This is a genomic window from Pseudoalteromonas sp. SCSIO 43210 (assembly GCF_054133285.1).
In genome coordinates, this window is record NZ_CP087225.1 from 2,479,875 (window position 1) to 2,595,217 (window position 115,343).

Annotated in this window: 100 protein-coding genes and 1 pseudogene (1 of these 101 only partly in view); 55 read left to right on the forward strand and 46 right to left on the reverse strand. The window is 39.3% G+C overall.

All coding sequences use genetic code 11. The features are described from left to right. The 6 genes from mfd to LOS73_RS10655 all read right to left on the reverse strand — a co-directional run. On the reverse strand, positions 1–421 hold the beginning of the coding sequence (mfd, locus tag LOS73_RS10630; RefSeq protein ID WP_457933610.1) for a transcription-repair coupling factor. Its footprint begins 3,053 nt before the window's first position; 421 of the gene's 3,474 nt are visible here — the first part of the coding sequence; its start codon is at positions 419–421; its stop codon lies off the left edge, out of view. 59 nt (positions 422–480) lie between these two features. Beyond that, positions 481–1,374 carry a carbon-nitrogen hydrolase gene (locus tag LOS73_RS10635; protein WP_337120526.1) on the reverse strand — a complete coding sequence of 298 codons (894 nt, stop codon included), beginning with the start codon at positions 1,372–1,374 and terminating at the stop codon, positions 481–483. Then, positions 1,371–2,426, reverse strand: coding sequence for an agmatine deiminase family protein (locus LOS73_RS10640; protein ID WP_002961505.1), 1,056 nt, complete (start codon positions 2,424–2,426; stop codon positions 1,371–1,373). The genes LOS73_RS10635 and LOS73_RS10640 overlap by 4 nt, the downstream gene beginning before the upstream one ends. Before the next feature lie 57 nt (positions 2,427–2,483). Further along, positions 2,484–3,092, reverse strand: coding sequence for a PilZ domain-containing protein (locus tag LOS73_RS10645; RefSeq protein WP_149606366.1), 609 nt, complete (start codon positions 3,090–3,092; stop codon positions 2,484–2,486). A 224-nt stretch (positions 3,093–3,316) separates the two neighbouring features. Further along, positions 3,317–4,084 carry a haloacid dehalogenase type II gene (locus tag LOS73_RS10650; RefSeq protein WP_096793338.1) on the reverse strand — a complete coding sequence of 256 codons (768 nt, stop codon included), beginning with the start codon at positions 4,082–4,084 and terminating at the stop codon, positions 3,317–3,319. Continuing rightward, entirely contained in the window at positions 4,084–4,734 is a 651-nt protein-coding gene (locus tag LOS73_RS10655; protein ID WP_457933611.1) for a peroxiredoxin-like family protein, read from the reverse strand. Before LOS73_RS10655 ends, LOS73_RS10650 begins: the two co-directional genes overlap by 1 nt. 121 nt (positions 4,735–4,855) lie before the next feature. Here LOS73_RS10655 and LOS73_RS10660 point away from each other — a divergent pair, with 121 nt between their 5' ends. Beyond that, positions 4,856–5,743 carry a LysR family transcriptional regulator gene (locus tag LOS73_RS10660; RefSeq protein WP_457934958.1) on the forward strand — a complete coding sequence of 296 codons (888 nt, stop codon included), beginning with the start codon at positions 4,856–4,858 and terminating at the stop codon, positions 5,741–5,743. On the opposite strand, the gene LOS73_RS10665 is transcribed toward LOS73_RS10660, so the two are convergent. Continuing rightward, entirely contained in the window at positions 5,723–6,238 is a 516-nt protein-coding gene (locus tag LOS73_RS10665; RefSeq protein ID WP_007375286.1) for a DUF2937 family protein, read from the reverse strand. The two genes, LOS73_RS10660 and LOS73_RS10665, sit on opposite strands and share 21 nt — an antisense overlap. Before the next feature lie 118 nt (positions 6,239–6,356). Between LOS73_RS10665 and LOS73_RS10670 the strand changes: the two genes are divergently transcribed. Genes LOS73_RS10670 through LOS73_RS10680 form a run of 3 tightly spaced genes read left to right on the forward strand, consistent with a single transcriptional unit; the run spans position 6,357 to position 11,047 of the window. Beyond that, positions 6,357–6,929 (forward strand): sigma-70 family RNA polymerase sigma factor, encoded by a 573-nt coding sequence (locus LOS73_RS10670; RefSeq protein ID WP_007375285.1) that lies wholly within the window; start codon positions 6,357–6,359, stop codon positions 6,927–6,929. After that, positions 6,926–8,002 (forward strand): FecR family protein, encoded by a 1,077-nt coding sequence (locus tag LOS73_RS10675; RefSeq protein ID WP_007375284.1) that lies wholly within the window; start codon positions 6,926–6,928, stop codon positions 8,000–8,002. The genes LOS73_RS10670 and LOS73_RS10675 overlap by 4 nt, the downstream gene beginning before the upstream one ends. Positions 8,003–8,011: 9 nt before the next feature. Further along, positions 8,012–11,047 (forward strand): TonB-dependent receptor plug domain-containing protein, encoded by a 3,036-nt coding sequence (locus LOS73_RS10680; protein WP_457933612.1) that lies wholly within the window; start codon positions 8,012–8,014, stop codon positions 11,045–11,047. A 401-nt stretch (positions 11,048–11,448) separates the two neighbouring features. Here LOS73_RS10680 and LOS73_RS10685 read toward each other — a convergent pair whose 3' ends face one another. The 7 genes from LOS73_RS10685 to LOS73_RS10715 all read right to left on the reverse strand — a co-directional run bounded on the left by LOS73_RS10685 (position 11,449) and on the right by LOS73_RS10715 (position 17,767). Further along, positions 11,449–11,844: an ExbD/TolR family protein gene (locus LOS73_RS10685; protein WP_007375282.1), complete on the reverse strand. Its 396-nt coding sequence runs from the start codon at positions 11,842–11,844 to the stop codon at positions 11,449–11,451. A gap of 223 nt (positions 11,845–12,067) precedes the next feature. Then, a complete protein-coding gene (locus LOS73_RS10690) occupies positions 12,068–12,511 on the reverse strand; it encodes a ferritin-like domain-containing protein (RefSeq protein ID WP_007375281.1) in 444 nt (147 codons plus the stop codon). A gap of 175 nt (positions 12,512–12,686) precedes the next feature. After that, the gene (locus LOS73_RS10695; protein ID WP_007375280.1) at positions 12,687–13,625 is read right to left on the reverse strand and encodes a LysR family transcriptional regulator; all 939 of its coding nucleotides are present in this window, start codon (positions 13,623–13,625) and stop codon (positions 12,687–12,689) included. Positions 13,626–13,642: 17 nt separating this feature from the next. Beyond that, positions 13,643–15,361: a bifunctional isocitrate dehydrogenase kinase/phosphatase gene (aceK, locus tag LOS73_RS10700; protein ID WP_008139195.1), complete on the reverse strand. Its 1,719-nt coding sequence runs from the start codon at positions 15,359–15,361 to the stop codon at positions 13,643–13,645. Between the two features lie 112 nt (positions 15,362–15,473). Next, positions 15,474–15,950, reverse strand: coding sequence for a DUF4124 domain-containing protein (locus LOS73_RS10705; protein WP_457933613.1), 477 nt, complete (start codon positions 15,948–15,950; stop codon positions 15,474–15,476). 102 nt (positions 15,951–16,052) lie between these two features. Beyond that, a complete protein-coding gene (locus LOS73_RS10710; RefSeq protein ID WP_457933614.1) occupies positions 16,053–17,549 on the reverse strand; it encodes a DUF3413 domain-containing protein in 1,497 nt (498 codons plus the stop codon). A 5-nt stretch (positions 17,550–17,554) separates the two neighbouring features. Next, positions 17,555–17,767 carry a YejL family protein gene (locus tag LOS73_RS10715; protein ID WP_007375276.1) on the reverse strand — a complete coding sequence of 71 codons (213 nt, stop codon included), beginning with the start codon at positions 17,765–17,767 and terminating at the stop codon, positions 17,555–17,557. Positions 17,768–17,829: 62 nt separating this feature from the next. Between LOS73_RS10715 and yejK the strand changes: the two genes are divergently transcribed. After that, the gene (gene yejK / locus LOS73_RS10720; RefSeq protein ID WP_007375275.1) at positions 17,830–18,846 is read left to right on the forward strand and encodes a nucleoid-associated protein YejK; all 1,017 of its coding nucleotides are present in this window, start codon (positions 17,830–17,832) and stop codon (positions 18,844–18,846) included. 789 nt (positions 18,847–19,635) lie between these two features. Here yejK and rne read toward each other — a convergent pair. Then, positions 19,636–22,929, reverse strand: a complete 3,294-nt coding sequence (gene rne, locus LOS73_RS10725) for a ribonuclease E (RefSeq protein WP_457933615.1) — start codon at positions 22,927–22,929, stop codon at positions 19,636–19,638. 774 nt (positions 22,930–23,703) lie between these two features. Here rne and rluC point away from each other — a divergent pair. Together rluC and LOS73_RS10735 are read left to right on the forward strand one after the other, a co-directional pair. Continuing rightward, entirely contained in the window at positions 23,704–24,663 is a 960-nt protein-coding gene (gene rluC / locus LOS73_RS10730; RefSeq protein WP_002962392.1) for a 23S rRNA pseudouridine(955/2504/2580) synthase RluC, read from the forward strand. Next, the gene (locus LOS73_RS10735) at positions 24,660–25,322 is read left to right on the forward strand and encodes an HAD-IA family hydrolase (RefSeq protein ID WP_457933616.1); all 663 of its coding nucleotides are present in this window, start codon (positions 24,660–24,662) and stop codon (positions 25,320–25,322) included. The genes rluC and LOS73_RS10735 overlap by 4 nt, the downstream gene beginning before the upstream one ends. Before the next feature lie 9 nt (positions 25,323–25,331). Here LOS73_RS10735 and LOS73_RS10740 read toward each other — a convergent pair whose 3' ends face one another. Next, a complete protein-coding gene (locus LOS73_RS10740) occupies positions 25,332–25,931 on the reverse strand; it encodes a Maf family protein (RefSeq protein ID WP_457933617.1) in 600 nt (199 codons plus the stop codon). 131 nt (positions 25,932–26,062) lie between these two features. Between LOS73_RS10740 and yceD the strand changes: the two genes are divergently transcribed. The 14 genes from yceD to LOS73_RS10810 all read left to right on the forward strand — a co-directional run bounded on the left by yceD (position 26,063) and on the right by LOS73_RS10810 (position 37,904). Beyond that, on the forward strand, positions 26,063–26,587 hold the full coding sequence (gene yceD, locus LOS73_RS10745) for a 23S rRNA accumulation protein YceD (protein WP_007375269.1): 525 nt from the start codon (positions 26,063–26,065) through the stop codon (positions 26,585–26,587). Between the two features lie 9 nt (positions 26,588–26,596). After that, positions 26,597–26,767: a 50S ribosomal protein L32 gene (gene rpmF / locus LOS73_RS10750; protein WP_002962381.1), complete on the forward strand. Its 171-nt coding sequence runs from the start codon at positions 26,597–26,599 to the stop codon at positions 26,765–26,767. A gap of 12 nt (positions 26,768–26,779) precedes the next feature. Continuing rightward, on the forward strand, positions 26,780–27,820 hold the full coding sequence (gene plsX, locus LOS73_RS10755) for a phosphate acyltransferase PlsX (RefSeq protein ID WP_033030617.1): 1,041 nt from the start codon (positions 26,780–26,782) through the stop codon (positions 27,818–27,820). Between the two features lie 52 nt (positions 27,821–27,872). Further along, on the forward strand, positions 27,873–28,799 hold the full coding sequence (gene fabD / locus LOS73_RS10760) for an ACP S-malonyltransferase (protein ID WP_033030618.1): 927 nt from the start codon (positions 27,873–27,875) through the stop codon (positions 28,797–28,799). Positions 28,800–28,810: 11 nt separating this feature from the next. Then, positions 28,811–29,557 (forward strand): 3-oxoacyl-ACP reductase FabG, encoded by a 747-nt coding sequence (gene fabG, locus LOS73_RS10765; protein ID WP_007375266.1) that lies wholly within the window; start codon positions 28,811–28,813, stop codon positions 29,555–29,557. Positions 29,558–29,807: 250 nt separating this feature from the next. Beyond that, a complete protein-coding gene (gene acpP / locus LOS73_RS10770) occupies positions 29,808–30,044 on the forward strand; it encodes an acyl carrier protein (protein WP_002962377.1) in 237 nt (78 codons plus the stop codon). A gap of 216 nt (positions 30,045–30,260) precedes the next feature. Continuing rightward, the gene (fabF, locus tag LOS73_RS10775) at positions 30,261–31,499 is read left to right on the forward strand and encodes a beta-ketoacyl-ACP synthase II (RefSeq protein WP_457933618.1); all 1,239 of its coding nucleotides are present in this window, start codon (positions 30,261–30,263) and stop codon (positions 31,497–31,499) included. Between the two features lie 59 nt (positions 31,500–31,558). Further along, positions 31,559–32,374, forward strand: a complete 816-nt coding sequence (gene pabC / locus LOS73_RS10780) for an aminodeoxychorismate lyase (protein ID WP_007375264.1) — start codon at positions 31,559–31,561, stop codon at positions 32,372–32,374. Continuing rightward, on the forward strand, positions 32,368–33,354 hold the full coding sequence (gene mltG, locus LOS73_RS10785; RefSeq protein WP_457933619.1) for an endolytic transglycosylase MltG: 987 nt from the start codon (positions 32,368–32,370) through the stop codon (positions 33,352–33,354). Before pabC ends, mltG begins: the two co-directional genes overlap by 7 nt. Before the next feature lie 6 nt (positions 33,355–33,360). After that, positions 33,361–33,987, forward strand: a complete 627-nt coding sequence (tmk, locus tag LOS73_RS10790) for a dTMP kinase (protein WP_008135397.1) — start codon at positions 33,361–33,363, stop codon at positions 33,985–33,987. Between the two features lies 1 nt (position 33,988). Further along, complete coding sequence (locus LOS73_RS10795; RefSeq protein ID WP_457933620.1) at positions 33,989–34,903, forward strand: DNA polymerase III subunit; 915 nt, start codon at positions 33,989–33,991, stop codon at positions 34,901–34,903. A 12-nt stretch (positions 34,904–34,915) separates the two neighbouring features. Continuing rightward, positions 34,916–35,242 carry a PilZ domain-containing protein gene (locus LOS73_RS10800; RefSeq protein ID WP_007375260.1) on the forward strand — a complete coding sequence of 109 codons (327 nt, stop codon included), beginning with the start codon at positions 34,916–34,918 and terminating at the stop codon, positions 35,240–35,242. 18 nt (positions 35,243–35,260) lie between these two features. Beyond that, on the forward strand, positions 35,261–36,040 hold the full coding sequence (locus tag LOS73_RS10805; RefSeq protein WP_457933621.1) for a TatD family hydrolase: 780 nt from the start codon (positions 35,261–35,263) through the stop codon (positions 36,038–36,040). Between the two features lie 4 nt (positions 36,041–36,044). Further along, positions 36,045–37,904, forward strand: coding sequence for an alkaline phosphatase D family protein (locus LOS73_RS10810; RefSeq protein WP_457933622.1), 1,860 nt, complete (start codon positions 36,045–36,047; stop codon positions 37,902–37,904). A 220-nt stretch (positions 37,905–38,124) separates the two neighbouring features. Here the strand turns inward: LOS73_RS10810 and rsmF are convergent, their stop codons facing one another. Next, positions 38,125–39,576 (reverse strand): 16S rRNA (cytosine(1407)-C(5))-methyltransferase RsmF, encoded by a 1,452-nt coding sequence (gene rsmF, locus LOS73_RS10815; protein WP_457934959.1) that lies wholly within the window; start codon positions 39,574–39,576, stop codon positions 38,125–38,127. A 265-nt stretch (positions 39,577–39,841) separates the two neighbouring features. Between rsmF and LOS73_RS10820 the strand changes: the two genes are divergently transcribed. The 8 genes from LOS73_RS10820 (at position 39,842) to LOS73_RS10855 (ending at position 53,487) form a co-directional block, all read left to right on the forward strand. Continuing rightward, on the forward strand, positions 39,842–40,534 hold the full coding sequence (locus LOS73_RS10820; RefSeq protein ID WP_457933623.1) for a GntR family transcriptional regulator: 693 nt from the start codon (positions 39,842–39,844) through the stop codon (positions 40,532–40,534). 97 nt (positions 40,535–40,631) lie between these two features. Beyond that, positions 40,632–41,510, forward strand: a complete 879-nt coding sequence (gene prpB, locus LOS73_RS10825; RefSeq protein WP_002962361.1) for a methylisocitrate lyase — start codon at positions 40,632–40,634, stop codon at positions 41,508–41,510. A gap of 42 nt (positions 41,511–41,552) precedes the next feature. After that, the gene (gene prpC / locus LOS73_RS10830) at positions 41,553–42,677 is read left to right on the forward strand and encodes a bifunctional 2-methylcitrate synthase/citrate synthase (RefSeq protein WP_033030623.1); all 1,125 of its coding nucleotides are present in this window, start codon (positions 41,553–41,555) and stop codon (positions 42,675–42,677) included. 125 nt (positions 42,678–42,802) lie between these two features. Beyond that, entirely contained in the window at positions 42,803–45,412 is a 2,610-nt protein-coding gene (gene acnD / locus LOS73_RS10835) for a Fe/S-dependent 2-methylisocitrate dehydratase AcnD (protein WP_007375254.1), read from the forward strand. An 11-nt stretch (positions 45,413–45,423) separates the two neighbouring features. Beyond that, the gene (gene prpF, locus LOS73_RS10840; RefSeq protein WP_007375253.1) at positions 45,424–46,590 is read left to right on the forward strand and encodes a 2-methylaconitate cis-trans isomerase PrpF; all 1,167 of its coding nucleotides are present in this window, start codon (positions 45,424–45,426) and stop codon (positions 46,588–46,590) included. An 827-nt stretch (positions 46,591–47,417) separates the two neighbouring features. Beyond that, a complete protein-coding gene (locus tag LOS73_RS10845) occupies positions 47,418–50,441 on the forward strand; it encodes a hypothetical protein (RefSeq protein ID WP_149606350.1) in 3,024 nt (1,007 codons plus the stop codon). Between the two features lie 64 nt (positions 50,442–50,505). Further along, positions 50,506–51,597: a hypothetical protein gene (locus LOS73_RS10850; protein WP_457933624.1), complete on the forward strand. Its 1,092-nt coding sequence runs from the start codon at positions 50,506–50,508 to the stop codon at positions 51,595–51,597. 9 nt (positions 51,598–51,606) lie between these two features. After that, entirely contained in the window at positions 51,607–53,487 is a 1,881-nt protein-coding gene (locus tag LOS73_RS10855; RefSeq protein ID WP_033030626.1) for a hypothetical protein, read from the forward strand. A 67-nt stretch (positions 53,488–53,554) separates the two neighbouring features. On the opposite strand, the gene moeA is transcribed toward LOS73_RS10855, so the two are convergent. After that, positions 53,555–54,772 carry a molybdopterin molybdotransferase MoeA gene (gene moeA, locus LOS73_RS10860; RefSeq protein WP_033030627.1) on the reverse strand — a complete coding sequence of 406 codons (1,218 nt, stop codon included), beginning with the start codon at positions 54,770–54,772 and terminating at the stop codon, positions 53,555–53,557. A 96-nt stretch (positions 54,773–54,868) separates the two neighbouring features. Here moeA and modA point away from each other — a divergent pair, with 96 nt between their 5' ends. The 3 genes from modA to LOS73_RS10875 are packed head-to-tail and all read left to right on the forward strand — an operon-like array spanning position 54,869 to position 57,264. After that, a complete protein-coding gene (gene modA, locus LOS73_RS10865; protein ID WP_033030628.1) occupies positions 54,869–55,570 on the forward strand; it encodes a molybdate ABC transporter substrate-binding protein in 702 nt (233 codons plus the stop codon). Continuing rightward, complete coding sequence (gene modB, locus LOS73_RS10870; RefSeq protein WP_002959821.1) at positions 55,557–56,234, forward strand: molybdate ABC transporter permease subunit; 678 nt, start codon at positions 55,557–55,559, stop codon at positions 56,232–56,234. The genes modA and modB overlap by 14 nt, the downstream gene beginning before the upstream one ends. Before the next feature lies 1 nt (position 56,235). Continuing rightward, positions 56,236–57,264: an ATP-binding cassette domain-containing protein gene (locus LOS73_RS10875; RefSeq protein ID WP_033030630.1), complete on the forward strand. Its 1,029-nt coding sequence runs from the start codon at positions 56,236–56,238 to the stop codon at positions 57,262–57,264. Here LOS73_RS10875 and moeB read toward each other — a convergent pair whose 3' ends face one another. Beyond that, positions 57,265–58,023 carry a molybdopterin-synthase adenylyltransferase MoeB gene (gene moeB / locus LOS73_RS10880; protein ID WP_033030675.1) on the reverse strand — a complete coding sequence of 253 codons (759 nt, stop codon included), beginning with the start codon at positions 58,021–58,023 and terminating at the stop codon, positions 57,265–57,267. Between the two features lie 288 nt (positions 58,024–58,311). On the opposite strand from moeB, the gene LOS73_RS10885 reads away from it, so the two are divergent. The 14 genes from LOS73_RS10885 to LOS73_RS10950 all read left to right on the forward strand — a co-directional run bounded on the left by LOS73_RS10885 (position 58,312) and on the right by LOS73_RS10950 (position 73,359). Beyond that, positions 58,312–59,781, forward strand: a complete 1,470-nt coding sequence (locus LOS73_RS10885; protein WP_033030633.1) for a NarK family nitrate/nitrite MFS transporter — start codon at positions 58,312–58,314, stop codon at positions 59,779–59,781. Between the two features lie 13 nt (positions 59,782–59,794). Then, a complete protein-coding gene (locus tag LOS73_RS10890) occupies positions 59,795–61,537 on the forward strand; it encodes a bifunctional protein-serine/threonine kinase/phosphatase (protein ID WP_033030635.1) in 1,743 nt (580 codons plus the stop codon). A 9-nt stretch (positions 61,538–61,546) separates the two neighbouring features. Next, the gene (locus LOS73_RS10895; protein ID WP_457933625.1) at positions 61,547–62,740 is read left to right on the forward strand and encodes an alginate export family protein; all 1,194 of its coding nucleotides are present in this window, start codon (positions 61,547–61,549) and stop codon (positions 62,738–62,740) included. A gap of 227 nt (positions 62,741–62,967) precedes the next feature. After that, positions 62,968–64,491 carry an FAD-dependent oxidoreductase gene (locus tag LOS73_RS10900; protein ID WP_457933626.1) on the forward strand — a complete coding sequence of 508 codons (1,524 nt, stop codon included), beginning with the start codon at positions 62,968–62,970 and terminating at the stop codon, positions 64,489–64,491. Between the two features lie 29 nt (positions 64,492–64,520). Beyond that, positions 64,521–67,217 (forward strand): nitrate reductase, encoded by a 2,697-nt coding sequence (locus LOS73_RS10905; protein ID WP_457933627.1) that lies wholly within the window; start codon positions 64,521–64,523, stop codon positions 67,215–67,217. Positions 67,218–67,233: 16 nt separating this feature from the next. After that, on the forward strand, positions 67,234–68,205 hold the full coding sequence (moaA, locus tag LOS73_RS10910) for a GTP 3',8-cyclase MoaA (protein WP_033030645.1): 972 nt from the start codon (positions 67,234–67,236) through the stop codon (positions 68,203–68,205). A 1-nt stretch (position 68,206) separates the two neighbouring features. After that, on the forward strand, positions 68,207–68,887 hold the full coding sequence (locus tag LOS73_RS10915; protein ID WP_033030649.1) for a molybdenum cofactor guanylyltransferase: 681 nt from the start codon (positions 68,207–68,209) through the stop codon (positions 68,885–68,887). Next, a complete protein-coding gene (moaB, locus tag LOS73_RS10920) occupies positions 68,884–69,423 on the forward strand; it encodes a molybdenum cofactor biosynthesis protein B (protein WP_457933628.1) in 540 nt (179 codons plus the stop codon). The genes LOS73_RS10915 and moaB overlap by 4 nt, the downstream gene beginning before the upstream one ends. Before the next feature lies 1 nt (position 69,424). Further along, on the forward strand, positions 69,425–69,895 hold the full coding sequence (moaC, locus tag LOS73_RS10925) for a cyclic pyranopterin monophosphate synthase MoaC (protein ID WP_007375236.1): 471 nt from the start codon (positions 69,425–69,427) through the stop codon (positions 69,893–69,895). Beyond that, positions 69,873–70,175, forward strand: coding sequence for a MoaD/ThiS family protein (locus tag LOS73_RS10930; protein WP_457933629.1), 303 nt, complete (start codon positions 69,873–69,875; stop codon positions 70,173–70,175). Before moaC ends, LOS73_RS10930 begins: the two co-directional genes overlap by 23 nt. Beyond that, positions 70,175–70,633 (forward strand): molybdopterin synthase catalytic subunit MoaE, encoded by a 459-nt coding sequence (moaE, locus tag LOS73_RS10935; RefSeq protein ID WP_457933630.1) that lies wholly within the window; start codon positions 70,175–70,177, stop codon positions 70,631–70,633. Before LOS73_RS10930 ends, moaE begins: the two co-directional genes overlap by 1 nt. After that, a complete protein-coding gene (locus tag LOS73_RS10940) occupies positions 70,633–71,295 on the forward strand; it encodes an MOSC domain-containing protein (RefSeq protein ID WP_457933631.1) in 663 nt (220 codons plus the stop codon). The genes moaE and LOS73_RS10940 overlap by 1 nt, the downstream gene beginning before the upstream one ends. 166 nt (positions 71,296–71,461) lie before the next feature. Beyond that, positions 71,462–72,916 carry a sensor histidine kinase gene (locus LOS73_RS10945; protein ID WP_033037799.1) on the forward strand — a complete coding sequence of 485 codons (1,455 nt, stop codon included), beginning with the start codon at positions 71,462–71,464 and terminating at the stop codon, positions 72,914–72,916. Next, positions 72,913–73,359, forward strand: a complete 447-nt coding sequence (locus tag LOS73_RS10950; RefSeq protein WP_007375231.1) for a response regulator — start codon at positions 72,913–72,915, stop codon at positions 73,357–73,359. The genes LOS73_RS10945 and LOS73_RS10950 overlap by 4 nt, the downstream gene beginning before the upstream one ends. A gap of 126 nt (positions 73,360–73,485) precedes the next feature. On the opposite strand, the gene LOS73_RS10955 is transcribed toward LOS73_RS10950, so the two are convergent. The 6 genes from LOS73_RS10955 to nirB form a co-directional block, all read right to left on the reverse strand. Continuing rightward, complete coding sequence (locus LOS73_RS10955) at positions 73,486–75,201, reverse strand: two-component system response regulator (RefSeq protein WP_457933632.1); 1,716 nt, start codon at positions 75,199–75,201, stop codon at positions 73,486–73,488. Positions 75,202–75,264: 63 nt separating this feature from the next. Then, the gene (locus tag LOS73_RS10960) at positions 75,265–76,776 is read right to left on the reverse strand and encodes a PAS domain-containing sensor histidine kinase (protein ID WP_033030366.1); all 1,512 of its coding nucleotides are present in this window, start codon (positions 76,774–76,776) and stop codon (positions 75,265–75,267) included. 909 nt (positions 76,777–77,685) lie between these two features. Beyond that, positions 77,686–78,948, reverse strand: coding sequence for a nitrate- and nitrite sensing domain-containing protein (locus LOS73_RS10965; protein ID WP_033030374.1), 1,263 nt, complete (start codon positions 78,946–78,948; stop codon positions 77,686–77,688). A 274-nt stretch (positions 78,949–79,222) separates the two neighbouring features. Then, the gene (cobA, locus tag LOS73_RS10970) at positions 79,223–80,086 is read right to left on the reverse strand and encodes a uroporphyrinogen-III C-methyltransferase (protein ID WP_033030368.1); all 864 of its coding nucleotides are present in this window, start codon (positions 80,084–80,086) and stop codon (positions 79,223–79,225) included. A gap of 9 nt (positions 80,087–80,095) precedes the next feature. Then, the gene (gene nirD, locus LOS73_RS10975; RefSeq protein ID WP_007375226.1) at positions 80,096–80,449 is read right to left on the reverse strand and encodes a nitrite reductase small subunit NirD; all 354 of its coding nucleotides are present in this window, start codon (positions 80,447–80,449) and stop codon (positions 80,096–80,098) included. Continuing rightward, positions 80,436–83,009, reverse strand: coding sequence for a nitrite reductase large subunit NirB (gene nirB / locus LOS73_RS10980; protein WP_033030370.1), 2,574 nt, complete (start codon positions 83,007–83,009; stop codon positions 80,436–80,438). Before nirB ends, nirD begins: the two co-directional genes overlap by 14 nt. A gap of 365 nt (positions 83,010–83,374) precedes the next feature. Between nirB and LOS73_RS10985 the strand changes: the two genes are divergently transcribed. The 3 genes and pseudogenes from LOS73_RS10985 to LOS73_RS10995 all read left to right on the forward strand — a co-directional run bounded on the left by LOS73_RS10985 (position 83,375) and on the right by LOS73_RS10995 (position 87,420). Continuing rightward, the gene (locus tag LOS73_RS10985; RefSeq protein ID WP_457933633.1) at positions 83,375–85,354 is read left to right on the forward strand and encodes an FAD-binding oxidoreductase; all 1,980 of its coding nucleotides are present in this window, start codon (positions 83,375–83,377) and stop codon (positions 85,352–85,354) included. A gap of 145 nt (positions 85,355–85,499) precedes the next feature. Further along, the gene (locus tag LOS73_RS10990) at positions 85,500–86,333 is read left to right on the forward strand and encodes a tyrosine-type recombinase/integrase (RefSeq protein ID WP_033038011.1); all 834 of its coding nucleotides are present in this window, start codon (positions 85,500–85,502) and stop codon (positions 86,331–86,333) included. After that, positions 86,330–87,420 (forward strand): annotated as a pseudogene (locus LOS73_RS10995) (IS91 family transposase). The gene LOS73_RS10990 and the pseudogene LOS73_RS10995 overlap by 4 nt, the downstream one beginning before the upstream one ends. A gap of 276 nt (positions 87,421–87,696) precedes the next feature. Here the strand turns inward: LOS73_RS10995 and LOS73_RS11000 are convergent. From LOS73_RS11000 to LOS73_RS11025, 6 genes are all read right to left on the reverse strand, one after another. Next, positions 87,697–88,772, reverse strand: a protein-coding gene (locus LOS73_RS11000; protein ID WP_457933634.1) for an IS3 family transposase whose coding sequence is annotated in 2 segments (ribosomal slippage) — positions 87,697–88,520 and positions 88,520–88,772 — 1,077 coding nt in all. Because the reading frame shifts where the segments join, the coding sequence is not laid out codon by codon here. Then, positions 88,769–89,458: an IS4 family transposase gene (locus LOS73_RS11005; RefSeq protein WP_457933635.1), complete on the reverse strand. Its 690-nt coding sequence runs from the start codon at positions 89,456–89,458 to the stop codon at positions 88,769–88,771. The genes LOS73_RS11000 and LOS73_RS11005 overlap by 4 nt, the downstream gene beginning before the upstream one ends. 6 nt (positions 89,459–89,464) lie before the next feature. Continuing rightward, positions 89,465–89,620, reverse strand: a complete 156-nt coding sequence (locus tag LOS73_RS11010; protein ID WP_206075180.1) for a transposase domain-containing protein — start codon at positions 89,618–89,620, stop codon at positions 89,465–89,467. 136 nt (positions 89,621–89,756) lie between these two features. Beyond that, positions 89,757–90,761 carry a LacI family DNA-binding transcriptional regulator gene (locus LOS73_RS11015; protein WP_033031771.1) on the reverse strand — a complete coding sequence of 335 codons (1,005 nt, stop codon included), beginning with the start codon at positions 90,759–90,761 and terminating at the stop codon, positions 89,757–89,759. Positions 90,762–90,784: 23 nt separating this feature from the next. After that, positions 90,785–92,107, reverse strand: a complete 1,323-nt coding sequence (locus LOS73_RS11020) for a glycoside-pentoside-hexuronide (GPH):cation symporter (RefSeq protein ID WP_033031769.1) — start codon at positions 92,105–92,107, stop codon at positions 90,785–90,787. A 46-nt stretch (positions 92,108–92,153) separates the two neighbouring features. Next, positions 92,154–93,482 carry a GH1 family beta-glucosidase gene (locus tag LOS73_RS11025; RefSeq protein WP_033031766.1) on the reverse strand — a complete coding sequence of 443 codons (1,329 nt, stop codon included), beginning with the start codon at positions 93,480–93,482 and terminating at the stop codon, positions 92,154–92,156. Between the two features lie 268 nt (positions 93,483–93,750). Here LOS73_RS11025 and LOS73_RS11030 point away from each other — a divergent pair, with 268 nt between their 5' ends. Both LOS73_RS11030 and LOS73_RS11035 read left to right on the forward strand, forming a co-directional pair. Next, positions 93,751–95,025 carry a sugar MFS transporter gene (locus tag LOS73_RS11030; RefSeq protein WP_457933636.1) on the forward strand — a complete coding sequence of 425 codons (1,275 nt, stop codon included), beginning with the start codon at positions 93,751–93,753 and terminating at the stop codon, positions 95,023–95,025. Next, positions 95,025–97,577 (forward strand): glycoside hydrolase family 3 protein, encoded by a 2,553-nt coding sequence (locus tag LOS73_RS11035; RefSeq protein ID WP_033031762.1) that lies wholly within the window; start codon positions 95,025–95,027, stop codon positions 97,575–97,577. The genes LOS73_RS11030 and LOS73_RS11035 overlap by 1 nt, the downstream gene beginning before the upstream one ends. Before the next feature lie 186 nt (positions 97,578–97,763). Here LOS73_RS11035 and LOS73_RS11040 read toward each other — a convergent pair whose 3' ends face one another. Further along, positions 97,764–98,654: a TIGR01777 family oxidoreductase gene (locus tag LOS73_RS11040; protein WP_008138320.1), complete on the reverse strand. Its 891-nt coding sequence runs from the start codon at positions 98,652–98,654 to the stop codon at positions 97,764–97,766. Positions 98,655–98,824: 170 nt separating this feature from the next. Between LOS73_RS11040 and LOS73_RS11045 the strand changes: the two genes are divergently transcribed. After that, the gene (locus LOS73_RS11045) at positions 98,825–99,862 is read left to right on the forward strand and encodes an AI-2E family transporter (protein WP_033031760.1); all 1,038 of its coding nucleotides are present in this window, start codon (positions 98,825–98,827) and stop codon (positions 99,860–99,862) included. Between the two features lie 44 nt (positions 99,863–99,906). Here LOS73_RS11045 and LOS73_RS11050 read toward each other — a convergent pair whose 3' ends face one another. The 6 genes from LOS73_RS11050 to LOS73_RS11075 form a co-directional block, all read right to left on the reverse strand. Then, entirely contained in the window at positions 99,907–100,989 is a 1,083-nt protein-coding gene (locus tag LOS73_RS11050) for a flavin monoamine oxidase family protein (protein ID WP_457933637.1), read from the reverse strand. A gap of 39 nt (positions 100,990–101,028) precedes the next feature. Beyond that, positions 101,029–101,439, reverse strand: a complete 411-nt coding sequence (locus LOS73_RS11055; RefSeq protein WP_457933638.1) for a hypothetical protein — start codon at positions 101,437–101,439, stop codon at positions 101,029–101,031. Next, a complete protein-coding gene (locus tag LOS73_RS11060; protein WP_007375448.1) occupies positions 101,426–102,763 on the reverse strand; it encodes an ATP-binding protein in 1,338 nt (445 codons plus the stop codon). Before LOS73_RS11060 ends, LOS73_RS11055 begins: the two co-directional genes overlap by 14 nt. Beyond that, positions 102,757–103,431 carry a response regulator transcription factor gene (locus LOS73_RS11065; protein ID WP_007375447.1) on the reverse strand — a complete coding sequence of 225 codons (675 nt, stop codon included), beginning with the start codon at positions 103,429–103,431 and terminating at the stop codon, positions 102,757–102,759. The genes LOS73_RS11060 and LOS73_RS11065 overlap by 7 nt, the downstream gene beginning before the upstream one ends. A gap of 3 nt (positions 103,432–103,434) precedes the next feature. Further along, positions 103,435–103,698 (reverse strand): PepSY domain-containing protein, encoded by a 264-nt coding sequence (locus tag LOS73_RS11070; protein ID WP_007375446.1) that lies wholly within the window; start codon positions 103,696–103,698, stop codon positions 103,435–103,437. A 148-nt stretch (positions 103,699–103,846) separates the two neighbouring features. Continuing rightward, positions 103,847–104,149 carry a YciI family protein gene (locus LOS73_RS11075; protein WP_033022975.1) on the reverse strand — a complete coding sequence of 101 codons (303 nt, stop codon included), beginning with the start codon at positions 104,147–104,149 and terminating at the stop codon, positions 103,847–103,849. Positions 104,150–104,338: 189 nt separating this feature from the next. On the opposite strand from LOS73_RS11075, the gene LOS73_RS11080 reads away from it, so the two are divergent. Further along, positions 104,339–105,763, forward strand: a complete 1,425-nt coding sequence (locus tag LOS73_RS11080) for a sodium-dependent transporter (RefSeq protein ID WP_007375444.1) — start codon at positions 104,339–104,341, stop codon at positions 105,761–105,763. A 69-nt stretch (positions 105,764–105,832) separates the two neighbouring features. Here the strand turns inward: LOS73_RS11080 and LOS73_RS11085 are convergent, their stop codons facing one another. Together LOS73_RS11085 and LOS73_RS11090 are read right to left on the reverse strand one after the other, a co-directional pair. After that, complete coding sequence (locus tag LOS73_RS11085; protein ID WP_457933639.1) at positions 105,833–106,474, reverse strand: CPBP family intramembrane glutamic endopeptidase; 642 nt, start codon at positions 106,472–106,474, stop codon at positions 105,833–105,835. 66 nt (positions 106,475–106,540) lie between these two features. Beyond that, complete coding sequence (locus LOS73_RS11090) at positions 106,541–107,116, reverse strand: inner membrane-spanning protein YciB (protein WP_033028426.1); 576 nt, start codon at positions 107,114–107,116, stop codon at positions 106,541–106,543. Positions 107,117–107,307: 191 nt separating this feature from the next. Here LOS73_RS11090 and LOS73_RS11095 point away from each other — a divergent pair, with 191 nt between their 5' ends. Beyond that, entirely contained in the window at positions 107,308–107,577 is a 270-nt protein-coding gene (locus LOS73_RS11095) for an HU family DNA-binding protein (protein ID WP_033028425.1), read from the forward strand. Between the two features lie 381 nt (positions 107,578–107,958). Next, entirely contained in the window at positions 107,959–108,537 is a 579-nt protein-coding gene (locus tag LOS73_RS11100; RefSeq protein WP_033028424.1) for a type 1 glutamine amidotransferase domain-containing protein, read from the forward strand. 64 nt (positions 108,538–108,601) lie between these two features. On the opposite strand, the gene trpA is transcribed toward LOS73_RS11100, so the two are convergent. Genes trpA through LOS73_RS11130 form a run of 6 tightly spaced genes read right to left on the reverse strand, consistent with a single transcriptional unit; the run spans position 108,602 to position 115,190 of the window. After that, positions 108,602–109,423, reverse strand: coding sequence for a tryptophan synthase subunit alpha (gene trpA, locus LOS73_RS11105; RefSeq protein WP_007375438.1), 822 nt, complete (start codon positions 109,421–109,423; stop codon positions 108,602–108,604). Next, the gene (gene trpB, locus LOS73_RS11110) at positions 109,420–110,604 is read right to left on the reverse strand and encodes a tryptophan synthase subunit beta (protein ID WP_007375437.1); all 1,185 of its coding nucleotides are present in this window, start codon (positions 110,602–110,604) and stop codon (positions 109,420–109,422) included. Before trpB ends, trpA begins: the two co-directional genes overlap by 4 nt. 7 nt (positions 110,605–110,611) lie before the next feature. Then, positions 110,612–111,976 (reverse strand): bifunctional indole-3-glycerol-phosphate synthase TrpC/phosphoribosylanthranilate isomerase TrpF, encoded by a 1,365-nt coding sequence (trpCF, locus tag LOS73_RS11115; protein WP_033028423.1) that lies wholly within the window; start codon positions 111,974–111,976, stop codon positions 110,612–110,614. Next, positions 111,969–113,006 carry an anthranilate phosphoribosyltransferase gene (trpD, locus tag LOS73_RS11120; RefSeq protein WP_002961580.1) on the reverse strand — a complete coding sequence of 346 codons (1,038 nt, stop codon included), beginning with the start codon at positions 113,004–113,006 and terminating at the stop codon, positions 111,969–111,971. Before trpD ends, trpCF begins: the two co-directional genes overlap by 8 nt. Before the next feature lie 11 nt (positions 113,007–113,017). Beyond that, positions 113,018–113,620: an aminodeoxychorismate/anthranilate synthase component II gene (locus LOS73_RS11125; RefSeq protein ID WP_033028422.1), complete on the reverse strand. Its 603-nt coding sequence runs from the start codon at positions 113,618–113,620 to the stop codon at positions 113,018–113,020. Position 113,621: 1 nt separating this feature from the next. Beyond that, positions 113,622–115,190: an anthranilate synthase component 1 gene (locus tag LOS73_RS11130; RefSeq protein WP_033028421.1), complete on the reverse strand. Its 1,569-nt coding sequence runs from the start codon at positions 115,188–115,190 to the stop codon at positions 113,622–113,624. Positions 115,191–115,343 lie beyond the last annotated feature (153 nt).

Below are 115,343 nucleotides of genomic sequence, written 5' to 3' on the forward strand. Positions count from 1 at the left end.
TGTCTAGTTTGTCGCCTACTTTAAAGTTTATTGTTGAACCGTAAATAAATGAGGCCGGGGCTGTGCGCAACATTAGAGTAGATACAGGCACAATTAACACACTTTGTTGTTCTTTTTTTAAGGTATTTAAAGTGGCTAAACGGGCTGAAATAATATCTTGATGGGGAGAAAAGTGATCGTATGGCAGAGTTTCCCAATCAGGAAATACCATGACTGGGTTATCGGGTAATAAATATTCTAATTCTGTTTCAAGGCGTAGTGCGCTTGGTGTATCAGGCGTAACAATCAAGACTAAGTTGTCTTGTTGTTTAACGCCTTCAGCAATGGCAATACTTAAACCACTTCCGCTTAGCTGGCCCCATTGAATTTTATCTTTTTGAGATTTTACCCAAGGCAAGGCTGCCCATTGCTCAAACGCCATTTATTACTCCATTTATAGTTGGCTCTTAGCAAGTAAGAGCCATCTTGAGTTAAGTTTACTTAGTCTCGGTATATTTTTGTTAGGTCTTTATAGTGATCAATTCGTCTATCACGTAAGAAAGGCCAGATACGTCTTACGTTTTCTGAGCGTTTTTGATCAATTTCTACTACTAAAATTTGCTCATCAGTATTATTCGCCTCTGCTAATAGTTCACCTTGTGGGCCTGCAATGAACGAATTTCCCCAAAACGAAATACCATCGCTTTGTCCGCTTGGGTCACTTTCATGGCCTACGCGATTACAACTAATTACCGGTACACCATTGGCAACAGCATGAGCACGCTGGCTAATAACCCACGCATCTTTTTGACGAGTTTGCTCAGCAATGTCGTCGTTAGGATCCCAACCGATAGCGGTTGGGTAAATTAATATCTCAGCGCCTGCCATTGCCATTAAACGTGCAGCTTCAGGAAACCATTGATCCCAACATACTAGCACGCCTAATTTACCCACCGAGGTTTGAATAGGCTCAAAACCGATATCACCTGGGGTAAAGTAAAATTTTTCGTAAAAACCTGGGTCATCAGGAATATGCATTTTACGGTATTTACCCGCAATGCTGCCGTCTTGCTCTAATACAACCGCAGTATTGTGATAAAGGCCCGTAGCGCGTTTTTCAAATAAAGAGGCCACAATAACAATGCTTAGCTCTTTAGCAAGCTCACCTAAGGCATTACTGCTAGGGCCTGGAATGGTTTCGGCTAAATCAAATACGTCAACATTTTCGGTTTGGCAAAAATAGAGGCTTCGGTGTAGCTCTTGAAGTACAACCAGTTTTGCACCTTTTTGAGCTGCTTCACGAATGGCACTCATTGATTTTGCCATATTGTCCTGAGCGTTATCGGTATTGCTTTGTTGCACTAACGCAACGGTTAATTTTGCAGGGCTTGTCATTGTGCTGCTCCAGCTAAAAATCCACGAGGTAATTGCATTGTAATACAGTGCAGGCTGCCAAATTGTTCAATTATTGGTTGGCAATTAACGCCAATAATAGTGTGTTGTGGGTATGCTTTTTGAACTTGCGCAAGAGCACGCTCATCATTGGCATCATTATACGTTGGCACAAGCACAGCATTATTAATAATCAAGTAGTTAGCGTAGGTAGCCGGTAAGCGTGTTTGCTCATCGTCATAAGCGGCTTTTGGCCACGGTAACTCAATTAAGTTATATGGGGTGTTATCGGCAGTTTTAAAGGTTTTTAGTTGTTTTTCCATCGCATCAAGTGCGCTAAAGTGCTCATCAGTTTTATCGTCACACTGCACATATACAAGGGTATTATTTGGTGCAAAACGCACTAAAGTATCAATGTGGCTGTCGGTGTCATCGCCCGCTAAATAGCCATGTTCAACCCATAAAAAACTGGTCGCGCCTAAGTGCTCTTTTAAAAGTGCTTCAATATCATTTGGGTTTAAATCAGGGTTACGGTTTTTATTAAGCAAACACTCACTGGTTGTTAGCAACACACCGTGCTCGTTTATTTCAATACCGCCACCTTCAAGTACCATATCGAGCGCTTGATATTGGTTGTTTGTGCTACTTAGCTCTTTTACCAAAGTACGATTAATTTGATTGTCCAATGCGCTTTCAAATTTATTGCCCCAACCATTAAAAGTAAAATCATATACTTTTAATTGCTCTGGTGAATCAATAGCGGCGCAAGTAAGCGGACCATGATCGCGCGCCCATGTATCGTTAGTAGGCGTTACTACAAAATGAACACGATTAAGAGAGACGTTAGCACTATTTAGTAAAGCTGTAATATGCACTTTTAAGGCACTGTTATGCGCCACAATAACAAGCTGTTGCTGCGTTGTTATGTGTTTAGCAAGCTCAATATATACAGGTTCTACACGTGCTAAGTTGTCGGCCCAATCGGTGTCTTTATGAGGCCACGTAAGCATAACGGCGTCTTGCTCGGCCCATTCTGGTAAAAGTCTAAAGTTCATGAATTTTATATACTAATTAAGATGACGCTAGTTTAGCATTTTACATAAAGATGTCAGCTAATTATCACTGTTTAGGTCGCCTTGGTTTGGTTCAAGTTCTTGACGTTTTTTAAGTTGGCGGGTTTGAGCATGTAAACTCGCTCTAACAATAAGTTCTTGGTCGGTGGTTCTAATTGCGGTAAAAAGCAGGGTGTATTGGTAATGTTCACTATCTTGTTTCTCTACTGCCACAACTTCAGTATAACAGTACACAGCAGATGCTTCGTGATGTAAAAACAGTTTTGTTCTAAATGCTTGGCCAATTGAGTGTACTTCTGGTGATGTAAAGCGAATACCGCCACCGCCATAGCTGTCACATTGGATTGCGTTATCTTGGGCTTGTTCTGAGGCCAAGATATGGCTCATTATTAAATCTATTTTACGTGACTGCGCTTGTAAAAAAGCGGCTAACTCTTGCGCTATATCGCCTAAGTTACGCAGAGGACGCAAAGAACTTTGTTCGAGTTCACTGACTTCGTTGGCTAATTTAAATAATGGAGGAATATCGTCTTCAAGCTCAAGTTGTGACTTAGGGACTTGCTTATTTGTCACAGCTAATAAATTCACTCTAATACTTTCATCAATTTGAAAGTATTGCTCAAACTCACCTAATCTTTGACTTTTCATTACACTCTCCACCACGTATTTAGTTAATAGTAGCGTTGTGAGTACTAAATTGCTAGCAGATAAAATAACGCATAGCGGGCTAAATACTTTGTTTACATTCAATTTTTTAACATGCTGATTATGAGAATAAATACCGTAAAGTTCAACACGCTCTAGGAGTTATAAAAAAGCGGCCAATGTCATCCTAACATTGGCCGCTTGGGTATTGATTCATCAGCGCATACTTATTTAAGTAGAGCGGCTAATTCATGTAAATCTTTCACAACGTGATCTGGTTTTTTAGCTAATGGATAAAGTGCTTTACCCGGGCGTGCTATAAAAGTGGTTTGTAAGCCAGCTTCTTTAGCACCAGCAACATCCCAGCCATGGGCTGCTACCATCATTGCTTCATTTGGATCTACATTTAACTTTTTAAGTACCCACTCATAAGCACGTAAGTCTGGTTTGTAAATTTTAATATCTTCAATGCTGTAACGTGCATCAAAGTAAGATATTAAACCAGCGCTTTCAAACTGTGCCTTTACACCTTTGTTTGAAGAATTTGTAAGGCTCACTAATTTATAGCCCTGTGCTTTGAGTTTCGCCAGTCCTTCTTTAACATCGCTGTGTGGAGGAAGCGTTAAAAGAGGTGTAACAATAGCTGTTTTAGCTTGTTCACTAGTAATATCAATATTGTTGTTTTGAGCGACCATGAGGAGTGACGCCACCCCAATTTGCCCAAAGTCATGATAACTACCGCTTACTGTATCTACTAATGAATGGTGCAGCATAGTTGAAAACCACAGTGGTAATAAATCTTCACGTCCGCCTAATGCTTTACCAATAGAGGTGCGCATTGACGTTAAATCAAGTAGGGTTTCGTTTACATCAAAAATAAGCACTTTAGGTTTTGCTTGTTCTTTTGGTTCATCAGCTACGGCGTAACCAGATACAAGGCTTGTGCCCACAAGTAGTGAAAGAGTGAGTGTTTTTAACGATTTTAAAATAGACATTAATTATTCTCCGATTCAAGTGCTGCCATAACATCAATAGGTTCTGCGCGTAGGGTGTAATCTTCGCTTAAAAATGCGTATGTAATAACACCTTCTTGGTTTATTACATAGGTAGCCGGTAGCGGCAATTTAAAGCTTTTATCGCCGTAGTAGTGTTCAAAATCAATACCAAATTGTGTATATAACGCTTGGATACGCTCATCAAGTGTAAATAATAAACCAAATTGCTCAGCTACTTTATTGCTCACATCGCAAAGCACGTCAAATTCAAGGTTGTTTTTTTGTGCAGTTGAGAGAGTCTCATTAGGTAGTTGTGGTGATATTGCGACTAACTGAGCACTTTGAGTTTTAAATTGTGGTAAGTAGTCGTTAAGTGCTTTTAGCTCTAAATTACAATATGGGCACCAGCCACCACGATAAAAGCTAATAATTACTGGGCCTTTTTTTAATAAATCCGCAAGCTCAACGTTTTCGCCTTTATGATTGGCTAGGCTAAAATTTTCTACTTTTTGATCAATTTGCAACGCATTGTCTTTAATATGCTGTGCAATAAGCTCTTCGTTTGTAGTGTTCATTAATGCTAAAACGTCAGCTGGTAACTTGGCCTCTTTTTGTACGTTATAGGCATCTATTTGCGCTTTTAAACTCATGATTGAACCTCAATAATTAAACTATCTACAATTATAGTGTTCCAGTTATTTAAATAAACATTGCAAAACTAAAAGCTTCATTCGAAAATGTTAAACATTGAAAATAGAGATTGGCAAGTTTGTGTATAATTTGAGCGACCTAGAAACATTTATAGCTGTAGTTGAAAATAAGGGAGTACTTGCTGCTGCCCGCGAGCAGCGTTTATCGCCAGCAACAGTGAGCCATCGCTTAAGTAAACTAGAACGAGAGCTTGCTACAGTGCTTGTTTTTAGAGATAGCAGACGAGTACGGTTATCTCCCGCTGGAGAAATATTTTACACCCGAGTTGGCGCCATAATAGAAGCTTTACGCGATGCTGAGCATAGTATTGGTGCGCGTAGCTCATCGGTAAGTGGCTTACTAAGAGTGACAATGCCCCCATGGGTTTTTTCAAAATACGTAATGCCTAAACTCAATGAGTTTGAGCAAGCTTACCCTGAACTAAAGCTTGATTTTTTAATAACGGATCATTTTGTAAATGTGGTTGATGACGCTCAAGATGTTGCAATTAGGGTGGGAAAATTAAATGACTCAGGATTACTTTCTCGTAAAATCGTAAACAATAGTCGCATACTGTGTGCAGCCCCTAGCTATATAGGAAAGTACGGCATGCCTGAAAATTTAACGCAATTGAGTGAACATTATTGGGTTTGCCTGCCGTGGCAACGCCAGTTAAAGCTTTTTGACGAACACAAAAAAATCCATACCTTTAATGCTAAAACACGTTTTACTATTTCAAACTCCGATAATATGACACAAGCTGCTATTGCAGGTCATGGTATCGCTATTAAGTCAAAAATAGCGATTAATGAAGATCTTAAAAACGGTATTTTGGTTGAAGTAATGCCAGGTGTAATGGCACAAGATGATGCACCGGTTTGGTTTTTACGTCCGCAAAATAGTTTAACAACCCGTAAAACCGATGTATTTTATGATTTTATGAAATCACTATTTTTGAGCTGCGAATAAGCGTTTAAATGAGCGTTTTACTCCAGTTAAAAACAAATAACCAGTAAGCTCTGCAAGCAAGGCTACTATTATGGCTGCAACAATGGCGGCTATAATAGAGTCTTTTTTTAAAATGATTTGACCTTCAAAGCGTTGCCATACTTGTTGCTTTATATCGCTCATGCCACTGATCATAGTAAATATATACGGAGATTTCTCAAACCTATTTACGGCTATCTGTAAATCTTGCTGTCGTTCGTAAAGAGTACTGATATTACTTGCCCCTTTGTTCACAATTTCATCATCAATATTTTGATAGTGTTTTATTAGCTTATTTAAATCATTATTGAAATACTTAGTTGCGTCGCTTTTAAAAGGCGCAACGGCATTATTAGCTTCAATTAATTGGGCTGATAGTGCTTGGCCAAAGTCACTTACAAATGCAGGAATTTGCACACCTAAAAGTAAACCACACGCAAAAAAACTTAATCGTATATAGTCTAAAAGTTTACTCATAAACTTTCCTTTTTAAAAACAATACATATAAATAACCCAAAGTTAACATTTTGCTTGTTTTTATGCTCAAAACTCGTAATCTAAAGGTAATAAAAATAACAACAGGTGCTAGTTAAGGATGACGAAAAAAATAACGTTTACGTCAACATTTGTTGATATTTCAAGTCAACTTAAGCGCTTTGTCTCTCGAATAGTTCAGCCCGATGACGTAGAAGACATTGTGCAAGAAACATTTATAAAAAGCTATGAAGCTGACTTAAAGCAAGATATTCAATTTACTCGCAGTTATATGCTTAAAACAGCAAAGCATTTAGCACTTAATCATATTGCTAAATGGGATAATAAATTTAACGAATCCCTTGAGCAAGACAGTGAGTTGCCTGTATTACTTAAATCAATGCAGCTAGAAGATGAATACACATCTAAAGAGCGCTTTTTACTTTTTTGTAAAGCCACAGAGCAATTAAGTGTATCAATTCGTAAATGTTTTATATTAAAAAAAGTATACGGCATGAGCCAAAAAGAGATAGCGAGCGAGATGCAATTAAGTCAAAGTACGGTTGAAAAGCACATTGCCAAAGGATTACTACAGACTATGTTGTATATGCGAGAGCATGACAAAACCCACGAACTTCCTGATGCAAGTATTATGTCAGTGCAATCGTTACCCCTAGAGAGGGTTTCAAAATGAGCAACGTACATCAATTTACCTCAAAAGATTTAATTCTCGAAAAAGCCTGTAATTGGATAAGTGCAATAGATCGCGGCTTAAGTGCTGACGAAAAAGAGCAATTTAAATTGTGGATGATGCAAAGCACTGCTCATCAAGATGCTGTATATGAACTTGCTCAGCTTTGGGATGAAATATCTGTTTTAAACGAATTAAGTCATTTATTCCCGCACCGTAGTAGCAAACAGTCTAAAAATAGATGGATGTTTTCTTACTCGATTGCAGCCAGTTTATTTGCAGCATTAATGGTGTGTAGCTATTTACTGATCAATTTAGAAAATGGTTATAACCAAGAACTTGCTAAAGTTAATTATACTAAAATTTATAAAACGAAAGTAGGTGAGCAAGCTACTTATGTTTTACCCGATGGAACGATTGTTCAGTTAAATACCAATAGTTTACTTGAAGTTGCTTACAGCAAAGGGCGCAGGCAGCTATTACTCAGTCGTGGAGAAGGGCGATTTAATGTGGCTAAAGATACGACGCGTCCGTTCAGTGTTATGGCTGGTGATAAAAGCTTTACCGCGTTAGGCACGGTATTTAATGTGCAACGCAATACTTCATCAGATTTAGAACTTGTGGTTACCGAAGGTAAAGTGATGATTACCGACCCAAGTGTTGCTGTAGATGCTAATGATTTTAAAGCATATCAACTTGCTGATAATAGTACGCAAAAAATTCGCAAAATTAATGCAAATATTGTTACTTCGGGCGAGAAAGCGATTATTGAGCAAAGTATAACAAAGCCGATAACGCAACTTTCTGCGGGCGATGTTCAGCGCGATTTAGCATGGCAAAATGGTATGTTAATTTTCAATGGTGAACAATTAAGCGATGCTTTAAATGAAGTAAGCCGTTATACCGCAACGCGTTTTGAATTGTCGTCAGCTGAACTTGCTAGTATTAAAGTGGCTGGTGTATTTAAAGCCGGCGATGTAGCTGGCTTACTTGAGAGCTTACAAACTAATTTTTCGATTGATCATGAACGCTTAGGCGAGCATGTAGTTAGTCTTAAACGCCATACAGAATCATAAGTAGCAGCTATGCAAATCAAGCTAATGTTAGATAAAGTTGCACCTATAAAGATATCACGTAAAAAAAAGATTAAAAAAAAGAAACAAAACCATAGAGGATTTTTGTTTGTCAGCTGTTTATATAAGTTGCGCAGTAACCATACGTATTTATTGGGTGGTTTAAGTGTGCTTGTCCCCGCTATTTTTAGCATCAGTGTACAAGCCGCGACGCAAACCACTGGGCAAATGGTGCAATTTGATATAAAAGCGCAGCGAGCAGACAAAGCCTTAATTGAATTTGCTAAGCAAACAGAGCAAACCGTGGTGTTTTCTTATGAGTTAGCTAAGCAGTATGATGCAAATTCGGTATATGGATTTTATACCCAACTTGATGCTTTACAGGCATTACTAGGTGGAACTGAGCTCGATGCGGTTGTTGATCAAAATGGATTACTGAGTATAAAATTCAAACAAATCAACAGGAATGATAACAACATGATGAAGCTTTCAGCGGTCAGTGCAGCTATATTACCAGCGTTACTTGCGGCAAATTCGCAAGGTGTGAATGCAGCAGAAGAAGTTGCTCAAGAAAAAATTGAAAAAATTGCTATTGTCGGTAGCCGTGTAGCGGGACGTTCAGTTGAAGATTTACCCGTTCCAGTAGATATTCTAAGTTCAGAAGCGCTTGAAAATACGGGCCAAACAGAAGTTGGCCGTATGTTACAGTCTATTGCCCCTTCATTTAACTTTTCAAGCTCGTCGATTAGTGATGGTACCGATGCATTAAGACCTGCCACGCTTCGTGGTTTAGGTCCAGATCAAACGTTAGTGTTGATCAATGGTAAACGTCGCCACCAAGCAAGTATTATTCATATTAATACATCAGTAGGACGTGGTACTGCGGGTACTGACATGAATGCAATACCTGCGTCAGCTATTAAACGTATTGAAGTTCTGCGTGATGGCGCTGCGGCTCAGTATGGTTCTGATGCAATTGCCGGTGTAATTAATATTGTACTTAAAGATGGTAGTGAAGGCGGTAAAGCGGCTATCAATTATGGTCAATATTCAGAAGGTGATGGCGAAACAGTTAACGTCGATTTTAACAAAGGTTTTGCACTAGGCGATGACGGTTATTTAAATGCAACAATTAACTATCGCGACCGTTCACCTACTAACCGTGCTGGTTTACATGGTTCATGCCAATTTTACGGTTGTACAGAATTAAGTGACGGTACTTTACTGGCTGGCGATCCACGAGAAGTGACCGCAGACAGAGATACATTTAGAATTGGTGATGCCGACTCTCAACAGTTTGGTTTAACAATTAATACAGGTTATGAGTTAGGCGATGGCGAGCTTTATGGCTTTATTACTTATTCAACGCGTGATAACGAATCAGCTGCATTTTTTCGTCACAATGCAAATGCGGGTGGCAACCCAGTACTACAAGATAATGATGCGACGATTCCGCTAGGTTTTTTACCAAAAATCAACACAACGATCGATGATATTTCATATAACTTTGGTTATAAGACACAATTTGATAACGATGCTAGCTTAGACTTATCCTACACTTACGGCGAAAACAGCATTGATTACACGACAAGTGACACAATTAATGCTTCATACGCTAATTTTTTACGTTACGACCAAGGCTTAAGTGCAGCTGATATCCGTACAACTATTCCACGAGATGCATACGCTTATGGCATGGAGCTCTCACTACAAACAATCAATCTTGATTTCACACAAAACTTTGATGATTATTCTTTAGCAATGGGTGCTGAGATTCGTACTGACGAATACCGTATCCTAGAAGGTAATGAATATGCATACCGAGATTATGATACAAACAATGGCGTAAGTATTTACGATGGGTTAAGTGGTGGTGTAGGCAGTGAAGATGCATCTGGTGGCACACAAGGTTTTGGTGGTTCATCTCCAGCATCGTCGGTTGACGAGTCACGCGATGTTATTTCATTTTATATGGATGCAGAAGCCTACTTTATTGAAGATGTTATTATATCTGGCGCACTTCGCTACGATAACTACAAAGGTTTTGGTGATACTGTTAACTTTAAACTAGCGGGTAACTGGTCGGTTACAGATGATATTTCATTACGTGGTGCATTAAGTTCAGGCTTTAGAGCACCATCTATGCAACAACTATACTTTAACAATATTAGTACGCAGTTCGTGACAGGCCCTAATGGTACATTAGTTGCTGAGGAAGTAGGGACATTTAGAAATGACTCAACACTTGCACAAAGTTTAGGTATTCCAAAACTCAAAGAAGAGAAATCTCAAAACCGTAGTTTAGGTATCGTTTACAACGTGACAGATAACATCAACTTAACAGTTGATTACTACTCAATTGATATTGACGACCGTATTGTTATTAGTAACCGTTTGGGTAAAGGGCTTTCTTCAAGCTTAGATGCGGCCTTAGTTAGCTCAGGTGCAGGCGCTGGTCAGTTTTTCTTAAATGGTGCAGATACAGAAACTCGTGGTATCGATTTTGTTGCAACATGGAATACAGAAGGCTTAGGCGGTACGCTTGATTTTACACTTGCGGCTAACTTTACTGAAACTGATGTTGTATCGTTATTTACGCCATCAGGTTCTGGTTTAGAAACTGTGCCGGTTGAAGATGTATTCTCGGAACAAGAGATTTCAATCATCGAAGAGTGGCAACCAGAGGATCGCATTAATTTAAGCGCGCTTTATCAACGTGATGACTGGACGGTTAATTTATCACTGAATCGTTTTGGTGAATACACCGTAGAGGATGGTGATAGCCAAACTTATTCGGCAGAAATCTTAACGGATGTTAAAGTTAATTACTTCGTAACAGAAGATTTATCTGTGAATATTGGTGCTAATAACCTGTTCGACGTTTACCCAGACAAAAACAAAATTGGTAACTCACGTTCAGGCACAATCGTTGATGCTAACGGTAACACTGTAGTAAGCAGCTCCGGTGTATTTGAATACTCTCGCCGTTCAGCTCCATTTGGTTTTAATGGTGCTTATTACTACATAGGCGCAGAATATCGTTTTTAATAAATAACTCTCCTATTGTTATTTAAAGTTGAAGGGCCGCAAGGCCCTTTTTTGTTACTTTAAAGAGTTATCCTATATCTAATAACAACCTGCATAAATCTTTGATCAATTTAACGAATTAAATTGCACTATAACGTCGTTAAAAATTTTTTATTTAGAACAACTAAATACAAAAATTTTTGCCTAGTTCTAGCGTAATTTTCTTAACGTTAAATAGACCCATATATAAGCAGATTGGTATAATACCCATCCGCAATAATACTTGATCAATTTGAGGGCTTAAACCTGTCGCTAACTGTGTTAAAAATTTCTGATATGGAACAACTAAACAACGAAATTTTTACCTGGTTATCGACACGATTTTCTTATCGTTAAATAGACCACATTTAAGCCGCTTAGTATTATTTCGAGATTAAAGAAATGGAGTAGTTTTCATACTCTTTAATATTATTCATCACGTTCATTAGGGTGTTGTGATTACTGTTTTCGTCAGCTTTTATCAATACTGAACTTATTTCATATTTTGCAGCAAACATTGCTAGGTTAGTCGACACTTGCTCTAAGTCAATCAACCTACCTGAGAAATAAACCCCATTACTTTCATCTATACTAAATAAAGCATTTTTAACCGGTTTATCTATTTGAGGGCTATCGAGCGGACGATTTAACTCAATGGCCACAGGTTTAACAAATGAAGTAGTAACAATAAAGAAAATGAGTAGTATAAATACAATGTCTAACATCGGAGTCATATCTACATCAGCATTATTTTGCAGTTGAGCTAGTTTTTTTTTCATATTGGGACCTTATTTATAATTTAAAGCTGCGGCGCCACAGCAAGATTTCAGGATCCTATTAATAAAACTAGCACAGCTAAAATAAAATGTAGTTAATTAAATATTCTAATAATATTAAATATTTGTATAAATTATGTCGTTATATGTAAAATAAAATAAATGAATACTTTAAGACAATAAAAAACCCAGCGCTATGGCTGGGTGCTTGGCGTCAAAATCAAGTTTAATGGTTTTTCATGCGACTCATTTCTGCATGGCAACTCTGCATTGTTAGTAGTGTTTTAGCCAAAGCAGCTTCACAGTCAGCAGGTTGTGGTTTATCCATCGCGGCTTTAATTTCTTCAAGGGTTTTATCCTCAACTTCCTCTAGCTCCTTCACGTAGGTGCTATCGTTGTGTGAGCTAAATGTTGTAAGCAGTCCAGTGTATGCACGGCGTGCTTCAATAGCGAACGAAGAGCCATCTTCGCGTTCACCTTTTTCATTAATAGCATAGGGCTGCAAGCGCTCAACACTCACTTTACGTGCATCGATCATGCGCTGAAAAAGAGCGCCAATTGCAGGGTCTTCAATCTTTTCTAGGGCTTTTTCATAAAAGTCGATGCCACTGTTCATTACTTGAATGATATCTGTAATATGATTTACTTCTGATCCTTGATGGGTGTTCATAATGACCTCTTTAATTAAATGAATATAAACTTCAATCTAATAAAAGCAAAGGTCATTCCATAATGCCTTTCATGTATAAGCATTTGATATTAATTGCTTTGTTATTTATTTTTAAATTACTAGGTTAATTTTTTCTATTAGCCTAGCAATTTTTACAAGGTATTATGTAATAAAGCTACTTTAGTTCCTCGGCAACTTCAGCTACTTTTTGGCGCAACCAAATATGACTCGCATCTCGGTGTAGCAGTGGACTCCAAATCATATCAAGTTCAAAAGGAGGAATAGGAAAAGGAGGTTCTAGTATTTTAAGTCCTGGATCGTCGACATAAATATTAGCGGCTTTAGATGGTAGAGTGGCAATAAGGTTTTTCTCTTTTGCTAAATGAATCGCTACATGGTAATTACGCGTAAATGTAGCGATATTACGGTGTTTACCAAAGTGAGCGAGGGCTTCGTCAACCCACCCTAGCTTTTGCACGTCTTTTGGATCCATTCCTACACCAACACCAAAACCTGTTTTACTTACCCAAATATGGCGTGCTTTTAAATAGCTATCAAGGCTAAAGCTTTCAATTATTGGATTATCGGCTTTTACTAAACAGCAAAAACTGTCTTTCCAAATACGCTTATGATGAAAAGATTGTGGTAAGTTTTCAAAACGATTGATAGCCATATCAACTTTACCATTTTCTACATCATGAAAAGTCACATCACTTGGGGTAAGTATATCTAATGTGGTGTCGGGTGCCTCGTCATGTAATTTACTAAGCAGTTTAGGCGCTAGGGTACTTGCAGCGTAATCGCTGGCCATAATCCTAAACACACGTTTACTTTGGCTTGCCTCAAATTCTCGATTAGGTGCTAGAGTTTCTTCGAGAGTCATTAATATGCCACGTATAACAGGTTGTAACTCCAAAGCACGCTCAGTTGGGACCATACCATCGCTGGTACGAACTAAAATAGGATCGTTAAATAGGTTACGAAGACGTTTAAGGCCATTACTCATTGCAGGTTGTGTAATACTCAACTGGTTTGCAGCGCGTGTTACGTTGCATTCTCGTAGTAGTGTGTCGAGGTAAACCAGTAAATTTAAATCTATTTTACTTATATTCATTGTGTGTCCTTTAGCGCCTACCAATGGTGAATAAAGCGCTGTGCTGTCGGGTATGGGTAAATATGACTCACATGCCCATTTTTTATGTTTTGCTGTGCTTGCTTCCAAAAACTAACATCAACTAATTCGGGATGTGTACTTAATAAAAACTGTTTATAAGTTGGGTTAGGTGTAACAAAAGTACATAACTGCTCCGGGAAAACATCTTGTGGAGCGACAGAGTAACTTTGTTCACTCATTAAATAGTCATCGTAATTTTTAGCTTTAGGTAATTCTCTAAAGTTCATATCTGTAAGGTATTGTACTTCGTCGTAATCATAAAAAATAATACGTTTATGCTTACTTACCCCAAAGTTTTTTAATAGCATATCACCAGGAAATATATTAACGGCAATCATTTCTTTAAGTGCTTGGCCGTACTCCTCTATTGCATCTGCTGCACTTTCGTCATCAGCGTTTTCTAAAAACAGATTTAGTGGTGTCATGCGCCGTTCAATGTAAAGGTGTTTTATAATCAACCAATCGCCTTCAATTATCATAGAGGAGCCAATTGTTTTATGTAATTGCTCAAGCAAATTACTATCAAAACGAGCCAAAGGAAATACGACATTAGAATACTCTATAGTGTCAGCCATACGCCCAACGCGATCGTGACTCTTTACGAGCTGATAGCGCTTTAAAACGGTGTTGCGACCAAATGGTTTGCTTTCACCAAACTTATCTTTAATGACTTTAAATACATAACCAAAAGAGGGGAGGGTAAATACCATCATCACCATGCCCGGTGTACCAGGTGCAATTGTAAACTCATCACTTGAATGCGTTAAATGACTTAAAAACTCGCGGTAAAATTCAGTTTTGCCTTGTTTATGAAAACCGATCGCGTTGTATAGCTCTGCAATTGTTTTGTTTGGCATTAGCTGATTTAAAAACCTTACCAACGCTGAAGGTGCATGAGTTTCCACCATAAAATAAGCACGCGCAAAGCCAAAAATAACACGCATTTGTGATGATTTAGTGAGCAAGGCGTCTAAGTATAAGCCTTTATCTTTATGATGTAGTACTGCAATAATAAAAGGTTGCACACCGCTTTGAGAAACTACACGGCCAACAATATACGCCGCTTTGTTACGATAAAATGCAGTATGTAATATATCAAAGCGCATTTGCCAAGGTTGGTGGTGAGTATCGGGGGCTTGTTTGTAAAATGCTTTAACAAGCAAGCGTATATCTCGTTCTAAATCTACAAACGGGGCTTTAAAATCAAAGTGATTGATAATACGTTTTATCGTAGGCTTTAAACCATCAACTACCGGAAAATAACTTCTATACTCGGATTCAACCGGTACAGATGGCGCGTCTTTTAATGTGGCTTGTACAAATATAAAGTCATTATGAAAGTAACGTCTATGGTAAAGACGGCAAAATACAGAGTTATAAAATGTTTCGGCAAGCTCTGCTTGTGGATGAAAGCATAAAAAGTGTTGATATATTTTTTTTACTGCAAGCCAAAGAGACTCATCAAGGGTATCTGTAGGATGTTCTATTTTTAAAAATTGTGTCGTTTCGTTAACACGATCATCATAATAGCTAATACGTAAGCGGCTTATATCGTTAATTGCTTGCCAATCTTTATTAGCAAAAGCGAGAGGGGCTTTTGCCGTGGTTTTTTGAAATAGCTTATAGTGCTTTTTAAAGCCAGTTAAAATTAGTTCAGCAATACGATGTGGCTGCATAAGCATTCCTTAGTATACGTTAGAGTTTATACTCTATTGTGTTAAGGGTATGTTATTTTAAGTTTAAAACCAAGCTAAATTACGAACACGCTCATAATGCTTTATGAGCGTTTTATTTGTATATTAATATTTTTTTTTCTAGTTCTTTAATTTTTTTAGCAATAGCAGATACTTCTTTTTTATATTCTTTATTAATTCGTTTAATGTTCTTGGTAATATCTTTAGTTATTCTATTTCTCTCATCGTCGGCTAAAATATGGTTAAGGCGCTGTTGTTGCTTGTATTCAGCTCGCTCTTTTTCACGATCGAGTATCGTTAATTTATGGTTGTTGCTGCGAAGTTCAGCTTGTAACCCAGCCAAAAGCCTTTCTCGCTCAAGATCGTTTAGTTGTTTTCTATAATCAACTTTAGGGACATTTTGCAGTATGTTTGTGGTATTTACTTTGTATGTAGTTGCGCGATGATCGCAAGGAAACTGAGAAAAAACAGTCTCTTTTTCTGTCACGCATTTGTAGTAAGTCGTGGCGTTATTATAAAAGCAGATAAAGATGCAAAGTGAATAAAATAAGTAACTAACAAGTTTAATCATAGCAGGGCATCCATGAATTTATTTTGCGTTGCTAAAAACGCAGTTCCAAAATAAAAACTATAACCTAGCTTGACGTTATAGCAAGCTAGGTCAGGATTACAGTTATTGAGTGAAAGTTTTTAACTTCTTAATGCTTTGTACTAAAAATGGAATATCTAAACCTTGCTCAATAGAGAACCCTTCAGCGGCAGAGATGTTTTTAAAATTCCCATCAGAGTCTATTAATGTGATCCTATCTTTTTTGTATGCTATGACTACACCTTGGGAGTAATTAACACCCATATTGTCTTTTTTCTTGTATAAGTTAACACCTAACATTGTTTGTTTGGCAATCGCTTTACAATTTAAGTACTGACCGACACTAGTCGCAATTAAATCACTTGGTTGAATTAAGCCTTCAACTTTTGAGATTCTTTTATCTGAGCTGTATAAGGTTGATGTACTTACCACTTCTTGAGTATCATTTACTAAGCTAAAAGCAAATATTTGCGTTGCGTTATCGCGTGGGGATACAACTTTTGAGCCGCTAATAACTCTAATCGCACTGTTAGTGTGAGCTTGGTCATTAATAAAACTCAGCTCGTCAATACCACTTACTTCAATACTGCGACGTTGGCTCTGCCATGCGGGAAGAGTGTGCTCTTCAATTATCGCAACTTTATAAAAGGCAGGTAAACCGTATACCAAACTAAATAGCATGTCGCTATGATTAGTTGGCTGTAAAAATTGCTCTGTTTTATGTAGACCTTTATTTTCTGAAATAAAGTCGGCTAATTGTTGGTCGGTTTCAAAAACAAAAATGTCGATATTAGCCTGAGTGTAATCTTCACATTTCTCAAGAGGAGTTGGTATTTGGTAGTTAATATTTTGGTTATTAATTTTAACGCTATGAGCTTGTTTATATGTTTCGATATCTAGTAAATCATTTTTAGCTAACAAACTTTTAGCTGTTGTAGGATATGAAAGTGGTAAAACATTATCTTGCTTTGTTACATCAAATTTTAAGTTAGCATCTGCCCAAATATGAATGCTGTGGCTAAGCGCAAAACATATAACTAAAAATGAGCTTGCGTAACGTGCAAATTTAAACTGTTTTAGACGCGCTAAATGCCGCCATGTAAGATTACTGGCAACGAGTTGAAAACCTAAGATTAGCAGAACAATACCGCCGGCAAAAAGAGTTGTTAAAGCAGGCGAACTTGTTAATCGATGCCACAGCAGTGAGATGATTTCAGGCAAAGCGGAAGTGCTTAAATGATAGCCCAAATTAACATACACATAAGCATCAAGAGTAAGCAGTGATGCGCCAAACGTAGCAATTACAGCAGCCATTCCACGAATGTGCCTAGGATAGGGGAAAATCAAACTAAGCGGAAATACCGTCAGCACAAATGCTAAAAAGGCAATAAAACTAGTGTGGCTAAGCCATGTCACTAGCATATAAGTTATGCCCATAAAGCTAGTTGGTGGCGAATCGGCAAATAAATAGCTTAAGCTAATAAATAGCGCTAAGCCGATGTTGGCAAAGGTGAACCAATGCCCCCAGCTTAATAACTGACTCGCTTTTGATGAAAACTGATTGTGCTGCGATAAGTTCATAGAGTTTATTTAACCGACTGTGACAATGCTTTTGCAAAGTTCTCAGTTACGGCTTGTCTTTTCCCTGTTGGTACATGCTCTTTTAAGATATGCGTGATAGAATTTCCTAAACACATAAGGCTTAAATCAACCGGTGCATTATGTTTAGTTAGCACATCAATAAGCTGATCGACGATTTGTTCTACTTCTTCATTAGAGTATTTTGATAAGATTGGCATCAGTTGGTTCAATAAAATAGTTATATTCCCGTATTTTAACACTAGAGGCGTGAAAAACAAAGATGACAACAGACGTTAAAAAATTAGTCGTTCATTATGTAGACAAAAAAGACGACGATACGCAAATTCACCTTCGAAATGATGAAATGATCATCAACGATAAAGTGGCCGTGTTCATTGAGCAGTTACATCATGCGTACAACGGTAAACCTGGTAAAGGTTATTGTGCTTTCAGTGGAGATAAAAACAGTATTGTAGCATCAGCAATGCAAAGTTACCGTAATGATGAGTTGGGCTTTTGGCATATGACAGAGCAAGCTTCAACAGTCTTAAAAGAAGAGCTTGATAAGTATGCTTTTAGTGAAACAGGTTATTTAGTATTTTGTCATTATCAGTATGTTGCTACCGATTACATGCTAATTGCGATGATTAACATCAAAGAGCATTATTCAATGACTTCAGAGCTTGATTTAGCCGCTTCTCGTCATTTAGACATATCACGCATGCAACTTGCTGCTCGTATCGATTTAACAGCGTGGGATACACAAGCTGACGACAACCGTTATATTTCATTTATCAAAGGACGAGCTGGACGTAAAGTTGCTGACTTTTTCTTAGACTTTTTAGGTTGTGAAGAGGGTATTGATTCAAAACAGCAAAGCCAAGTAATGCTTAGCGCAGTAGAGGATTATTTATCAGAGCAACAGTTTGATAAATCAGAAAAAGACGACTTACGTAAACAAGTATTTGATTACTGTAATGATTGCGTAACTACAGGCGAAGATGCCAGCGTAAGCGAGCTTTCAGCAACGCTCACTAAAGGCGATGACAGCCCGTTCGACAGTTTTTGTAAAGAACAAAGCTATGACTTAGAAGAAACCTTCCCTGTAGATAAAAAAACGGTAACCAGTATGGTTAAGTTTTCAGGTCTAGGTGGTGGCGTAAGTGTAAGTTTTGAGCGTAAACATTTAGGTGAGCGCGTTACTTATAATGAAGCGACTGATACCTTAGTGATTAAAGGTATTCCGCCAAATTTAAAAGATCAGTTACAACGTTTTATGGAACAAGAGCAAGAATAAACGTTACATAAATAATGTTTTAGCTTTATTGAAAACGCGGCAAGTAGACCGCGTTTTTTTTATGAGAAAACTTATTTTTAAACGCCAGCATACAGTTTATGGATTTAACGTTTGGTGTTTACCTGTAGACGTAGAGCTTGCTCACGTTAGAAGCGCAGCTTCTCAAAGCTTTAAATGGTGAATTAAAAAAGGTGAGGTGAGTCTTAATGTATTGCAATGCATTAAAAAGGTACTGTTAGTTAACAATTTTGGTAAAAACGTCGTTTTTAAACGCCAGCAAGCTGTGCGTCTACAGGTTATGGATTTAACGTTTGGTGTTTACCTGTAGACGTAGAGCTTGCTCACGTTAGAAGCGCAGCTTCTCAAAGCTTTAATGGTGAATTAAAAGAGGTGAGGTGAATTTTAATGCATTGCAATGCATTAAAAAGGTACTGCTAGTTAACAATTTTGATAAAAACGTTATTTTTAAACGCCAACATACAGTTTATGGATTTAACGTTTGGTGTTTACCTGTAGACGTAGAGCTTGCTCACGTTAGAAGCGCAGCTTCTCAAAGCTTTAAATGGTGAATTAAAAATGGTGAGGTGAGTCTTAATGTATTGCAATGCATTAAAAAGGTACTGCTAGTTAACAATTTTGATAAAAACGTTATTTTTAAACGCCAGCAGGATTTAACGTTTGGTGTTTACTTGTAGAGCTTGCTCACGTTAGAAGCACTTTACATAGCACTTAAAGCAAAAAAGCCCCGCTATTGAGTAAATAGCGGGGCTTTTTAATGAGCGTTAGTTACTAATCAGCACTCATTGTTTTAGTCATTGCAGAGCTTGCACGACCAGCAGGTTTGATTGAGCCTGCACGTAAGCCACTGTCGGGTACTAGTTCACGTTTGTCGTGAGCCATTGCAACAGAGATATGTTTTACTTCGCTATCAGCTACAGGAGTAGGTTGTGCCATTGGCGCACTTGCAGATCCTTGCGAAACGACGGTTTTAACATGCTGTACTGATTTTTCAACTTTAGCTGGTTGCTCAGTCACTACAGGTGCTTCAACTTTAGCTGGTTGCTCAGTCACTACAGGTGCTTCAACTTTAGCTGGTTGCTCAGTCACTACAGGCGCTTCAACTTTAGCTGGTTGCTCAGTCACTACAGGTGCTTCAACTTTAGCTGGTTGCTCAGTCACTACAGGCGCTTCAACTTTAGCAGGTTGCTCAGTCACTGCAGGTGCTTCAACTTTAGCGGGTTGCTCAGTCACTACAGGTGCTTCAACTTTAGCTGGTTGCTCAGTCACTGCAGGCGCTTCAACTTTAGCGGGTTGCTCAGTCACTGCAGGTGCTTCAACTTTAGCGGGTTGCTCAGTCACTACAGGCGCTTCAACTTTAGCTGGTTGCTCAGTCACTACAGGCGCTTCAACTTTAGTTGGTTGCTCAGTCACTACAGGTGCTTCAATTTCAGCTGCTTGCTCAGTCACTACAGGGGCTTCAACTTCAGCTGATTCTTTAACCGCTTCAACTTTAGCCAAGTCTTCTACAGCAAGTGCTTGTTCAACTTTTTCAGAAGCATCAACAGCGGTTTCTTGCGATTTAGCTTTAAGTTCAGCTTCATACTCAGCTGCAGCTTGATCTGCTACTGGTACAAATGCAGGTGTTTCGTCTGATTTGTTTTCAGAACCTTCACCTTCTGGTCGGCGGCGACGTTGACCAGATGCACGAAGATGACGAGGAGAGCGGCGTGAACGTGTACGTGTTTGCTCTTGTTCTTCATCAGATGCAGATGTTTCATCGTTAGAATCAACAACGTCAACTTTCTCTTCTTTAATATGCGCTGTTTTTTCTGCTGGAGCTTGCGTTTGCTTTTCTACAGTAGGCGTAACTTGCTCTTTAACTTGTGGTTTTTCATCACTTACCACAGTTTGTTCTGTTATTTTATCTACTGTTTTTGCTTGTTCAGCATTTTCGTCTTGTAAACGTACTTTTTTACGTAAATTACGTCGTTGACGGCGAACTTTAGGCTTCTGCTCTTTAGGCTCTGCAGCTTGTGCTGGTTTAGAATCAGTTTCTACTTCCGGCTTTGCAGGGGCTTCAGTTTTAACTTGATCTTTTTCTTGGTTTTTATGCTCTGGGCGCTTACGAGAGTTAGGATTACGACGGCGCTTGTTGCGATTTTCGTTTCTTTCTTGGTTCTCGTTAGTTACTGGTGAATCAGTTTTAGCTTCATCTTGATCAGTATTGCTGCGTTCAGCACGAGGCTTAGTGCGAGGATTATTTCGACGACGTTGATTGTTATTTCGACGGCGGTTATCGTTACCTCTGCGGTTATTACGTGCTTCTTCTTGCTGCTTTTCAGCGGCTTCTTTTTTCTCTTCTACCGTTTCAGTAGCAAATAACGACTTAAACCACTTAGTGATTGCTGTAAATAAGCCACCATTAGCTTTAGTCTCATTGGTCACTGGCTTAGCTGTTTGTGCAGGCGCTGCTTGTGGAGCTGGTGTAGAAGGCATTACTACACCTTTTAGCATTGGTTCTTCACGTACTGGAGTACTTGGAGATTTAGACATCTCAAATACTTCAGGCTCAGGCGCAATAACTTGTCCGTAACTTACCGTTTCAAGTGTTTCGTCTTTACGTAAACGCATAACTTCGTAATGTGGTGTTTCCATATGTTGATTAGGAATAATCACTACATCACATTTATGATGTTTTTCAATACGATGAACACTACGTCGTTGCTCATTTAACAAATAAGCGGCAACAGCAACAGGCACTTGTGCATTTACTTGTGTCGTATTGTCTTTTATTGCTTCTTCTTCAATTAAGCGAAGAATAGAAAGTGCGATTGATTCGTTAGAACGAATAGTCCCTTGTCCGCTACAGCGAGGGCATGGGCCTTGGCTTGCTTCACCTAATGAAGGACGCAAGCGCTGACGCGACATTTCAAGTAAACCAAAGCGTGAGATTTTGCCAATTTGAACACGAGCACGATCTGGGCGAGCAGCATCTTTTAAGCGATTTTCTACTTCACGTTGATGACGTGGAGGGGTCATATCGATAAAGTCGATTACAATCAAACCACCTAGGTCACGAAGACGTAACTGACGTGCAATTTCATCAGCAGCTTCTAAGTTAGTATTTAGTGCTGTTTCCTCAATATCACCGCCTTTTGTTGCTTTAGACGAGTTAATATCGATAGATGTTAATGCTTCAGTAGGGTCAATAACTATTGAACCACCAGATGGAAGACGCACTTCACGCTGAAACGCTGACTCGATTTGGCTTTCAATTTGATAATGTGTAAATAATGGCGTATCGCCTTGGTAAAGCTTAACGCGGCTCATGAAATCAGGACGAAAACGCTCAATGTGCGCTTTAGCTTCTTCAAAAACACGTGGTTTATCAATTAATATCTCACCAATGTCGCGACGTAAATAATCACGAATGGCGCGAAATATTACGTTACTTTCTTGGTGTATTAAAAAAGGCGCTTTAGCACTGTCGGCTGCTTGGCCAATAGCCTCCCAGTGTACTAATAATGCTTTTAAATCGTAGTTTAGTTCTTCAAATGACTTACCAACACCAGCAGTACGAACAATTAAGCCCATACCTTTAGGTAATTCTAAACGACCTAGTGCTTCTTTAAGTTCAGTGCGCTCATCACCTTCAATACGGCGAGAAATGCCACCGGCACGAGGATTGTTAGGCATTAGAACTAAGTAACTACCAGCAACGCTGATAAAAGTAGTTAACGCTGCGCCTTTTTGGCCTCGTTCTTCTTTATCAACTTGTACTATTACTTCTTGACCTTCTTTGATTACGTCGCGAATATTCGGACGACCATGAAAAGTGTAACCTGCAGGGAAGTAAGTACGGGCTATTTCTTTTAAAGGGAGGAAACCATGGCGATCAGCACCGTATTCAACAAATGCTGCTTCAAGAGATGGTTCAATGCGGGTTATTTTGCCTTTATAAATATTGGCTTTTTTCTGTTCGTGACCTGGGCTTTCTATATCTAAATCATATAGGCGCTGGCCATCAACCAGTGCTACGCGCATTTCTTCTTGCTGCGTTGCATTGATTAGCATACGTTTCATATTGTTACTCTACTTATTTATGTCGCTGACATGACGATGTTTTTATCGCCTGTTCAGTTGTTCCTATTTTTAGAATGTGCAGCCTCACGACTGGGTCTTTAACGGAACGGCTCTGTATTTTCGTACGCAGTATTTTAAATGCTGGCAAACAATAACGTGTATTACCGTTATTAAATTCTAAATGGTGTTAAAACAGTCGGCTTTTCAGCTACGTTTACATGTTTTACCCAGAAGTTGGCCTGTCATATCAATCTTACTAAATGTCATTCATATTAGGTGCGTAGGGCTCATTAAGTTGGTGAGTAATACATATTTATGTATCACTAATATCCATTTTAAGAGCAAAAGTTGCTACCAATGTTAATGAACGCTTATTTATTAGATTTTTTTAGTTCTAAATAAGCTGCTGTACGGTACTACAATAATTGAGCAAATGCTGAACGACGTGTTTTTACGTCGTCACTATCAGACAAATTATCTGTTCATTGCTTTCTCAATCGCATTAAAAACCACTTCATGTTCAAACTTAACCAGCAATATATTACGCGCATTGCCGTTAATTGATCGCACGTGTTGACTAGGTATGTATAAAAGCTTTGGAAAACTTAACTCGGATCTGTATGATCGGCTACCCAGAATGTGCATCACGAATGTTTTAATGTGTTAAAAAGCACCGTTGTTATTTGCAAATACTAAATATTTGCGCTGCTGATTATCCCACTATTATTACAGTGTTAGCAACTAAATTATTTTACTTAAATTAGTGATTAGGCAATGTCAGAAAAAAACGACTTACAAGTAACTTATGTCACGATCAATGAAGACCATTTAGGTCAGCGTATTGATAACTTTCTTATTACCCATTTAAAAGGGGTGCCTAAAAGCGCTATTTATAAACTTTTGCGCAAAGGTGAGGTACGCGTTAATAAAAAGCGTATTAAGCCTGTATATAAACTACAGCTTGACGATGTGCTTCGTATTGCACCTATTAGAGTTGCTGAGCGTGAAGAGTTTGTACCATCAAAACTAGATAAAGTAACTCGCCTTGAAAACGATATCTTATTTGAAGATAAATACCTTATCGTTATAAATAAACCTTCAGGCATGGCTGTTCATGGTGGCAGTGGTTTAAGTTATGGTTTAATTGAAGCTTTGCGCGCGCTTCGCCCAGAGGAGCGCAGTCTTGAGCTAGTTCACAGGCTTGACCGTGATACATCGGGTTGTTTACTTATAGCAAAACGTCGTTCGGTGTTAACAGCATTGCATGAACAGCTTCGTGAAAAAACAATGGAAAAAAATTATTGGGCACTAGTTGAAGGGCAGTGGGACTCTAAAACTAAAAATGTAACCGAAGGGCTGCGTAAAAATACGCTTAAATCGGGTGAACGCGTAGTACGTGTAGATAACACTGAGGGCAAGCCTTCGCATACGCGTTTTAAAGTACTTGAACGTTTTAATGATTGCTCGCTTGTACAAGCGTCGCCTGTTACAGGTCGTACACACCAAATTCGTGTGCATACGCAGTGTAAAGGTCATCCAATAGCTTGTGATGATAAATACGGCGATCAAGGGTTTGATGAATCTATGCGTAAAGTTGGCTTAAACCGATTATTTTTACATGCACACGATTTAAGTTTTTATCATCCTAAAAACGAAACAACGATGCGTATTGAAGCGCCCCTTGATAAAACGCTTAAAAATACATTACTAAAATTACGAGACGCAAAACAGTGATTGCAGTGACGCCAATTAAAAAATATAAGCTCGTCATTTTTGATTGGGATAGCACCGTTATGGATTCAGTCACTAAAATAGTTAACTGTATTCGTAGTAGTGCTGAGTCACTTGATTTAGTGTCACCAAGTGACGAAGCCATTAAAAACATTATTGGTATGTCGCTTGAAAAAGCAATTGATGTTTTATTTCCCGATAATGCCGCGCAGCATCAAACGCTAATTAAGGGGTATAAACACCAATATAGTGTTGATACCACGCCAACTCCTGTATTTGATAATGTTGTTAGCGTTTTAGGTGCCTTAAAAGAGCAGGGCATTGTTTTAGCTGTTGCCACAGGTAAAGGTAGGGATGGATTAGAGCGTTTGCTTGATCAAAGCCAACTTAGACATTTTTTTAGTGCAACACGTACAAGTGACGAAGCGCAATCAAAGCCCTCTCCAGATATGTTGTATCAATTACTTGAAGAGCTTGGAATAAGCGCTCAAGAAGCTGTAATGATTGGTGATACCCAAATAGACATGACAATGGCAAAAGCTGCAGGCATGGATAGAATTGGCGTAACAATGGGTGTACATAACGCACAGCAGCTAAATGAGCTTAGCCCTGTTGCAATGGTAGATAATTATCTGCAATTACAACAGGTTTTGCTTGGTTAATTTATTTAACTAGGACTTGTTTTGAGCAGTAAGTACATCAATACCAAACTCAGCCAGTAATTGGCTGAGTTTAATTAATGGTAATCCAATTAGGCTATTAGGATCGTCTCCGCTTAGTTTTTCAAATAAACAGATACCTAACCCTTCACTTTTAAAGCTGCCAGCACAATTATAAGGCTGCTCTGCGTCGCAATAAGCACTAATTTGTGCATCACTGAGTGTTTTAAACGTCACATTAAAAGGTTCTACACAGGTTTTTTTAGTGCCAGTTACAATATCGTAAACACAAAGCCCAGTTAAAAATGTTACAGTATTCCCGCTAAATAAATTTAGTTGTTTTACGGCATTTTGTTTATTGTGTGGTTTACCTAAAATTTGATTGTTAAACACAGCGACTTGGTCTGATCCAATAGCTAACCCTTTGTTAAAGTGTTTATTAGCTGCAGAGGCTTTTAATTCACTTAAACGCTTAACCAGTTCGGTAGGTGTTTCGCATTCAAGTGCTGACTCGTCAACGTCTGGTGAAAATGTATCAAATGATAAATTAAATTTTTGTAATAAAGACTGCCTAAAAGGCGAGCTTGACGCTAAAATAAGTGGGTGCTTCACGGACTGTTTCCCTAAGATAATTCAGATTGAGTTAGGATAAATCAGATCCGAGAGTAAAACACGTTAAAAACCAAGTAAAAATGGTTTTTTACTTTGACTAACAAACTAACTATCTATATGATGCAGCCCCTATGCAAAAGGTGAAAATTCCCATCACTCTTCATCCAGGCAAAGCAGCGCAGCACCGTTTAAAGTATGACGGAATTGTACCGCTTGAAAAACTTACTCGTTTAGAGAAAGTTGTGCAGGAAGAAGTAGGTGAAATAGCGGTAAAAATACATTGCAAGAATGATGATCAAGGTTTCGCTGTGATTAGAGGCAATTTGTCCACACACGTTACTGTCATTTGTCAACGTTGTAATGGTGATTTAGGGTTGGATTTGGTTCAAGACTTTGCATATTCACCAGTAGGTGAAGATACAGAGTTAGATATTTTTCCAGAAGACTACGATGAAGTAGCGCTTGATGAAAATGGTGAAGTTAACGTTTTTGATTTAATTGAAGACGAACTAATTTTAGCAATTCCATTAGTAGCTACCCACAACGAAGCTTCATGCAGTTATTCAGCAAAGCCTGCCAGCTTTGGTGTTTTAAAGGCGGAAGATGATAAACCTAATCCATTTGATATTTTGAAACAACTTAAGAAAGATTCTTAGGAGAAGACTATGGCTGTACAAAAAAGCAAAAAGTCTCGTGCAAGACGCGGCATGCGCCGTTCACACGATGCGATCAGTGGTCCAACTTTAACTGTAGATCAAACATCTGGTGAGACTCATCGTCGTCACCATGTGACTGCAGATGGTTACTACAAAGGCGTTCAAGTAATTTCTAAATAAGAGATTACTTATATGCTGAATGATCTAACCATAGCGTTAGATATGATGGGGGGCGATTACGGCCCCCGTTCATCTATTCCTGCTGCCGTTCACGCAGTAAACGCTCATGCCAATTTAACTCTCATTTTATGTGGCAATGAAGACGTTATATCTAAAGAACTCGAATCCCTCGATTCCTTACCTCATCCTAGACTCATAATTCGTCACTGTAGTGAAATAGTCACTAATGCTTGTGAACCTGCAATTGCTGTGCGTTCAAAAAAAGATTCATCTATGCGTGTTGCCCTTGATTTAGTTAAGTCAGGCGAAGCTCAAGCGTGTGTTAGTTCAGGTAATACTGGTGCGCTATTTTTTATGGCTCACTATGTATTAAAGATGCTGCCAGGTGTTAAACGTGCCGCACTCATTTCATCTGTTCCTACAGAAAGCCAAAACCCAGTATATTTACTCGACTTAGGTGCTAATGTGCACTGCGATGCGCAAATGCTGTATCAGTTTGGCATTATGGGCTCTGTAGTTGCTGGCCAAGCACTTGGCTGCGATAACCCTCGCGTTAGCTTATTAAATATTGGCGCTGAGGATATTAAAGGTCACGATGATATTAAACAGGCTGCACAATTAATGCAGCAAAGCCCACATATTAATTACATTGGTTATAGCGAAGGAAGCGATATTTTTTCTGGCAAGGCTGATGTTATTGTATGCGAAGGTTTTGTGGGTAACGTTGCACTTAAAACATGCGAAGGCATTGCCAAGCTTATTATGAATAAGTTTACAGTTGCGCTCGAAAAGCACCTTTTATATAAATGTATGGCGTTTATATTGCGTCCAATAATAAAAAAACTCTATAAAAGGGTGAACCCCGACCAGTATAACGGTGCTTCTCTGGTAGGATTGCGCGGTATTGTCGTTAAAAGTCATGGAAATGCGTCAGCTAAAGCATTTCAAGCAGCAATTGATGAAGCGGTAAAAGAGGTTGAACGTCAACTTCCTGATAAAATAGCCGCTATTTTCGAAAAAACACATTCTAAAAACACGGCGGTTAATCAATAATTGATGTGCCGTGTATTTCATTATTTATTTGTTTAATTAAAAAGAGCAAAGTATGGCACAAAAAATTGCACTTCTATTCCCAGGTCAAGGCTCGCAAAGCGTTGGTATGTTAAAAGAGCTACTAGAGAGTTCTGACATTGTTAAAGCAACATTTGCAGAAGCATCAGATGCATTGGGTTACGACTTAGCAGAGCTAGTTCTTAATGGCCCAGAAGAAAAATTAAATCAAACTCACCGTACACAACCTGCACTATTAACTGCAAGTGTTGCTATTTATCGTGATTGGCTTGCAGCAAACCCAGATGCCGACGTTGTTATGGCCGGTCACAGCTTAGGTGAATATTCAGCACTAGTATGTAGCGACGTACTAAGCTTGAGTGAAGCTGTTAAGCTTGTTGAAAACCGTGGTTTATACATGCAAGAAGCTGTGCCTGCAGGCGTAGGTTCAATGGCTGCGATTATTGGCTTAGGCGATGAAGAAATAAAAGTGGCGTGTTCTGCCTCAGCGCAAGGTGAGGTTGTATCTCCAGTTAACTACAATTCTCCTGGTCAAGTTGTTATTGCAGGGCATAAAGCGGCAGTAGATAGAGCATCACAAGCATGTAAAGATGCTGGTGCTAAACGCGCATTACCACTTTCGGTTAGCGTACCTTCACATTGTGAACTAATGAAGCCAGCAGCGGATAAGCTAGCGGTAGACTTAGCCGCTTTAACATTTAATACACCTAAGTGTGATGTAATTAATAATGTTGATGTAAAAGCTGAATCGACCGCTGATGCAATTAAAGATGCACTAGTACGTCAACTATACAGCCCAGTTCGCTGGACAGAAACAGTACAAGCCTTGGTTGCGCAAGATGTAACACAAAGCTACGAATTTGGTCCTGGTAAAGTATTAACAGGACTTGCTAAACGAATTGATAGAGCAATGATCTGTGGCTCAGTAAACGATGCCGCTTCAATCGCTGCAGCTAAATAAGAGTATATAAAATGTCTAATTTATTTTCATTAGAGGGCAAAATTGTCCTAATTACTGGCGCTAGCCGTGGTATTGGTAAAGCAATTGCAACAACATTAGTTGCGCAAGGTGCAAAAGTTGCAGGCACTGCTACAAGCGAGTCAGGCGCTGCTAAAATCAGTGAGTACCTGGGTGATAGTGGTAAAGGTTATGCATTAAATGTAACGGATCCTGCATCTATTGAAGCGACACTTGCCGCAATAAAAGCTGATTTTGGCGATATTGACGTACTTGTTAATAACGCAGGTATCACACGTGATAACCTATTAATGCGTATGAAAGAGACTGAGTGGGACGATATAATCGACACTAACCTAAGCTCGATTTTCCGTTTATCTAAAGCGGTACTTCGTCCAATGATGAAGAAAAAGAAAGGCCGTATTATCAATATTGGCTCAGTAGTAGGCACTATGGGTAATGCAGGGCAAGCTAACTATGCGGCGGCTAAAGCGGGCGTAATTGGTTTTTCTAAGTCACTTGCGCGCGAAGTTGCATCTCGTGGTATTACAGTTAACGTAGTGGCACCTGGTTTTATTCAAACTGATATGACTGATGATTTAACTGATGAGCAAAAAGCAGCAACGCTTGCCAATGTTCCAGCAGGGCGTTTAGGTCAACCAGACGAAATTGCTGCTGCAGTGTGTTATTTAGCATCTGACGCAGCTGCGTATGTATCAGGCGAAACTTTGCATGTAAATGGTGCGATGTACATGGTTTAGTAGTCATAATATCGGCTAAATAATAAAATTAAGTTAAGTTAGTTAACTCAAAAACATTGAATTATTTGTGAACTTGCTTTAAACATACTTGAAATTGCTGTGAAAATAAGCGATAAAAGATAAAACTTACACTCAGAGGTTTGACCAGACAATTATTTATGGCCAAATCATTGAATCAGAGAATTATGCGGCGTAAACTACGCCGCAATCTGAAAATAACGCATTGGCGTTTTTAATAAAGGAAAGAAGAATGAGCGATATCCAAGAACGCGTAAAGAAAATCATCATTGAACAACTAGGTGTTAAAGAAGAAGAAGTTAAAAATGAATCTTCTTTCGTAGATGACTTAGGTGCAGATTCTCTTGATACTGTAGAACTAGTAATGGCTCTTGAAGAAGAGTTTGATACTGAGATCCCAGATGAAGAAGCTGAAAAGATCACTACAGTTCAAACTGCAATCGATTACGTTACAGCTCACGCTGAGTAATTAATCGCAAATTAAGGGCAGCATTCGCTGCCCTTAATCTATATATCCAAACCACCTCAAAGTTCGTGATTCAAAAACAAACCTTAACTCCCAATCTTAACTAAAAATTATTTTTGCTAGTGTTATGCGTTTTTAATCTATTTTGGGACTAGCACTTTGAGGTAGCTTGGGTATGATCATCCACCTTATAAAAATATCCCTTATTGGAGGCAAACCGTGGCTAAACGTCGAGTCGTCGTAACTGGCTTAGGAATGTTGACGCCGCTAGGTAATAATGTTCAATCAACCTGGCAAGGCTTATTAGATGGTAAAAGTGGTATTCAAACAATAACCCACTTTGATACATCAAAATTTGGTACAAAGTTCGCTGGTTTAATTAATGACTTTGATGCATCGGCTTATATGTCACCAAAAGATGCAAAAAAAATGGATTTATTTATCCAGTACGGCATTGCAGCGGGTGTTCAAGCTTTTGAAGATTCTGGCCTCGAGATAACAGAGCAAAATGCAACACGTATAGGTGTGGCTGTAGGTTCAGGTATTGGTGGTTTAACGCTTATCGAAGAAAACCACATTAAACTATTAAATAGTGGTCCGCGTAAGTTATCGCCATTTTATGTGCCATCTACCATTATTAATATGATTTCAGGTCATTTATCAATAATGCATGGGCTTCGAGGCCCAAATATTTCTATTGTAACGGCTTGTACAACAGGTTTGCACAACATAGGCCATGCTGCGCGTATGATTGCTTATGGCGATGCTGATGCAATGGTTGCCGGTGGCGCCGAAAAAGCCTGTACACCAATTGGTATGGGTGGCTTTAATGCTGCACGTGCACTATCAACCCGCAATGACGATCCACAAGCGGCTTCTCGCCCTTGGGATAAAGACCGCGATGGTTTTGTGCTTTCTGACGGTGCTGGTGTTGTCGTAGTTGAAGAGTACGAACATGCTAAAGCACGTGGTGCTAAAATTTATGCTGAGCTTGTAGGCTTTGGCATGAGTGGCGACGCGTACCATATGACATCACCACCAGAAGACGGTGCAGGCGCTGCCCTTGCAATGCAAAATGCATTAAACGATGCGCAAGTAAATGCAGAGCAAGTGGGCTACATTAATGCACACGGCACATCAACGCATGCTGGCGATAAAGCCGAAACTGCCGCTGTTAAATCTATTTTTGGTAATGCAGCTAAAGATGTAATGGTTGGTTCGACTAAATCAATGATGGGTCACTTATTAGGTGCTGCGGGTTCTGTTGAATCAATCGTTTCGATTTTATCGTTAACGGATCAAAAAGTATCGCCAACTATTAACCTTGATAACCCAGACGAAGGGTGTGACTTAGATTATATTGCGCACACTGCACGTGATGCAAAGCTAGACTTTGCACTGTGTAACTCGTTCGGTTTTGGTGGTACTAATGGCTCGTTGCTGTTTAAAAAGGTATAATCTTTTTTAACAACGAATCAAATTATAAGAGCTCAGTTGTTTAACTGGGCTTTTTTTATATGCCAAATAAAATGCAAACAATAATAGCAGTAGATCAAAACAGCACTTTAAGCACGTGTGACAGAGGCTTAAATTACGGTGACGGCTTTTTTACAACGGCTAAAGTTGTTGATGGGCAAGTACAGTATTGGGCTCACCATAAAGCGCGTTTGATTGAATGTGCACAGCGTTTGGGTTTTCCTGAGTTAGACTTTAATAGCCTTGAAAATCAAATTGCTCAGTATATAAAAGCTGCACCACTGAACGTGCTTAAAATACTTGTAACGCGAGGCGAAGGCGGACGTGGTTATGGGCTGCCAAGTGAGTGTAATATTACTATTTTATTGAGTGTATTAGATTACCCTAGTAATTACAGTGCGCTTACTAAAAAGGGTGTAAGTCTCGAAATAAGCCCAATTAAATTAGCTGCACAACCTCATTTAGCGGGTCTTAAAACATTAAACCGGCTTGAGCAAGTACTAGTTAAAAAAGCAATGCAAACGCAAAACTGCGACGATGTGTTAGTGCTTGATTACAATAACAATATAATTGAAGCCTCAGCAGCTAATATTTTTGCGATTAAAAATAAGTGTGTGTTTACGCCATTGCTTGATGAGTGCGGAATAAAGGGCGTTTACCTACAATCGTTATGTGCTAAATTACCAGTTGAATTTAAACGCGTGAAAGTAGAAGACCTAATCCAAGCAGACGCCGTATTTGTGTGTAATAGCTTAATGGGAGCAGTACCAGTAAAACGTATTGAACAACAGGTATTTAATACAGACGACAGCCACGCATTATTAACTAAATTATTAGCCAAGGAGGCTGAGTGTTAAAAGTTATTTTATCGGTACTCTTTTTAGCTGTTATAACCACTGCTGTTGGTTACCAGCAATTACAAGCAACAATAAATAGCCCGTTAAAGTTAGCTCAAAACACACAATTTGAAGTTAAGCATGGCACTGGCTTTAATAAGTTATGTCATCAATGGCAAGCTAATACCTGGGTCGAAAGTTGCTGGCGCTATCAGGTAATTGCCAAATTAGATCCCACACTCACCGACTTAAAAGCGGGGCTTTACGAGCTAACAGCCGATAGTGTTATCAGTAATATAAAAAAAATTAATCAAGGCCAGCAAGTCAGTTTTAGTTTTACCATTATTGAAGGGCAAAACTTACGTGAAGTACTAAGTGCTATTAAAAAAGCCGATAATTTACAAAACGATTTAAAAAGTGATGAACTAAGTACTCAAATACTGGGTAATGACACGCACTTAGAAGGCTGGTTATTCCCCGACACTTACCACTATCATAATAACGATACTGCAAGCAGTGTATTAAAACGTGCAGCACAAAAAATGCAGCAAACATTAGATGATGCTTGGCAGCAGCGCGCTGCTAATCTACCCTATAAAACAGCATACGAAGCACTAATAATGGCTTCAATTATTGAAAAAGAAACAGGCCTTGCCAGCGAACGTCCGTTAATTGCATCAGCGTTTGTTAATCGATTAAACACCAATATGCGCCTGCAAACCGATCCCACCGTAATATACGGGCTAGGCGCTGATTTTGATGGTGATATTAAACGTAAAGATTTGCGCGATTATACGCCTTACAATACGTATCGTATTAATGGTTTACCGCCAACACCTATAGCAATGCCATCAAAAGCCGCTATTTTAGCTGCAGTTAATCCGCCGCAAAGTGAATACTTTTACTTTGTCGCAAAAGGCGATGGTAGCCACCAGTTTTCAACCACGTTAAAACAGCATAACGCGGCAGTTAAAACGTATATATTAAATAAAAAGAATTAATATTTTATGAAACCAAAATTTATAGTAATAGAAGGGCTAGAAGGCGCTGGTAAATCAACCGCTATTTCGTTATGCCAAGATTTTTTAAACAAAAAACAGATCGACTTTATAAATGTACGTGAACCAGGCGGAACACCACTAGCCGAATCACTGCGCACACTTGTAAAAGCAGAGCATGAAGAAGAAATTGCCTTTGAAACCGAATTGCTGATCATGTATGCGGCGCGTTCGCAGTTAATGCATAACGTCATTAATCCTGCGCTTGAGCAAGGTCAATGGATATTGGCTGATCGCCATGATTTATCATCTCAAGCATATCAAGGTGGCGGACGAGGTATTAGCTCAAATACACTAGCGTCGTTATCATCAATGGTATTAAAAGGATTGAAGCCCGATTTAACTATTTACCTTGATATTGACCCTGTTATTGGCCTTGAACGTGCAAAAGGGCGAGGCGAACTTGATAGAATAGAGCAAGAAGCTATTGAGTTTTTTCAGCGCACTCGCATGCGTTACCTTGAGCTTGCTAACGACGACAGCTCAATTAAAACAGTTGATGCAAACCAAGACATCGATAAAGTACACCGCGATATAACTAACGTACTACGTACATTTTTTGAAGGGCTAAAATAATATGGTACTGCCTTGGCTACACGATACACAGCAACGCTTAGCGCAGAGCTTTCGTGGCCAGCGTTTTCATCATGCACAGTTGTTTTGTGGACCCATTGGCGTTGGTAAATTCGAGTTAAGCGATCAGTTAGCTAATGCCTTATTGTGCCAAAATATAGTACAGCAATCAGCAGCTGCTAATAGTATTTTAGCACCGTGTGGCCACTGTAAAAGTTGTTTACTCACACTTGCAGGCACGCACCCTGATAAACGTTTAACGCAGGTTGATGGGCAAAGTATTGGCGTAGACGATATACGCGGGATCAGTGATTTTATGAATCACTCTGCGGCGCAAAATAGTAACAAAGTAGTTGTTATTAAAAATTGTGAAAAAATGACAACCGCCGCAGCAAATGCATTATTAAAAACGCTAGAAGAGCCAAGTAATAGCCGATTTTTGATACTTACAACAAGCCAAGCTGCACAGCTTCCGGCCACGATATTAAGCCGGTGTGCTAAAACAGATATAAAAGTAATAAACACACAACTTGCCCAGCAATGGCTTGAGTCATTGCAAATTAAAGGTTATAGCTGGTTGCCACTTTTTTATAGCCAACCATTACAAGTTAAGCATTGGCAAGAGCAAAGTCAGTTACAAAGTATTGATATGCTTTATAAGTTTGCAACTGAGTTTAAACAAAGTCATAATTTTAAAGTGTTAGTCGATATTATAAATAAACAGCCTGAGCTTGTTCGCATATTTACTTTGTTCTTAAGTGAGCAACTAAAGCAGCAGTTAATGCAAGGCATGAGCTTTGATGCATATCAGATTGCGCAACAGGCTCTGAGTGAATTTTTGCAAAATAACACAAAAATCCTTGGGCTTAATTTACCGCTTGCAGTATCGCGATTAGCGCACATATTACGTAATTCATAAAAAGGATTAAACATGCAAGAGCTATTAGTTGATATAGATGATCTAGATGAATTATATCGTTGTTATATGCCTTATTTAAAAAAAGGTGGCTTATTTGTACCCACTAATATGCGTTACGAAGTAGGGCACTCATTGGCACTTAGAGTTACCTTGCCTGATGCACTAGAAGATGATGTAGTGACGGGTAAAGTGTCGTGGATCACCCCACAAGGTGCACAAAGCTCTAACCCACCAGGGATAGGTATTACTTTCTTAGATGATAAAACAAACCTTAATTCCAAGATCGAAAAACTACTGGGGACTATGTTAAACTCCGGTAATCCGACTTACACCATGTAGTAAAAAACAGGCCCAATTTTGATTGTAGATTCGCATTGCCATTTAGACCGTCTTGATTTTGATAAACTTGATTTAAACCTTGACCAAGTGCTTGATAAAGCACGTGCTAAAAAGGTTGAGCATTTTTTATGTGTAAGTGTAACACTTGATCAGTTCCCGAGTATGCTTGATAAAATTCAGCATTACGACGATGTATCAGCTTCTTGTGGCGTACATCCACTTGATCAAAAAGACGCACTTAACAAGCAGCAGTTAATTGACCTAGCATCGCACGACAAAGTAGTCGCTATTGGCGAAACAGGCCTTGATTATTATTATTCAAAAGATACACATGCAGTACAGCAAGCCAGTTTTGTTGGGCATATTGAAGTAGCTAACGAATTACAAAAGCCGTTAATTATTCATACTCGCGATGCACGTGTCGACACCATAAATTTAATGCGTGAACATAAAGCGGAAAATTGCGGTGGCGTATTGCATTGTTTTACTGAAGACTGGGATATGGCTAAAAAAGCCATAGACATGGGCTTTTATATTTCGATTTCCGGCATTGTTACCTTTAAAAATGCTTTAGAACTAAAAGAAGTCGTAAAACAAATCCCACTTGATCGCTTATTAATAGAAACCGACTCGCCTTATTTAGCACCTGTCCCGTATCGTGGGCAAACAAACCAGCCAGCGTACGTAGAAGATGTAGCTTATTACATTAGCGAACTTAAAGGCATTAGCTTTAATGAACTTGCTAAAGCGACTACCGAAAACTTTTATTCTTTATTTAAATTAGCAGCTAAAGGCTAAATACATGATTACTAACACGGCAAACCTTCCTATTTTACTAATGGGGCCAATGGTGCGCCGTGCAGAGCAAACTGGAGTCTGTATTCAGTTTGCTACCAGCAAGTCTGCAAACTGCCAAATAAACTTATTAAATGTTGAGTGTTATAGTGATCAACACACTGTTTCTTTAGGGGAACATTTGTATCTGCATTTCGTCATTATAAAGCCAATAGACAACAAACTCCCTCTAGATAGCTTATTAAACTATGAGCTTGTAATTGACGATACAGTAATCGATTTATCGCCTTGGTGCTATAGCAGTCAAACAACGCCTGCATTTGTAATCCCCGATAAACTCAGTGATATTTTGCATGGCTCGTGCCGTAATGCACATCATCCAGCAAAAGATAGCTTAGTGTCTGCAAGTCACTGGCAAAATACCCAGCGTGCCAACAATAACGAAGGTGCACAACTATTTTTGCTCAGTGGCGATCAGGTTTACGCCGATGACGTAGCAGGCCCCATGTTATTAGCTATTCATCAGTTAGTTAAGCAACTCGGTATTTATAAAGAGCAACCACTTGCCATTGAGTTACCGGACGATATAAAAGAGCAACTTTATAATCGTCATTTGTATTTACCAAAAACGCCTTGGCAAAAACGTTCAAAATTAGGTATAGGTTACTGGCTAAAAAAAGACGAACCTCACTTTTCAAGTGTAAAAGCCTACAATCACCTTATCCATTTTGAAGAATACATAGCGCTTTATTTATTAAATTTTAGTGCTGCTGCTTGGCAATGCGTTGATATACAAAATACAACGTATTCAGGTCAAAACAAGCAAAACAAAACTATTTTTGACGCTGAAAAAACAGCACTGATTGATTATGCAAAAGGCTTAAGTGAAGTAGAGCGGTTGTTTGCCAATGTATCGACATTAATGATGTTTGACGATCACGATGTAACCGATGATTGGAACCTCACCGCTGGGTGGGAGCAAGCTATAAATGAAAATCCAAGTAGTAAACGAATCATTAATAACGGGTTAATTAGTTATTGGCTTTTCCAAGGAATGGGGAACGATGCACTAAATAAAACAGGCGAGTTACTAACACCTTTTAAGCAAAGCCGTACTGCTAATAATTTATGGCAGTTTAAAGCATTTGATAAACCACTAAATGATTTTAGTTTTTGGCATTACGAGTTAACTACAACCCCAAAAGTAGTGGTGCTAGATACACGTACGCACCGTTGGCGAAATGAGCAAAATTTTAACGAGCCTTCAGGTCTACTTGATTGGGAACGCCTAACAGAGCTTGAAGAAAGCCTATTAAGCCACGATCAGGTTATTATTGTATCGCCAGCCCCCGTATTTGGTGTTAAATCAATAGAAGCTATTCAAGCCATGTTTAATATTTGCGGGCAACCGCTTATGGTTGATGTAGAGAACTGGATGGCACACGAAGGATCGGCTAAAAAACTACTCGATACGTTTAGGCGAACTGATACACCAAACGAAACGCTTATTTTATCGGGAGACGTGCACTATTCATTTTGCTTTTCAGTGCAAAAACGTTTTGGTAATCACCCCAACCGAATTTGGCAACTTACCGCCAGTGGTATTAAAAACGAATTTCCACGTAAATTAATAAACGTACTCGATAAACTAGATTCAATTTTATATGGACCAAAAAGCCCACTTAACTTTTTTACTAAACGTTGGCATATGGAAGTAGATAAACACCAAACTAAGGGCGAAGGGCAAAAGTATTTAGTAAGTGACTCTGCGATTAGTTTAATAACACTCGAACAAGGCAATTTAGCGCGTTATCAATTGATTCATGGCTCTGGGGAATTAACCGAATTTGATTTAGTTGAAAATTAAAAAATGCCCAGAGTAATTAGGAAAACTCTGGGCTTTAGAATGACTCTCTGTTGAGTCTTGCGTTAACTAAAAAAACTTTCTAGATTCTTAGGGAGAAGAAGAAAGTACTTAAAAGTGTAGTTAAGTAATAATAAAAGGCATAACTAAATTTTGCATTTAGTTATATTTAATAACAAATGCTTAGATTTTTTATGTGCAGTTTAAAATGGTTATCCATTTTTTATACCCAGCTTATTAACTGCGTATTTTGCACGAGATCTCGCGGCAGTGAGTTTTTAATCTTATTTTTTTGCCATTTTCCCAGCCCAATAGGGCACCCACACAGTGTTAAAACTACTTCACCAATTGTTTGAGTTGCCTCAGTTAAGCGTATATCTTTACCTTGAAAATAATCATTTGCTTGCTCGTTATTTAACGCGTAAATATTAGTTTTGCATTCATTGCCAAATACGGTTGCAAACTCATGGGTTAGCCTTACGCCATTTTTATGAATAATGCCAATTTGAATACCTAAGCGTGCGTACTTAATTTTATTTTGCAGGGCTTCAAACCCTTGTGGAAATAACCACAGCTCTTTGTCGCGCTGCATTAAGTTGCCAGGAAGATTAGTTAACTCAAAGTGTTTTTTAAGCGACTGCATAAACGCGGCACTTTGCTTTTTATCAAACTCATTAAACGGAAACGCGCCTTTTTTAACAGTTTGATTTGGATTATTACAACTTGTTTGCTTTTTAAATTTTGCAATAAAAAAGCCTTCGCTATCGAATGTTTGCGGCCAAACATGCAAATAGCCCTCATTAGTTGTGGCTTCGCTTGCACCTTCAAATAAATCACTTAGGGATTGTGGCTCTATATAGTCGCCAAATTCACTGAGTAAATAATCGCATACTTGCTGGTTTTCGAGCGGAGTAAGTGTACAGGTTGAATACACTAACGTGCCACCTGGCTTTAATGCGTAAAATGCGCTTTTAATTAAGTCTTTTTGTACTTGGGCTATTTGTATGTTTGATTCTATTGACCAATTTTTTAGTGCGTCGGCGTCTTTACGCACAGTACCTTCGCCAGAGCATGGCGCGTCTAGCAATATGCTATCAAAGCATTCAAACATGTAGTTGCCAAATATAACGCCATCAAAGTGCGAGAGCGCACAGTTACCAACCCCCATGCGTTTTAAGGTGGCGCTAAGTACCTTTAAACGAGATGACGAAAGCTCATTTGCAACAAGCACGCCTTGGTTATCCATAAGTGCTGCAAGTTGTGATGTTTTAGAACCCGGTGCTGATGCCATATCAAGCACGGTGTTATTTTGCGAGTTAGCGAGTTTAATACTTTGTTTTAAGGCAATAGGCGGCAGCATTGAACTTGCTTCTTGTACGTACATCGCACCGCTTAGATGTAAGTCAGTATTACCAAGAGCGAGGTTTTGCTCTTCATCGCTTGGGCGTTCTAACCAAAAGCCTTCACTGCACCAAGGGATGGGGGTTAGCAGCCAATTTTTTTCAGTTGCACGTTCTACAAATTCTTCAATGCTAATTTTTAATGTATTAACGCGGATAGATTTTCTGAGTGGCCTGCGACACGCATTTAAAAAGTCATCTAAGTTTAGATGCGCTGGTAAATAGGTTTTTACGTCATCAATAAAGTGCTCAGGAATAAAAGTGTTGGCGTTCACGCGTTGGCTCATACTATAAAAATAAAGCGCGATAATAGCATTTATATAATGCATTTTCAGCGCTTAAAGACGTAACATCTGATTTATTGCCCTGTCGACACTTCATTGTTTTAGTCCATTTTAAAACCATTTTTATGCGACTTTAGGTTAATAGTGTCGACAATGGGCGTGTTTTTTAGCCATTTTGATAGGTTTAAGGGTTGACATGATTTTTTAATAAGCTCATAGTAATCACACTAATTGTCGACAATCTAAAAAATAACTTATGACACACACACTTTTAAACGAAGCGCCTATAACTACCGCATCAGATCAAGTATTTGTAGATATGCGCCGTGAGATTGTTGAAGGCAGTATAGTCCAAGGCAGTAAAATATCAGAGCCTGAACTTGCAAAGCGTTATGGTGTAAGCCGTGCAACGCTTAGAGAGGCGTTAAATCGCTTAGAGAGTTGCTACCTTGTTGAGCGTAAAGCTAACGTAGGTTGCCGAGTAGTTGCCCTTACCGCTGAGCGTTTGATTGAAGTTTATCAAGTTCGCAGCTCACTTGAAGGCTTGGCATGTAGGCTGGCTGCCGACAATATGGAACCCGAAGAGATAAAAGGCTTAAAGCAATTACTTAATCAGCATTTGCAAACACAACGTGTTAAAGAGGGCGAGTCTTACTATCAAGAAGCCGGCGATTTAGATTTTCATTACCGTATTATTCAAGGCAGTAAAAACGCGCATTTAATTCATTTACTGTGTAATGAGCTCTATCAATTAATACGCATGTACCGTGTACAAATGGGCATGGTGGGGCCGCGTGTATCAAAAGCGTTTGATGAGCATTTAGCTATTATTAACGCGATTGAAAACCACGACGGCGAACTGGCCGAAATGCTTATGAAGCGCCACATAAGCGCATCGCAAGCAAATATTCAAACCAAATTCGACTTATTAGCTAAGCAAAAAGCATAAGCTGCTAAAAGCTAGCAAGAGCAGTTAAACAGTCATAATTACAGATTAAAACTATAAGTTACTCCACGTAGCAACCGTTCAAAGTGAGGAGAAAGTAATGTCAGCAGGATTAAAATTTAAACACGCTATTGCCAATAACCGCCCGTTACAAGTGGTAGGTACTATTAACGCCTACACAGCGATGATGGCTGAAAAAATGGGTCACCAAGCTATTTACCTCTCAGGTGCCGGTGTTGCAAACGCCTCGTTTGGTATGCCAGATTTAGGTATGACAAGCCTTGATAACGTGCTTGAAGATATTCGTCGTATTACAGGTGCTAGCGACTTACCACTACTTGTTGATGCCGATACCGGTTGGGGTGGGGCATTTAATATTGCGCGCACAGTAAAAGAAATGACTAAAGCCGGTGCGGCGGGTTTTCATATTGAAGACCAAGTAGCGCAAAAGCGCTGTGGTCATCGTCCCAATAAAGAAATTGTAAGCCAAGGTGAAATGGTTGACCGCATTAAAGCGGCGGTTGATGCAAAAACCGATAGCGATTTTTATATTATGGCGCGTACCGATGCATTTCAAAAAGAAGGTTTAAACGCCGCGATAGACCGTGCAGCTGCTTGTGTTGAAGCCGGTGCTGACGCTATTTTTGCAGAAGCCGTACACGACCTTGCTGATTACCAAGCGTTTGCAAAAGCGATTAACGTTCCAATTTTGGCAAACATTACTGAGTTTGGCCAAACACCTATTTACACAAAAGAGCAGTTAAGTGATGTAGGTGTTGAAATGGTGCTTTACCCACTAAGTGCATTTAGAGCCATGAACAAAGCAGCACTAAACGTGTATTCAGCAATTTTAAATGAAGGTTCGCAACAAAGCCAAATTGAAAATATGCAAACGCGTTCTGAGCTTTACGACTTTTTAGATTACCACACGTACGAGAACACACTCGACACACTTTTTTCATCAAAATCTGACAAATAATAATTATTAAAATCACACACAAATTTAAGATAGGAGAAAATCATGGTAGATAAAGCATTAGGCGGCGCGGGTTTACGCGGACAAGTGGCTGGTCAAACAGCATTGTGTACTGTTGGACAAAGTGGTTCTGGTTTAACGTATTGTGGTTATGATATTAGTGAACTTGCCGAAAAAGCGCAGTTTGAAGAAGTGTCTTTTTTACTTTCACGTGGTGAGTTACCAACCACAAGCGAATTGGCAGAATATAAAGCAAAACTAAAAAGTTTACGCGGCTTACCTGATGCGCTTAAAACCGTGCTTGAAAATATTCCTAATGACGCGCACCCAATGGATGTAATGCGCACGGGTTGCTCAATGTTGGGTAACCTTGAAATGGAGCTTGATTTTAGCCAAGCTAATGATGCAATCGACCGTATGGTTGCTGTGTTCCCAAGTATTATTTGTTACTGGTACCGCTTTACACACGATGGCGTACGCATTGAAACACAAACAGATGACGACTCTGTTGGCGCACATTTTTTAACACTGTTACATGACAAAGCACCCAGTGAATTGTTTGCACAGGTAATGAATGTATCACTAATTTTGTACGCAGAGCACGAGTTTAACGCCTCTACCTTTACAGGGCGTGTGTGTGCATCAACGCTTTCTGATATTCATTCTTGCGTAACTGGTGCGATTGGTACGCTGCGTGGTCCATTACATGGTGGTGCTAACGAAGCGGCAATGGATATGACTCAAGGTTTTACAAGCGCTGAACATGCTGAGAAAGAAATTATGGGCATGCTTGAACGTAAAGACAAAATAATGGGCTTTGGTCACGCGATTTATCGCGAATCGGATCCGCGTAACGTAATTATTAAAAAGTGGTCTGAAAAACTAGCAGCAGAGGTAGGCGATACCGTGCTTTACCCTGTGTCTGTTCGTTGTGAAGAGATTATGTGGCGCGAGAAAAAACTGTTTTGTAATGCTGATTTTTTCCATGCATCTGCTTATCACTTTATGGATATTCCAACTAAATTATTTACGCCAATATTTGTAATGAGCCGTGTTACTGGTTGGACTGCCCATGTAAAAGAGCAACGTGCTAACAACCGTATTATTCGCCCAAGTGCCGATTACACAGGGCCCGATGCACGTAGTTACACACCAATAGAGTCACGTTAAAAAATGGGTGAGCACGCATGTGCTCACTTTTTTATTGCACATAGCCACTAGCGAGCAGTTTTTCTCAACTTTTCATTAAACACGCTAGCTGTGAGCAAACACCGTCATCAATTAGCGAATTTATTATGACCATAATTAATAATACCCAATACCGTAAACCTCTACCGGGCTCAAATGTCGACTATTACGATACGCAAGAAGCCGTAGATGCAATTAAGCCAGGTGCATACGCCACACTACCTTATACATCGCGTGTATTTGCCGAAAACCTAGTACGCCGATGCGACCCTGCCATGTTAACCGATGCACTTAATCAGCTGATTGAGCGCAAACAAGATTTAGATTTTCCGTGGTATCCGGCGCGTGTAGTGTGCCACGATATTTTAGGCCAAACAGCACTTGTTGATTTAGCTGGGCTTCGTGATGCAATTGCAGCAAAAGGCGGCGATCCGGCTAAAGTGAATCCGGTAGTACCTACGCAGTTAATAGTGGATCATTCACTAGCGGTAGAGCATGCCGGTTTTGATCCTGACGCATTTGAAAAAAACCGCGCTATTGAAGACAGACGAAATGATGACCGTTTTCATTTTATAAACTGGACTAAAACTGCGTTTAAAAATATTGACGTTATTCCACCGGGTAACGGCATTATGCATCAAATTAATCTTGAAAAAATGTCGCCGGTTATTCAAAACCGAGATGGCATTGCATTTCCAGATACACTAGTAGGTACCGACAGCCACACGCCTCATGTTGATGCGCTGGGTGTTATTGCGGTGGGTGTAGGCGGGCTTGAAGCTGAAAGCGTAATGCTGGGCCGCGCTTCTTATATTCGCTTACCTGATATTGTTGGTGTTGAGCTAACAGGTAAGCGCCAACCAGGTATTACCGCTACCGATATTGTGTTGGCCATTACTGAATTTTTACGTGAGCAACGTGTTGTTTCTACTTATTTAGAGTTTTACGGTGAAGGTGCCGACGCGCTTACACTTGGCGACAGAGCAACCATTTCGAACATGACGCCTGAATTTGGCGCAACTGCAGCCATGTTTTATATTGATGATAAAACAATAGATTACTTGCGTTTAACAGGTCGCGAAGAAGAACAAATTGCCCTTGTAGAAAACTACGCAAAAACAGCAGGCCTTTGGAGCGATAGCTTAAAAACCGCAAAATATGAGCGTGTGCTTACGTTTGATTTATCAAGCGTGGGGCGCAATATTGCAGGTCCATCTAATCCACACCGCCGAGTATCAACAAGCGATTTAGCTAAAGAAGGTATTTCGGGTATTGTTGAAAATGAAGAGGGCTTAATGCCAGACGGCGCGTGTATTATTGCTGCTATTACTAGCTGTACTAATACGAGTAATCCACGCAATGTAATAGCTGCAGCACTCCTTGCCCGTAACGCAAATGCTAAGGGTTTAATGCGCAAACCTTGGGTTAAAACTTCATTAGCACCGGGCTCAAAAGCAGTGCAATCATACCTTGAAGATGCAAACTTACTAACAGAGCTTGAGCAACTTGGCTTTGGCATTGTTGGTTTTGCGTGTACTACCTGTAATGGTATGAGCGGGGCGCTTGACCCTGTTATTCAAAAAGAAGTGATCGATCGCGATTTATACACTACCGCGGTGCTTTCGGGTAATCGCAACTTTGATGGGCGTATTCACCCTTATGCTAAGCAAGCATTTTTAGCGTCACCTCCTTTGGTTGTTGCGTACGCCATTGCTGGTACTATTCGCTTTGATATTGAAAAAGGAATACTTGGGCAAGATCAACAAGGTAACGATATTACACTTAAAGATTTATGGCCATCTGACGAAGAGATTGATGCAGTTATTAAGCAAAGCGTTAAGCCTGAGCAATTTAGAAAAGTATACGAGCCAATGTTTAATTTAACCGTAGATTACGGTGAAGATAACGACCCACTTTACGATTGGCGCCCAGAAAGCACCTACATTCGTCGCCCTCCTTATTGGGAAGGTGCACTTGCGGGTGAGCGCACAATGACCGGTATGCGTGCGCTTGCAGTTCTTGGCGATAACATTACAACGGATCATTTATCGCCATCAAACGCAATTATGGCAAGCAGCGCTGCTGGCGAATACCTGACCAAAATGAACGTCCCAGAGGAAGACTATAACTCGTACGCAACGCACCGGGGCGATCATTTAACAGCGCAGCGTGCAACCTTTGCCAATCCAAAGCTGCTAAACGAAATGGTACTTGACGAAAACGGCGACGTTAAACAAGGTTCTTACGCACGCTTAGAGCCACAAGGTACTAATACCCGTATGTGGGAAGCAATCGAAGCTTACATGGAGCGTAAACAACCGCTTATTATCGTAGCCGGTGCCGATTACGGTCAAGGTTCATCGCGCGATTGGGCTGCAAAAGGCGTAAGACTTGCAGGCGTTGAAGTAATAGCAGCTGAGGGCTTTGAGCGTATTCACCGTACTAACTTAATTGGTATGGGGGTTTTACCGCTTGAGTTTAAAGCAGGCACAACGCGTAAAACTCTAAAGCTGGATGGCAGTGAAACGTACAATGTAACGGGTGATTTAAAACCAGGCGCCACCGTTAATTTAAGCATTACCCGTAAAGACAGTGAAGTGCTTACTGTGCCTATGAAGTGCCGTATCGACACCCAAGAAGAGCTTTCTATTTACGCAGCTGGTGGTGTATTACAGCGCTTTGCTCAAGACTTTTTAGAAGCAACACAATCTGCATAAGGGCAAGCATTATGTTTAAACCGCAAATTAAAGTGCCTGCAACCTATATGCGTGGCGGCACCAGTAAAGGTGTATTTTTTAATTTAACTGATTTGCCAAAGCCTGCTCAAGTAGCAGGCGAGGCGCGCGATAATTTATTACTGCGTGTTATTGGCAGCCCCGATCCGTATGCTAAGCAAACGGATGGCATGGGCGGTGCTACATCAAGTACCAGTAAAACCGTCATTTTAAGTAAAAGTGAGCAAGCCGAACACGATGTTGATTACTTGTTTGGTCAAGTGGCTATAGATAAACCTTTTGTAGATTGGAGTGGTAACTGTGGCAACTTAACGTCAGCAGTCGGTGCTTTTGCCATTAGTAATGGTTTAGTCGATAGAAGCAGAGTACCTAATAACGGTGTTGCTATCGTGCGGGTGTGGCAGGCTAATATTAAAAAAAGCATATTAGTGCATGTCCCTATGACAAATGGCGAAGTGCAAGAAATCGGTGACTTTGAACTCGATGGTGTTACTTTTGCTTCAGCTGAAGTAAAACTTGAATTTATGGACCCCGCTGATGGCGATGGCGCGTTATTTCCAACAGGTAACGTAGTTGATGACTTAGAGGTTCCAGGTGTTGGTACTTTAAAAGCAACCATGATAAATGCAGGTATTCCTACTGTATTTATTAAAGCCACTGATATTGGTTATACCGGCACAGAGCTGCAAGACGATATAAATAACGATGTTGCAGCGCTTGAAAAGCTTGAAACCATTCGTGCTTATGGCGCTGTTAAAATGGGCTTAATCACTAACATTAGTGAAGCGCAAGTTCGCCAACATACGCCAAAGGTTGCGTTTGTTGCATCACCTTTAGATTACAAAGCGTCTAGCGGAAAGCTTATTGAAGCTGCAAATATCAATTTATTAGTGCGCGCTATGTCGATGGGTAAACTGCACCATGCCATGATGGGCACAGCGGCTGTTGCTATTGGCACGGCCGCAGCAATCGAAGGCACACTCGTAAATATAGCCGCTGGTGGCGGCGCATTGAGTGAAGTTAACTTTGGTCATCCGTCGGGCACGCTAAAAGTAGGTGCTGAAGCTAAAAATACTGCAGGTAATTGGCTAGTTACCAAAGCAAGTATGAGCCGCAGTGCACGAGTATTAATGGAAGGGGTTGTAAGGGTTCCTTATTAAAATAAAGTCCCTCTTGTGATTATGCAGTGGGGTTTTCTATGTAGTAATTATTTCAATATCTGGGTCTATTTATCTTCGAGGTTGAATTTGCAGCTGTATGTTTGGTTTTTAGGCAAGGCAACGCCTATGGTGTTATTTACTATAAATAGGCGATAACGCAGCATAGATGTCAAACATGCATTGCCCTTGGGTTCGTGTTGGGGACTATTTGCTCGGTTATTACTTAACCTTAACTCTGGTTAAGAGACTTACTAACATATTGAATCATGATGATATTAAACTTATTTTCTCTAGCCAGCTATTTTCAACGCAGTTAGCGAGCCCACTAGATTACAAACCTCGCATCGCGATTAAATTGCCTTAGGTAATAAAAAGAAAAACCAAATATATGGCTCAATGCTTAGCGATTGAAAAAATTTGAATGTTGTCATAGTCATATTTTTTTAGTTAATTTTCATTCCAGTTCAGTAAAAAAACCGCTTTTTTCTTCGATTCATCGCATTTACTTGAAGAATAATATTAACAAACTAAATTAAATGTAATATTCAATTCACAAAATGGATATACTATATTTTAGCGTCCTGAGTTTTTATGATTTTTAATTAGATTACTGAGGGTCATAAAGAAATAGTATGTAGATAAAATCAAAATACATTTAATAAAATGTATAAATATGTAGCAAAAATATATGGCTTAATGGTATTTTTAGAATTCTAGTAACAAAGGTTAGTATTGCGTGTTCGTTTATTATTTTTGTAAACTTGAACAATGCAAATTGTGACTAAACTAATTTCTGATACTCATTTCAAGCTATCAAGGAGAAATAAATGTCGAAGCGTATGATCAAATTTACACCAATTGCAGCATCAGTTGCACTTACATTGGGCTTAACAGCTTGTGGTTCTGATAACGATAGGAATGTATACGTACCTCCTGTTGAATCTTTTAGCTCATCAGATGATGCTCAATTTAATGTTGAAGTAACTGGTAAAGCTGTTAAAGGCGCAATGATGAACGCGGTAGTAAGCGTTTCTACATTAGATGCAACTGGTCAAAGTGTACCTGTTGCATTTAGATTAGAAGCCTCTTCTGAAGCTGAATCTTTCTCTGGAGAAGGTTTATCGCAAGATGCAGCCGATGCTGATTTAGAAGCAAACAAAATTGCAGGTAACCCTGATGATGTTCTAACAAATGAAAGCGGACGCTACAGCATTTTCTTAGAAGATAACTTTACTGGACCAGTTTACATCACAGTTAAAACGTCAGAAGAAGGCGATGAGAGCTTTTTAAGATGTGATGCTTACTTAGGTTGTGGTTCTTACGCAACAGCCCCAGAAGTTGATGATGTAAATGATGGCGATACTGCAATTGAATTTGGTGAATGGTACAAAACTGATCTAGAACTTTCAGTAATCAAATTTGTCCCAGCAATTACAGCTGATACGTCAGGTGCAAGTGGAGCTCAAGGCGATCCAGGTGTATCTCGTTCTTTAACAGCTAATGCAACATTGTTTACGACTATCGGTTCTCAGTTAATTATTACAGCTGGAGGAGAGGTTGGTCCTCCTACTATTGCTGAAGTAAGTTTACGCAGTTTTTTCCAATTAATGGGACCTGATAGCACACTTCAAATACCAGAGTTACTTGCTGACCCTTCAATTGGTGGTGCAGTTGATTTAAGTGATGTAGACGGTGAAGAAGAGTTAAGCGAAGGTATTTTAGCAATTTCTCAAATAGCGTCATCTATTCAAGGTTTAGACTCTATCAGCGATGTGCTAAGTAAATTAAAAACAGGCATTAAAGATGGTAAGTTAAGCGGTAGTGATGATGCTGAAATTGCAGCGTTAGCGGCTAAACTTCAACAAGCAGTAACAAACACATCTAACATTTTTTTAGCCATTGCTACTGGTGATGATGATGCTATTGAAGCTGCAATTATAAATGCATTCAATGTTGTTAATCCAAATGCAACAGATGCTGAAAAAGATGCATTTATTTTACAAGCGGCTGGCATTGCTGCTAAAGCAAAAGCAGCAAAAAATAAAGCTATTAAAAATGGCGCAGCAACTGACGCTAGTTTAGCTCTTATTGCTAAAAAAGTTAAAAAAGCATTAGAAAAGTTAGGTTGTACAGATAACTGTGAAGCTGATGACAATTTTTATGCTCAATTAGCTGTTTCTGTTACAGCAGAGGTTACAGCATCAGAAGCTGAACTTGTTACTTTACAAGCTTTAGTCGTGACAGCTGAGACTAACTTAGCAGATGCTCAATCTCTAGGTGGAGAAACGGTTACTGATGCAGCAAGTGCTGTCGCATTTGCAAGTGCAGTAGCTACACTTGTTAATGAAGCTGAAACTGCCGATTTAGCAAATAAAGTAAATAAATTATTTATTAAGTCTCAAGGTCTTGTTTCAGCAGCAACATTACTTGTTGACCAAAATAATACATACCAACAAATTCTTGATAATGCAGAAGATCTACTATCTGATGCAAATACAGAAGTTGACAAAGTAAGTGCGTTTGACGCAGCGCTTGCTGAATTAGTTATTGCTGTTGATGCGGCTGTTACAGAGTTTGATGTTGAAGTAACGGCGGCTAAAGCTATTGCTATTGATGCAGCAGATGTTGCAGATGCGAAGCAAACCCTATCAATGACAGCAGAAGCTGCTTCTACTTCAGCGCTTGCTGATGCACAAAACGCGACGATCGATACCGCTGTTAATGCAGCGGCTGCTTTAGAGCTTGCAACAGCAGCAGTCTCTGCCGCATCTGAATTTGCTACAACTGTAGATGCATTGGAAATTGCTATAGCGCAAGCTAAAGCAGCTGCACAAGCATATTTAGATGTTGCTGTAACAGATGAAGATAAAGACGCAGCACAAACATTAGTTGATGATGCTGATGCAATGGTTAAAGTTGCTACTGATAAAGCTGAATTAGCAGCAGAGCAGTTTACAGCTGCGTTAGCGCTTCAAGTTGCTGCAGAAGAAGCGCTTCCTAAACTAACTGTACTAGCTTCTGTTAAAGCTACGTCAGAGTCATTAGCGACTATGACAGTGCTAACGAGTACTGGTGGTGATGCTATTATTGATGCTGCTGAAATTGTAGCTGATGTAATCGATGAAGTTTCTGGTATGGGTGATTCTGCATCGGGTACATCTACACGTTTCCCTAACTGGGCTTACAATTACAGCTTAGATGATCTTACACTTATGCTTAGCAATGCTACTACAGGTGAAATGATTAACGCAGCGGCTTCTTATGAAGGTGATAAGCTAGTTGTTGCTTGGGGTGCTACGCTGGTAGGCGAAAATGATGCATCTATTAAGCTTGTAACTGCTGATACGCAAGTAGCAGCATTGACAGATTGTGTTGAATTTGCAGCAGGTACAATTGATGCTACTCAAATCGATTCATGTTTAGTATTTACTTTTGATGGCGCGGTGACGGCTGATAATGTAGATGATGCAGAAATCATAATGACTGAAACGACTAACCATATTGAAATTATGGATGGCGATTCTGGCTTTAACGGCGTGTTAAGCATTACAGCTGATGAAGAAACAGATTCAAGTTCTATTTCATTAGAAGGTGTATCTGGTGATGTAGACTTTAAAGTAATGAGCTCTGACAGTACCTTAGATATTACTGTGAATGATGCTATGGGTTACACATTGTCTATTACTGATGGCGAAAGTGCGGATTACATAGGTAGCGTTATGGCTATGTACAATGAGGCTATGATGTCTTTTGGTACAGTAACCGAGATTACTAATGGTATTTCAATAACCTATATCGATGGTGACGTGGTTGATTACACTGATGTTGATTTAATTGATTCATCTAAGTAATATTTAAACTATAAAAGGGAAAAGCCTAGCGCTTTTCCCTTTTTTTATAGAAAGCGATTAAATTATGAAAAAAAAAATTCTCTTGTTAGGATTTTCAACAGCTCTTATTTCTCCATTTGTTTCCGCAGATAACCAATTTCAAGTATTTACACATTTTGACGCAGAGATTTACACCGAAGCACAGCCAGTACAAGCTTTTGTCGATGATTTCGATGCACCACTAAAATCGGGAGACAGTGCATTTACTTACAATATATTTGAAGTCGGTGTGGGTTTCGGGAATTTTAAGGTTGGTTTACAAAGTCGCTATGATTACGTGCTTAATTTTGATCCAGATACGGCCAAATACACTCACACTGAAAAAAATGATTTAGAGTTTGAGGATCGTTTTTATACATATAATTTAGATGCAAAACAAGCGACTTCAAATGGTGTTTTTGTATCTTACGATTTTAAGTTTTTAGATAAAAATTCATTAACAATTACACCTAAATTATCCGTTTTTTCGAGTACGCATTTTCAAGATGCTACTGTAAATGGCGAAATTTATAGCGATGAAGTTGAAGGTGCTGTAACTGTTGATTACAATTTTTCAAAAGATATTTTATTTAAAAAATTCACACCAGACCAGAAACCTGAAGGCCTAGGCTATAGCCTAGATATTTTTGCTGATTGGCAAGTAAATGATGAACTACAACTTGGTTTTAGTGTAAAAGATTTACTCTATAAAACAGATTACGACGATAGTGGCTTTGTTAAAGGCCAAACTACAGAAGTTCCATTTAGTGAAAATGACAACGGCGACATTACTACCCAGCCAACAGTATCATTAAAAACGTCTGCATTTGGAAATACCGAATCGCATGATTTTGAGATGGAAATGCGACTACAAGCATTTGCCGATTACAGAATAAACGAGCGTTTTTCAACCCAACTAACTTTAAAACGTTACGATAAAGACACGTTTAGCCAATTAAAAGGCCGCATTCACTTTTGGGATCATTGGAAAGTACAAGCAGGCTACGAAACAAAAAGTGAAGCGTTTTTGGTTGGTATAGAAAGTGAATATTTTGGTCTTAATTTACAAACAGATAGCTTAGATTTAGATAAAGCCTATTATGCGAATGTGAATTGGTACGTGAACATTAAGTTTTAAGGAATGAAGATGTTAAAACAAATTATACCTTTAGGGGTCGCTATTGCATTGGTAGGTTGTGGTTCTTCATCAGACAGTGACAGTTCAGAATCTGTTGCAGTGAGTGAAGCTTCAACATCTTCTTCTGTAAATTTTTATGTATCTAATTGGCAATCACCACAGGGAACGCTTAATGTTTTAGATAGTGATGGGGTGGTGAAAGAATCAATTGAAGTCGAAAACATCAATACTGCGAGTATAAATGTAACTCCACTTACTTTTAATAGCTTTGAGTTTATACCTAGTGATACAACGCTACCTTGCCCACGCTTTACCGGTTGCGGCAGAACAGTTCGTGGTGATGCAAATGACTTAAACGCGAACCGTTTAATCGACTATCAAGAATTAACAGCCGTTACTCTTAATTACAAAGCAGCTGCTTTTAGTGCTCCTGGTGTAAATACGGTTTATTTATCGCCATTGAGTAAAGCAATTACTGACGAAGGTTTTGGTGCTACACAGGCTAGTTTATCAGCCACGCCTTTTTATCATTTAACGCACAGTAATTTAAATGCAAGTGTTGAAGCAGAAATGGTTACTAACGCATTTACTTACGCGGCAATTTTAGCTGGTGTTGCTGATAGTACGTTTAGCGTTGTAAGTGCTTTTAATGCATTTACTAACTTGGAGACTGACCAGCAAGCGTGGCAAGATTACAGCGATTTAGCAGTGCAGTATGTTACAGATAACTTATTTAGCGACCAAGGTAATGCTTTGCTGAAAAATGTCGCTGGTCAAGTTAAGCAAACCATTGCGAGCGTAACTACATTCACAAATTGGCAGGCTCGTTCAGCAGAAGTACAAAGCTTAGATTCAAGAGAGTTACTTGTTGATACGCGAAATATAATAGGTGTTGCAAGACTTCAAGAAAAAGCTTACTCAGATGAATTAGACGCAAAATTTACTGAGCTTGAAGGTGCATTTGATGAAGACACACAAAGAACTCTTAGTGCGCTTACTAATGCTTTAAATGAAGTTATTACAAACTATTCTCCACTTGCAGAAGGCTCTACGCCAGCAGGACAATATAAGCTTCGTGATTTGGATATCATTTATAGCCAATCACCTTATACATGGGCTATTACTGGCACATATGATGATTTACCTATAGCAATTGATTTATCAATCCCAACATTTAGGGTAAGTGGTGTACTGGGAGATAAAATTGAAGGTGTAATGAGTGCAACTGTCACAAATGGCGCTACGGTATTAAGTGTTGATGTGAGTGAGCTGGTTATTCAATTTGATGGTATAGATGCTCAAAGTGAATTAAACCCAGAAGCTGATACAGGTATAGCGCAGATCACGACCAATGTAATTATCAATAAAACAGCGGGTAAACTAGAAGGTGACTTATCATTAAACTTAAATCGTTTTGTTAATTCACTAGGTGAGGAGTCAACTACGTTATCTACCTTTGATTTTAATGGTAATTACGTAAGCGGCATTCAAAACACTGCATTTCATATCACAGCAGTAGAGGCTTCGCCTTTTATTGGCGAAGACAATGATGATTTAGCCTTTACTTTTGAGTTAGATTTTCCATTAAGTGGAGCAAGCGACTTTAAATTTGCATACGTAGGTGATGTTGAAAATTTATCTGAACTTACTTCTACAGATATATTTGTTAGTGTAAAAAATAGCGCGCTAGATTTACGTATTCGTGATGTTAGTGGCAATATTAACCTCATTGCGAAAGGCGAAAATGGCCGTTGGTTAGATGTAAAACAAAAGGGCCGTAATTACAGTGGCGGTTTATATTTTGGTGATACTAAAATAGCTGACGTTACTGCCGTTCGTGGCATCCCCGGGGTTTTATTTTCAAATGGCGATTTTGAATCGTTGTTCTAATTAATTGACTTAAATATTAGACATAAAAGCCCAACATTAGTTGGTTTTTTATGTCTATATTAAGTATTTATAACAACTCAATACTTACCGTTGCACCTTTTTCGATATTGCCGCTTTGTGCTGGCACTACAATTAAGCAGTTAGCTTTACTAAGCGACGAAAGTACACCCGAGCCCTGTTTATTAAACGGGGCAACCACCAAGTCACCTTGCTCGTTAGTTGTTGCAGTACCGCGTTGAAAGTCGGCTCTTCCTGGGCGCTTTTTAATAACGGATGTAGTAATAGCGTTAAAACGCATTTTAGGATTTACGTCACCAAGACCCGACAGCTTTTGCAGTGCAGGCTCTACTAACTGATTAAATGTAACAGCAGCCGACACAGGGTTACCTGGCAAGCCAAAAAAGTAACTGTTACTTAATTTACCAAAGGCAAAAGGTTTGCCTGGTTTCATGGCTATTTTCCAAAAGTGAATATTGCCAATTTCGTTGAGCACTTCTTTTGTAAAGTCGGCTTCACCAACGGATACACCGCCTGAGCTTATTACGGCATCGGCAAGTTCGTTCGCTTTTAAAAATGCATTAGTGATGAGTTCTTTGTCATCAGGGATAATTCCTAAATCAAGCACGTCTATATTTTTTTGTTGCAGCGCACTAATAATAACAGCGCGGTTGCTCTCAAAAATAGCGCCTTGCTCAAGAGGCTGACCAGGTTCTATTAGCTCATCGCCTGTAGAAAGCACGGCTATTTTTAAGTTTCTTACTACGTCTATATTGGCAATTCCTAAAGATGCAAGTAACCCCACATCAACGGCTTTTAGTTTATCGCCTGCTTTTAAAATAACGTCGTCGATTGCTATATCTTCGCCAGCAAAACGCACGTTTTCGTTTAGTTTTGGTTGCGCGGTAAACGTAATTTTATCACCATCAACCGAGGCATTTTCTTGCATTACAACGCCGTTAGCGCCTGGTGCAATGGCGGCGCCGGTCATTATTCTTACGCATTGGCCTGGGGTAAGCGTTTCTTCAAAAACTTGACCTGCAAACACACTACCTACTTGTGTGTAGGTTAAGCTTTTATCTGAAATACACAGCGCATAGCCATCCATTGCTGAGTTGTTATGAGCGGGTACGTTTATAGTTGACTTAACATCGCTTGCTAAAACGCGATCAACGCTTTGCATTATAGAAATAGTTTCAACGTCTTTAACAGGCGTTATTGTGCCAAGTATATTCTGTATTGCAGTTTCAATTGGCAATAAACCGGGTGCATTGCAAACATCGTTCATATATATTGCTTACTTAAATCATTTTATTTTGAAACAATACTTATAATGTCAAAGCTTTACAATACATGGTTGGGTTATTTTTTGTGTGTGATATGCATGTTTTCGTGCAGCGTAAACGCAAAAGAAACGCTGCAAGTAGCCGTGGCGAGTAATTTTAAAACGGTATTGCAAACCCTACTAAAAAAATCTCCATTACCAAATATTGACGTGAAAATATCAGCAGCTTCTAGCGGTGTTTTATATTCGCAAATAGTGCATGGCGCGCCATTTGATGTGTTTTTATCGGCTGACGATTTTCGACCGAAATCACTTATTAAAGAAGGCTATGCCGAGCAAAGCAGTTTAATCACTTACGCGTTAGGTGAGCTTGCTTTGTGGCAACCCAAAGCTGAAAAAGTAAATGATAAAGTAGCCATTGCTAATCCGCGTTTTTCACCCTACGGGCGTGCCTCAGAGCACTACGCTAGTAACCATTTTAAAAAACCAATAAATTATGTGTACGGGAATAACATTACGCATGCGTTTCAGTTTGTGCAAAGCGGTAATGTAGGAGTAGGGCTGGTGGCTGTTTCATCGCTAAAGGCGGCTTACAGTAACACGCAAGATCAAAAATATTTAGAGTACACCGTGCTGCCTACCAATCAATATCCCGATATAATTCAACAAGGCGTTATTATTAGCTCGACTAAAAAGCATGCTAGCGCTAAGCAACTTATGCAATTTTTAATGGCAGAAGCTACGCAGCAGCAGTTAATTGAATTAGGTTACAGAATAAAGGACAACAATGCTTCAAAGTGATTTAACCGCGCTGTGGTTAACTATAAAACTTGCCTTTATAACCGCAGTACTCCTTCTTGTTTTTTGTATTCCACTGGCATACAAGCTCGCTGGCTATAACGGTAAATTTAAACCATTTTTAGAGGCATTAATTGCAATGCCTTTAGTGCTACCGCCTACATTATTAGGGTTTTACTTACTTGTTTTATTTTCGCCTGATCACGCTTTTGGGCAGTTTTGGTTTTGGCTAACGGGTACGCAGCTTGCGTTTAGTTTTCAGGGCGTGGTTATCGGCTCGCTTTTTTATTCACTGCCTTTTGTAATGCAGCCGCTTGTGGCTGGGTTTAAACATATTAATCAAACCTATAACGAAGCTGCCATTGCGCTTGGGTTGAGCCCGTTTAAACGCTTTGTGCATTTAATCATTCCGCTTTTAAAACCCAGTATTGGTAGCGCGTTTGCTTTAGGTTTTGCGCATACATTGGGTGAATTTGGTTTGGTATTAATGATTGGCGGTAATATTCAGGGGCAAACACAGGTGGTGTCTATTGCGCTTTATGACCATGTTGAATCGTTAAATTATACGGCGGCGCATCAGCTTTCACTTATTTTACTGGCTATTTCGTTTGCCTGTTTAGTGCTGTTATTTAAGTTTAATAAAAGCATTGTAGGGGTTAAGCAATAAAATGATTAAGTTAAGCCTTTTTAAAGCACTCAATAATTTTGATTTAGATATAAACCTTGAGCTTGAGTCGTTTAATGTGTTGGGTGTCTACGGGCCTTCAGGCTCAGGTAAGTCAACATTACTGCGTTGTATTAGTGGTTTAGAGCCTGCAAAAAGTGTTCATATTAATAATCAGCCAGTGCATGAGTTGCCAAGTGATAAACGCGGTATAACGCTTCAGTTGCAATCGTGTCCGTTGTTTCCTCATTTAGATGTGGCAGGTAATTTAGCGTTTACACAAAAACACTGCGGAAATAAGCAAACCAGCTTAACGCTTCAATACGTTGTTAAAACACTTGAATTACAAGATTTACTAAATCGTGATGTACAAAGCTTATCGGGTGGCGAGCGCCAGCGTGTAGTATTTGCGCGCACTTTGCTTGCCGGTCAAAAATTTATAATGCTCGATGAGCCTTTTAGTGCGCTTGATTGGTCATTGCGTTTTAAAACGCTCACTAAACTCAATGAGTTAGCCGTTAAGTTTAATATTAAATTTATAATAGTAAGTCACTCATTAAAAGAGCTGCTATTTTGCTGCGATACCCTTATTCAGCTTGATAAAGGTAAGGTGATAAACCAAGGTGCAAGTGCGCACGTTGCAAAAGCTATTTACGCAAACGACAGGCAAACACCGCTGAGCTTAATTAATTACGATGTGGTTAAATTTGATGAAGACTACGGGCTATATCAACTGCAATTACAGCAAAGTGAGCAACCGCTTTTTGTGCTTCCTGCACTTGTAGATAGCAGTAATAAGCTAATTATAGAAAGTGAGCAAATGTCGCTTAGTGCGTTAAAGCCTGAGCAAACAACGCATAGCAATGTTTTAAAGTCGGTATTAACTCAGGCTGAGCTTATTAATAATAAGTGGCAGTTAACGCTCAATGTAGATGGGCAAACATTGTATTGTTTGGCATCAAGACGAGTGTGGGACAAAAACGACTTTAAAGTGGGCGATGTGCTTTATACAACAATCAGTAATCTAGAATAACTAAATGCTGCACACTGCACATTGACTGCTTTTAGCTATTTTAAAACGATTAAATTCCATGCTTAAACCATCCACCAGCAGTAAGTGCTCGCTTAAACCACTTGGCAAACCAGCAAGCATTTTTAGCGCTTCAGTAGCCTGAATACTGCCTATTAGCCCCACAATAGGAGAAAGCACACCAGATTCGGAGCAACTTTGTGTTTGTTCACTAAAAAATTGCGATAAACAACCATAACAATGGCTGTTTTCATCCATAGTAAAACACGCGACTTGTCCTTCCATACGTATTGCAGAGCCAGACACTAGCGGAACTTTAGCTTTAAAACAGGCGTTATTAAGTGCATTACGCGTTGCTAGGTTATCTGAACAATCAATCACTATATCAATGTTATTAAATAATTGTTTTGTAGAGGTATTTACATCAAAAAATGCCTCAATGGTGTTTATATCTATTTCACTATTAAGTGCGTTAAGCTGTTTTTTTGCAGCACTGCATTTTGAGCTACCAATATCGCTTTCTTTATACAGTATTTGCCTTTGTAGGTTGGTTACGTCTATTTCATCGTTATCAACTAAGGTAAGCGTGCCAACGCCAGATGCCGCTAAATATTGACTTACCGCACATCCAAGCCCACCCACACCAACAATTAAAGCATGCGATTGCCATAGCTTCTCTTGTCCGTCTATATCAAGCTGCGGCAGCATAATGTGCCGAGAATAGCGTAGTTGCTGTTGGTACGTTAACGGTGCTTTTTGCATTTTTAAACATCTCATACTTTTTTTGAACAATACCAATTTGTTAAATCCTAGAGCAAGCAGTAACGCTTTTTATTTGCACTGTAACAGCCCATACCCCCTCACTCATATAGTGCAACTATAACGCATTAAAATAATAAATGCATATAACCAACTGAAATATATGGTTTTTAATTAGTGGCTCAGTAATTGCTGTATTGGGTTAACTAAAATTTAACAAAGTTTGGGCTGCTACTCATATAAAAGAGTGGGGCATTTATAAAATAATAATACGTTTACGAGGAAATAAACATGCAACCGAGTTCTGGATTTAACTTAATATCCTTTAAAGGAAAAATGAAAGTATTACATCTAAGTTGGATGGTCTTTTTTGTGTCATTTTTTGTATGGTTTAACCATGCTCCTTTATTGGGTGCAATTGCGGGCTCGCTTGGTATTACCATGGCACAAGTTAAAACATTACTAATTTTAAATGTAGCGTTAACTATTCCTGCCCGTGTTGTGGTGGGTATGCTGACCGATAAATTTGGTCCCCGGATTGTTTATGCGGCGCTACTTATTACCTGTAGTATTCCGTGTTTTATGTTTGCTATGGCAACCACATTTGAACAAGCCGCTATAGCGCGTTTTGCGCTAGGCTTTATTGGTGCTGGCTTTGTTGTGGGCATTCGTATGGTGAGTGAATGGTTTCCTGCTAACGAGCTGGGCATAGCAGAAGGTATTTATGGCGGCTGGGGTAACTTTGGTTCAGCAGCAGCGGCTATGTTATTGCCAATTATTGCACTTATGTTTGGTGGCGAAGATGGTTGGCGTTACGCAGTAGGTTTAACGGGTGTATTAAGCGTTATATTTGGTATTATTTGGTACTTAAATGTAACCGATACACCAAAAGGCGGTACATACTTTAAGCCTAAAAAAGTAGGCGCAATGGAAGTAACCAGTAAAGGCGACTTTGTATTACTTCTTATTATGAAAATTCCTATGTATGGTGCTCTAGCATTACTTACTTGGAAGCTTTCACCAACCGGTGCTAACCTAATTTCGGCTAACTTTGTACTTGCCGTGTATGCTTTTTTAGTTCTGCTTTATATTTACGAAGTGTATAAAACCTTTGACGTAAATGGTCATATTTTTAAAGAGCCAGTACCTGAGTCTCATCGTTATGAATTTAAGCAAGTGGCTGTTTTAAATATTTTATATTTTACAACTTTTGGTTCTGAGCTTGCAGTTGTATCTATGTTACCGCTATTTTTTATGGATGTGTTTGCGCTTGATATGGTGTACGCGGGTATTTTAGCCTCTGCTTATGCATTTATGAATTTAGCATCTCGCCCAGGTGGCGGTTGGATTTCAGATAAATTAGGTCGTCGTATTACCCTTATTGTACTTACAACGGGTCTTGCTGTTGGTTATTTTGTAATGGGCTTGGTTGATGCTTCTTGGCCTTTATGGCTTGCAGTTGTTGCAGCTATGGCGTGTTCGTTCTTTGTGCAAGCTGGTGAAGGCGCTGTATTTGCGGCAGTACCGTTAATTAAACGTCGTTTAACTGGGCAAATTGCAGGTATGACAGGTGCTTACGGTAATGTAGGTGCAGTAGTGTACTTAACGGCATTGTCACTTGTTGATTATCAAACTTTCTTTTTCATTATTGCGGGTAGTGCATTACTTGGTCTAGCTGCACTGTTTTTTATGAAAGAACCAGATGGCCATATTACCGAAGTAAATGAAGACGGCACCGTTGAACTTATTTCAGTGACTTAAGGCATTATTGACTATGTTTGATGAAACACTCCACGCTAAATCGCTAAAAAATGAACTCAACGTTTCATTTGGCGGGCACAGTGCTAAAGGGTTAAAAGCAGAAAATCAAGATGCGTTTGCAGCTCTTAATACCAAAGCGCAAGAAAAAGAGTCTAAAGGCGTTATTGCCTGCTTAGCCGATGGGTGTTCATCAGCAAAAAATGCTAAACAAGCGTCTCAACTTTCGGTTACTCATTTTATAAATGAGTATTTAAATACCCCCGAAAGTTGGGCGGTTAAAAAGTCAGTGTCGAAGGTGTTAGCAAGTTTAAATCAGTGGCTTTATTCGCAATCGGTTAATTACAATCACTTAGGTCAGCGCCAAGCCGATTGGATGACGACTTTTACAGCACTTATTTTAAAGTCGGCAACGGGTTATATATTTCACTTAGGTGATACGCGTATTACTCGCTTGCGAGGAAATAAAATAGAGGCAATAACACGGGATCACAAAGTAAACGATACGCTAACGCGTGCACTTGGCGCACAACTTCATCAAGAAATAGATGTATACGAAGTTGACCTAAAAGCAGACGATATTTATATATTAACCTGCGATGGCGTACACGATGTGCTCCCAAGTAGTGATATAGCTAAATTAATTAACGAGTACACTAATTTAGAAAATGCAGCTAAAGCAATTACCGAACTTGCATTAGCACGAGGCAGTGACGACAACGTAAGTTGTTTACTGGTAAAAGTAGAAAATATTGCCGAGCAAAAGTTAGATGAACTTTACCATTCGCTAACACGACGAAAAATTCCACCAGCGCTTAATGTTGGGCAAAAAATTGATGACTACACGGTTATTCGTAAATTACATGCCAGTAGTCGCTCACACATTTATTTAGTGCAACAAGCGCCCGATATACCGCCAGTGGTTTTAAAAGCACCTTCGGTTAATTTTGAAGACGATGTGCACTACCTTCAAGGCTTTATAAGAGAAGGCTGGGTAGGGCAACGCATAAACCATTTAAACGTGATGAAAGTACTGAGTACGCAATCGCAGAGTCGTTTTTTGTATCATATTTGTGAGTACATGGACGGGCAAACACTCAGTGATTGGAAGCACGACGTGCCGCACCCAGAAATAACCCAAGTACGCAGTATTATTGAACAAATAGTACATGCACTAAGGGCGTTTCAGCGACTCGATATGGTACATCGCGATTTAAAACTCGATAATGTAATGATAGATGCGCACGGTAAAGTAACGCTCATAGATTACGGCACAGTAAGTGTTGCGGCTATGGACGAGTCGGTTAAACAAATTGCGGATGATTGCCCGCAAGGTACTGCCGACTACACCGCACCCGAAACACTTATTACTATGCACGCCGATTTTAAAAGTGATTTGTTTTCACTTGGCGTGATTGCATATGAGTTATTGTGCTCAAAATTGCCTTATAAACCACTGCCACTTAACCACGTAGCGCCAAAAGATTACACCCATTGGCATTACACAAGTATTCGTAAATACAGAGCCGATATTCCGTTTTGGTTAGATCAAGCCCTTATGAAGGCGCTTGCCCCTAAACCTGAGCTCAGATACCAAGCTTTTTCTGAGTTTATAAACGATATCAACAAACCTAATCCTTATTTAGAAAGTACCGCTAATAAAAGTTCAATAATGAAACGCGATCCAGTTATGGTGTGGAAATGTATTTCGCTGTGTTTATTTATTGCTTTGGTATGTGTATTAATAATTAAAACTTAGAGAACCAAAATGCTTAATTACAAGAACAACTTACCTATTATTTTTATACTGGGTTGCTTCACTGCGCCTTCAATAAGCCAAGCTTCGCAAACTGATCTTGATTTTAGACTGCGTTTTGAAAGCGTTGATCAAGAAAATGCCTTAAAAGATGCAAGCGGCTTAACACTTAGAACCCGCTTAACGCATCAAACAGATGAGGTGAATGGTTTTTCAGCCCTTATTGAAGTAGAAGATACTCGCAGCCTATTGGGCGTAGATGATTACAACAATACGGTGGGGAAAAATACTAATTACTCTGTTATTGCAGACCCAGAAAACACTGAGATAGATCAAGGTTTTGTTAAATATGCCCGCGATGGTCTATCGCTAAAAGTAGGACGCCAAGTAATAGCCCTTGATGGGCAGCGTTTTGTTGGGCACGTAGGTTGGCGCCAAGACAGGCAAACCTTTGATGCAGCAACCATTAATTACGCATTTAATAACATAGATTTACAGTACAGTTATTTAAATAAGCGTAACCGCATATTTGCTGACGATAAAGACATTAAATCGTCCGATCATCTAATTAATGCAAGCTTTAAAACAGACTACGGTAAAGTGGTTTTATACAGTTACTTATTAAGTGACGATGCACTACAAGACGACAGTTTAGACACTTATGGCGTTTTTTTTAACGGTAATAAAACCCTAAACGACATAAAATTTTATTACAAAGCGGAGTATGCAACGCAGTCTGCGTCAACAAGCGTGAGTGATTTTGATGCTGATTACTATGCACTTGAAGGCGCTGTGGATTTAAATGGGTTGGGCATAAAAACAGTAACTTTAAAAGTCGGCATAGAGTCACTTGGCTCTGACAATGGCGATTACGGGTTTGCAACACCGCTTGCCACGTTACATAAATTTAATGGTTGGACAGATACGTTTTTAAATACACCCACACAAGGCTTGGACGACACTTACATAAGCTTAAACGGTAAAGCGTTTGACGGAAAATGGCTGGTGGCTTATCACAGTTTTGATGCTAATGAGCAATCAAATGGGGTTGACGATTTGGGTACTGAACTAAACGTACAATACGTTAAACCTATTAATAAACAATACGCAGTGGGTGTTAAATACGCTGATTACTCAGCGGGCGATACTGCTGCTAATAAAGTCGATACTCAAAAATTGTGGGTATGGATGAGCGCTAAATTTTAACCCTCATTATCTTCTAATATTCACTTGTAATTTATAGCGACACAAGATGGTGCAATTGCACCATCTTGTGGGGCTTTATGCTTTTCACCTCTGCACCAATGTAGGTAACTTGTTGATTTTAAGTGCTTATATATTTGGCTTACATATTGCTATAACAAACCTATAACAAATTATTCGATGTCAGTTTTAGTCAATTACTAAAATAGGTATCACTTTAAGGTGGGTAAATGTTAAGCAAGCAGCGTGTTGTAGTGGTAGGAAACGGAATGGTCGGGCACCATTTTGTGCAGCAGCTAGTTTCTCAAAATCAAGCTGATGAGCAATTTGAAATTACGGTACTTAGCGGTGAAGACCGTTTAGCGTATGACCGTGTACAACTATCCTCTTTTTTTAAAGGCAAAACCGCAGACGACCTCGCACTTACATGCAATAAAACCTATGACGATTGGCAAATACGCTTTCATACTCATTCTAAAGTGGTTGATATAAATCGTGATATGCAAACTGTAACGACCGCTAAAGGGGAGTTGTTTGAATACGACAAACTTGTGCTTGCTACAGGTTCATTCCCATTTGTACCGCCTATACCGGGTAAAGATCGCGAGCATTGCCTTGTTTATCGCACCATTAACGATTTACACGCAATAAAAAATTCAGCCCACGGCAGCAAAGTAGGCGTGGTAATTGGTGGCGGTTTACTGGGGCTTGAAGCTGCAAACGCATTAAAGCAATTGGGTCTGCATACTCACGTAATAGAATTTGCTCCGCAACTTATGGGTGTACAAGTTGATGCTGGTGGCGGTCGGCTACTAAAAAACAAAATTACGGATTTAGGCGTTACTGTGCATACATCGGTAGCAACGGAGGAAATAGTAGAAGGTGAAAGTTGCCGTTACAAAATGTGTTTTAAGGGCGGTAAAACCCTTGAAACCGACATGATTGTATTTTCGGCGGGTATTCGCCCTTATGATAATTTGGCCCGCGAGTTTAATTTAGAGTTAGGCGAGCGCGGCGGTATTGTAATTAATAACCACTGCCAAACGAGCGATAAAAACATATACGCTATTGGTGAATGTGCACTGTGGAATAATTTTATTTTTGGCTTAGTGGCACCTGGTTACGCCATGGCTAAAATAGCAGTTGGTCATATTTTACAAGATACGCAGCAAGGTAGTTTACAAAGTACTGGCTTAGACAATAAAGCCGATGAATTTAGCGGTGCCGATATGAGCACTAAGCTTAAATTAATGGGTGTTGAAGTAGGCTCTATCGGCGATGCGCATGCACGCAGCGAAGGCGCAATAAGCTATTACTTTGAAGACCAAGCCAATGGTATTTATAAAAAAATAGTCACTAATTCACAAAGTAATAAGCTGATTGGCGCGGTACTTGTTGGCGATACCAGCGATTACGACAATTTGCTGCAATATCATTTAAACGACATTGAACTTACCACCGATCCCGAAGCGCTCATTATGCCCCTTGCCGGCGACATGGCAGAGCTAAGCGCCGATGACTTGCCTGATGACGCCATTATTTGCGCGTGTCATAAAGTAACCAAACACACCATTGAACAATCAGTTTCTAACGGCTGCATAGATTTGGCAAGTGTGCAGCAAAGCACCAAAGCCAGTACAGGTTGTGGAGGGTGTGAAAAGCTCGTTCAAAACGTAATAAACAGCGTGCTCGCTAAAGCAAGTAACACTATTAACGTAGTTACCATTAATGAGCCTGTAAAACAGCCTGCATAAATTAAAGCACACTAAAAGAGAGCAGTAGTATGACAACGGCAAACACGTCACCAACTATAAATAAAACCAGTTTAAAACAAACAACATGTGCTTACTGTGGTGTAGGGTGCGGTGTTGATATTTCACTTTTTAATAATGTGCCAACCAAGCTTGAAGGCATGCGAGAACACCCCGCAAACTTTGGTCGTTTATGTGTAAAAGGCACCCATTTGCTCGACACAACAGGCAGTGATAATCGCTTAACGTCGCCCCTCATTAATAATAAAGCAGCCACGTGGGATGAAGCAACTGACCACGTTGCCAATAAATTTAACGACGTAATACAAAAGCACGGACCCGATGCGGTGGCATTTTATGTATCGGGGCAGTTACTTACTGAAGATTACTACATTGCTAATAAATTAATGAAAGGCTATATAGGCTCAGGCAATATTGATACAAATTCGCGCCTGTGTATGTCATCTGCTGTGGCAGGTTATAAACGCGCTTTTGGTGAAGACGTAGTGCCGTGTACCTACGAGGATTTAGAGCAAACTGAGCTGCTTATTTTAATTGGCTCTAATGCCGCATGGACTCATCCGGTTTTGTATCAGCGAATGGAGCGTGCAAAGCAGCTTAACTCAAATATGAAAGTGGTGGTTATTGATCCGCGTAAAACCGACACAGCTGAGCTTGCCGACACATTTTTAAATATAAAACCAGGCAGTGACGCTGCGCTTTATAACGGTTTGCTTAATTATTTAAATGAGCATAACCACCTCGATACGCAATTTATTGCTCAGCACACAAACGGCTTTGAAAGCGCATTGCAAGAGGCACAAAAGTGGAGCTGTGAGGCAGTTAGCGACTTTTGCGATATAGCAATTGAGCAAGTCACTGAGTTTTACGCGCTATTTGCTAACAGCCCAAGTGCGATTAGCTTTTATTCAATGGGTATAAATCAGTCAAGTTCGGGTGTAGATAAATGCAACGCCATTATTAATGCGCATTTAGCCTCAGGTAAATTACTTAAGCCAGGCAGTGGTCCGTTTTCAATTACTGGGCAACCCAATGCGATGGGCGGGCGCGAAGTAGGTGGTTTGGCTAATCAGTTAGCGGCGCACTTAGATATTGAAAACGAAGCGCATCAATCACTTGTACAACGCTTTTGGCTCTCGCCAACTATTGCTAACAAAGCAGGCAGCAATGCTATTGATATGTTTGATGAAATAGCCGCAGGCAAAATAAAAGCAGTGTGGATAATGGCAACAAACCCAATGGTGAGCTTGCCCAATAACGCCGCTATTAAAAAAGCATTAGAGACCTGTGAGCTGGTGGTTGTATCTGACTGTATTGCAAAAAGTGATACGTTAAAATTTGCCGATGTTGCCTTTCCATCAACCGGATGGGGCGAAAAAAACGGCACAGTAACTAACTCAGAGCGCAGAATATCAAGACAGCGCCCGTTAGTAGCGCCTTATTCGGGTGCTAAAAACGATTGGCAAATTATGTGTGAAGTCGCTAAAAAAATGGGCTTTGAAGGTTTTGATTTTACAGATCCAAGTGGCATTTTTGAAGAATGGGCACAATTAACCGACTTTGAAAATAACGGCAGCCGATTATTAAACCTCTCTGGTTTAGTTGGGCTCACAAAAAATGAGTATGATAATTTAAAACCCATTATGTGGCCTGTTGTTAAAAATCAGCCTTATAAAAATGGTCAGGTTTTTACAAATAACCAATTTAGCACCGCTGATAAAAAGGCGCGTTTTATACCTATAACGCCGCAATTACCTGTGCAACAAACATCAAGTGATTATCCGTTTGTAATGAACTCAGGGCGTATACGCGACCAATGGCATACCATGAGCCGCACCGGTAAAAGCACTGCGCTTTCATCGCATATTACACGCCCGTACATTGAAATTAATCCGCTTGATGCCAGTAAATTAGCAATTAAACAAAACGATTTAATAAGTGCAATTGCCCAAACAGGACACGTTACCGCGCATGCAAAAGTAACCGATTCGGTTCGAAAAGGTGAATGCTTTATGCCTATTCATTGGAATAAGCAATTTGCGTCATCAGCAACAGTAAGTGGGTTGTATCAATCGGTAGTTGACCCTCTATCTGGTCAGGCTGAGTGTAAACACGGCGCTGTTAATATAGTTAAAGCACCCTTTGAGCAATATATGCAGCTGTTTGCTAAAAACGAACTTGTTATAAACAGTGATTTTTGGCTCAAAGTTAATGCAAGCAATTGCTTTAATTACCAATTGGCGCTTAATGAGCCACAAAGTGATTTACTGTATTACTGCCAAACCTTAACCGGTTTACAAGGGCAGTGGTCGGCTATGAATACGGCAAAAGCCATGCATGTGCAGTGTATTCAAAACGATCAATTAGCGTTTGTTGGTGTTATTTCTAACGAGCAAAAAGAAATATCACTTGAGTGGATAAACCATTTATTTGCAGAGCCATTACTGACCTTTACACAGTTACAGTCTTTGCTTTATGCAACCCCCGATGAAGAATTTACTCAAGGCGTGCAAGTGTGTAGCTGCTTTAAAGTAAGAGAGCAGCCGATTATAAACGCCATTAAAAACGGTGCAAACACAGTCGAGCAATTGGGGTCTGAACTTAAATGTGGGACGAACTGCGGTTCGTGTAAAACACAATTAAGCCAATTAATAAAACAACATTACAAAGCAGGTTCTAGCAGCATTGATGTTGCGGTTGTAATGTAAAGAAAAAAGGAAGCATATGCTTAATGATCAATTTGGTCGGCAGTTTAACTATTTGCGCCTCTCAATAACCGATGTATGTAATTTTAGTTGTAGTTATTGTTTACCAAACGGATATCAGTGCGATACGCCGCGTAATTTTTTAAATAAAAGCGAAATTAGCACGCTAGTAAATGCGTTTGCAGAACTAGGTACTAAAAAAGTGCGTATTACAGGTGGTGAACCGTGCTTGCGAAACGACGTAACCGATATTATAAAACTCTGTAAAAATACGCCTGGTATAGAAAAAGTAGCCATTACTACCAACGGGTTTAATTTATTAAAAAAAATTGATGAATTTGCTGAAGCCGGGCTTGATGCGCTTAATGTAAGTATTGATAGTTTAAATCCGAGTATGTTTAAACTCATAACAGGGCACGACAAACTTAACCTTATTTTAAAAGGGATTGAACGCGCGGTAGAGCTGGGCATAAAAGATATAAAAATAAATGCGGTGCTTGCCAAGCAGTTTAATAAAAACCAATTAAAGGATTTTTTAGCGTGGGTAAAACACCACAAAGTTACAGTGCGCTTTATAGAATTAATGGAAACAGGTGACGGCGCGACCTTTTTTGAAGAAAATCACTTAAGTGGGCAAACGGTTAAAGCCCAGCTTTTAGCTCAAGGCTGGTTACAAGTAGTTAGGGGGAAATTAAACGGACCCGCTGAGGAATTTTGTCATCCTGATTACGATGGTCGTATTGGTTTAATAATGCCGTACAGTAAAGATTTTTGTAAAAGTTGTAATCGCTTGAGAGTGTCGGCGCTGGGTAAATTACACTTATGCTTGTTTGCCGAGCAAGGTATAGATTTACGCGAACTACTAAACGAGGACGATACTGCAGCGACCGTAAAGGCAATTCGAGCCGCTATGGGCAATAAAGAAATAAGCCATGAGCTAGATAAACGCTTAACAGGTGCGACAACTCACTTAGCCATGTTAGGCGGTTAATATGGAAGTAAAAGCTAAGCGAGATTTTACAGGCGTTGTGCTTGCTGGTGGTAAGTCATCAAGAATGGGCACAGACAAAGCCGATTTAGTTTTAAAAAACAAAACGCTATTGCACAATGCGTGTGATTTATTAAAAGACGTAGGCGCTAAAAACATACTTATAAGTCGCAACGTTACAAATCCAGTTAAATCATCGAGCCAATATTCACCGAGCGATTATCCTTCAGAGAAGTACGTTAAAGATATATACCCAAATAGTGGACCCCTTGGCGGAATTTATTCAACATTAATAACCACCGAGCATGACTTACTCATTACTGCGGTAGATATGCCTCTACTTACGAGTAGTTTGTTAAGCACAATTGTGCTGGCTTCTCAGTCAAATAACGTACAAAGTGTGAGCAATCAATTAAATCAGTCACAAATACATGCTTGGCACTTTGAAAATGAACCACTACCGCTGTATATTCGTAATACAAGCAGTGTAAAAAATCATTTAAAGCACATACTCACAAACGCAAACAGTCATAAATCAATAAAACAGTTTACCCAAAGTATTGGTGTGCAAACGCTTTTATGTAATAAAGCGCATGCATTAATAAACACCAATACACCGGCGCAATTTAAAGCTGTAAATGAGCATTTTGACCAAAGCATTAATCAATTAAGAAGAACATTATGAGTCACACAACTGAGTCACAAATAGCATTAAACATTGCCGTAATGACGGTAAGCGATACACGCGATGAAATTACTGACACCTCAGGTCATTACTTAATTAAAGCGCTAACTGAAGCTGGTCATCACTTAGCTGATAAAGACATAGTTAAAGATGACGTTTACCAAATGCGTGCAGTGGCATCGCAGTGGATAGCCGATGACACCATTCATGCTATTTTAGTGACTGGCGGTACAGGCTTTACTGAGCGCGATTCAACACCAGAGGCATTTGCGCCGCTATTTGATAAAAGCGTAGACGGTTTTGGTGAGCTATTTAGGCACATATCGTACGGCGAAATTGGTAACTCTACTATTCAATCTCGTGCATTGGCAGGACTTGCTAATAACACCGTTATTTTTTGTATGCCAGGCTCTACAGGCGCATGTAAAACTGCGTGGACAGGCATAATAAAAGATCAACTTAACTCAATGCATAAACCGTGTAACTTTGTACCGCACATTACCTTTGGTAAAAAGTGTGAATCGCGTGAGCAATAGTATGTTGAGTCACGTTGACGAAAACGGCCAAGCTAATATGGTTGATGTATCGCTCAAAGACGTAACCCTGCGCGATGCCTCAGCTGAAGCCTTTATTAGCATGAGCAAGCTTGCCTTTGAGCAAGTAATGCTTAATCAAAACAAAAAGGGCGATGTGCTAGGCGTGGCACGCATTGCAGGTATTCAAGGCGCTAAAAAATGCGCTGATTTAATTCCGCTTTGTCATCCGCTTGCACTTAGTAAAGTCGCTGTTGATTTTGAACTTGATGAAGCAAACAGCCAAATTAAAATAACCAGCTACTGCAAACTTGCCGGTAAAACGGGGGTTGAAATGGAAGCGTTAACAGCGGTATCTGTGGCTAGCCTTACTTTGTTTGATATGTGTAAAGCAGCCGACCCACTAATGGAAATTAGCGGCATGCGCGTTACTCAAAAAGCAGGGGGCAAAAATGGTAGTTGGCAACGCGATTAATAATCCAAACGATGCAATATCTAGCGCCGGGAAAGTAGAGCTATTGTTTTTTGGGCAACTAAAAGAGCGGTTAAAGTGCAGTAAATTAAGTCTTGAGATTACGCAGCCGCTTACTATTTCAGAGCTTAAATTAAGATTAGTGAGCCAATACCCGCATTGGCAACCGTGGCTGGAGGAGCGTGAGCTACTTGCAGCGCTTAACCAAGCTATGTCATCAAGCGACGAAATAGTGAGAGCAGGGGATGAGCTTGCCTTTTTCCCGCCGGTTACAGGTGGCTAATGAGCATACATATTCAAGTACAAACCGATGATTTTAATGTAGGTGACGAGCACAATACGCTTTGTAGTAATAATAAAAGCGATGGCGCTGTTGTTACCTTCACAGGTTTGGTAAGAGAGTTCAGCAGTGGCGATAATGTTATTGCACTTGAGCTTGAACACTACCCTGGTATGACCGAGCAACTGCTTCAATCTATTGCAGAGCAAGCACAAACTCGCTGGCAACTGGCGCGAATATGTATTATTCACCGCGTTGGTTACTTAGCACTTGGCGAGCAAATTGTATTTGTAGGCGTGACCAGCCGTCATCGCCAAGCCGCGTTCGAAGGCGCACAATTTATAATGGATTATTTAAAAAACCACGCCACGTTTTGGAAAAAAGAGCACTTTAAAGACTCATCAAATTGGGTTGAGTTTAAACAAAGTGACAGACAAGCATTAGGTAAATGGGAGTCTTAATGAAAATAATCTCTACAAATATCTCTAAAATAAAAACGGTTGTGCATAACGGCAAAGAAGTTAAAACAGGTATATTTAAAACGGCTACTAACGAACCGGTAACTATTGAAAAGCTAAGTATTATAGGTGATGAGCAAGCTGATTTAGTTTACCACGGCGGCGTAGATAAAGCGGTATATGCTTTTTCGCACAATCATTATGACTATTGGAAGAAAACGCTTGCAAACGAGGATTTAACCAGTGGCATATTTGGTGAAAACTTCACAATTTCTGACCTTGATGAAGCGAATATACATATAGGCGATCATATTCGAATTGGTACTGCACTGCTTGAAGTAAGCCAGCCTCGTGTGCCCTGTTTTAAATTGGCTATCGCCCTTAATAATAAAAACAGCCTTAAACTGTTCACGCAGTATTATTGCACGGGTGTGTATTTTAGAGTCATTGAGCAAGGAGTTGCCAAAACAGGCGATACAGTCACTATAGAAAAAAAAGCGGCGCATAATATTTCAGTTAAAAAGCTGTTTCAGGCGTTTTTTGACAAAAAATACGTAGGTTACGAAGACGTACTTTTAGAGGCCCTAACTTTGCCAGAGCTTGCTGGAGAGTGGCAAGAAAAGTTAAAAAAGAAACTTGCTATTAAAGTTGAATCGGCCAAGTGAATGCTGTGCAATTTTTATGCAGTAATTAAATTCTCTAAATAAGCGCAAAACTTATACATTAACTAGTAAAAAAAAGAATGCCTGCTATAACTAAGGTTAGAAAAACCATAATAAATATAGTGTTACGGTTATTAACCAATAGCGAATAGAAAAACAGGCTTCGTATATGAATATAACTAACAAATTGATGCTTATAGTAATCTTAACGACAGCCGAAGTAAGTATTACCGTTTTTTCTGCCTTTGAAATAGCTAAAGGCGCTAAGTTTCATCAGCTTAATTTTCTTCATTTAAAGTATATTAACCAATTAACAAAGACAGTAAAAAAAATAAAAAACGACACCCCTGTAGACATAAATACAATAGAGTTTGATATATTGGCTATAAAGCAGCAACCTATTGATTGTCTTGATGAAGTTAATTATTTAAACCGTGTTATTATGAAAGTCATTAAGACTGATCAAGCTTTAACTATTTGCGAAAATGATATAGAAATTGCGGATAAAGCACTACTGTCAGTTACTCAATATAAGAAAGGTGAACTCAGTAGAGATGATTTTTTACTAAACCTTAATGTTGCACTTGATGGATTCAATCAACATTCAGAAATGTTTGAAGAACCAATCAGAAAAACAGTGTCGTTTATATTGATCACTTTAATACCACTTGTTTTAATCATATCCCTTTTTAATATTATTTTAATCAGTTACCTGTCACGTACCATATCTAGCTCTATACGCAATTTAACCATTCTTTTAACTAGTAAACCTGAAGATAGTACTAATTTAGATGACGAACTTGATAAAAATACCACGGGTGAATTAAAAGCATTGGTAATAGCAGCAAGACAGCGTATCAAAGATGATTTATTAAACATAGAAAATAGTATAGAGCTAAAAGCTATTGTAAACAGCCAAACAGCTTCTTTGCAGCAGGCAAATGATGAACTGGCTCAGTTTGCTTATCGGGCATCACATGATTTAAAGTCACCGTTATCGGGCGCTAAATCTTTGGCTCAATTTGTTATTCAAGATATAGAAGCTGGTGATATTAAAGAGGCCTGTCAAAATGCGAAAATTATTTACCAACAAATGGAGAAGTTAGAAACACTTGTTGTTGATATTTTATTATTAGCAAAAGCAGATATAGGTAATGAAAACGAAGAATTAATTGATTTTAATCAGTTAATTACTGATATGGAAGAACGACTGGCTTGGTTAATGAAAGATAATCCTTGTACATTAACAACGAATATTAATTTATCGACACCTATCAAATCAGAAAAAGCGCGTTTTGCTCAAATCATCGAAAATTTGATATCAAATGGGTTGAAATATTACGACACAAATAAGGATGCGCCTTATGTTCACTGCGATATTTTTAACGAACAAGAGACGTTCAATATTACAGTTACCGATAATGGGATTGGAATACCTGATAAGCATCAAAGCGAAGTGTTTGATATGTTCAAGCGATTTCATGTTGAGACGAGTAGCGGCTCAGGTTTGGGTATGGCACTAGTTAAAAAACATATAGAGTATTTAGATGGAGAAATATCATTGCAAAGTTCTAATAGCGGTACAACATTCAAAATAACAATACCTATGGATAAATTAAGATGAAAAAAGTAAAACCACCTATATTAATTATCGATGACAATGAAGTTGATCGGTATATCCTTAAAAGATTAATAAAAGAAGCTAACTTAGAGCTTACCATTTTTGAAAAAAAAGATGGTCAAGAGGCGTTAGAATTTCTCGAAAATTATGAAGCGAATAGAAAAGAACACCCAGATGGCTTTCCCCCAATATTGATTTTTTTAGACATTAATATGCCCAGAGTTAATGGTATTCAATTTTTAGACGAGTTTGCCAAGCTCAGGAAAGTCATTGAAATAAGTTCTTGCGTAGTCATGATGTTCAGCTCATCAGAACGAGAAGAAGAGAAAAAAATTATTATGGCGCATGATTTTGTTAAAGGCTATTTAGTTAAGGGAACTTTTAAGGCTGAAGATCTAAAAGAGAAGGTACTGTCTGTTATTGATACTCCAATACAGGGAGATTAAAAATTATTACGATCTCAATATATTATTAGTTTATATTGAGTGAAAATAGAGTTTTAGGTGTTTTTCGGTTTAGCAAAATACAGCCTCTGTTATTTTATTTTGACGATTTCAATATAGGTAATATTTCTAGATTGAATCGTCGGCGTTCTTAGTGAGTAATAAGTCTATGTCGTTTGCAGGCATGGGCCTTGAAAATAAAAAGCCTTGTAAATAGTCTATTTCTAATTGTTTACATAAATCGTGCTGTGCTTGGGTTTCAATACCTTCGGCGACAATATCAAAATCTAATTTTTTAAGCATCAGAGACAACCCTTCTATTACTTTTAGTCGTTTCCCTTTTTCACCATCAGATGATTGCATGCTTTTATCTAACTTAACAATATCAATGGGGTAAGATATAAGATGAGATATAGATGAATAGCCCATACCAAAATCGTCCAAAGCAATTCTAAAGCCATTATTAGATAAGGTGGTTAATATATCAGTAACTTCTTCGTTATCTTTGATAAAGGCTGTTTCAGTTATTTCTAAAATTATACTATTAACATTCACATCATATTGCTTTACAGCTGCGAGTAAATAAGCGAGCAATCCTTCACTCTGAAGCTGTATTGGGGAAATGTTTATTGATAAATTTAGCGGAATTTTAAAACGAGTTTGCCATAATGATAATTGCTGTAGAGCTGTTGAAATAATCCACTCACCAAGCGTCACAATTAATCGGCATTCTTCTGCAATGGGTATAAATTCATCAGGAGTATAACTAATATCGGTATCTGGCCAACGAATTAAAGCTTCTACACCTGATATTTTTTGCCGTTTAGAGCAATAAACAGGTTGGTAAAATATTCGAAAGTTTTCTTGTTCTAAATTTTCTTTAATTTTGTTTTGAATATCAACGCGACGACTAAACTCGTATTGATATTGTTCTTTATAAAAACTAATTTTTGCTTTACCGTTTTGCTTAGAGCGATACATTGCAATATCAGCACATTTAAGCAGTTCATGTGACTCCGTCGCATCTTGAGGGTAAATAGCACTGCCAATACTCACACTACAGTTAATCGTTCTACCTTCATGTAAAAAGGGCTTAGACACTTCAGCTAATATTCTATTTGCAATCATACCTATTTGATTAATATTACTTATACCACCAATAATAACAGCAAATTCATCTCCCCCTAATCGAGCAAACCCTTCGTCTCTTCTTAGGCAGTGGTTAATTCTTGTTACAGTTTGTATTAAAATCTGATCGCCAACATTATGCCCTAATGTGTCGTTTATATGTTTGAAATTATCTAAATCCAATGCCAAAAGCGCGACACTATTTTTAGTCCGTTTATTATTGGCAATCATTACTTTTAATATTTCTTCAAAATGGTATCGGTTTGACAAACCCGTTAGCTGATCCCTTTCTGCCATATGCTTTACAGCGAGGTAACTGTCATGCATGCGTTGTTCAGCTTCAAAGCGTTTTTTAGCGTATATAAGTGCTTTATTTAAACTACTACGTGTAATATCACCCTTAGGTAAAAAATCTTGTGCACCGGCTTCTATACACTCAATTGCGAGGGTTGAGTTCTCTGATGAACTAATCATAATTATTGCAGTATTACCAAGTTTTGGCTTTGCTCGCATCTCAAGAAGCATTTCGATACCATCTTCTTTAGGCATATTATAATCGAGTAGTATTATGTCAAAATGCGTATTTTCAATGGCGCTTAAACCTTCAGAAACGCATGTTACTTCAGTAATATCATGAAGTTGAGAGCCATCTGAAATAAGTATCTTTTTAATTAATTTACGATCTACTAAGTCATCATCAACTATTAAAATATACATAAGTTCCTTAAGGGTTTAGCACTATGCCAATACTCATCTTTAATTAATAAAACAATTTTATTGCTAAATTTTTGGCCAAAAAATAGTAAATGTACTGCCAAGCTTTCCATCAGATGCTACTTCAATCTTACCGCCATAATTAATAATGAGCTTTTTTGCTACACAAAGACCAATACCACTACCTTCTACGTCATCACGAGATCGCAGAGTTTGAAACAATTTAAAAATGAGTGAAAAATACTTTGGATCTATTCCAGGGCCATTATCTGTTATTTCAATAAGATAATAATGATGAGAAGGCCGCAGAGAAATGTGTATAACACCAAGCTCTTTATCGTTATGTTTTATAGCATTACTAATAAGGTTTAAAATGACTGTTTTGAAGGGGACTACAGGTATGTTTAATAATTTATCATTTGCATCTATATGAACAGTTACCGTTTCTGGGATCTCTAAACATTCAGCGATTTCAAGATAGACATTTTCTAAAGACAAGTCAGAGCGGGTAGAATCACAGCGATCTACTCTCGAATAGCTCAGTAAATCTTCTAGTAATACCTGCATTCTATTAGTGCGATTAATTACTAACTGAAAGTTTTCTAAATGCTCTTCAGGAAGCAGATCTTTACAGTCATCCGAAATCCACTCAAGTAAACGTTTAATTGCATTTAATGGCGATTTTAAATCGTGAGAAGCAATACTGGTAAACTCGTCAAGTTCACTGTTTGCTTTTTGTAATTTAGATATTAAATTTTCTTTTTCAGCTATGTCTCTGCACACACCTAAAATATAATATTTACCAGACTTATCTTCAAAGCGTTGTTTTATAGTTTCTACAGTAATCTGCATGCCATTAGGCATTGCTAAATTTTCGACTGTTTTACTAATGCCGCAATCTAAAGCAATTTTGTCTTGCGCTAAAAATGCAGTAGCCGCATCTTCTTCGTAGTGTTCAATTGTAGTAAAGCCGATTATTTTGTTTTGCATTTCTTTTGGATAACTATTTTTGAAGGCATCATTTGCGTATACAATTTTAAAGTTTTCGTCCTTTATAAAAACAAAATCTCTATTTAGCTCAGAAATCATTGAATGAAGTTCAGCATCTTTTTCTTTTTTAAATATAAAATTAAGTTGGAGTAATTGATTTACAATATTTTTTTGTATGGTGGCTAATATCGTTTTATCTTTTTCTGTAAATGCGGATTCACTTTTTCGTTCAAATATCAACCAACCCAATTTTAAGTTCGATGGTAAAATAATGAGTGATATAACCCTACGCATTTTGGAGTTTACATTTAAGGGAGTATTTGAAGTGCTTTTTGAGTTACCCTCGATAATAGATTCATTAAATACTTCACTATTTAGCGCCTCTGTGGTTATGGCTATTTTCGAACCATATTGGTACAACTCAATTTGACCCTGTGGTGAATTTGCAATAATAGAGCATGCCGTAGCATCAAAAACATTTAAGATTAGTTCAACAATGTGCTCTAAGCTTTTTTGAATGTCGTTATCAACAAAAAAATTCGAATCTGTTGGTAATATATTCTCAATATAGCGTCCTACATTAGGCATTAACACTTCCTTCAATCTAATCATTTAACTAGTACCTGTTGAACTTTCATGATTGAAATTCGTTCAATCTAAGAGCTGTTTAATCGTGGCGCGAGGTTTGTAACCTAGTGGGCTCGGCACCTGCTCCTGCGTACTCTAATGGCTTACACCACTGTAAGAATAAGTAAAAACCGAGCAACAAAGAGTCAATCACCCTTAGGTAGCGCATATTTGGCATTTATTCTGCGTTATCGCCTATTTTTGGGGAGTAACCACACTACATAGGCTCTAACTTGCTTAAATACCAAACAGCTTGCTGCCAATTCAACCTCGAAAGATGAACAGGCCTTAATATAAAATGCCCTCACATTAAAACGCTATGTAACAAGCAATTAACTTATTGTAGTTGATTATTATGAGTTTGCTTAAATAATCTATTTTTATAAATTAACTTTTTAAATTAAAAGCTTACCTAATTTAAATACACCGTGTTTTAGGTTTTTAAAAGCAATTACACAGGCATTTCAAAATGCGGTTTAATATCAGTTCGCAATAATGCTTAATTAATTTGAGAATTAACCCTGACGCTAACCGCGTTAAAATTACTGGTTTACGACTATGGGTGCAGAGGCAACTGTCGAGAACTACTAATAACGACATTTCTGTCTTGTTATCTATCAGGTTTTCTTATCTCAAAGTAGCTCACTTAATTAAGGGAGTTGGTCATAATTAGTTTAATCAGAAAAGGTATAATAGGACGTGTTAAGCTCGCAAAATTAAACTTTAAATTAATGAAGTTTAATCACACGGCTAAGTTTGGGTTTAGTGAAAATTGAACAAAGCTAATGCTACTTACAATTCAGCCTAAGTAAAATTTTTGAATTGTAGTATTGACCATTTTATTAACCAGAAAGTAGATTATTTATTACTTTAATCACTCAGTTCCACAATTGTTTGCGCTACGCTGTATAACGTTTTATGTGAATTCATCGCTTGCTTTTGAAGTTGTTTATGGGCTTGTTCTTCAGTGAGTTTTAATTGCTCAATAAGTATGTACTTGGCTTGGTGAATGACCTTTTGCTCACTAATAACTTTTTTAGCGTCAAGTAACGCTTGGTTTATTTGTTTTATATGCTGGCTTTGCTCGATAATTAAATCATACATACTTTTATTACTATTGAGCTTATCGGCCGCTATATTTTGGCTTACTTCTGGCTCTGGTTGCTTAATGGCTAATTGCCCAAAAGTCGGGGCTATGTGTTGCTCTGCCATATTGTTAAGTACTTGCTTATTTGTATTTAAACTACGTTGAGCACAGGCTATTTGCATTGCTGCGGTATCAATTAATTGATCTGCTATATTTTGTTCAATTTTGTGCATTATATCTATGCGCGTGGTGGTTACTTCGTACCATACTTCACTCAGTTGTGAGAGAGGTTGGGCGTTCTCGTCATCGAGTTTTTGCAGTAAACTTCTAAGTTGCTCTACCTGATTATTAACCTGATGTGTTGTTAATGTGGCAAAGCATTTTAAAAGGTGCGCATCGGCGTACTCATTAAAAAAGTCAAAACTGTGGTTTTGTTCTTGTACAAAATGCGCGAGTTGTTGTTTTTGCTCAGTGGTAAATTTACTCGCTGCAAATGCTTGTGCACCACATGCTCGCTCTTGTCCTGCGTATTCTTTGCCTTGCATAAAGTTAAAAAATGCAACTAATAGGCGGGTTATTTTAGGATCGCTTGCGCCGTCTGCGGCTTCTAAAATAATATTGAGTAAACTAGCAATTAACTGCGTGAACGACTGCGTAGCATGCACTGCACTAATGTTTTGGTGTGCTATTTGATTGCGTAGGTCGGGCAATGCGTCAAGTGTTTGCAGGCTATAGGTAATTAAATTAAATAACCGAGTATGGCCAGTATCGGCGTTGTCTTTTATAAATGTTTGTTTTAGAGAATCATAAAATGCAGTTTGTGCGCTGCTACTTAAAGGAATTTGCTCTTGTAATTGGGTTTTAAATCGTTCGCGGTTTGAAGCCAAAAATATATTACTCATTGCACGTTCTTTTTGTAACTGATGTACAAAATCGCCTAATTTAGTAAGCGAGGCACAACTGTTTTGTAATTGCTTTAGCGCGTGTATTTCTTGATACTTAGCCGCTAATAAAAACTGCTTTGTGAGAGGATTACTTGTCGCCATTGGTATTATTCCACACTTTTTTGTTTTTAAAGTGCAACCACTGTTCCAATCATTAATAAATTTCATCATTGAATTTAAAATCAAGCTAATACAATTGCTTAAAGTGTTATTTTTGTTTATCACTGTGTTTCTATAATTTAACTTACCATTACTTTTAACTTATTTGGTGCATTTAAGCATGTTATTGCACACAACTTGAACCTAAATTAAAAACAAAAAAAGCGCCTACTCCTGGGGAGGTAGTAAGCGCGAAAAGTGCATTATTCATTTTGTATCATGCGTTAATATTTACACTATTTAGTAATTCAGGACTAATTGCCATTTTATGATTTATTACTTCACCAATCATAATTAGGGTAGGGCCTTGAAGGTTGTGTTTAGCATGCTCATTTACTATCAGTTCAAGCGTACTGGTAATTACCTTTTGCTTAGTGGTAGTGGCATTCTCTATTAGTGCAATGGGTGTATTACTTGGCCAACCCACTGATTGCAAACCGCAGCTTAGCGTTTGTAAGCGCGAAAGCCCCATATAAACCACTAAAGTTGGGTTGTTGTTTGCAGGCATAAACGCGTAATTTTGCCAATGAGGTTGCTTATTAGGATCGGCAAACTGCGCCGTTAAAAATGTAACACTACGCGCTACATCGCGTGCAGTGAGCGGAATACCCGTATAAGCGGAAGTAGCGCAAGCCGTTGTGACACCCGGAACAATAGCAAAATTAATATTATGCTTACTAAGCGCATCGGCTTCTTCGTTAATACGTGCAAATATACTCGGATCACCGCCTTTTAAACGCACTACATTTAAGCCTTGTTGCGCGTATTTAACCAGTAGTTCGCATATGTTAGCTTGGGTCATCGAATGCTTACCCGCACGTTTACCTACAAATACACGCTGCGCTTTTTTAGGTAGCGTTTTTAACAAATCATCACTTACTAACCAATCATATAAAACAACATCGGCGGCATTAATTAAACGCTGCGCTTTTACTGTAATTAGCTCTGCGTCTCCTGGGCCGGCACCAATTATATAAACGTTGCCGCTTTTGACGCTTCGACTATTTGTGCTTGTTAGCTTAGTAACGAGCTTATTTAGCCACACGTTTTCAATACCCGAAAAATAAGACAATACACTCATACTATTCCCCTAAGCCACAGCTATTGTAACTTTTGGTTCAGAGCTTATAAATACACTGCCGTTTTCAATTTTTGCATTGAAAACCGGTAAGTGTATTGCTTGTGCTTCTAAACATTCGCCTGTTTCTAGGCAAAAGTGTTGCTTATATAAAGGCGATGCAACAACTAATTTATTGTCGATTGAGCCAATAATGCCACGCGATAATACATTAGCTTTGCCAATAGGATCGTAGTTGCTAATGGCAAACACAGCCGTTGGGTTTTGCGGAATGTAAAAAATAGCCACTTGCTGATTATTAACTAATGCGCATACGCCGCTATTAGCCACTAGGTTGTCGATTGTTCCAATATTATGCCAAGACATCAGCTTGCTCCTCTTCAACTTCCATTACTGGAATACGGTTTTGTGTATTACGTTGCTCACGCTTTTCGGCTTCTGTAGCAGGGCGGATTTGGTTACGCTCTTGTACAAACAAAATGTTATCGTCGGTTTCGGGGCTATTAACAAACTGGCGGAATCGTTTGGCTGCATCAGGGCTTTCAATCGCTTTTTTCCACTCACACGCATAGGTTTGTGTAATTAACTCCATTTGCGCTTCTAGCTCGTCGCAAATGCCTAAGCTGTCGTCAATTACTACGCTTTTAAGGTAGTCTAAACCGCCTTCAAGGTTTTCCATCCATACCGATGTACGTTGTAATTTGTCAGCCGTTTTAATGTAAAACATAATTACGCGGTCAATGTATTTAATAAGAGTAGGTGTGTCTAAATCGGTCGCAAATAAATCAGCATGGCGAGGGCGCATACCGCCATTACCACACACGTATAAGTTCCAGCCGTTTTCGGTGGCTATAATGCCAATATCTTTACTTTGTGCTTCGGCGCATTCGCGGGTACAACCCGATACCGCCATTTTAAATTTATGCGGCGCACGTAACCCTTTGTAGCGGTTTTCTATTTCTATTGCGTGTCCAACGCTATCTTGCACACCATAACGACACCACGTACTACCCACACACGATTTAACGGTTCTAAGAGACTTACCATAGGCATGACCGGTCTCAAATCCGGCTTCGATAAGTCGCTCCCAAATAACAGGAAGCTCTTCTAAGCGCGCACCAAATAAATCAATACGTTGACCGCCAGTGACTTTGCAGTACAGGTTAAAGTCTTTGGCTACTTGTCCAATTACAATGAGTTTGTCGGGGGTTATTTCGCCGCCAGCAATACGCGGTACTACAGAGTACGAACCATCTTTTTGCATGTTTGCTAGGTATGTATCGTTAGTGTCTTGCAAGCCAACATGAGCGGGTTCTAAAATAAAGTCGTTCCATGTTGAAGCTAAAATAGAGCCAATGGCAGGTTTACATATTTCACAGCCATGACCGCTGCCGTGTTTAGTTAGTAAGTCATCAAAGCTTTTAATGCTTTCTACTTTTACCATGTGCAGTAGTTCTTGGCGTGAATACGCAAAGTGCTCACATACATGGTTGTTTACTTCAACACCGCGACTTGCTAATTCGTTATCAACAACTGATTTTAATAACGCAGCACAACCGCCACAGCCGCTTGCTGCTTTAGTGCATGATTTTACCGAGGCTAAATCGCACGAGCCGCCATCAATTGCACCTACAATGTCGCCTTTACTCACATTGTGACACGAACAAATAGTGGCTGTGTCGGGTAGGGCACTGCCCGATAACGACGGCGCGCCGCCGCTGTCTGGTAAAATTAAACACTCAGGGTTTTCTGGTAAGTCCATGTCGTTAAGCATGTACTGCAGTAAAGTATCGTAATCGCTGGTATCGCCAACAAGTACAGCACCCAGTAATTTATTACCTTTTTCACTTAGTATGATTTTTTTATAACAGCCGCGAATAGCATCTTGATATATAAGTTCTTTACAGTCTGGCGTTTTTGCGTGAGCGTCGCCAATCGAGCCTACTTCTACGCCTAATAACTTAAGTTTTGTGCTCATATCGGCACCTAAAAACTCAAGCTCGCCACCACTTAATTGACTTGCTGCAACGCGCGCCATGTTGTAACCCGGTGCAACTAAGCCAAATAGTTTTTTGTCCCACAGGGCGCACTCGCCAATGGCTAAAATATCAGGATCAGATGTTTGGCATTGGTTATTAATAATAATACCGCCGCGCTCACCCAGTTCTAAATCAGCAATTTTGCCGAGTTGGTCATACGGGCGAATACCGGCAGAGAACAAAATCAGATCTGTTTCTAAAAATGACTCGTCCGAAAAATTTAATCTAAAGCGACTGGTTTCGCCTTTTACTATTTCGCTGGTTGCTTTTGATGTGTGTACCGTTACGCCGAGTTTTTCTATTTTATTTTTTAGTAGCGTACCGCCTTGTCCATCAAGTTGAACAGCCATAAGTTGTGGCGCAAATTCAACTACGTGGGTATCAAGCCCTAGTTGCTTAATCGCATTTGCGGCTTCAAGCCCCAACAAACCACCACCAATAACAACACCGCTTTTACTTACAGCGGCACTGGCTTTTATTTGTTCTAAATCTTCTAATGTGCGATACACCAAACAATGGGGTTGGTCGTTACCTTTTATAGGCGGCACAAATGGGAACGAACCTGTCGCGAGTATAAGTTTGTCGTACGGGTATTGCTCACCGGTTAATGTGGTCACTATTTTTGCTGTTCTATCAATGCCTTCAACCCACTGGCTGGTATGCACATTAATATTGAGTTGTTTATAGTTGTCGTGAGTTGTAAGTGCTAAATCAGCGGCTGTTTTGCCATCAAATACACTTGATAAGTACACGCGATCGTATGCAAGATTTGCTTCTCCGCAAAGTACGGTAATGTTTGCGTTGGCATCGCTTTGGCGCATTTGCTCAACAAAGTGGTGTCCGACCATACCATTACCAATAATGAGTATTTTTTGCGAGGTTTGCATAGGGCATTCCTTAAAGTGACGGTTTAAATACAAATAACAAAAAAGCCCGCCACAAATACGCAATATGCATAACTGTGTGCGGGCTTCTTTGCCTATGGTTGCTAATAGCTATTGTGCTCACAACCTAAATTTTTGCCGTAAGTAAAACGGGCTTGTTAACAGAGTGTTTGCAAAAATACAGCCAGTTTTTTAAGTTATTGTTTAAATTGTATTTAATGTTTTTTTAGAGTGAATGAAAAACCCGTTTTGACATATGTTGGTGCGCGACTGGCACTAAGAGGGTGCAAGTATTGTCATTGTTTTGTGCATTATCAGTCAATAAAACACCCATTATCATTTATTGTGTATTGCGTTAAATTTAGCCCATGAAATACGCACACGAATTTACAAGCAAAATGATAAACACAAACTCAATAGATGATTCCCCTTTTCACGAAGGCGAGCTGGCAATACAAGACAAACTCGGTAAACGAGAAATAATGGCAGCATTTGGTAAACGTGCCGTGCGCTCATTTATGCCAGAGCAGCATCAAGCATTTTTTGAGCAGTTACCATTTGTGGTTGCAGGCAGTGTTGATGAAAACGCTAATCCGTGGGTATCTATTGTTTCAGGGCAGTCAGGCTTTTTAAGCGCCCCAACGCCTACGTCGTTATTAATGACCCACGCGGTTGATAAAAACGACCCTCTACATAACACGTTAAATATTGCCGGCTCGCCAATTGGTTTATTAGGCATTGAGCTAGGCACGCGCAGGCGTAACCGTTTAAATGTGCGCGTGGGTGAGGCAATTGACGATAATAAGGTGAGTTTTAATGTTGATCAATCCTTTGGAAATTGCCCGCAGTATATTCAAACGCGCGACTTAACGTTTAATAGAGATCCTTTAGTTAAAAGTAGTGCAGTACAAAAAGTTGAATTTAATACACTTGATAACGTAGCCAGTGCGTTAATTGACACAACCGATACATTTTTTGTATCGAGTTTTATAACCGCAAAAAACAATCCAAAAATTGAAGGGGTTGATGTTTCTCACCGTGGTGGGTTGCCGGGTTTTGTAAAGCGAGAAGGCAATACATTAACGATTCCTGATTACGCAGGTAACAATTTTTTTAATACCTTGGGCAACTTTTTATTAAACCCAAAAGCAGGTTTGTTATTTCCTGATTTTGACACGGGTAATGTATTAATGCTTACCGGCAGCGTTGAAATTTTATGGGACGGGCATCCAGAGTTAGAGGGCTTTATTGGCGCAGACCGAGGCTGGAAATTTACCCTCACTAAAGGAATGTGGCTAAAAAACTTACTCCCGTTTAGTGCTAAATTTGATGCTTATTCCCCTAACACTAAAATGACGGGCACGTGGCTTGAGGCTGATAAAAACAAACAAGCCGAAAAACTAAAACATACTTGGCAGCCTTTAAAAGTAACCAAAATAATTAAAGAAAGTAATGTAATTACCTCCTTTTATTTAGAAGGGCATAACAATACAACCTTGTTACCGTTTAAAGCTGGGCAGCATTTAACTGTACAAATACCAAGTAAAAGTAGTGGTAATAGCTGTAATAGCAAACCCGTTATCAGAACCTACACGGTGTCATCAAGCCCGCATGAGCAGTTTTATCGGTTATCGATTAAAAAAGAGCTTAGCGGTGAGGTGTCAAACTACTTTCATAATAACGTAAAACTCGGGAGCGTTATTTTAGCTAAATACCCACAAGGGCAGTTTTTTATTGACCCAACCAGTACCAAACCAGCGGTACTCATTGGTGGCGGAATAGGCATTACACCCATGGTTTCAATGGCTAAACACATTGCCAATGAAGGGTTGAGAACCCGCTATACACGCCCTTTGCATATTTTTCACAGTGCTAAAAATAAACAGCAGCGTGCGTTTTATAACGAGCTAAAAACGTTAGCAGATACGAGTGGCGGCGCAATTGATTATTACTCACTTTTATCTCAGCCTGAGCTTGATGAAAAACAAGGCAATGGCTCTAATTTAAAAGACGAAAGCTTTGATTTAAAAGGGCGCATAAATGCGGATGTGTTTAGGTATTATTTACCACTTGATGACTACGAGTTCTTTTTATGCGGACCTGATGCGTTTATGCAGCACGTATATAACGAACTGTTATTGCTCGGTGTGCAGGATAAAAATATATTTTCGGAAGCATTTGGACCCTCCAGTATTAAGCGCAATGTGCTTAACACAAACGAAGCGCCTAATAAAAGAAAAGAAATGAGCGTAGAAGAGGCTGACAACACCGTAATTAAATTTAGTAAATCGGGCTTTGAGCAGGGGTGGAACGGTAATCCCCCCATTTTTAATGGAGGCTATCAGTAGAATTTTCGTTGTTTAACTTTTCCAGTTTTTGTATGGGTGTTATTCCACCTATGCCCATGTTGAACTAAGCCGCTACGCGGAGATCCTATTCTGACCATTTGAGCCACACTTACCTTGGGGTTATCCCATAACTTGGAGGTAAGTCATGAATACACTCATTGAACAAGTCAAAATTGAAATAGCCTACCGTGGTTATTCACAAAGTACCTGTAAAAGTTACTGCGAGCATTTACTTAAACTCAGCCATTATTTTAATAAACCACTCGATTTAATTACTGATGATGAGCTGAATATCTTTTTTAAAGATCCCGCCATTCGCAAGCTCTCCAGAGCGAGTCAAAAAATACAAATAAACAGTATTTGGTTTTTGTTTAAGAATATTTTACACCGCCCACTGAACTTAGACATAGCCTTGCCTAAAGCAAAACCTCGGGCACCTACTTATTTATCGCGTGATGATATTCGACGACTTATAGAAAGTTGCACGGATATGCGCTTAAAAACATTGATAGTGGTGTGTTATGGATGTGGTTTGCGTATTGGCGAACTGCTGCGCATCAAAGTGCAAGACATCGATGGACAGCGTAAAACCATTTTAATTGAACAGGGTAAAGGAGATAAGTCACGCTATGTTGTTGTATCAGATAGCGTGCTAAATCAATTACGTTGCTATTGGAAAATGTATCATCCAACGGGCTGGATGTTTTATTCACGATGGTTAATGGATAAACCTATGTCACCCTCAAGCTTCAGAAAGGCATTGAAAAAACATGCACAAATGTGTGGTTTAAAGCACTGTAATCCACATGTATTACGCCATGCTTATGCAACACATCAACTTGAGTTAGGGATGCCGCTTCATCAACTTCAACATCAGCTTGGTCACAGTGACATTAGAACCACGCAAAGTTACTTACACTGGTTACCTGAATTAGGGCATGGTGGTATTGATTTACTCGCAAGTTGGGGAAACCAATGAGCGGCTTGCACCTCGCTGATATTTTAAATTCTGGCCTTGGGAATTATCGGCAGCACCACATAATGAGTTATCAGCAGTTACGAGTCTGCCAACACCTTCAATCATGCAGAACGGGTCAGCTCGGTTATCAAGCATGGCAATGTGATAACTGTAGTGAAGTACAACAAATTGGATGTAGCTGTCGAGATCGGCATTGCCCACGTTGCCAAGGTATGGCAACGGCTAAATGGGTGCAAAGACAACAAGAGGATTTATTATCGTGTCGGTATTTCCACCTTGTTTTTACGCTCCCCATGAGTTAAATGTCATTGCGCACTACAACCCAAACGCGTTGTATCACTGTTTATTTAAAGCCGCATGGCAAACGCTGAACAAATTTGCGAAACGAAAGAGGCATGGCCAGTTAGGCATGACAAGCGTACTGCATACGTGGGGGCAGAACTTAAGTCAGCATATTCACCTGCATTGCTTGATACCCGCAGGCGCGCTTGATAAAGCGCACTGGCATGAAATAGAAAAAGGCTATTTATACCCCGTTAAAGCATTATCAACAGTGTTTAGAGGGAAAATGCTCGCGGCGCTCAATGAATGCGATAGTTCATTCGCGAAGGTAAGCACACCAACCAAATGGTGCGTGTATAGCAAAGCCTGTTTAACGTACAGTGAAAAGCTAGTTAGTTACCTTGCTCGTTATACCCGAAAAGGCGTGATGTCAGAATCGCGATTAGTGTCAGCGACTGAAGAAACAGTGAGCTTTAAATACCGCGATTATGCAGATAACAACCGCGATAAAGTCATGACTCTGAGTTGTGATGAATTTTTACGGCGCTACTTACAACATGTATTGCCCAAAGGGTTTATGCGCATTCGTCACTATGGCTTTTTAGCTAATGCGTGTCGCAAGCGAAAGTTAGGGTTAATAAAGGCTCAAGTATCAGCAACCCCATGCAAAGCGGTGAAGCCGAAGGTAGAGCAAGAACGATTAATACCCCATTGGTCTTGCCAGTCATGCAAGACGGGTACCTTACGATTTATTGGTGTGATGAATTTAGATGAGGCGACAAATAAAATAGCGCGAACGAGTTAGCAGCCTTGCTTGCTGCATCAAATCAATAAGTTAACCTGCTTAATTGCTCAGGCTAATAGCGACTGTGCGAGCGAAAAATATCCTTGCTTAACGGTTAAACATTCGGTTTAATGAATAGATAATAAACGCTGAGCAATGCAGGGAAAGCTTAAATTATAATAGGTAAGCTTATTAAATTAGCTGATTTAGCTAGAGCCTCTAAAAAGCAAATTCCCATAGCATAAACAACACCAACTCTGACACACCGAGCAGGTAGCGCCTCAGTCCAACAAGCGATTATGCAACACAAACTGCGTGTCGCATAAATACTAAAGTGTTAGGGCGTTCATTATTATAAGTCCATAACCAATCGGTTGCTTTATCTTGTAACTCACTAATATCACTGTAGATATAATGACTTAGCCAGTCATACCTAACCGTGCGATTAAACCGCTCTACATAAGCATTTTGTTGCGGGTTACCTGGTTGAATAAATCGTAATTCAATATTATTATTTAACGCCCATTCTGCTAATTTATGGCTAATATATTCAGGCCCATTGTCACACCTGATAGCTTTTGGCTTACCACGCCATTCTATAATTTGATTGAGTGAGCGGATAACACGCTCAGCGGGGAGTGATAAGTCAGCATCTATTGTGAGTCCTTCGCGATTGAAATCATCAATCACATTGAACAAGCGACACCCTCTGCCATCCGATAATTGGTCGTGCATGAGATCCATTGACCAACATTCGTTAATGGCCTCAGGGACAGCCAATGGTTCAGGCTTCTTCCTTGTTATACGTTTTCTAGGCTTTATTCGCAGATTCAACTCAAGCTCACGGTAAATACGATAAACGCGCTTATGATTCCATGTGTAGCCTTTAACATTGCGTAAATATAAAAAACATAAACCGAATCCCCAATTACGCTGACATTGGCTTAAATCCAATAGCAACGCTGCAATTTTCTCATTTTCATCAGACAGTTTTGGCGTATAGCGATAGCATGTTTCACTTATCATGAAAGTACGACAGGCTAAGGCAATACTCATTTTATTTGTGCTAACGACTTCATGAGCCAAGACTTTGCGCTCAGAAGCCTTTACCACTTTTTTGCCATTGCCTCCTGAATGACCTCAGATTTTAGCCGCTCTTCAGCATACATTTTCTTTAAACGGCGATTTTCATCTTCAAGCTCTTTCATTCGTGTCATTAAAGACGCATCCATGCCGCCGTATTTAGCGCGCCATTTATAAAAGGTTGAGTTGCCCATACCATGTTCACGGCATAGCTCAGGAATAGGCACGCCGCTTTCTGCTTGTTTTAAAATGGCAAGGATCTGACTGTCTGTAAAATGTGCTTTTTTCATAATTTTCTCCTGTGTTTACAATAAGAGAAAACTCTACGTTTGGCATCTATTATTTTGGGGGGGGGATTACCCTTTATTGTTTTCAATTCAATGACATGGTCATTTTTACCCGCGCTGGAAATGATTTCATACTGTAAGTCGGGCCTTGCTGGTATCAGCCAGTGCCTCATCTTCCCAGTTTGGTGCCAACGGTTTAACAGGCCTAAAGAATAATATCCTTTATCAAATATAGTCAGTGAATTATCTGGTGTACGTTCAATTAAACGCTCAGCTAATTTCATCTCGTTGGTTTTATAGTTATCAAACTCGCTACAGAGCAGTTGATGGCTGGTCAATTCCATATGACAGACCATGCGTATTTGAGGAAAGGCTGTATCACCGTATTGGTTGCTACCAGAAGAGAAGGCTTTACGATTATCAGGCGTGTCGGCTGTTCGCCAAACAACACCGTCAACAGCTAATAGGTTCAAACCATTCCATGTTTCGAATGACTGTTGCTTATACATTGATTGAGCAGATTTATTGGAAACGTGTTTAACGGAATCATCACCTAACCTTTGTCTCGCCTGTACCATCGCACTTGGAGCAACGAGTTGGTTCTTGCCAGGTAACATGATATCTAGCTTATTAGCGATATTCCAAACCGATTCTTTTCGAAACAATGCCATGCCAATAACTGACCACAAAACGGCCTAAAGCGGTAATCTTCGCTTACGAACGGTTGCAATCCCTGCTTGTTGAAAGCCTTGTTCAATGATTTCAGGGTCAAGAATTTCTGATAATTTTTCAAAGGTATGGTATCGGCTGCTTTCTTCAAGTGTTGCTTGCAGTGCTTGTTCTATATTCACAAAAAAATCCGTAGTTAGTTTCCTATTACGGATTTTGCATGATCGTTTGGATCGGTCAACCGGCCATTTTCTTAACTGATCGGCATTAGGCATTTAGCCGCTTTTTTGTACCAAAATTAGTATTTGCTTTTAGTCTTTATTTAATAAGTGGTGCAGATGAATCGCGCTGCATTAAAGTGGGTTCAAAAAAGCGATTTATAACAAGGTTTTTATTTTGATAAACATCTTTAAGCACTAATTTAGCGGCCATTTCGCCCATTTTCCCGACCGGATTATCTATGGTCGTGAGTGTAGGGTACAGATAGTTTGCAAAAATAACGTTATCAAATCCAACAATCGATAAATCGTTTGGTAAATTATAACCGTGCTCTCGAGCATATTTCATAGCACCGGAAGCCATTTCGTCATTGGCGCACACCAGTGCAGTAAAGCTGAGCTTTTCATCAATAAAATGTTTTAAGCCTTTACTACCACCGGTTTCGTTAAAATCGCCAATATAAAAAAGCGCAGGATCAAATTTAATACCAGCCTCTGCGAGTGCTTGTTTATGACCCTCTAAGCGGTTAAAAGCATCGGCTTTAAACTGCGGGCCTGCAATGTACGCTATTTGTGTATGGCCGTGATTTAATATCGATTTAGTGGCTAGGTAGCCACCTAATTGATTATCTAGGCTGATACAGTTATCTTTTAGTTGTTCTACGTAACGACTCATTAAATAAACGGGCGTAGAGCCTTTACTTAGTTTTATTAGGTAGTCGTCTGAAACGGCTTCAACGTGCAAAATAATAGCATCGCAGCGTCTGCTAATTAAAAACTCAATGCCTTCTTGTTCTTTGTCTTCTTCACTGTGCCCGGTGGTAATAATAACGTGTTTACCCGCAGCACGAAGCTCCGACTCAATACCTGCCATCATTTGGGCAAAGAAAGGACCATGTAACTCAGACACTAAAATACCGACACTGTTAGTACAGTTAGAGGCTAAAGATTGCGCTATTGAGTTAGGCTTGTAGCCAAGCTGCTCCATGGCATCAAGCACTTTTTTTTTGGTTTTATCGCTTACACGGGTATTTTTGTTCATCACGCGAGAAACGGTGGCTAACGATACGCCCGCAAGCTCTGAGACTTGATAAATTGTTGCCATGTTATTTGTTCACTCGCTTATCCTTAACTAGTTGTTAGTTTAGATTGAATATTTTCAACAACCTGATTAGTCAGTGTATATTTTTTCATTATGTAGGCAACAAATAAAGATCCAAAAGCAGGTAAGACAGTAAATGAAAGTAAAATACCGTGTTGAGTATCAAGTGTTTGTACTGAATCGGCTTGATAGCTGTAAAAAGATAACAACCAGCCTGCAATTGCGCCGCCTACCGCCACGCCCATTTTAATAAAAAATATGACGCCTGAATAAACTAAACCCGTAATGCGTACACCTGTTTTTTCATGCCCGTAATCTATGGTGTCGGCCATTTTTGCCCATAACAACGGGGTTGCCATATCTAAAAAGAATTTCCATAAAATAAAGGCAGTAAATGCGAGTACTAATTGATCTTTACTAATAAAGTAGCTAAAACCACAAATAGCGGCAGCAATAACTTGTAAGCTTATATAGGCTTTTATTTTACAAAAGCGCTTTGCAAGCGGTTGAGCTAAAGCACACCCTAGCATGCTTGCTGCAACGCCTAGTGTCATAAATAAGGTGATTATATCGTCTCGACCTAGATAGTATTTTACGTAGTAAACAGCAAGCGTAAGCCTTAATACTTGACCGGTAAGTAAAAAAAACGCAGCTAAGCAAAGTGTTCGCCATTGATCGTTTTTAATTAATGCTTTAACACTTTGGGCAAAAGGAATGTTTTGCTCTTTTGGCTGTTGAATACGCTCTTTTGTGCCTAAAAAACAAAGTAAAAATAGTACAAAGCCTAAAATGCTCATTGCAGTCATGGTGTATTGATAGCCCTTAGCTGCATCGCCTTGGCCAAAGTACTCAACCATTGGCATAGTACAACCCGCTACTATTACGCCGCCTAACATACCAAATACAAAGCGGTAAGACTGAATAGTCACGCGCTCTTTTGCGTCGCTTGTAAGTACACCGCCCAGTGCACAATAAGGAATATTGATAGCGGTGTAAGCCACCATAAGTAGTGTGTAAGTAGTAAAGGCGTAAATTATTTTATCGGTGCCTTCTAAATCAGGTGTGGTAAACGCTAAAATACTAATAATGGCAAAAGGAAGTGAAAGCCAAAGTAGGTAGGGGCGAAAGTGCCCCCAGCGCGTATGTGTTTTGTCAGCAAGGTTGCCCATTAATGGGTCGGTTACGGCATCAAAAATACGTACTGCTAAAAACATAGTACCGACAACAGCGGGTGATAAACCCACTACGTCTGTGTAGTACAGCATTAAAAACATCATAACTGTTTGAAAAATAATATTACTGGCGGTGTCGCCTAAGCCATACGCTATTTTTTCTTTTACACTGACCATGATTATTTATCCCGCTTTATACTTGTTTTTAGTTATGGGTATGCTCTTATCTTTTAGAGATGAGTTCTTTATAAGCTAAGCCACTGTTTTTAATAGTGCGTTGCTGGGTTTTATAATCTACATACACAATACCAAAACGTTTTAAATAGCCTTCAGCCCATTCAAAGTTATCCATTAAGCTCCAAGCAAAGTAGCCATGTATAACAACACCTTGTTCAATTGCATTATGAACCGCGTTTAAATGAGTATTATAATAACTTAAACGGTCTAAGTCGTTAACTTCACCATTATTGTACGTATCGGGCATTGCTGCACCATTTTCGGTTATATAAATAGGCGGTAAGGTGTATGTTTTATTAAGCGATACGAGCAAATCAGTGAACGATTGCGGATAAATTTCCCACCCCATATCAGTTAGCGGGCCCGTAGGTGCAATAGGCTCATAAATGTCAGTAGGGTGCGCTTTATAAACTTGGCGGGTATAAAAGTTAATACCTAAGTAATCAATAGATTGAGAAATTAGTTCCATATCGCCCTCAAGAATCTCAGGCTGATGGTTTAATGGTAATTGATTAATTATATCGGGGTATTGGGCATCAATTATTGGTTTTATATACCACTGATTAAGATAGTCGTCTGCAAATGCAGTGGCTTTTAAGTCTTCATCACTTTGAGTAAGGCTATAACACGGCGTAAAGTTAAGCACTATGCCATTTAAAGTATTAGGCGAGTTTTGCTTTAATACGCTCATAGCGAGTCCGTGGGCTAATAATAAATGGTGCGCTGCTTTACGACCATATTCTTTACCCACTTTACCTGGCGCATGAATACCAATTTCGTAACCTAAAAACGCAGTACAAAATGGTTCATTCAGTGTGGCATAAGAGTGAACGCGATCGCCAAAGGCTTTAGTAATTAAATTTACGTAATGCTCAAAAGCGTAAGCTGTTTGTCTGTTAAGCCATCCGCCTTCATCTTCAAGATGTTGCGGTAAATCCCAGTGGTACAAAGTAACAAAGGCTTTAATATTGCGACGTTTTAGCTCATCTAAAATATCAGTATAAAACTTCACGCCTACAGGATTTAACTTTGCGTCTTGGGTCATCACGCGCGGCCATGAAATAGAAAGCCTGTAAGCATCTACGCCAAGTGACTCAATAAGGTCTATATCATCACGCCAAAGGTTATAGTGATCGCACGCGATATGACCGTTTGAGCTATCGACTATTTTATTGGGCGTATCGCAAAAAGTGTCCCAAATACATGGGAGACGATCTTGTGATCCGCCTTCTATTTGAAAAGAAGCCGTGGCCACGCCGTACACAAAGTTTTTAGATAAAAGCGGTGAATGGGGCGGTAGTGATAATTTTGTCATTAATAACAAACCTTTTGTTGGTCATTTACAGAGAGATCAGCCCTGTGTTTTTACTTAATTAATGCTGTATGCGTGGTACAAAAAATAAAAAGTGTTGAAATATACAGCTTGTTCGTATTTAATTGCATATGAAAGCGCTTATATTTAAGATTAGTGTTTATTAATTCTTAGGTCAACTCTTTAATGCTTCTGGATGGTTTAAAGACAGCTGAAAACTGCAACAGAGCAGTTTAAGAATAGATTTATAATAATAAAATACGGAGAACACATGGCAAGTTCAGCACCAGTGACAACACACACACAGTCGCAAAACTATCAGGATAAAAATTACAGTTTTGCATTAACTTCATTAACAACATTATTTTTCATGTGGGGGTTTATAACCTGCCTAAATGATATTTTAATCCCACACTTAAAAGCCGTGTTTAACCTAACGTATGTACAAGCCATGTTGGTTCAGTTTTGCTTTTTTGGCGCTTACTTTTTAATGTCACTTCCAAGTGGCTATATAGTTAAAAAGGTGGGCTATAAAAAAGGCATTGTGATTGGATTATTAATTGCAGCAGTCGGGTGTATATTATTTTACCCAGCAGCGTCTTTACATAGTTATCCTGTATTTTTATTCGCTTTATTTGTACTTGCCAGCGGCATAACGTTATTGCAAGTATCTGCTAATCCTTATGTAAGTTTGTTGGGTTCAGCAAAAACAGCGTCGTCTCGACTTACGCTTACCCAAGCTTTTAATGCCTTAGGTACTACTGTTGCGCCATCATTTGGTGCTCTGTTAATTCTAGACTCAGCGTCAGATGCCTTTTTAACACCGGCTCAAAATGCAGAGTCAGTTCAACTTCCTTACCTCCTTTTAGCTGCGATGCTTATTTTACTAGCAGGTATTTTTGCTTGGCTTAAATTACCAGACATTATGAGCGAGCAAAAAGCAGAAGCCGAAAAATCAGAAGCAATTGAAGGCAGTGCTTGGCAGTATCGCCATCTTGTATTAGGTGCTGTGGGTATATTTATGTATGTAGGCGCCGAAGTGGCAATTGGTAGCTTTTTAGTAAGCTTTTTAGCACAAGAAAATATAGCAGGGCTAAAAGAGCATGTTGCAGCTCATTACATCACTTATTATTTTGGTGGTGCTATGGTTGGGCGTTTTATTGGTGCTGCTGTAATGCAAAAACTACCCGCTGGTAAAGTACTTGGTTTTAACGCAACCATGGCTATTATTTTAGTCATTATTGCCATGAGCACGTCGGGTCAATTAGCAATGTGGTCAATACTATTGGTTGGTTTATTCAATTCTATTATGTTCCCCACTATTTTTAGTTTAGCGTTAAATGGACTTGGTAAGCATACAGCTCAAGGCTCTGGTATTTTGTGTTTGGCGATTGTAGGTGGTGCAATAGTGCCACTTTTACAAGGTGCACTTGCGGATAGTGTGGGTGTTCAACTTTCGTATGTTTTACCTATTTTATGTTACATATTTATTGTTTTTTACGGCCTACGAGGCAGCAAACCAGTATTAGTGAAGGAGCCATCATAATGAAAACGACTTTTAAACTTAATGCATTAGCAATTGCAACGTTAGTAGGAAGTGTTACTGCACTAAGCGGATGTACTAACGAAAGCAATGTTGAAAAAGTAAATGTTGAAGCGCAATCAAAGCTTGAGAAAATTTGGCCAAAACTTTCAATTGCAGTGAAAAAAGACCCAGTTATTGAAGCTCAAATTGTCACGTTTTTAGAAAATATGACGCTTGAGCAAAAAGTAGCGCAAATGATTCAACCAGAAATTCGTGATATTACCGTTGAAGACATGCGTAAATATGGTTTTGGCTCTTACCTTAATGGCGGTGGTGCTTTCCCTAATGGCGATAAGCATGCAACGCCAGAGGATTGGGTTGCACTTGCAGAAAAAATGTATCAAGCATCTATTGATGACTCAGTGGATGGCAGTAAAATTCCAACTATGTGGGGCACCGATGCAGTACATGGTCATAATAACGTAATTGGCGCGACGCTTTTTCCACATAACATTGGTTTAGGCGCAGCTAATAACCCCGATTTAATAGAGCAAATAGCGTCTATTACCGCAGTAGAAGTAATGGCTACGGGGATAGATTGGGTATTTGCACCCACTGTAGCAGTAGTACGAGACGACCGATGGGGCAGAACTTACGAAGGCTATTCTGAGGATCCAAAAATTGTTCACGATTACTCAGCAGCAATTGTAAATGGATTGCAAGGTAAAGCCGATGGCGACTTTTTAAGTGATAAGCGCGTTATTAGCACGGTTAAGCACTTTATTGGCGATGGCGGCACCGTTGATGGGGATGATCAGGGAAATAATATAGACAGCGAGCAGTCGCTATTTGATATTCATGCCCAAGGTTACGTAGGTGGTTTATCGGCGGGTAGTCAATCTGTTATGGCGTCTTTTAATAGCTGGAATGGCGTTAAAAATCACGGCAATAAATACTTACTTACAGATGTATTAAAAACACGTATGGGTTTTGATGGTTTTGTAGTGGGTGATTGGAACGGCCATGGGCAAATTAAAGGCTGTACTAACGAAAGCTGCCCAGAAGCGGTAAATGCTGGCCTTGATATTTTTATGGTGCCAACAGGCGCGTGGAAGCCGCTATATGAAAATACAATTGCACAAGTAAATGCAGGTAAAATAAGTATGAGCCGCATTGATGATGCGGTTGCACGTATTTTACGCGTTAAGTTACGCGCTGGGTTATTTGATAAACCAAGTCCGGCTAAGCGTCTTTACTCGGGTAAAACAGAGCTTATTGGCGCGCAAGCGCATCGCGAAGTAGCACGTCAAGCTGTGCGCGAGTCGCTTGTATTACTTAAAAATAAAAATAACCTATTACCTATCGCAGCTAATCAACGCGTACTTGTTGCAGGTGATGGTGTCGATAACATAGGTAAACAGTCGGGTGGGTGGAGTATTACGTGGCAAGGGACTAATAATAAAAATGCAGACTTCCCTGGAGCAACGTCAATTTACAAAGGGCTTGAAGAGCAAATATCTGCAGCAGGTGGAAGTGTTACTTTAAGTGCTGATGGTACGTTTGAACAACGTCCTGATGTTGCCATTGTCGTATTTGGTGAGGAACCTTACGCAGAAGGGCACGGCGATAAAGATAACCTTGAGTTTGAGCGCGGAAATAAAAAGTCATTAGCACTTTTAAGCTCGCTAAAAGAGCAAGGCATTCCTGTTGTATCTGTGTTTATTTCAGGTCGACCTATGTGGGTGAACAGCGAACTTAACGCATCTGATGCGTTTCTAGCTGCATGGTTACCTGGTACAGAAGGTGCGGGTATTGCTGATGTTTTATTAAAAGCGGCAGACGGCACCATCCAAAATAACTTTAAAGGTAAGCTATCGTTTTCTTGGCCTAAATCGGCGGTACAAACTGCGGTTAATAAAGGCGATGAAAATTACGATCCATTACTTCCTTATGGTTTTGGTTTAACGTATGGCGATAAAAACGTGCTAGCTGACGACCTTGATGAAGACTCTAAACTTGATAACTCAGGGCTTACAAGTATGGATATACTTGTTGGGGCACCTGTAGCACCATGGCGCTTATTGTTAAAATCGGGCGATGAGCTTTTAGATGTATCGAGTAGTACCCATGAATTTGGTGCAATTAAATACCGTACTGAGGACAAAACAGTACAAGAAGACGCGCGCCAATTTAACTTCAGTGGTGCAGAAAAAGCCAGCGTTGAAATAGTAACAAGCTTTGCAGAAGATACCATTGCCTACGTTGAAGCAAACAGTGTGATTAGCTTTGATATTAAATTAAACGAAGTACTAACGAGCGATATAGCACTTGCTATGACTTGCTCAGGTGAATGTGGTGCAAGCATTGATTTGGCAAACGTAGTTGATAAAACTATTGAAAATAAATGGCAGTCTGTATCAATTGATTTAGGTTGCTTTGCTGATAAGGGTGTTAATTTTGCAAACCTAACAAGCCCATTTAGCTTACACAGCAATGGTAAAGCATCAATTTCTGTAGCTAATATTCAGTTTGTACCAAATAAAGCGGACGAGGCTACGCTGTCTTGTAAATAGTTTATTAACTCTATTGTGTGTTTACCAAAGCCCTTCTGTTGAAGGGCTTTTTTTATGTAGAGGATTAATACTAACCTGCATAAATACTTGAGTAATTTAACGAATTAAATAATTCTTAAACGTTGTTAATTTAGAACAACTAGATACAAAATCTAGCTTAATTTTGGCGCAGTTTATTTATAATGACTAAGTCAAACTTTCTAGGGCTGATTTAATATCAGGGTGATGAAAGCGATAATTATGAGCTTGCGCCTTACGTGGGATAACAAATTGCCCAGTGGTTAATAAATCTGACATTTCACCCATTAGCAGTTTAAGTACTGCGGTTGGCATAGCGATAAATGCAGGCCGCGACAATGCATTCCCTAAGCTTTTACTAAACTCGGCATTACTGACCGGGTTTGGTGCTGTTGCGTTAACTGGGCCTGAAATTTCTGGATGCTTAATTATAAAGAGTATTAGCTGAATCATATCGTCAATGTGTATCCACGACATACCTTGCTCTCCGTTACCAATCGGGCCGCCTAAGCATAATTTAAAAGCGGGTAGCATTTTACCTAATGCCCCACCTTTTTTAGCTAAAACAATACCCGTTCGTAAAAGGCACACTCTGGTTTGTTCTGATTGCGCGAGTAAAGCTGCATTTTCCCACTCTTTACAAAGCTGGTGGCTAAATTCGTCGTGTGGGTTTTCAAAAGTTTCATCAATAGGGTTACTATTTTGTCGACCATAAAAACCAACGGCACTACCTGATATAAAAGTATGTGGGGGAGTGTTACTGGCTTTAATTGCTTCACTAATTTGCTGTGTAACACCAATACGGCTGTCTCGTATTATGTGTTTTTGTTTGTCACTCCAACGTTTATTAACAATCGGTTCGCCAGCTAGATTAATAACAATATCAACGCTGTTAAAATCCACTGAATTAACATTGCTTACGGCTTTAACTTTATGGCCCAATAATACGTTTGCTTTAGTCGGGTTTCGGCTAAGCACAGTAACCGTGTTATGGTGAAGTAAAAAAGGGCATAAGTGCTTACCAATTAATCCGGTCGCGCCAGTAACAAATATATGCATTATTAATCCTTACAATAAAATAGTAGCAAGTGATTAAAAAACATACTCGCTAGCAAACAGCTTTGCAAATTTATACGTAAAGCATACTTTTATGATCACTTGGTAATTATTTCATTTCATTAGCTTTTGCCTTACACTGGGACAATATAATTAATAAAAGGATTAGTGAGTTGGCAAATTTAACTGGAGTGAATAAAAGTTTAATAGTTTTTGCTGCCTTGGTCGTTGTACTTGCGGGTATAAAAGCAGCAAGTGTAATTATTATTCCATTTATTCTAGCGGCGTTTATTGCCATTATTTGTAATCCATTTATTAAGTTTTTCGCGCGATATCGAATTCCCAAAGGTATTGCTGTTATGTTAGTGGTACTAATTATTGTTGGTTTAGGCGTAAGCTTAGGTGGGCTTGTTGGGCAGTCCATAAACGATTTTTCGCAGCAGCTTCCTGAATATAAAACACAGCTTAAAGAAGAGTTTGTATGGCTGGTCGATTTAGCATCTCAATACAACATATTGATTAATAAAGAACAGTTAATCAATATGTTCGATCCAGGAAAAATGGTCGATGTAGCCACGGATATGCTCACTGGTTTAGGTGGGGTAATGGCCAACATGTTTTTAATTATTTTAACGGTTGTGTTTATGCTGTTTGAAGGGCCGATGCTGAGTAATAAAATACACATGGCCCTTGATGATCCCGATAGTAAAATGAAACAAATAGACCGCTTCTTAGAATCGATAAACTCCTATCTTGCTATTAAAACATTAGTGAGTTTAGCCACCGGTATAATCGCTGCATTTTATTTATGGATTTTAGATATCGATTATTTTGTACTGTGGGGAGTATTAGCGTTTATGTTTAATTACATTCCTAATATTGGATCAATTATCGCAGCTGTACCTGCGGTATTACTTGCCCTTATTACTCAAGGCCCATTAGTGGCAGGACTTGTTGCTGCAGGGTACTTAACGATAAATACGGTAATGGGCAATATTGTAGAACCTAAATTTTTAGGTAAAGGGCTGGGTCTTTCAACATTAGTGGTGTTTTTATCATTAATATTTTGGGGTTGGTTACTAGGCACTGTAGGTATGCTTTTATCTGTGCCATTAACTATGATTGTAAAAATAGGCTTAGAAGCCAGTGCCGAAGGTAAGTGGGTTGCCACTTTATTGGGCAGTGGTGAAGACGCCGCCAAAAATAACTAGTCGCTGTAACTATCAAGGGCTGGATAAATTACAGCTCTTGATTGCTAAAGACTAATGATTGAATTAATAGCTTCGTCAACTGCATTTATTGCACCCTCTAAGTATCCTGCTTCTTGTTTTGCAAATTCACTCGCTACAAAATGAATATTTAGGTTACTTAGCTGCTCACCCAAGCCTGAAAAATTAAATTCAGGGTGTTGTGAAGACTGAGTACGGTCGTCCTCATTGGCTACAAGCTCATCCTCTGCCCAGTCTTTAATAAAGTACCCTGTTGCCTTTTTAGCATCCTGACCATAAAAGTAGCTAAGCTGCTGGACACAGGCTTGAATTAACTGCTCTTTAGTTACTTCGCTTCGTGATAAGTAGGGCACACCTATAAAACCAAATAATGCGGCGTAATTATCATCTTCAGCACTGGCATCGTGAATTTCGACCATAGGGCCGACACGGCTAAAGCATTGTCCTGATAAGTTATTATCACGCCAAAATGCATGTTCAAAAGTAGCTATAAACTTGGCTTGTCCTGCCATCCATGTCGGTACGCTGTTGAGGCGGCTTATGAGTGTTGGAGTAGCCCATTGTTCAGGTGTTAAATGGGCTGTCACCATGCGTGCAGGAATTGCTGACATTAGTTTGTTCGTATTGAAGTGTTTTATATTACCTAAATGGTTCACTGTAATTTGCCAGCTATCACCGCTCTTTTTAAGCTCAGTGACATTGTGGTTTAACAATACAAAATCTGGATTAAGTTGCTCATACAATGCAGTTATTAAGGTATTCATACCGTGTTTGAGCCTAAATAATTGCATCTCTCCAGCGGCTGCAATTTGTTGTGGTTGCTCTGAATGTGGCGATTGGTATAAAACATCGCCTTTGGTGTATTGCTCAAATAGACTCAAGTTGAGTGACTTGATTAGCGCTTGAATTTTTGGTTGGTGAGGAAATATCCACGTAGGGCCCAAATCAAAACTAACACCACTATTTATTGGTGATTGCGCCGAATAAATTCTGCCACCTAATTGCGATTTAGCTTCTAATAATAAATATGGGGCATTAAGTAGTTGCAACTGATACGCACTGTATAAGCCCGCCAGCCCGCCACCTATAATAATTACAGGTTTAATCATTTTATTACCTATAAGCAATCGATTAGTAGATTGCTTGTTTTAAAATGGTTTTTTAAGTGCATCAGTAAATTGGTTGATAAGTTGGATTTCACAGATTTTATAACTAATAGCCGCAGTTGTTGCATTAGGGAGTTTTAATAAATAACGCCATTGGCAAGCGCTTTCTATGTATTTTTCATTATTACTAATGCTGCGCATAAATAATGGAAGTATTTGGGTATTACCTGTACTTTCTTGTGATGTAGTGAGTTCGTATTTACGCTTTTGTATCCAACTGCCTTGCACTAGTTTTGCTTTATTTATTTGTGCATCTAGACATTGTATATAACGCTTAGCTTCATCCGTGGTTGCTTTTTTTACTAAAGTACACGCTTCATCAGCAAAACTGTATTGGCTAATTACTAACAGTACAATTGCAGTTAGCCTTAATAAATTATTACTTTTTATCATTATAATTAAACTCTAAAATAAATTGAGCACCGCCCAAGTTATCAGCTTTAGTGATAGTGAGAGTACCGTGATACGACTTAACTAAATCAGATACAATTGCCATACCCACACCGTGTCCGCTTTCATATGTATCTAGGCGTGTACCACGAGTGAGTAAAGACTCGCGTTTGTCTTCTGGTACACCAGGACCATCATCGCTAATACCAATACACAGAGTTTTACTTTGGGCTACTTGTATTTCGACTTGTGAACGACATGCTTTACAGGCGTTATCAATTAAATTACCCAATAGTTCCATTAAATCGGTTTGATCACCTAAAAAGTAGTCTTTATCTGTTACTGTGCAACTAAAAATAATATCTTTATCACGATACACTTTTGCCATAGCACTTAAAATAGAATCGAGAACTGGCTTAATTGGCGTTTGTTTCTTCCAAGTATCAGAGGCACCGGTTGCTGCGCGTTTTAATTGGTGCTCGATCATCACATTAATACGGTCAAGCTGCTCTTGTGCATCTGCATCATTAGCCAGCGGGCTTGATTTCAAAACAGCTAGTGGTGTTTTAAGCGCGTGTGCAAGGTCGCTCAATGAGGCTCTGTAGCGCTCTTTCTGACGTTGTTGAGAATCAAGGAGTAAGTTTAAATCGGACTTAATAGTTTGCAACTCAATGGGGTATAACCCTTTAATTTCTTGGATATCGCCAGACTCGATCGCTTTTATTTCTTTATCAAGTCGTTGCAGTGGCCGTGCACTCCAAATAAAACCAACCGCCATAAGACCCGCGATTGCAATGCCCATTATAAACATCCAATCAACAAGTGTTTGCTTAAAACCGTCCATTAAACGCAGTAGGGCATCGTTACGTTTAACTAATATGAAGCGTGCCTGTTCTGATTGATCTATGTTGTTTAAAATAACAGTAAGGCTAAGTTGCCAGTACGCAGTGTTTTTATATTCAACTCGTCTAAAGTCCGCTGCACCTGCTTTTGTTTCTACCTGCTGAGGTACAAAATTAACGTTAACAGCTGATTCAGAATGCCAAATGGGTTCATCGTCACGATAGATCATTGCGTAAGTATCGGAGTTTAGTCTATTTAACTCAGGCGCTAAAATTGTACTTGGCATAATAATGCCATGCTCAGTAAAGTCGACTTCAGATATAAGCGAGTATAGCTGTGCTTCGAGAGTTTTTTCTGTCGCATCAACAAGTGAAGCGTAATACGCTTTGCCAATTGAATAAAACAGGATTGGGAGTGCGACTAATAAAACAAAGACAAGGATAAATCCTTGCCTTATTTTTAACGATATTTGCGGTATTACCACTGACTTTTAAGCCTGTAACCGCGCCCACGTAGTGTCTCTACTGGGTTTAATACACCCTCAGGGTCAAGTTTCTTGCGTAAACGCAGTACAAATACTTCGATAACATTTGAATCAAGGTCAAAATCTTGATCGTAAATGTGCTCAGTCAATTCTGATTTTGAGATTACTTTTTGCGGGTTTACCATTAAATATTCAAGCACTTTATATTCGTAAGCGGTTAGGCTGAGCTCTTTATCATCAACCCAAACTTGCTGCGAGCGTGTATGGATTTTGATTGGGCCTGCTGTCATTTCTGGGTTTGCCTTACCGGCACTACGACGAATTAATGCATTACAACGTGCAATAAGCTCTTCAACGTGAAATGGTTTTGTAAGATAATCGTCTGCGCCAGCATCTAAACCTTCTACTTTGTCCTGCCAGCGATCACGCGCTGTTAAAATTAGAATAGGGATAGTAATACCTTGTGCACGTGCTTTATTAATCAGTTCGATACCGTCTATTTTAGGTAAACCTAAATCAACAACGGCCATATCAAGCGGATATTCAGTAATATGGAAAAGACCTGCTTCACCATCGTGGCATAAATCCACGCTGTAACGTTCTTTTTCTAAAGCATTACGTAGGTTATCTGCTAAATGTAAATCGTCTTCTATAACTAAAATTCGCATCGGTTAATCCTTTTTTACTTCGCCAGTTTTTTTATTTATATGTAAATCGACGACATGGCCGTCAGATTTGAGTATTCGCACTGTATAAAAGTCAGTTTGTTCAGAAATCTTAAGCGTTTTACCGTTAATGGTTTTTTTTGCGAGTATTACAGCCTTTTTTTTGCTTACTTCAGCTTTAGCCGTTGGATTTGTGGCTGTTGTATTTACTTGAGAAAAACTAGCAAAGCTAGTACAAGCAATAAAAGTAAGACTTAATAATATGCGCATGATAGAACCCCTAGACCAAACACACTTAGTTTAATTAACTAAGTTACTAAAATTCAAGTAAAAACACTAAATTAGCTTTTACTTTAACAATTTTAATTAAAAACCCGTGAACAAACCCTGAACTATGTTAATAAGCGATTATTTATAGTTAAGCAGGGAACACTTTTTTAAATGGTTTAACAACAGTATTTTCATATACGCCTGCGGCAACATACGGATCAGCCGCAGCCCATTCACGCGCGGCTTCTATTGAATCAAACTCAGCCACAACGAGTGAACCGGTAAAACCAGCCTCTTGAGGATCTTCACTGTCAACTGCTGGAAAAGGACCTGCAGTAAATAAGCGATTTTGTGAATCAAGCTCATTAAGACGTTCCAAGTGTGCTGGGCGTGCTGCTTTTCTAAGCTCTAAGCTGTTTTCAACATCTGTTGAGTGAATCATGTACAACATAAGAAATCTCATAAAAATTGTTAAATTTGATTAACGCAATACTATCACAGCGTTGAAAATTGGTGAATTAAAAGCGTATTTAGGCAGGTTTACACTTCGATTTTATTTTTACACTGTATTTGCTTGAAAATATCTGTGTAACACTGGTAGAGTCGCTGAAATATACAAAATAATAAAAAGGTTTTATGCATGAGCGATAATAGAGAGCGATTTAGTTCCCGTCTCGGATTCATACTAGCGGCAGCAGGTTCTGCTGTGGGTATTGGTAATTTAGTTGGTTTTCCTGTTTCTGCTACCAAAAATGGTGGTGGCGCATTTTTATTAATTTATGCTTTATTTGTCGTATTCATTTGCTTACCTGTCATGATGGCTGAAATGGCAATGGGCCGTAATGCTCAAAAAGATCCACTCGGCTCGTACAAGTTGTTGGCAAACAATGACAAAAAGTGGAAGTTTGCAGGGTTTTTAGCTGTGCTTACACCATTTATGATTGCAGTGTTTTACATGGTAATTACAGTGTGGATTTTCGGCTACTTAATGCAAACTGGTTTGGGGAATTTAGATTTACTCGCTGAACCTAGCCATTTTGGTGTTTTTATTAACAGCTACACTGTTTTTGGTTACATGGCGGTAGTGGTAATTATTGTTAACTTAATTTTATTAGGGGGTGTTAAGCAAGGCATAGAAAAAGCCGCTAAATTTCTGATGCCAGCACTTCTAGTCATGCTTCTTGCTTTAGTTATTTATGTATTAACACTTGATAATGCAATGGCAGGTGTTAAATATTATATTATCCCTGATTTTTCTAAAATGAGTGCAAGCGTACTTAATGGGGCGCTAAGCCAAGCATTTTTCTCGTTGTCGTTAGGTATGGGTATATTAATGACTTACGCGTCGTATATATCTAAAAAAGATGACATTGTAAGTAGTGCAAAAATGGTAGCAATTACTGACTCGTTAGTCGCCTTTGTCGCAGGTCTTATGGTGTTACCGGCTATATTTAGTTTTGATCCAAACACAGACCCATCAGCACTTTCTGACTCGTCAGTTTCGATGATTTTTGTGTATTTGCCGAAAATATTATTAGCACTGCAAAATGATATCGGATACGTAGGCGCATCAATTGTAGCATTCTCGTTTTTCTTGTTGGTATTTTTTGCTGCAATTACGTCATTGGTATCTATTGTTGAAGTACCGACAGCCACATTAAGCGACCGCAAAGGAATTAGCCGTAAAAAAGCATTGGGTATTTTAACACTTACAACTGGCGTGCTAACTATTTTATGTACTATGTCGTTTGGTATGATTGACAGCCTTACCTCGTTTACCAGTTATGGCGGTGTAAATAAGAGCTTTTTTGATATTATTGTTGATGTATTCTACGACACAATTTTACCGCTTAACGGCTTAATGGTGTGTTTGTTTGTAATGTACCGCTGGAAAAAAGCACGTTTAACACAAGAGCTAAGCTTAGGCTCGCCTAATTATGCTGGTAGCTTAATGGAAAAATACGTTAATTTTTCACTTTCAACGTTTATTCCAATTATTTTAGCGGTGATATTTATAAATACAGTCGCGACTAAGTTTTTTGCTCTAAAAATATTTGGCTTTTAAATACAGACCCAATTATATAAGCCGTACTTGTTGCGGCTTTTTTGTATGTAAATTTAAATAAAGGTTACTTTAATTAAATGCGCCTGAGTCGAGATAGCTGCCAATGCCAAGGGTAAACATCCAAAGCCCCCATAAGCTATGCTCAATAACGCACACAAAGGTTGAGCGGCTTTTTGCGTAGGTATAAGCAAACAGTAAGCCACCTAAAAATGCTAAGGCTACTGCAATCCAATTTGCATACACAATATGCGCCAACGCAAATACACTCGCACTAACTACAATACGCACTGCTTTTTTTGGCATGATGCGTTTATAACGATGAAAAAAATACGTTCTGAATATTAATTCTTGAGGAATAACCGACAGTATTGGGTAGAGCACCAACAGTAAAAGCCAATCATTAAACGAGTTACGGGGAAGGGTAAACCAGTTGCCTTGATAAATAATCCCGTAAAACATGCCTGAGAACAGCGCACCTAAAAAAAAGAAGCTAAACACACGCTTTTTAACAGCAGAAAATTGCCCAAGGCTTGTGAGTCTAAACCGTTTAAAATGGGGGTCGCCTAGTAGCAACATACAACACACACTCATAAGTATAATAAGCGCAGGGATAAGCCAGTTAGCTAAATGCTCACGTAATCCAAAGCCGAATATAGGCAGTAATACAAAAATGAGGGTAAATTCAAACCAGCGGTATTGATTAGCGTTCAAAATCGTCTCAACTTGTTTTTTTAATAAGCTAACAAGCTAAGACGACACTTTTATGACGAGGGGGGGTTACTTTGCTGTTTCCTCTTCATCAGGGAGGTATTTGTACAAGGCAATAATAGTGGCAAAAATACTTACAAAGGTAATCCCCATTAAACCAAACACTTTAAAGTTAACCCAAAAGTCGAGCGAAAAATTATATGCAATATAAATGTTTAGTGCTGCGATGCCAGCAGTAATTACAACCCACATTAAATTAAGCTTATCCCATAACGGTTCTGGGACAACAATGGCTTGTTTTGTATCATTAGCGTTTTCGAGGATTGAGCTAAGCGCTTTTTTAACGAGATTTTTATTAAGTACATAACGGCTAACAAGTAACGTTAAACTTAAACCTGCATATATGAGTGTTGCTTTCCATTTAATGTATTGCTCATCATGAAGTACCAGCGTTAACGTACCAAACACGGCAGCAATGCCAAAAAATATCCAATGGCGAGTAGGCACATTGCCATGTTTAAAGTAGCTATAAGCAACTTGAATGAGCGTAGTGGCCATTAATAAACCAGTAGCCCAGTAAATATCGACGAGTTTAAACACTGCAAAAAACAGTATGAGTGGAATGTATTCAATTAATGCGTGCATAGTCTACCTAAATTATACAAAAAAGAGTCAAAGGCTTTTTACCACATAAAGCTTAGCAACTACAAGGTTGACTTGTTGCCCTGTAACCCTTAGCCTGCGTGGCTTTATTACCAATTTGGTTTGGTATTTTTCATATCATCATATTCCCACGCTTAACCAACACTGATTTGGCGTGTATTTAGGAGCCTAAAATGAATAAAGCAGAACTCGTTGCAGCCATTGCACACAAAAGTGAATTAACAAAAAAAGATTCTCAAGCGGCACTTTCAAGCTTGCAAAAAGTCATTACTAAATCGCTTTCTGAGGGCGATCAAGTTCAAATTAATGGCTTTGGTACCTTTGCGCTAAGTTATTACCCAGCGCGTACTGGGCGTAACCCACAAACAGGGGCTGCAATTGAAATAGAAGGCGCAAATAAAGCGGTTTTTAAACCTGCTAAGGCTTTAAAAAACCTGCTTTAAATTTATTTAAGGTTTTAACCTCGTATTGATAGATAAGTTACATGAGCGCGAAGTAAATTCGCACCTACGGGTATATGCTGTAGATCAGGATTACACGTCGCGTTTAATGGCTTTAAATTACATGAGCGCGAAGTAAGCGCACCAATGGGGAAATATGCTGTAGGTGAGGTTTTATACCTCGCTTTTGGTGGTGTAAAATTACATGAGCTGGAAATAAAGTCGCACTTATGTACATTATTCATAATCTCTAAATAATTTACATGGCATTATAAATCCTAATTAAATTTACTCCTTTATTTTCAATTGCTTGTTATCGGCACGCATCGTGCTTTTTTAATTGTGTATTTTAAATATAACTTTTAAGAAAATAAGGAGATCTCAATGAGTACATTACAAATAAGCACACGTTTACAAGGCAAAAAAATCGCAATTTTAGCCACTGATGGATTTGAGCAAAGTGAGCTTTTATCTCCACGCAGCGCATTACTTGATGCTGGTGCAAACATCGAAATAGTATCAATTAAAGAAGGCCAAATTACTGGCTGGGATGAAGACAAGTGGGGCGATAAAGTAACAGTAGATAAACTAGTTACAGACGCGGATCCTGCTGATTACGACGCGCTTATGCTTCCTGGTGGTTTATTTAACCCAGACAGTTTACGCCAAGATAAAGATGCTAAAGCATTTATTGATGGCTTTTTTGGCGCAGAAAAAAACAAACCCGTTGCTGCTATTTGCCATGCGCCGTGGTTGTTAGCTGAAATTAATAAATTGCGCGACCGTACCATTACCTCTTTCCCTAGTATTAAAAGCGATTTAATTAATGCAGGTGCTAATTGGGTTGACCAAGAAGTATGTGTAGATAAAGGTTTAGTAACAAGCCGAAGCCCAGCTGATTTGGAAGCATTTAATGCTAAATTTATTGAAGAGATTTTAGAGGGTAAACACCAAGCTCACTAATTTGCTTTTCAAAAACAAAAAAGGGCATTTAAATGCCCTTTTTTAATGTGTAAATTTACACTTTTTATAATGCGGTTGCGGCTTTCATTTCACTAACAAATGCTTTTAACTGCGTTGTCATTGCGTCTAAATCGTTAAGGTTAGCTTCAATAATTTTAACTACAGCAGAGCCTGAAATAGCACCTGCTGCGCCTGCGTTAAGTGCGGCTTTTACATCATCTGGTGTTGAAATACCAAACCCTAAAAGAGCAGGAGCTGCATGGTATTCTTTTAATTTAGTGACAATATTACCCGCTGGCATTTGTGCTTTAGCATCGGTACCGGTAACACCAGCGCGCGATAGTAAATACGTATAACCACGACCGTAAGAGGCGCATTGGCGAAGTGTGTCATCATCTGCATTAGGTGTTGCAATAAAAATTGGGTCTACACCGTTATCCATTGCCGATTTTCTGAATATTTTAGATTCATGCAAAGGCACGTCAGCCACTAAAATAGAATCTACGCCTACCGCTTTTGCATCTTTGTAAAATGCTTCTATGCCGCGCTTAAAAACAAGGTTTGAGTAGAGTAATAATCCAATTGGAATATCGGCGTTGTACTCGCGTATTTCTTTAATGACATCAAAGCAATCTTGCGTGTTAATGTGCACATCAAGTGCGCGAATATTAGCTTTTTGAATTACAGGACCATCCGCAATCGGGTCAGAAAACGGAATACCAAGCTCAAGTGCATCAGCGCCGCCGTCAATTAGGCTTTTAATAATCGCAACACTTTGCTCTTTACCTGGGTCGCCAATTGTTACAAACGGTACAAACGCACCTTGTTTTTGCTCGTTAAGCGCTGCAAACATTTTACCGTAACGATCCGTTTTTACTTGGCTCATAGCTGACCTCTTTCAGTTAGTACATTGTGAACGTGTGCTAAATCTTTATCGCCACGACCACTCAAATTAATCACTATAACACTTTCCTCGGTTTGCTCTTCTGCGTATTTAAGCGCATAAGCTAACGCATGGCTTGATTCAAGCGCCGGAATGATCCCTTCATTTTTAGCAAGCGACTGAAACGCATCAAGCGCTTCTGTATCGGTAATACCCACATATTGAGCGCGACCAGTTTCGTGTAAAAATGCATGCTGAGGACCAACAGCTGGGTAATCAAGGCCTGCTGATACAGAGTAAGACTCTTCAATTTGGCCATCGTCATTTTGCATAATGTACGTATAAGTACCGTGTAATATACCTTTAGTGCCTTTACAAATTGTTGCACCGTGCTCATTTGTATCAAGCCCCTTACCTGCAGGCTCAACACCAATTAATTTAACGCCTGGCTCGTCAATAAAGTCAGTGAACATACCAATTGCGTTTGAACCACCACCAACACAGGCAATAACAGCGTCAGGTAAACGACCTTCGGCTTTAAGTACTTGTTGTTTAGCTTCTTCACCAATAACTTTTTGATACTCACGTACAATTGTTGGGAATGGGTGAGGACCAGCGGCTGTGCCTAGTAGGTAATGCGCGTCTTGATAATTTGCTGACCAGTCACGCAGGGCTTCATTTACTGCATCTTTTAATGTGCCAGAACCCGCTGTTACCGGAATAACCTCTGCGCCCATTAGCTTCATTCTAAATACGTTTGGTTGCTGACGTTCAACGTCTTTTGCGCCCATATAAATACGACATTTTAAACCCAGTAATGCACATGCAAGCGCTGTTGCAACACCGTGTTGACCTGCGCCTGTTTCAGCAATTACTTGTTTTTTACCCATACGCTTAGTAAGTAACGCTTGGCCAAGTACTTGGTTGGTTTTATGTGCGCCACCGTGTAATAAGTCTTCACGCTTTAGATACAGTTTTACTTTTGGGTTTTTAACTAAATTGCGCGTTAAAGTAAGTGGGGTAGGACGACCCGCATACTCGTTTAATAATTTACTTAGCTCAGCCTGAAACTCAGGATCTTTTTGTGCTTTGTTAAATTCGTTTTCTAACTGCTTAAGCGCAGGGACAAGTAACTCGGGTACAAACATACCGCCAAACTCGCCAAAATAAGCTGGATTTTGCATTTTAACCTCAATAATTTCTGATGCTTGTAAAAGCATTATGTAATTTGTTAGGGCACTTTTTACCCGCAGATTCTTCAACGCCTGAGTTTAAATCAAGGCCTAAGGCACCTTTAAAAAGCGCATCTTTAATATTGTCTGGATTTAAGCCTCCAGCGAGCATAAATGGAGTGGTTGCATCATGAAGCACCGACCAATCAAATGCTTTACCTGTACCGCCAGCTTGTGTATCGCTGTGTGTATCGTAAAGATGTCGGTTAACGCCATTTACAGGCGTTGGCAATGCATCTTTTATTGCTTGGGCTTTCCAAATCTCGCAGCCGGTAGGTAACTGTGTACGCAACTGAGCGATGTAATCGTCACTTTCTTGACCATGTAATTGAACTGCCGCCAACTTTAGCACACTTGCGTATTGAGCAACTTGATCAATTGGGGCATCTACAAACACACCCACAAAATTAAGCGGGGCACTTTGGCTAAGCTCTTTTGCGCAATCTAAATCAACATAGCGTGGCGATTTAGGATGAAAAATTAAACCACCGTAAATAGCACCATTTTGATATGCCGCTTGTGCATCTTGGCTACGTGTTAAACCACATACTTTATTGTCACCTAAAATAACACGGCGACATGCTTGCTCTAAATCACGCTCGCTCATAAGTGAGCTGCCAATTAAAAAACCATCGCATAATGGGGCTAAACGTTTTACGTCTTGATGGGTGTAAATCCCCGATTCCGAAATAACCACTTTATCAGCCGGAATAAGTTTGCGTAGCTTTTCGGTAGTGGCTAAATCGGTGCTTAAATCGCGTAAATCACGGTTATTAATACCAATAATTTGTGCATCAAGCGCAAGTGCACGGTGTACTTCTTCTTCATTACTTACTTCGGTTAATACCGACATATTCAGAGAATCGGCAACTGCGTGCAGTGCCTTATAGCTCTCGTCATCGAGTACTGAAAGCATCAGTAATATAGCGTCACCGCCATAAATACGCGCCATATATACTTGGTACTCATCTATAAAAAAGTCTTTACAGATAAGCGGTTGTTCTACTTGGCTGCGCACAAATTCAAGATAGTCAAAACTGCCTTGAAAATATTTAGCATCAGTTAACACGCTCATGCAGGTGGCGTATTTTTTATAAACTGAGGTAATTTCGGTTAAATCAAATGGCTTTCTAATTAACCCTTTTGAGGGCGATGCTTTTTTACACTCTAAAATAAACTGTGTGCCTGGGGCTGCTAATGCTTTGTAAAAACTACGGCTTGTAGGCACTGCAAGGTGTTTAAAGCTTTCAAGCGGACGTGCAGCTTTTCTTTCAATTAGTTCTAATTTTTTATCAGCAACAATTTTGTCTAATACATTAGCCATTACTTACCTCAATAATTGCATTTAGTGTGTTCATGGCTTGCCCTGAACTTAATAATGTTTGTACTTGTTTTGCCCCTTCTTTTAACGTTTCTGCTTTACCTGTTAGGTATAAAAGGGCAGCTACGTTAACCACAATAGCAGCATTATGTGCATCTGTGCCTTTGCCTTGCAAGATGGCGAGGCTAGCATTTGCGTTGTATTGTGGGCCTTCACCAGCGAGTTGTTCAAGTGAATAGTTTGCAAGGTCGAAGTCGCTTGGGTTTAGCGTGTACTGTGTAAGCTCGCCATTATTTAGCTCAACTACCGTTGTTGGACCGTGTAGAGCTATTTCGTCAGTGCCCGAGCCGTGAACAATCATAGCGCGCTTTGTGCCAAGGGTTTTAAGTGTTTGTGCCATTGGCATACATAACGCTTCGTTATACACACCTAACAATTGCACATCAGGTGCTGCTGGGTTAGCAAGCGGGCCTAAAATATTAAAAATAGTGCGTGTTTTAAGCGCTGTACGCACGCCCATCGCATGGCGTACGCCACTGTGATAGTGCGGTGCAAATAAAAAGGTAAAATTGGTTTGCTCAAGGCATTTTGCTGCCTGCTCTGGGCTCATATCTATATTAATGCCCAGCGCTTTTAGTAAGTCGGCAGAGCCTGAATTACTCGATACACTGCGATTACCATGTTTTACCATGTTAATGCCGGCAGCAGCGGCAACTATGGCTGCTGTTGTGCTTATATTAATTGTGTTTGAACCATCGCCGCCAGTGCCACAGCTATCGGCAAGTTGTGTACTGCTGGTAGTAAAAGCAACAGCGTTTTCGCGCATTGAGGCTGCAGCACCTGCTATTTCATCGCTTACTTCGCCTTTAATTTTAAGGCTTATTAGTAGGGCAGTTAGCTCAATCTCGCTCATGTTACCTTGCATTATTTCATCAAACAGTGCTTTGGCGTCTGCGTAGCTTAATGATTGCCCTGTAATTAGTTGTTCAATAGCGTGTTGAACATTTATGGGTTGTTCTGGTTGTGTACTCATAATGTCCTCTTTTATTTGGCGCGTGTTAAGTAAGCGACACTTTGCTGAAGTAGCATTGCGCCGTTTGGCGTCAGTATTGATTCTGGATGAAACTGGTAACCCAATGTGTTGTCATCATGATGATAAATAGCCATTGGGATATCTTCGTACTGGGCAATAACCTTAATATTATCAGGCACTTTTGTTGCCATTAATGAATGGTAACGTGCTACAGGCATTGTATTGCCCATACCATCAAATACAGGATGTTCGCCTAAATTAATAATTGAAGACTTACCATGTACGGTTTCACCCGCGTGACCGATTACTCCGCCATAGCTTTGTGTTAACGCTTGTTGGCCTAAACAAATGCCTAACATTGGGAAGTGGCCTTTAGAGAGTTCGATAAGCTCCATTAAACAGCCTGCATCGCTTGGTGTGCCGGGGCCAGGCGAAAGTACTAATAGCACTTGGCCTTGCTCTTGGCGCATTTTGTTAAAAATAACCTCAGCGCTAATGTTGTTTCTGTAAACAACCAGTTCGCAGCCAAGCATCGTTAGCTCATCAACTAAGTTATATGTGAATGAGTCAAAGTTATCTAAAAAATAGATTTTAATAGGATTCGCTTTACTCATTTTATACCGCCTTATACGTAGATTTTATGGCGGTGATAACCGCTTGTGCTTTAGCGCGAGTTTCGTTTGCTTCTGAAATAGGATCTGAGTCAAACACCACACCGGCACCAGCCTGTACATACGCGATATTATTTTTAACAAAAGCAGAGCGAATAACAATACAGCTATCCATTGCGCCATCACCGGTTAAGTAACCAACAGCGCCGCCATAACTGCCACGGCGTTTCCCTTCTGTTTGACGTACAAGCTCAGCAGCACGTACTTTTGGTGCACCAACAAGGGTGCCCATGTTCATACACGCTTGGTAAGCGTGTAGTGCATCAAGTTCTGGTTTTAATGTGCCAACAACGCGTGATACTAAATGCATTACCTGTGAATAGCGGTCTACTTTTAATAACTCTTTGGCAAAACGCGTACCTGCAACACTAATACGTGCTACGTCGTTACGGGCTAAATCAACGAGCATTAAATGCTCGGCGCGCTCTTTTTGATCGTTTCTTAGTTCCAACTCAATGCGGCTGTCTAGGTCTGGGTTTATTTGCCCGTTAGTAAATTTGCCGCGCGCTCGAGTACCAGCAATTGGGTAAACTTCTACTTGCTGATTACTTACGTCGTACTTAAGGGCCGACTCAGGAGACGCGCCAAATAATGCAAAGTCTTCATCGCGCATATAAAACATGTAAGGGCTTGGGTTTTGCTTTTTAAGCTGGCTATACGCATGTAAAGAATCAGGGCAAGGTAGTGAAAATGTACGCGACGGCACTACCTGAAAAATATCACCATCTACAATGTTCTTCTTAAGCTTAACAACTTGCTCGCAGTAAGTGTCATCGTCTATATCAACGCTTACCTCACATTCGCCACTTTGCATATCCGCACTAAATTCTGCTGCGTTATCGCAAAGTGTATTTAATCGTTCTAACTCTTCACCTACTTCAAAGCAGTTAGCGTGTACGTCTGGGCCATTAAATACATTACCAATGAGCTCAGTTGTTTGCTTTTGATGATCAATAACAACTAAGGTTTCGGCTAAGTAAAATACGTAATCTGGGCAGGTATTTTCACCATCAGGTACATCACTTAATTGCTCAAAGTTTGCCACCATATCGTAAGCAAATACGCCGCCTAAAAATAACGAAAATGGATTGTTAGTTGTGCTTTTAATACTGTTGATACACGTACGTAGTGCGCTAAATGCGTTATCAGCAATGAGCTTGCTCGCTTCGTCAGTATCGCCGCTAGTGTCTAAATAACAAAGGGTAAGTGTTTCGCCGTCCAAAGTGGCATCACAGCTTTTAACATTTGCCTGCAAGTAGCTAAGTAGTTGTTGCCCATTATTAGATTGAGCATTAATAGTGACTGTTTTACCTTGGCATACGATGCGCAGTGCACAGTCGACTAAAATTAAACTTTTTACACTGTCTTTAGAATCAATCTCAGCCGATTCAAGCAGTAGTGAGTTAGGCTTATCAAGTGCCGCGTATAATGCAAGAGGGCTACTAATATAGTCGCGTACTTGCGTAATGCTTGTTACTTCGCCTGGTGTGGTAGTTATATGACTAAAAATCAAACCTCATTCCCTCAAAAAATTAAACCCCGCAATGCGTTAGCAGTGCGGGGTTTGAATAACGATATCTAAATTACAAACAGATCATTACCGTCCCGCTATATCAGGCGCCACCACCAACGATGTGTAAGAGTAAGACCGTTATTCATGTTTTTC

Excerpts from the sequence above, each read along its gene's own strand:
- LOS73_RS10635 (WP_337120526.1), bottom strand. The coding sequence starts at position 1,374 with ATGACAAGCCCTGCAAAATTAACCGTTGCGTTAGTGCAACAAAGCAAT.
- LOS73_RS10640 (WP_002961505.1), bottom strand. The coding sequence starts at position 2,426 with ATGAACTTTAGACTTTTACCAGAATGGGCCGAGCAAGACGCCGTTATG.
- LOS73_RS10645 (WP_149606366.1), bottom strand. The coding sequence starts at position 3,092 with ATGAAAAGTCAAAGATTAGGTGAGTTTGAGCAATACTTTCAAATTGAT.
- LOS73_RS10650 (WP_096793338.1), bottom strand. The coding sequence starts at position 4,084 with ATGTCTATTTTAAAATCGTTAAAAACACTCACTCTTTCACTACTTGTG.
- LOS73_RS10655 (WP_457933611.1), bottom strand. The coding sequence starts at position 4,734 with ATGAGTTTAAAAGCGCAAATAGATGCCTATAACGTACAAAAAGAGGCC.
- LOS73_RS10665 (WP_007375286.1), bottom strand. The coding sequence starts at position 6,238 with ATGAGTAAACTTTTAGACTATATACGATTAAGTTTTTTTGCGTGTGGT.
- LOS73_RS10670 (WP_007375285.1), top strand. The coding sequence starts at position 6,357 with ATGACGAAAAAAATAACGTTTACGTCAACATTTGTTGATATTTCAAGT.
- LOS73_RS10675 (WP_007375284.1), top strand. The coding sequence starts at position 6,926 with ATGAGCAACGTACATCAATTTACCTCAAAAGATTTAATTCTCGAAAAA.
- LOS73_RS10680 (WP_457933612.1), top strand. The coding sequence starts at position 8,012 with ATGCAAATCAAGCTAATGTTAGATAAAGTTGCACCTATAAAGATATCA.
- LOS73_RS10685 (WP_007375282.1), bottom strand. The coding sequence starts at position 11,844 with ATGAAAAAAAAACTAGCTCAACTGCAAAATAATGCTGATGTAGATATG.
- LOS73_RS10690 (WP_007375281.1), bottom strand. The coding sequence starts at position 12,511 with ATGAACACCCATCAAGGATCAGAAGTAAATCATATTACAGATATCATT.
- LOS73_RS10695 (WP_007375280.1), bottom strand. The coding sequence starts at position 13,625 with ATGAATATAAGTAAAATAGATTTAAATTTACTGGTTTACCTCGACACA.
- aceK (WP_008139195.1), bottom strand. The coding sequence starts at position 15,361 with ATGCAGCCACATCGTATTGCTGAACTAATTTTAACTGGCTTTAAAAAG.
- LOS73_RS10705 (WP_457933613.1), bottom strand. The coding sequence starts at position 15,950 with ATGATTAAACTTGTTAGTTACTTATTTTATTCACTTTGCATCTTTATC.
- LOS73_RS10710 (WP_457933614.1), bottom strand. The coding sequence starts at position 17,549 with ATGAACTTATCGCAGCACAATCAGTTTTCATCAAAAGCGAGTCAGTTA.
- LOS73_RS10715 (WP_007375276.1), bottom strand. The coding sequence starts at position 17,767 with ATGCCAATCTTATCAAAATACTCTAATGAAGAAGTAGAACAAATCGTC.
- yejK (WP_007375275.1), top strand. The coding sequence starts at position 17,830 with ATGACAACAGACGTTAAAAAATTAGTCGTTCATTATGTAGACAAAAAA.
- rne (WP_457933615.1), bottom strand. The coding sequence starts at position 22,929 with ATGAAACGTATGCTAATCAATGCAACGCAGCAAGAAGAAATGCGCGTA.
- rluC (WP_002962392.1), top strand. The coding sequence starts at position 23,704 with ATGTCAGAAAAAAACGACTTACAAGTAACTTATGTCACGATCAATGAA.
- yceD (WP_007375269.1), top strand. The coding sequence starts at position 26,063 with ATGCAAAAGGTGAAAATTCCCATCACTCTTCATCCAGGCAAAGCAGCG.
- rpmF (WP_002962381.1), top strand. The coding sequence starts at position 26,597 with ATGGCTGTACAAAAAAGCAAAAAGTCTCGTGCAAGACGCGGCATGCGC.
- plsX (WP_033030617.1), top strand. The coding sequence starts at position 26,780 with ATGCTGAATGATCTAACCATAGCGTTAGATATGATGGGGGGCGATTAC.
- fabD (WP_033030618.1), top strand. The coding sequence starts at position 27,873 with ATGGCACAAAAAATTGCACTTCTATTCCCAGGTCAAGGCTCGCAAAGC.
- fabG (WP_007375266.1), top strand. The coding sequence starts at position 28,811 with ATGTCTAATTTATTTTCATTAGAGGGCAAAATTGTCCTAATTACTGGC.
- acpP (WP_002962377.1), top strand. The coding sequence starts at position 29,808 with ATGAGCGATATCCAAGAACGCGTAAAGAAAATCATCATTGAACAACTA.
- pabC (WP_007375264.1), top strand. The coding sequence starts at position 31,559 with ATGCCAAATAAAATGCAAACAATAATAGCAGTAGATCAAAACAGCACT.
- tmk (WP_008135397.1), top strand. The coding sequence starts at position 33,361 with ATGAAACCAAAATTTATAGTAATAGAAGGGCTAGAAGGCGCTGGTAAA.
- LOS73_RS10795 (WP_457933620.1), top strand. The coding sequence starts at position 33,989 with ATGGTACTGCCTTGGCTACACGATACACAGCAACGCTTAGCGCAGAGC.
- LOS73_RS10800 (WP_007375260.1), top strand. The coding sequence starts at position 34,916 with ATGCAAGAGCTATTAGTTGATATAGATGATCTAGATGAATTATATCGT.
- LOS73_RS10810 (WP_457933622.1), top strand. The coding sequence starts at position 36,045 with ATGATTACTAACACGGCAAACCTTCCTATTTTACTAATGGGGCCAATG.
- LOS73_RS10820 (WP_457933623.1), top strand. The coding sequence starts at position 39,842 with ATGACACACACACTTTTAAACGAAGCGCCTATAACTACCGCATCAGAT.
- prpB (WP_002962361.1), top strand. The coding sequence starts at position 40,632 with ATGTCAGCAGGATTAAAATTTAAACACGCTATTGCCAATAACCGCCCG.
- prpC (WP_033030623.1), top strand. The coding sequence starts at position 41,553 with ATGGTAGATAAAGCATTAGGCGGCGCGGGTTTACGCGGACAAGTGGCT.
- acnD (WP_007375254.1), top strand. The coding sequence starts at position 42,803 with ATGACCATAATTAATAATACCCAATACCGTAAACCTCTACCGGGCTCA.
- prpF (WP_007375253.1), top strand. The coding sequence starts at position 45,424 with ATGTTTAAACCGCAAATTAAAGTGCCTGCAACCTATATGCGTGGCGGC.
- LOS73_RS10845 (WP_149606350.1), top strand. The coding sequence starts at position 47,418 with ATGTCGAAGCGTATGATCAAATTTACACCAATTGCAGCATCAGTTGCA.
- LOS73_RS10850 (WP_457933624.1), top strand. The coding sequence starts at position 50,506 with ATGAAAAAAAAAATTCTCTTGTTAGGATTTTCAACAGCTCTTATTTCT.
- LOS73_RS10855 (WP_033030626.1), top strand. The coding sequence starts at position 51,607 with ATGTTAAAACAAATTATACCTTTAGGGGTCGCTATTGCATTGGTAGGT.
- moeA (WP_033030627.1), bottom strand. The coding sequence starts at position 54,772 with ATGAACGATGTTTGCAATGCACCCGGTTTATTGCCAATTGAAACTGCA.
- modA (WP_033030628.1), top strand. The coding sequence starts at position 54,869 with ATGTTTTCGTGCAGCGTAAACGCAAAAGAAACGCTGCAAGTAGCCGTG.
- modB (WP_002959821.1), top strand. The coding sequence starts at position 55,557 with ATGCTTCAAAGTGATTTAACCGCGCTGTGGTTAACTATAAAACTTGCC.
- LOS73_RS10875 (WP_033030630.1), top strand. The coding sequence starts at position 56,236 with ATGATTAAGTTAAGCCTTTTTAAAGCACTCAATAATTTTGATTTAGAT.
- moeB (WP_033030675.1), bottom strand. The coding sequence starts at position 58,023 with ATGCAAAAAGCACCGTTAACGTACCAACAGCAACTACGCTATTCTCGG.
- LOS73_RS10885 (WP_033030633.1), top strand. The coding sequence starts at position 58,312 with ATGCAACCGAGTTCTGGATTTAACTTAATATCCTTTAAAGGAAAAATG.
- LOS73_RS10890 (WP_033030635.1), top strand. The coding sequence starts at position 59,795 with ATGTTTGATGAAACACTCCACGCTAAATCGCTAAAAAATGAACTCAAC.
- LOS73_RS10895 (WP_457933625.1), top strand. The coding sequence starts at position 61,547 with ATGCTTAATTACAAGAACAACTTACCTATTATTTTTATACTGGGTTGC.
- LOS73_RS10900 (WP_457933626.1), top strand. The coding sequence starts at position 62,968 with ATGTTAAGCAAGCAGCGTGTTGTAGTGGTAGGAAACGGAATGGTCGGG.
- LOS73_RS10905 (WP_457933627.1), top strand. The coding sequence starts at position 64,521 with ATGACAACGGCAAACACGTCACCAACTATAAATAAAACCAGTTTAAAA.
- moaA (WP_033030645.1), top strand. The coding sequence starts at position 67,234 with ATGCTTAATGATCAATTTGGTCGGCAGTTTAACTATTTGCGCCTCTCA.
- LOS73_RS10915 (WP_033030649.1), top strand. The coding sequence starts at position 68,207 with ATGGAAGTAAAAGCTAAGCGAGATTTTACAGGCGTTGTGCTTGCTGGT.
- moaB (WP_457933628.1), top strand. The coding sequence starts at position 68,884 with ATGAGTCACACAACTGAGTCACAAATAGCATTAAACATTGCCGTAATG.
- moaC (WP_007375236.1), top strand. The coding sequence starts at position 69,425 with ATGTTGAGTCACGTTGACGAAAACGGCCAAGCTAATATGGTTGATGTA.
- LOS73_RS10930 (WP_457933629.1), top strand. The coding sequence starts at position 69,873 with ATGGTAGTTGGCAACGCGATTAATAATCCAAACGATGCAATATCTAGC.
- moaE (WP_457933630.1), top strand. The coding sequence starts at position 70,175 with ATGAGCATACATATTCAAGTACAAACCGATGATTTTAATGTAGGTGAC.
- LOS73_RS10940 (WP_457933631.1), top strand. The coding sequence starts at position 70,633 with ATGAAAATAATCTCTACAAATATCTCTAAAATAAAAACGGTTGTGCAT.
- LOS73_RS10945 (WP_033037799.1), top strand. The coding sequence starts at position 71,462 with ATGAATATAACTAACAAATTGATGCTTATAGTAATCTTAACGACAGCC.
- LOS73_RS10950 (WP_007375231.1), top strand. The coding sequence starts at position 72,913 with ATGAAAAAAGTAAAACCACCTATATTAATTATCGATGACAATGAAGTT.
- LOS73_RS10955 (WP_457933632.1), bottom strand. The coding sequence starts at position 75,201 with ATGTATATTTTAATAGTTGATGATGACTTAGTAGATCGTAAATTAATT.
- LOS73_RS10960 (WP_033030366.1), bottom strand. The coding sequence starts at position 76,776 with ATGCCTAATGTAGGACGCTATATTGAGAATATATTACCAACAGATTCG.
- LOS73_RS10965 (WP_033030374.1), bottom strand. The coding sequence starts at position 78,948 with ATGGCGACAAGTAATCCTCTCACAAAGCAGTTTTTATTAGCGGCTAAG.
- cobA (WP_033030368.1), bottom strand. The coding sequence starts at position 80,086 with ATGAGTGTATTGTCTTATTTTTCGGGTATTGAAAACGTGTGGCTAAAT.
- nirD (WP_007375226.1), bottom strand. The coding sequence starts at position 80,449 with ATGTCTTGGCATAATATTGGAACAATCGACAACCTAGTGGCTAATAGC.
- nirB (WP_033030370.1), bottom strand. The coding sequence starts at position 83,009 with ATGCAAACCTCGCAAAAAATACTCATTATTGGTAATGGTATGGTCGGA.
- LOS73_RS10985 (WP_457933633.1), top strand. The coding sequence starts at position 83,375 with ATGAAATACGCACACGAATTTACAAGCAAAATGATAAACACAAACTCA.
- LOS73_RS10990 (WP_033038011.1), top strand. The coding sequence starts at position 85,500 with ATGAATACACTCATTGAACAAGTCAAAATTGAAATAGCCTACCGTGGT.
- LOS73_RS11015 (WP_033031771.1), bottom strand. The coding sequence starts at position 90,761 with ATGGCAACAATTTATCAAGTCTCAGAGCTTGCGGGCGTATCGTTAGCC.
- LOS73_RS11020 (WP_033031769.1), bottom strand. The coding sequence starts at position 92,107 with ATGGTCAGTGTAAAAGAAAAAATAGCGTATGGCTTAGGCGACACCGCC.
- LOS73_RS11025 (WP_033031766.1), bottom strand. The coding sequence starts at position 93,482 with ATGACAAAATTATCACTACCGCCCCATTCACCGCTTTTATCTAAAAAC.
- LOS73_RS11030 (WP_457933636.1), top strand. The coding sequence starts at position 93,751 with ATGGCAAGTTCAGCACCAGTGACAACACACACACAGTCGCAAAACTAT.
- LOS73_RS11035 (WP_033031762.1), top strand. The coding sequence starts at position 95,025 with ATGAAAACGACTTTTAAACTTAATGCATTAGCAATTGCAACGTTAGTA.
- LOS73_RS11040 (WP_008138320.1), bottom strand. The coding sequence starts at position 98,654 with ATGCATATATTTGTTACTGGCGCGACCGGATTAATTGGTAAGCACTTA.
- LOS73_RS11050 (WP_457933637.1), bottom strand. The coding sequence starts at position 100,989 with ATGATTAAACCTGTAATTATTATAGGTGGCGGGCTGGCGGGCTTATAC.
- LOS73_RS11055 (WP_457933638.1), bottom strand. The coding sequence starts at position 101,439 with ATGATAAAAAGTAATAATTTATTAAGGCTAACTGCAATTGTACTGTTA.
- LOS73_RS11065 (WP_007375447.1), bottom strand. The coding sequence starts at position 103,431 with ATGCGAATTTTAGTTATAGAAGACGATTTACATTTAGCAGATAACCTA.
- LOS73_RS11070 (WP_007375446.1), bottom strand. The coding sequence starts at position 103,698 with ATGCGCATATTATTAAGTCTTACTTTTATTGCTTGTACTAGCTTTGCT.
- LOS73_RS11075 (WP_033022975.1), bottom strand. The coding sequence starts at position 104,149 with ATGTTGTACATGATTCACTCAACAGATGTTGAAAACAGCTTAGAGCTT.
- LOS73_RS11080 (WP_007375444.1), top strand. The coding sequence starts at position 104,339 with ATGAGCGATAATAGAGAGCGATTTAGTTCCCGTCTCGGATTCATACTA.
- LOS73_RS11090 (WP_033028426.1), bottom strand. The coding sequence starts at position 107,116 with ATGCACGCATTAATTGAATACATTCCACTCATACTGTTTTTTGCAGTG.
- LOS73_RS11095 (WP_033028425.1), top strand. The coding sequence starts at position 107,308 with ATGAATAAAGCAGAACTCGTTGCAGCCATTGCACACAAAAGTGAATTA.
- LOS73_RS11100 (WP_033028424.1), top strand. The coding sequence starts at position 107,959 with ATGAGTACATTACAAATAAGCACACGTTTACAAGGCAAAAAAATCGCA.
- trpA (WP_007375438.1), bottom strand. The coding sequence starts at position 109,423 with ATGAGCCAAGTAAAAACGGATCGTTACGGTAAAATGTTTGCAGCGCTT.
- trpB (WP_007375437.1), bottom strand. The coding sequence starts at position 110,604 with ATGCAAAATCCAGCTTATTTTGGCGAGTTTGGCGGTATGTTTGTACCC.
- trpCF (WP_033028423.1), bottom strand. The coding sequence starts at position 111,976 with ATGGCTAATGTATTAGACAAAATTGTTGCTGATAAAAAATTAGAACTA.
- trpD (WP_002961580.1), bottom strand. The coding sequence starts at position 113,006 with ATGAGTACACAACCAGAACAACCCATAAATGTTCAACACGCTATTGAA.
- LOS73_RS11125 (WP_033028422.1), bottom strand. The coding sequence starts at position 113,620 with ATGAGTAAAGCGAATCCTATTAAAATCTATTTTTTAGATAACTTTGAC.